This window comes from Photobacterium satsumensis, assembly GCF_050336935.1.
In the GTDB taxonomy this organism is placed as follows: Bacteria; Pseudomonadota; Gammaproteobacteria; order Enterobacterales; family Vibrionaceae; genus Photobacterium; species Photobacterium satsumensis.
This window is the reverse complement of the sequence record NZ_JAKJSK010000006.1, coordinates 115,343-230,685: the sequence shown is the minus strand read 5'-3', so window position 1 is coordinate 230,685 and position 115,343 is coordinate 115,343. Positions and strand designations below refer to the sequence as shown.

General features: G+C 45.9%; 98 protein-coding genes and 2 riboswitches (1 of these 100 cut by a window edge). Of the genes, 49 read left to right on the top strand and 49 right to left on the bottom strand.

Going from position 1 to position 115,343, the window contains the following annotated elements; all coding sequences use genetic code 11:
* Positions 1-440 carry the 5' portion of a LysR family transcriptional regulator gene (locus L4D79_RS01140; protein WP_428646227.1) on the bottom strand. The gene continues 433 nt to the left of window position 1, outside the view, so only the first 440 of its 873 coding nucleotides appear in the window; it begins with the start codon at positions 438-440; its stop codon lies beyond the left edge, outside the window.
* A gap of 124 nt (positions 441-564) precedes the next feature.
* Here L4D79_RS01140 and L4D79_RS01135 point away from each other — a divergent pair, with 124 nt between their 5' ends.
* A complete protein-coding gene (locus tag L4D79_RS01135; protein WP_428646224.1) occupies positions 565-1,941 on the top strand; it encodes an MATE family efflux transporter in 1,377 nt (458 codons plus the stop codon).
* A gap of 74 nt (positions 1,942-2,015) precedes the next feature.
* On the opposite strand, the gene L4D79_RS01130 is transcribed toward L4D79_RS01135, so the two are convergent.
* Both L4D79_RS01130 and parM read right to left on the bottom strand, forming a co-directional pair.
* A complete protein-coding gene (locus L4D79_RS01130; RefSeq protein WP_428646221.1) occupies positions 2,016-2,684 on the bottom strand; it encodes a hypothetical protein in 669 nt (222 codons plus the stop codon).
* Positions 2,677-3,708: a plasmid segregation protein ParM domain-containing protein gene (gene parM, locus L4D79_RS01125; protein ID WP_428646218.1), complete on the bottom strand. Its 1,032-nt coding sequence runs from the start codon at positions 3,706-3,708 to the stop codon at positions 2,677-2,679. Before parM ends, L4D79_RS01130 begins: the two co-directional genes overlap by 8 nt.
* A gap of 743 nt (positions 3,709-4,451) precedes the next feature.
* Positions 4,452-4,536, top strand: a riboswitch (cyclic di-GMP riboswitch).
* 157 nt (positions 4,537-4,693) lie between these two features.
* Between parM and L4D79_RS01120 the strand changes: the two genes are divergently transcribed.
* Positions 4,694-7,297, top strand: coding sequence for a glycosyl hydrolase family 18 protein (locus L4D79_RS01120; RefSeq protein WP_428646216.1), 2,604 nt, complete (start codon positions 4,694-4,696; stop codon positions 7,295-7,297).
* A 59-nt stretch (positions 7,298-7,356) separates the two neighbouring features.
* On the opposite strand, the gene L4D79_RS01115 is transcribed toward L4D79_RS01120, so the two are convergent.
* The 5 genes from L4D79_RS01115 to L4D79_RS01095 all read right to left on the bottom strand — a co-directional run bounded on the left by L4D79_RS01115 (position 7,357) and on the right by L4D79_RS01095 (position 12,461).
* Positions 7,357-8,787: a porin gene (locus L4D79_RS01115; RefSeq protein WP_428646213.1), complete on the bottom strand. Its 1,431-nt coding sequence runs from the start codon at positions 8,785-8,787 to the stop codon at positions 7,357-7,359.
* A gap of 12 nt (positions 8,788-8,799) precedes the next feature.
* Positions 8,800-9,027, bottom strand: coding sequence for a hypothetical protein (locus L4D79_RS01110; protein ID WP_428646211.1), 228 nt, complete (start codon positions 9,025-9,027; stop codon positions 8,800-8,802).
* 325 nt (positions 9,028-9,352) lie between these two features.
* The gene (locus L4D79_RS01105; protein ID WP_428646208.1) at positions 9,353-9,880 is read right to left on the bottom strand and encodes an NADPH-dependent FMN reductase; all 528 of its coding nucleotides are present in this window, start codon (positions 9,878-9,880) and stop codon (positions 9,353-9,355) included.
* Between the two features lie 196 nt (positions 9,881-10,076).
* Complete coding sequence (locus L4D79_RS01100) at positions 10,077-11,282, bottom strand: NupC/NupG family nucleoside CNT transporter (protein WP_428646205.1); 1,206 nt, start codon at positions 11,280-11,282, stop codon at positions 10,077-10,079.
* A gap of 240 nt (positions 11,283-11,522) precedes the next feature.
* Positions 11,523-12,461, bottom strand: a complete 939-nt coding sequence (locus tag L4D79_RS01095; protein WP_428646203.1) for a LysR family transcriptional regulator — start codon at positions 12,459-12,461, stop codon at positions 11,523-11,525.
* 246 nt (positions 12,462-12,707) lie between these two features.
* Here L4D79_RS01095 and L4D79_RS01090 point away from each other — a divergent pair, with 246 nt between their 5' ends.
* From L4D79_RS01090 to L4D79_RS01060, 7 genes are all read left to right on the top strand, one after another.
* Positions 12,708-13,619 (top strand): helix-turn-helix domain-containing protein, encoded by a 912-nt coding sequence (locus L4D79_RS01090; RefSeq protein ID WP_428646200.1) that lies wholly within the window; start codon positions 12,708-12,710, stop codon positions 13,617-13,619.
* A 166-nt stretch (positions 13,620-13,785) separates the two neighbouring features.
* On the top strand, positions 13,786-15,927 hold the full coding sequence (locus tag L4D79_RS01085; protein WP_428646197.1) for a TonB-dependent siderophore receptor: 2,142 nt from the start codon (positions 13,786-13,788) through the stop codon (positions 15,925-15,927).
* A gap of 57 nt (positions 15,928-15,984) precedes the next feature.
* Positions 15,985-16,713: a siderophore ferric iron reductase gene (locus tag L4D79_RS01080; RefSeq protein ID WP_428646194.1), complete on the top strand. Its 729-nt coding sequence runs from the start codon at positions 15,985-15,987 to the stop codon at positions 16,711-16,713.
* An 11-nt stretch (positions 16,714-16,724) separates the two neighbouring features.
* Entirely contained in the window at positions 16,725-17,492 is a 768-nt protein-coding gene (locus L4D79_RS01075; RefSeq protein WP_428646191.1) for an ABC transporter ATP-binding protein, read from the top strand.
* Positions 17,486-18,454 (top strand): ABC transporter substrate-binding protein, encoded by a 969-nt coding sequence (locus L4D79_RS01070; protein ID WP_428646188.1) that lies wholly within the window; start codon positions 17,486-17,488, stop codon positions 18,452-18,454. Before L4D79_RS01075 ends, L4D79_RS01070 begins: the two co-directional genes overlap by 7 nt.
* Positions 18,451-20,424 carry a Fe(3+)-hydroxamate ABC transporter permease FhuB gene (gene fhuB, locus L4D79_RS01065; RefSeq protein WP_428646185.1) on the top strand — a complete coding sequence of 658 codons (1,974 nt, stop codon included), beginning with the start codon at positions 18,451-18,453 and terminating at the stop codon, positions 20,422-20,424. Before L4D79_RS01070 ends, fhuB begins: the two co-directional genes overlap by 4 nt.
* A gap of 133 nt (positions 20,425-20,557) precedes the next feature.
* Positions 20,558-21,226 carry a DUF3047 domain-containing protein gene (locus L4D79_RS01060; RefSeq protein ID WP_428646182.1) on the top strand — a complete coding sequence of 223 codons (669 nt, stop codon included), beginning with the start codon at positions 20,558-20,560 and terminating at the stop codon, positions 21,224-21,226.
* On the opposite strand, the gene L4D79_RS01055 is transcribed toward L4D79_RS01060, so the two are convergent.
* The 6 genes from L4D79_RS01055 to L4D79_RS01030 form a co-directional block, all read right to left on the bottom strand.
* Positions 21,196-21,405, bottom strand: coding sequence for a hypothetical protein (locus L4D79_RS01055; RefSeq protein WP_428646179.1), 210 nt, complete (start codon positions 21,403-21,405; stop codon positions 21,196-21,198). The two genes, L4D79_RS01060 and L4D79_RS01055, sit on opposite strands and share 31 nt — an antisense overlap.
* A gap of 111 nt (positions 21,406-21,516) precedes the next feature.
* The gene (locus L4D79_RS01050; RefSeq protein ID WP_428646176.1) at positions 21,517-22,353 is read right to left on the bottom strand and encodes a citryl-CoA lyase; all 837 of its coding nucleotides are present in this window, start codon (positions 22,351-22,353) and stop codon (positions 21,517-21,519) included.
* A complete protein-coding gene (locus tag L4D79_RS01045; protein ID WP_428646174.1) occupies positions 22,350-23,552 on the bottom strand; it encodes a CaiB/BaiF CoA transferase family protein in 1,203 nt (400 codons plus the stop codon). Before L4D79_RS01045 ends, L4D79_RS01050 begins: the two co-directional genes overlap by 4 nt.
* A gap of 47 nt (positions 23,553-23,599) precedes the next feature.
* Positions 23,600-25,147: a tripartite tricarboxylate transporter permease gene (locus tag L4D79_RS01040; protein ID WP_428646172.1), complete on the bottom strand. Its 1,548-nt coding sequence runs from the start codon at positions 25,145-25,147 to the stop codon at positions 23,600-23,602.
* Between the two features lie 16 nt (positions 25,148-25,163).
* Positions 25,164-25,640: a tripartite tricarboxylate transporter TctB family protein gene (locus tag L4D79_RS01035; protein WP_428646169.1), complete on the bottom strand. Its 477-nt coding sequence runs from the start codon at positions 25,638-25,640 to the stop codon at positions 25,164-25,166.
* A gap of 115 nt (positions 25,641-25,755) precedes the next feature.
* Positions 25,756-26,700: a tripartite tricarboxylate transporter substrate binding protein gene (locus L4D79_RS01030; RefSeq protein WP_420849230.1), complete on the bottom strand. Its 945-nt coding sequence runs from the start codon at positions 26,698-26,700 to the stop codon at positions 25,756-25,758.
* Positions 26,701-26,931: 231 nt separating this feature from the next.
* Here L4D79_RS01030 and L4D79_RS01025 point away from each other — a divergent pair, with 231 nt between their 5' ends.
* Entirely contained in the window at positions 26,932-28,620 is a 1,689-nt protein-coding gene (locus L4D79_RS01025) for an ATP-binding protein (protein ID WP_428646166.1), read from the top strand.
* 2 nt (positions 28,621-28,622) lie between these two features.
* Complete coding sequence (locus L4D79_RS01020; protein ID WP_428646164.1) at positions 28,623-29,330, top strand: response regulator; 708 nt, start codon at positions 28,623-28,625, stop codon at positions 29,328-29,330.
* Between the two features lie 76 nt (positions 29,331-29,406).
* Here the strand turns inward: L4D79_RS01020 and L4D79_RS01015 are convergent, their stop codons facing one another.
* On the bottom strand, positions 29,407-31,296 hold the full coding sequence (locus L4D79_RS01015; RefSeq protein ID WP_428646162.1) for a TRAP transporter permease: 1,890 nt from the start codon (positions 31,294-31,296) through the stop codon (positions 29,407-29,409).
* A gap of 133 nt (positions 31,297-31,429) precedes the next feature.
* Positions 31,430-32,356: a TAXI family TRAP transporter solute-binding subunit gene (locus L4D79_RS01010; RefSeq protein WP_428646159.1), complete on the bottom strand. Its 927-nt coding sequence runs from the start codon at positions 32,354-32,356 to the stop codon at positions 31,430-31,432.
* Positions 32,357-32,702: 346 nt separating this feature from the next.
* On the opposite strand from L4D79_RS01010, the gene L4D79_RS01005 reads away from it, so the two are divergent.
* From L4D79_RS01005 to L4D79_RS00980, 6 genes are all read left to right on the top strand, one after another.
* Complete coding sequence (locus L4D79_RS01005; RefSeq protein WP_107349078.1) at positions 32,703-33,032, top strand: DMT family transporter; 330 nt, start codon at positions 32,703-32,705, stop codon at positions 33,030-33,032.
* A gap of 137 nt (positions 33,033-33,169) precedes the next feature.
* Positions 33,170-33,406 carry a hypothetical protein gene (locus L4D79_RS01000; protein ID WP_428646156.1) on the top strand — a complete coding sequence of 79 codons (237 nt, stop codon included), beginning with the start codon at positions 33,170-33,172 and terminating at the stop codon, positions 33,404-33,406.
* 632 nt (positions 33,407-34,038) lie between these two features.
* Positions 34,039-36,225 (top strand): multicopper oxidase domain-containing protein, encoded by a 2,187-nt coding sequence (locus L4D79_RS00995; protein WP_428646153.1) that lies wholly within the window; start codon positions 34,039-34,041, stop codon positions 36,223-36,225.
* A gap of 65 nt (positions 36,226-36,290) precedes the next feature.
* The gene (locus tag L4D79_RS00990; RefSeq protein ID WP_428646150.1) at positions 36,291-37,214 is read left to right on the top strand and encodes an SCO family protein; all 924 of its coding nucleotides are present in this window, start codon (positions 36,291-36,293) and stop codon (positions 37,212-37,214) included.
* A 727-nt stretch (positions 37,215-37,941) separates the two neighbouring features.
* The gene (locus L4D79_RS00985) at positions 37,942-40,014 is read left to right on the top strand and encodes a multicopper oxidase domain-containing protein (RefSeq protein WP_428646148.1); all 2,073 of its coding nucleotides are present in this window, start codon (positions 37,942-37,944) and stop codon (positions 40,012-40,014) included.
* 388 nt (positions 40,015-40,402) lie between these two features.
* Positions 40,403-41,194 (top strand): YMGG-like glycine zipper-containing protein, encoded by a 792-nt coding sequence (locus tag L4D79_RS00980; protein ID WP_428646145.1) that lies wholly within the window; start codon positions 40,403-40,405, stop codon positions 41,192-41,194.
* A gap of 73 nt (positions 41,195-41,267) precedes the next feature.
* Here the strand turns inward: L4D79_RS00980 and L4D79_RS00975 are convergent, their stop codons facing one another.
* Positions 41,268-41,690: a hypothetical protein gene (locus L4D79_RS00975; protein ID WP_428646142.1), complete on the bottom strand. Its 423-nt coding sequence runs from the start codon at positions 41,688-41,690 to the stop codon at positions 41,268-41,270.
* 164 nt (positions 41,691-41,854) lie between these two features.
* Between L4D79_RS00975 and L4D79_RS00970 the strand changes: the two genes are divergently transcribed.
* The 10 genes from L4D79_RS00970 (at position 41,855) to L4D79_RS00925 (ending at position 53,564) form a co-directional block, all read left to right on the top strand.
* Entirely contained in the window at positions 41,855-42,433 is a 579-nt protein-coding gene (locus L4D79_RS00970) for an RNA polymerase sigma factor (RefSeq protein WP_428646140.1), read from the top strand.
* Complete coding sequence (locus tag L4D79_RS00965) at positions 42,433-43,170, top strand: hypothetical protein (RefSeq protein WP_428646137.1); 738 nt, start codon at positions 42,433-42,435, stop codon at positions 43,168-43,170. The genes L4D79_RS00970 and L4D79_RS00965 overlap by 1 nt, the downstream gene beginning before the upstream one ends.
* Positions 43,171-43,882: 712 nt before the next feature.
* Entirely contained in the window at positions 43,883-44,374 is a 492-nt protein-coding gene (locus L4D79_RS00960) for a copper chaperone PCu(A)C (RefSeq protein ID WP_428646135.1), read from the top strand.
* Between the two features lie 158 nt (positions 44,375-44,532).
* The gene (locus L4D79_RS00955; protein ID WP_428646132.1) at positions 44,533-45,414 is read left to right on the top strand and encodes a LysR family transcriptional regulator; all 882 of its coding nucleotides are present in this window, start codon (positions 44,533-44,535) and stop codon (positions 45,412-45,414) included.
* A 177-nt stretch (positions 45,415-45,591) separates the two neighbouring features.
* Positions 45,592-46,740 carry an efflux RND transporter periplasmic adaptor subunit gene (locus L4D79_RS00950; RefSeq protein ID WP_428646130.1) on the top strand — a complete coding sequence of 383 codons (1,149 nt, stop codon included), beginning with the start codon at positions 45,592-45,594 and terminating at the stop codon, positions 46,738-46,740.
* Between the two features lie 6 nt (positions 46,741-46,746).
* On the top strand, positions 46,747-49,827 hold the full coding sequence (locus L4D79_RS00945; protein WP_428646127.1) for an efflux RND transporter permease subunit: 3,081 nt from the start codon (positions 46,747-46,749) through the stop codon (positions 49,825-49,827).
* Entirely contained in the window at positions 49,814-51,268 is a 1,455-nt protein-coding gene (locus L4D79_RS00940) for an efflux transporter outer membrane subunit (RefSeq protein ID WP_428646124.1), read from the top strand. The genes L4D79_RS00945 and L4D79_RS00940 overlap by 14 nt, the downstream gene beginning before the upstream one ends.
* Positions 51,269-51,485: 217 nt before the next feature.
* Complete coding sequence (locus tag L4D79_RS00935; RefSeq protein WP_428646121.1) at positions 51,486-52,235, top strand: MBL fold metallo-hydrolase; 750 nt, start codon at positions 51,486-51,488, stop codon at positions 52,233-52,235.
* Positions 52,236-52,302: 67 nt separating this feature from the next.
* A complete protein-coding gene (locus L4D79_RS00930) occupies positions 52,303-52,860 on the top strand; it encodes a sigma-70 family RNA polymerase sigma factor (protein WP_428646119.1) in 558 nt (185 codons plus the stop codon).
* Between the two features lie 194 nt (positions 52,861-53,054).
* Positions 53,055-53,564, top strand: coding sequence for a GNAT family N-acetyltransferase (locus L4D79_RS00925; RefSeq protein WP_428646116.1), 510 nt, complete (start codon positions 53,055-53,057; stop codon positions 53,562-53,564).
* 155 nt (positions 53,565-53,719) lie between these two features.
* On the opposite strand, the gene L4D79_RS00920 is transcribed toward L4D79_RS00925, so the two are convergent.
* Positions 53,720-53,914, bottom strand: a complete 195-nt coding sequence (locus tag L4D79_RS00920; protein ID WP_428646113.1) for a hypothetical protein — start codon at positions 53,912-53,914, stop codon at positions 53,720-53,722.
* Between the two features lie 214 nt (positions 53,915-54,128).
* Between L4D79_RS00920 and L4D79_RS00915 the strand changes: the two genes are divergently transcribed.
* On the top strand, positions 54,129-54,359 hold the full coding sequence (locus L4D79_RS00915) for a hypothetical protein (RefSeq protein WP_428646111.1): 231 nt from the start codon (positions 54,129-54,131) through the stop codon (positions 54,357-54,359).
* 67 nt (positions 54,360-54,426) lie between these two features.
* On the opposite strand, the gene L4D79_RS00910 is transcribed toward L4D79_RS00915, so the two are convergent.
* The 3 genes from L4D79_RS00910 to L4D79_RS00900 all read right to left on the bottom strand — a co-directional run bounded on the left by L4D79_RS00910 (position 54,427) and on the right by L4D79_RS00900 (position 56,987).
* The gene (locus tag L4D79_RS00910) at positions 54,427-55,176 is read right to left on the bottom strand and encodes an RluA family pseudouridine synthase (RefSeq protein ID WP_428646108.1); all 750 of its coding nucleotides are present in this window, start codon (positions 55,174-55,176) and stop codon (positions 54,427-54,429) included.
* A 208-nt stretch (positions 55,177-55,384) separates the two neighbouring features.
* A complete protein-coding gene (locus tag L4D79_RS00905; RefSeq protein ID WP_428646105.1) occupies positions 55,385-55,576 on the bottom strand; it encodes a YwbE family protein in 192 nt (63 codons plus the stop codon).
* Between the two features lie 118 nt (positions 55,577-55,694).
* Entirely contained in the window at positions 55,695-56,987 is a 1,293-nt protein-coding gene (locus L4D79_RS00900) for a DEAD/DEAH box helicase (protein ID WP_428646102.1), read from the bottom strand.
* A 215-nt stretch (positions 56,988-57,202) separates the two neighbouring features.
* On the opposite strand from L4D79_RS00900, the gene L4D79_RS00895 reads away from it, so the two are divergent.
* A complete protein-coding gene (locus tag L4D79_RS00895) occupies positions 57,203-58,723 on the top strand; it encodes a DUF1254 domain-containing protein (protein WP_428646099.1) in 1,521 nt (506 codons plus the stop codon).
* Between the two features lie 32 nt (positions 58,724-58,755).
* Here the strand turns inward: L4D79_RS00895 and L4D79_RS00890 are convergent, their stop codons facing one another.
* The 3 genes from L4D79_RS00890 to L4D79_RS00880 form a co-directional block, all read right to left on the bottom strand.
* The gene (locus L4D79_RS00890) at positions 58,756-59,679 is read right to left on the bottom strand and encodes a LysR family transcriptional regulator (RefSeq protein WP_428646097.1); all 924 of its coding nucleotides are present in this window, start codon (positions 59,677-59,679) and stop codon (positions 58,756-58,758) included.
* A 106-nt stretch (positions 59,680-59,785) separates the two neighbouring features.
* On the bottom strand, positions 59,786-60,373 hold the full coding sequence (locus L4D79_RS00885; RefSeq protein WP_428646094.1) for an AAA family ATPase: 588 nt from the start codon (positions 60,371-60,373) through the stop codon (positions 59,786-59,788).
* 217 nt (positions 60,374-60,590) lie between these two features.
* Entirely contained in the window at positions 60,591-61,091 is a 501-nt protein-coding gene (locus L4D79_RS00880; RefSeq protein WP_428646091.1) for a GlcG/HbpS family heme-binding protein, read from the bottom strand.
* A 173-nt stretch (positions 61,092-61,264) separates the two neighbouring features.
* On the opposite strand from L4D79_RS00880, the gene L4D79_RS00875 reads away from it, so the two are divergent.
* The 6 genes from L4D79_RS00875 to L4D79_RS00850 all read left to right on the top strand — a co-directional run bounded on the left by L4D79_RS00875 (position 61,265) and on the right by L4D79_RS00850 (position 66,633).
* Positions 61,265-61,945 carry a response regulator gene (locus tag L4D79_RS00875; RefSeq protein WP_428646088.1) on the top strand — a complete coding sequence of 227 codons (681 nt, stop codon included), beginning with the start codon at positions 61,265-61,267 and terminating at the stop codon, positions 61,943-61,945.
* The gene (locus tag L4D79_RS00870; protein ID WP_428646085.1) at positions 61,923-63,314 is read left to right on the top strand and encodes a sensor histidine kinase; all 1,392 of its coding nucleotides are present in this window, start codon (positions 61,923-61,925) and stop codon (positions 63,312-63,314) included. The genes L4D79_RS00875 and L4D79_RS00870 overlap by 23 nt, the downstream gene beginning before the upstream one ends.
* A gap of 116 nt (positions 63,315-63,430) precedes the next feature.
* Complete coding sequence (locus tag L4D79_RS00865; RefSeq protein ID WP_428646082.1) at positions 63,431-64,483, top strand: permease; 1,053 nt, start codon at positions 63,431-63,433, stop codon at positions 64,481-64,483.
* Positions 64,484-64,520: 37 nt separating this feature from the next.
* Positions 64,521-64,757 (top strand): thioredoxin family protein, encoded by a 237-nt coding sequence (locus tag L4D79_RS00860; protein ID WP_428646079.1) that lies wholly within the window; start codon positions 64,521-64,523, stop codon positions 64,755-64,757.
* A gap of 158 nt (positions 64,758-64,915) precedes the next feature.
* Positions 64,916-65,332 (top strand): cupin domain-containing protein, encoded by a 417-nt coding sequence (locus L4D79_RS00855; protein ID WP_428646076.1) that lies wholly within the window; start codon positions 64,916-64,918, stop codon positions 65,330-65,332.
* Between the two features lie 78 nt (positions 65,333-65,410).
* Positions 65,411-65,510: riboswitch (purine riboswitch) on the top strand.
* 112 nt (positions 65,511-65,622) lie between these two features.
* Positions 65,623-66,633, top strand: a complete 1,011-nt coding sequence (locus L4D79_RS00850; protein ID WP_428646074.1) for an adenosine deaminase — start codon at positions 65,623-65,625, stop codon at positions 66,631-66,633.
* Between the two features lie 107 nt (positions 66,634-66,740).
* On the opposite strand, the gene L4D79_RS00845 is transcribed toward L4D79_RS00850, so the two are convergent.
* From L4D79_RS00845 to norV, 3 genes are read right to left on the bottom strand one after another with little or no spacing between them, the layout of a single operon-like run.
* Positions 66,741-67,085, bottom strand: coding sequence for a TehB family protein (locus L4D79_RS00845; protein ID WP_428646071.1), 345 nt, complete (start codon positions 67,083-67,085; stop codon positions 66,741-66,743).
* 28 nt (positions 67,086-67,113) lie between these two features.
* Positions 67,114-68,268: an NADH:flavorubredoxin reductase NorW gene (norW, locus tag L4D79_RS00840; protein ID WP_428646068.1), complete on the bottom strand. Its 1,155-nt coding sequence runs from the start codon at positions 68,266-68,268 to the stop codon at positions 67,114-67,116.
* Positions 68,269-68,271: 3 nt separating this feature from the next.
* The gene (gene norV / locus L4D79_RS00835; protein ID WP_428646066.1) at positions 68,272-69,747 is read right to left on the bottom strand and encodes an anaerobic nitric oxide reductase flavorubredoxin; all 1,476 of its coding nucleotides are present in this window, start codon (positions 69,745-69,747) and stop codon (positions 68,272-68,274) included.
* A gap of 223 nt (positions 69,748-69,970) precedes the next feature.
* Here norV and norR point away from each other — a divergent pair, with 223 nt between their 5' ends.
* Positions 69,971-71,572, top strand: coding sequence for a nitric oxide reductase transcriptional regulator NorR (gene norR / locus L4D79_RS00830; RefSeq protein ID WP_428646063.1), 1,602 nt, complete (start codon positions 69,971-69,973; stop codon positions 71,570-71,572).
* An 8-nt stretch (positions 71,573-71,580) separates the two neighbouring features.
* On the opposite strand, the gene L4D79_RS00825 is transcribed toward norR, so the two are convergent.
* From L4D79_RS00825 to L4D79_RS00795, 7 genes are all read right to left on the bottom strand, one after another.
* Positions 71,581-73,470, bottom strand: coding sequence for a methyl-accepting chemotaxis protein (locus L4D79_RS00825; protein ID WP_428651669.1), 1,890 nt, complete (start codon positions 73,468-73,470; stop codon positions 71,581-71,583).
* A gap of 212 nt (positions 73,471-73,682) precedes the next feature.
* A complete protein-coding gene (locus L4D79_RS00820) occupies positions 73,683-75,026 on the bottom strand; it encodes a VpsR-related response regulator (RefSeq protein ID WP_428646060.1) in 1,344 nt (447 codons plus the stop codon).
* A gap of 296 nt (positions 75,027-75,322) precedes the next feature.
* Positions 75,323-75,832 (bottom strand): hypothetical protein, encoded by a 510-nt coding sequence (locus L4D79_RS00815; RefSeq protein ID WP_428646058.1) that lies wholly within the window; start codon positions 75,830-75,832, stop codon positions 75,323-75,325.
* An 8-nt stretch (positions 75,833-75,840) separates the two neighbouring features.
* Positions 75,841-76,515 (bottom strand): C39 family peptidase, encoded by a 675-nt coding sequence (locus L4D79_RS00810; protein WP_428646055.1) that lies wholly within the window; start codon positions 76,513-76,515, stop codon positions 75,841-75,843.
* An 81-nt stretch (positions 76,516-76,596) separates the two neighbouring features.
* On the bottom strand, positions 76,597-77,175 hold the full coding sequence (locus tag L4D79_RS00805) for a hypothetical protein (RefSeq protein ID WP_428646052.1): 579 nt from the start codon (positions 77,173-77,175) through the stop codon (positions 76,597-76,599).
* 179 nt (positions 77,176-77,354) lie between these two features.
* Positions 77,355-77,690 carry a carbon storage regulator gene (locus L4D79_RS00800; protein ID WP_428646049.1) on the bottom strand — a complete coding sequence of 112 codons (336 nt, stop codon included), beginning with the start codon at positions 77,688-77,690 and terminating at the stop codon, positions 77,355-77,357.
* A 41-nt stretch (positions 77,691-77,731) separates the two neighbouring features.
* The gene (locus L4D79_RS00795; RefSeq protein WP_428646047.1) at positions 77,732-78,316 is read right to left on the bottom strand and encodes a hypothetical protein; all 585 of its coding nucleotides are present in this window, start codon (positions 78,314-78,316) and stop codon (positions 77,732-77,734) included.
* A 444-nt stretch (positions 78,317-78,760) separates the two neighbouring features.
* On the opposite strand from L4D79_RS00795, the gene L4D79_RS00790 reads away from it, so the two are divergent.
* The 6 genes from L4D79_RS00790 (at position 78,761) to L4D79_RS00765 (ending at position 83,651) form a co-directional block, all read left to right on the top strand.
* Positions 78,761-79,795, top strand: a complete 1,035-nt coding sequence (locus L4D79_RS00790; protein WP_428646044.1) for a transporter — start codon at positions 78,761-78,763, stop codon at positions 79,793-79,795.
* A 125-nt stretch (positions 79,796-79,920) separates the two neighbouring features.
* Positions 79,921-80,319 (top strand): DUF2750 domain-containing protein, encoded by a 399-nt coding sequence (locus L4D79_RS00785; RefSeq protein ID WP_428646041.1) that lies wholly within the window; start codon positions 79,921-79,923, stop codon positions 80,317-80,319.
* Positions 80,320-80,389: 70 nt separating this feature from the next.
* The gene (locus L4D79_RS00780; RefSeq protein ID WP_428646039.1) at positions 80,390-80,749 is read left to right on the top strand and encodes a HopJ type III effector protein; all 360 of its coding nucleotides are present in this window, start codon (positions 80,390-80,392) and stop codon (positions 80,747-80,749) included.
* 588 nt (positions 80,750-81,337) lie between these two features.
* Positions 81,338-82,126 (top strand): nucleotidyltransferase family protein, encoded by a 789-nt coding sequence (locus tag L4D79_RS00775; RefSeq protein ID WP_428646037.1) that lies wholly within the window; start codon positions 81,338-81,340, stop codon positions 82,124-82,126.
* Positions 82,127-82,384: 258 nt separating this feature from the next.
* Positions 82,385-83,170, top strand: a complete 786-nt coding sequence (locus tag L4D79_RS00770) for a RelA/SpoT domain-containing protein (protein WP_428646034.1) — start codon at positions 82,385-82,387, stop codon at positions 83,168-83,170.
* A gap of 196 nt (positions 83,171-83,366) precedes the next feature.
* Entirely contained in the window at positions 83,367-83,651 is a 285-nt protein-coding gene (locus L4D79_RS00765; protein WP_428646032.1) for a Rho-binding antiterminator, read from the top strand.
* Between the two features lie 88 nt (positions 83,652-83,739).
* Here L4D79_RS00765 and L4D79_RS00760 read toward each other — a convergent pair whose 3' ends face one another.
* From L4D79_RS00760 to mrcB, 4 genes are all read right to left on the bottom strand, one after another.
* Positions 83,740-85,026, bottom strand: a complete 1,287-nt coding sequence (locus tag L4D79_RS00760) for an L-cysteine desulfidase family protein (protein WP_428646029.1) — start codon at positions 85,024-85,026, stop codon at positions 83,740-83,742.
* Between the two features lie 336 nt (positions 85,027-85,362).
* Positions 85,363-85,926 (bottom strand): NUDIX hydrolase, encoded by a 564-nt coding sequence (locus tag L4D79_RS00755; RefSeq protein ID WP_428646026.1) that lies wholly within the window; start codon positions 85,924-85,926, stop codon positions 85,363-85,365.
* An 80-nt stretch (positions 85,927-86,006) separates the two neighbouring features.
* Positions 86,007-87,704 (bottom strand): asparagine synthase-related protein, encoded by a 1,698-nt coding sequence (locus tag L4D79_RS00750; RefSeq protein ID WP_428646024.1) that lies wholly within the window; start codon positions 87,702-87,704, stop codon positions 86,007-86,009.
* A gap of 198 nt (positions 87,705-87,902) precedes the next feature.
* On the bottom strand, positions 87,903-90,254 hold the full coding sequence (mrcB, locus tag L4D79_RS00745) for a penicillin-binding protein 1B (protein ID WP_428646021.1): 2,352 nt from the start codon (positions 90,252-90,254) through the stop codon (positions 87,903-87,905).
* A gap of 196 nt (positions 90,255-90,450) precedes the next feature.
* On the opposite strand from mrcB, the gene L4D79_RS00740 reads away from it, so the two are divergent.
* Positions 90,451-90,903, top strand: coding sequence for an exoribonuclease R (locus L4D79_RS00740; RefSeq protein ID WP_428646019.1), 453 nt, complete (start codon positions 90,451-90,453; stop codon positions 90,901-90,903).
* A 67-nt stretch (positions 90,904-90,970) separates the two neighbouring features.
* Here L4D79_RS00740 and L4D79_RS00735 read toward each other — a convergent pair whose 3' ends face one another.
* From L4D79_RS00735 to L4D79_RS00725, 3 genes are all read right to left on the bottom strand, one after another.
* A complete protein-coding gene (locus tag L4D79_RS00735) occupies positions 90,971-92,677 on the bottom strand; it encodes a phospho-sugar mutase (protein WP_428646016.1) in 1,707 nt (568 codons plus the stop codon).
* A 204-nt stretch (positions 92,678-92,881) separates the two neighbouring features.
* Complete coding sequence (locus tag L4D79_RS00730) at positions 92,882-94,795, bottom strand: DEAD/DEAH box helicase (protein WP_428646014.1); 1,914 nt, start codon at positions 94,793-94,795, stop codon at positions 92,882-92,884.
* A gap of 279 nt (positions 94,796-95,074) precedes the next feature.
* Complete coding sequence (locus L4D79_RS00725) at positions 95,075-96,835, bottom strand: sensor domain-containing diguanylate cyclase (protein WP_428646011.1); 1,761 nt, start codon at positions 96,833-96,835, stop codon at positions 95,075-95,077.
* Positions 96,836-97,124: 289 nt separating this feature from the next.
* Between L4D79_RS00725 and L4D79_RS00720 the strand changes: the two genes are divergently transcribed.
* The 3 genes from L4D79_RS00720 (at position 97,125) to L4D79_RS00710 (ending at position 101,296) form a co-directional block, all read left to right on the top strand.
* Complete coding sequence (locus tag L4D79_RS00720; protein ID WP_428646009.1) at positions 97,125-99,125, top strand: exoribonuclease II; 2,001 nt, start codon at positions 97,125-97,127, stop codon at positions 99,123-99,125.
* 117 nt (positions 99,126-99,242) lie between these two features.
* Positions 99,243-99,797, top strand: coding sequence for a DUF1415 domain-containing protein (locus tag L4D79_RS00715; RefSeq protein ID WP_428646006.1), 555 nt, complete (start codon positions 99,243-99,245; stop codon positions 99,795-99,797).
* A gap of 272 nt (positions 99,798-100,069) precedes the next feature.
* A complete protein-coding gene (locus tag L4D79_RS00710) occupies positions 100,070-101,296 on the top strand; it encodes a GGDEF domain-containing protein (RefSeq protein WP_428646004.1) in 1,227 nt (408 codons plus the stop codon).
* Positions 101,297-101,856: 560 nt separating this feature from the next.
* Here the strand turns inward: L4D79_RS00710 and L4D79_RS00705 are convergent.
* The 4 genes from L4D79_RS00705 to malE (L4D79_RS00690) form a co-directional block, all read right to left on the bottom strand.
* Positions 101,857-102,060 (bottom strand): hypothetical protein, encoded by a 204-nt coding sequence (locus tag L4D79_RS00705; protein ID WP_428646002.1) that lies wholly within the window; start codon positions 102,058-102,060, stop codon positions 101,857-101,859.
* A gap of 244 nt (positions 102,061-102,304) precedes the next feature.
* Complete coding sequence (malG, locus tag L4D79_RS00700; RefSeq protein ID WP_107349021.1) at positions 102,305-103,195, bottom strand: maltose ABC transporter permease MalG; 891 nt, start codon at positions 103,193-103,195, stop codon at positions 102,305-102,307.
* Between the two features lie 11 nt (positions 103,196-103,206).
* Positions 103,207-104,790 (bottom strand): maltose ABC transporter permease MalF, encoded by a 1,584-nt coding sequence (malF, locus tag L4D79_RS00695; RefSeq protein ID WP_428645999.1) that lies wholly within the window; start codon positions 104,788-104,790, stop codon positions 103,207-103,209.
* 65 nt (positions 104,791-104,855) lie between these two features.
* On the bottom strand, positions 104,856-106,037 hold the full coding sequence (gene malE, locus L4D79_RS00690; protein WP_428645996.1) for a maltose/maltodextrin ABC transporter substrate-binding protein MalE: 1,182 nt from the start codon (positions 106,035-106,037) through the stop codon (positions 104,856-104,858).
* A 607-nt stretch (positions 106,038-106,644) separates the two neighbouring features.
* On the opposite strand from malE (L4D79_RS00690), the gene malK reads away from it, so the two are divergent.
* The 3 genes from malK to L4D79_RS00675 all read left to right on the top strand — a co-directional run bounded on the left by malK (position 106,645) and on the right by L4D79_RS00675 (position 109,018).
* Complete coding sequence (malK, locus tag L4D79_RS00685) at positions 106,645-107,754, top strand: maltose/maltodextrin ABC transporter ATP-binding protein MalK (RefSeq protein ID WP_428645993.1); 1,110 nt, start codon at positions 106,645-106,647, stop codon at positions 107,752-107,754.
* A gap of 82 nt (positions 107,755-107,836) precedes the next feature.
* Positions 107,837-108,709 carry an alpha/beta hydrolase gene (locus L4D79_RS00680; RefSeq protein ID WP_428645990.1) on the top strand — a complete coding sequence of 291 codons (873 nt, stop codon included), beginning with the start codon at positions 107,837-107,839 and terminating at the stop codon, positions 108,707-108,709.
* A gap of 126 nt (positions 108,710-108,835) precedes the next feature.
* A complete protein-coding gene (locus tag L4D79_RS00675; protein ID WP_428645988.1) occupies positions 108,836-109,018 on the top strand; it encodes a hypothetical protein in 183 nt (60 codons plus the stop codon).
* 117 nt (positions 109,019-109,135) lie between these two features.
* Here the strand turns inward: L4D79_RS00675 and L4D79_RS00670 are convergent, their stop codons facing one another.
* The 4 genes from L4D79_RS00670 to L4D79_RS00655 all read right to left on the bottom strand — a co-directional run bounded on the left by L4D79_RS00670 (position 109,136) and on the right by L4D79_RS00655 (position 115,335).
* A complete protein-coding gene (locus tag L4D79_RS00670; protein WP_428645985.1) occupies positions 109,136-111,955 on the bottom strand; it encodes an amylo-alpha-1,6-glucosidase in 2,820 nt (939 codons plus the stop codon).
* 113 nt (positions 111,956-112,068) lie between these two features.
* The gene (gene malE, locus L4D79_RS00665; protein WP_428645983.1) at positions 112,069-113,250 is read right to left on the bottom strand and encodes a maltose/maltodextrin ABC transporter substrate-binding protein MalE; all 1,182 of its coding nucleotides are present in this window, start codon (positions 113,248-113,250) and stop codon (positions 112,069-112,071) included.
* A gap of 144 nt (positions 113,251-113,394) precedes the next feature.
* Positions 113,395-114,819: an aspartate kinase gene (locus L4D79_RS00660; RefSeq protein WP_428645981.1), complete on the bottom strand. Its 1,425-nt coding sequence runs from the start codon at positions 114,817-114,819 to the stop codon at positions 113,395-113,397.
* A gap of 129 nt (positions 114,820-114,948) precedes the next feature.
* A complete protein-coding gene (locus tag L4D79_RS00655) occupies positions 114,949-115,335 on the bottom strand; it encodes an ectoine synthase (protein WP_428645978.1) in 387 nt (128 codons plus the stop codon).
* Between the last annotated feature and the right edge of the window lie 8 nt (positions 115,336-115,343).

The window sequence follows — 115,343 nt, the reverse complement described above, 5'->3', positions numbered from 1 at the left end:
ACACCCAAATCAGCCTTCTCTGTTTCTACCCACTGCGAAATGTCCTGTTGTGAACCGTTGATAATCGTGAGCTTGAGTAGCGGGTATACCGCAGGTATTTTGGCAAATAAGCTTTCAAAGGCTGTAATAGGAACGGCTTCATCGATAGCAATCGTAAATGTAGCTTCTTCACCAGCAGACACCGTCATCGCTCGTGCCGACATCCGCTCGCATTGTGCAAGTACCGCTTGGGCTTCAATGTACATTTCCTCGCCTGCTGGGGTCAGCACCGGTAAGCGAGCACTGCGGTCAAACAACTCGAACCCCAAATCCAGTTCAAGATTATTGATGGCGGTGCTTACGCGCGACTGTGCTTTACCAATACGCCTAGCCGCTGCAGAAAATGACCCCTGCTGAACGGCGCATACAAAAGCTTCAAGTTGATCTATCGTCCAATTCACAATCTTTGCCTGCTATACCTGTTATGACCCTTTTATTCTATCCGAAAAGCGGATAGTAACTAACTTCAATCAATCTTGAAAATAGCGATAATGCTCGCAAAGTCATAAAAGTCGAAGTTCCCCCATGCACGAGTCATTCAAGCAAGAAACGCCAATTAATAATCAAAGTATCAGTAAAACCTTCTGGCGATACGCGATCCCTTCCGTTGCAGCCATGCTGGTTAACGGTCTCTATCAAGTGATTGATGGTATTTTCGTCGGTCATTATATTGGCTTTGAAGGTTTAGCCGGTATTAATATGGCTTGGCCTGTCATTGGCCTCATTGCAGGGCTTGGACTTCTTGTCGGCATGGGCACAGGAAGCCTTATCTCAATTTACAAAGGAGAAGGTAACCACAGCAAAGCGCAGCAAGCCCTATCAACCGGCCTTGGCCTTATCGCTATTGCCGGACTATTAGTGATGGTACTGCTGAGCATGATTGCGCCATCACTGTTGATCGCGCAAGGTGCAACAGGCGCACCACTCGAAATGGGCAGTGCCTATATTGAAGTGTTTACGTGGGGAGCCGTGTTTACTATTGCCGCCGGTGCGCTGCCAATGTTGATCCGCAATGACGATAGCCCTAATTTCTCAACAGCCTTGATGATGGCTGGTGCAATTATCAATATCGTCCTTGATTACATTTTCATCGCCCATTTAGATATGGGGCTTAGAGGCGCAGCAATTGCGACCATTATTGCCCAGATCTCTATCACCATCGTGGCAGTGGCGTATTTTTTTACGCACTACTCCAAGCTAAGGCTCAGCCTTAGTAACTTCAAGTTCAGCCTTGGTATTGCAACCAATGCAGTGAGCCTAGGGACGTCCAGCTTGTTCATGTATGCGTATTTCAGCTTTATTGTTGCCATCCACAACAAGTTATTCATGGATTACGGCAGCGCTATTCACGTCGGCGCATTCGCGATTGTCGGCTACCTGATGACCATGTACTACCTACTTGCTGAAGGTATTGCCAGTGGTATGCAGCCGCCAGTCAGCTATTACTATGGAGCTGGCCATGGCAAGAAGATCCGTGCAACCTTGATCCTTGCAAGCAAAGTTGTGGTACTGACAGGCATCACTTCGGTGGCTATCTTGAACCTATTCCCGAACACCTTAGTGGACTTGTTCAGTAAAGAAGATCCAGCGCTCGCAGCCGAAACAGTCAATGGATTACGCTTGCACTTATTTGCAATGTTCCTCGATGGCTTTATTGCCCTTGCATCTGTGTACTTTATGTCTGTGAACCAAGGAGGGAAAGCACTGGCTATTTCAGCTGGTAACATGCTGGTACAGTTACCATTCCTGTATTTCCTACCACAGTGGCTAGGAGTCAATGGTGTTTGGCTATCGGTACCGCTTTCTAACATCCTGTTAGCCGCGATTGTCGTGCCGTTAGTGTGGAAAGACATTCAAAGTAAGCAGCGTAATGATATTTCATTGCGTACAGTCACAGCCTAAACTCGGTTTCACCTTAAACGCAAAAAAAAGTACACGCGAAAAGCGTGTACTTTTTTATATGGCAAAAATCTATTTTAAAATATCCCTTTCTTCTTGATCTTCTGCACGTGGGCAAGACGCTCATTGAGATCAACAACCGGTGTTTCATCCTGCTCTTGTGTCGATTGCCCCCGCTGAGCCATCGCTTCGCCACTTGGTAACTTTCGGATCAACTCAGTCTGAGCTGTGAGCAACCTCTTCAGTTCAGCAATTTCTTGTGCCTGCCCCTCTACCCGCTTCAACAACTCTGCTTGCTGTATTTGCTGGGTTTGTGATGACAACTGTTCACGGGTATTGCTTGCTTCAGCTTGTATATGCCCGACAATTGAGGCCTTTATATTTTCCAGTAAATCATGCTGCTCTTGTAGGCTGTCCCCAGAACCAGAGTCCTCTGCCAAAAGGCCCAGTCCATACAGTGTTCTCTCCAATGTGGACGCGGATACCTGCGCTTCCGTCACCTGCAAACTAAGTTGCTGGGACAACTCAGGACTTAGCAGGTGCAAGAACAAGCCACTCAAATACACTTGCTTCTGCACACTTCTCGCATTGAGCAAGGCTAAGCCGTTCTCTTCAGCCGATTCCGCTTTCAACCTTGAAAAATCATCTGCCCATTGGTGCAACACTTTACTGGCGTAGAGGTCGGCCGGGTTATTCAAGGGGTCGAGATAAATGGAATAGTTTATCCGCTTAAGACGTTCAGCCATTGACGGCCTCTTGCACTGGCATGTTTACCGCTTCGCCATCAGCATGATACAAACACAGCTCGCGGGCCAACGCTTCTTGTGGCTCATCCACCAGCACAACACGTTCTCCCAATGTCTCATAGGCCTTTTTGACTGCTTGGTAAATCAAGCTGGCACCGCCACCCACAAGGTAAACGCGATTAGGGTTTTTAGCGAACTTCTTCGCTTCGTACGCGACTTGCTTACCCAGCTCATCAATTTTGGTTTCTATCTTCTCAAGGATCACCGGGATCTGGCTTTCGTCATTCACCACTTCACGGACAAAATCATAGTTTGAACGTTGCTTGATGAGCTCATTGGCGACTAGGTAGCTCGAATCGCTATCGGCAACGGCTAGGGATTTGCGGGCAACATCAGTCACCATGGAAACGCCGATTTCGTTATTGCCGTAAATGGCAGACACATCATCAAATTCACCGACAATCACCCCCATATCCAGTGTTGTCCCGCCAATATCTATCACCAAAGAACGGTTAAACTGGCTGACAGACTGCATAGTCAGGGTCGATAACACCGCAGGCAAGCTTTCCGGCATCACTTCGACGTCGATGATATCGAATAACTCGCCTTTATTGAGCTCAATCTGGCGTATTAGATTTTCGCGCTTGCGGGCAATTTTATCTTCATTTTTCTGGCAATCTTCGGCGTTGTAGTATTCGGTAATAGGCAGCGTAACCACCAGCTTTACCGGTCCCGGTTCGATACCTGTTTGTAGCAGTGCATGATGCACAGAAAGCAGATTCAAATCATCGTACTGATAATCAACATGGGTTGTTTCCAACGCCTTGTCTGAGGTCATATCATAGGTATATTTGGTTGAGCCAATCGTATAGTTAAAGATCTTCTTGTCTTTTCTCAGCGCGGCGCTTTTCCAGTTTTTACGGAATGAGTTCGGTGAGATAACCGTGTGTAATTCACCGCTTTCAATCCAACTTACTTTAACGTTGGTTGAACCATCATCAACCGCAAATTTACGTGGCGTCATTGTGATCCTGCTCTTTTCTCAAGGGGATATAAGTTTGTCTGCGCGGAAGTAAATAAAAACCCTGCGCCAATGGCAAACCTATCACCAGAGATTTGAAGCAGCTCAGCAAAACAAAAAGAATCACCGCATTTAATTTAATTCTGTCGAAACTTGGTCGATCACCTAAAATTAACAGCGCTTAATAGCCATCAAAAGCAACCAGGAAACGTAATCAATCCACACACTTAATTTACCGGTTTAACTTTCTTTTTCTCAATCTCATTCTTTTCATAAACGATGATGAGATAAACCACATTACTCAATATAAACATATGCTTAATGTGAATAATAGCTGTATTATCATCACTAGCAGGTTTGGATTTATAAAATATAAAAGTGCCAGAATAACAATAACCGGCACCCAATTTGACGTATTTACAGCAATTCCACCGTTCAATTATGATAATTCAGCTAATAAATACAAAAACCCATGGTCATTCCCGACAGAAATAATCCAATAAACCCAAGCCACAACACTCTTATTCCTAGTCATCACACTAGATTAATTCGACTAGACTGGTCGCACCAATTTGCTAGATATAGATCACTTACCGACATAAATTCAAACACTTAATTGAATAACCACATACACCACACTTCATGAAGCAACGTCACACAGTAACAATTTTTTGCTACATTATTCGATATTAACAATGATTTTTCTTTGACCAAAATAAGCACCTTTGCTACTAATTTAATAGTACTTGTGACAACGGCAAACTAAATGAAAGTTTAGGACGCAAAGCTTCCGGTCTAACGAATTCATTCTATGATAGCGGGGCTACCTCAAGTGGAGTTTTCTCCATTTACGTTGTGCTCGTATTTATTAAAAATAGGAGCGTGATAGGTATTGATAAATTCTATTTCATATTCTTCATATAAATAGATATTCAATTCGACACGTTCATAAAACTATTATTCGTTTTATGTAAATGGAGTTCATTCTGTGAAAAAGTCTAATCTTGCCATTTTTATTGGTGGCTTACTCTCATCTTCAATCAGCTATGCCGCAGCACCCGGCGCTCCCTCCATTGATTGGGGAGAGCATACTTATGCCTTGGTCGAGTTAAACCGTGACGCCAGTAGCTACAACGATATTGTCGTTGGTATACACGATTCGGTTTCCGTTACAGTGTCTTGGCAAACATGGAGCGGCGATCCTGCTGATGCGGCCAACGTTAAACTCGATGGTAAGACGGTTTGGACAGGCAGCGGCAGTGCAAAGAGCGCGACCTTTGATGTCAGCAAAGGGGGTGTTTATGACATGACCGTAGAGCTCTGTAATACCGATGGTTGTAGCCAAAGCGGAAGCGTTAAGCTTACTGTTGCTGATACTGACGGCAGCCATCTTGCGCCGCTGGTTCCAACCTTACAAGAAAACAACAAGCCTTACACCAACAAATCTGGCAAGGTTGTTGGTACTTACTTTGTCGAATGGAGCGTCTATGACCGTGCCTTCCCTATTGATAAAGTCCCAGCCCAAAACCTCACGCATATCATCTATGGCTTTACCCCAATTTGTGGTGGCAACGGAATCAATGACAGCTTGAAACAAATCCCGGGCAGCTTTGAATCTCTGCAAAAAGCCTGTGCTGGACGCGAAGATTTCAAAGTAGCGATTCATGACCCTTGGGCCGCCCTGCAAAAAGGCCAGCAAGGCGTTAGCGATTGGGCCGATCCTTACCGAGGTAACTTCGGCCAAATGATGGCTCTGAAGCAAGCCTACCCTGATTTGAAGATCTTGCCATCGATTGGCGGCTGGACGTTATCAGACCCGTTTTATTTCATGCATGATGAAGCTAAACGCCGCACCTTTGTCAATTCAGTGAAAGAGTTCCTTCAAACATGGAAATTCTTCGATGGTGTCGACATTGATTGGGAATATCCGGGCGGTAACGGTGCCCACCCTACCCTTGGTGACAAAGAAAAAGATGGCGAGCTGTATGTCACATTGATGAAAGAGCTTCGCGCCATGCTGGATGAACTATCGGCTGAAACCGGTCGTACTTATGAGCTCACCTCAGCCATTGGGGTTGATGTCAAAAAGATCGAGGTTGTCGACTACAGCCGCGCTCAACAATACATGGATTACATCTTCCTGATGAACTACGACATGTTCGGTGCATTTGACCTCAACAATTTAGGTCATCAGGCGGGACTTTATGATGCAAGCCACAACCCAGCAATCACACACACAGCAGACCGAGGTGTCAATGATCTATTGGCACAAGGACTTGATCCTAAAAAGTTGGTGATTGGCGTACCGAAATATGGTCGTGGTTGGAAAGGCGTTCACAGCTATACTGGCGATAATCCAATGACAGGACAAGCCACAGGTGGTATCGATGGCACATGGGAAGCTGGTGTGCTCGATTACCGAGATATTGTCGACAACCACTCCGGCAGTGGCTGGGAAGATCGCTACGACGAGCAGGCAGAAGCATCTTACAAATGGAATCCAACCACCAAAGAGCTTATCTCCTACGATAACGCCAGAGCTGTAAAAGCCAAAGGGGACTACGTTCAGCAACGAGGTCTTGCTGGGTTGTTCTCATGGGAAATTGATGCTGATAATGGCGATGTCCTCAACGCCATGCATGAAGGTTTAGGCCATGGTGATGGCGGTGTTACTCCTCCCCCTGAAAACAAACCACCACATGCCAATGCCGGTGTCGACCAAACGGTTACAGGGCCTATCGATATCATTCTTGATGGTTCGAACTCCTTCGACCCAGAGCAACAAACGATCAGTTATTCTTGGATACAAACAACAGGCGATACTCTGCCAATTACAGGGGAGAAAGAAGCTAAGGCCACGATCACAGTACCGTCTACCGATACGGACATCAGCTATACCTTCACTCTTACCGTCACTGACGAAGAAGGCCTGACTGACACTGACTCTGTGACCATCAACAACAAAGCAGAGCAGGAAAACCAGCCACCGAGTGTATCGCTACCAGCACAGCTATCTGTCGAGTCGCAGGATAACTTTACCCTGAACGCGCAAGCAGATGATCCAGACGGCGATCCTCTAACTTACAACTGGACCATCCCGCAAGGCTTTGCCCTTGTCTCTGGGCAAGGCAGTGCGTCGCTGACTCTCACGGCTCCAGCTGTTTCCGAAAGCACGCAGGCGACTGTGTCAGTGTTAGTCTCGGATGGTGGATTGGATGCACAGGCGCACACCTTGGTTACGGTGACACCTAAAGATACTGGCGGTAATGAGTGTGATGCTACCGATCCAAATGCAGGCAACTACCCGGCTTGGTCTGGTGGCGCTGTCTACAACACTGGTGATCAGGTAAGCCATGACCAACTGGTTTGGGAAGCTAAGTACTGGACTCAAAACAATGAGCCAAGCGTCACGGCCGATCAGTGGAAACTTGTCAGCGATGTCGAGTTCGGTTGGAACACCGGTGTTGCTTATGACGGTGGTAATGAAGTCAACCATAACGACTACCGTTGGAAAGCCAAATGGTGGACCAAAGGAGAAGAACCAGGAGTTGCATCAGTCTGGGAGAATATTGGAGCAGCTACTTGTGACTAACAAGTAATTTAATACCTCGCAAATAAAAACAGCGACTCCATGAGTCGCTGTTTTCACATTTACTTCAAGATATCGTAAGGCTTCGACCACTGATAGCGTTGGCTCAGGTCCTTTTTAGTTTGTTGATATCTTGGTGAATCAAGCATTGCTTTTACATCATCAACAGTTAGTAATTCTTCACTACCTTGCGGGTGTTGTTCGCGAACATAGATGATATCTTTCGCACTTTGCCTTAATGAGTCGAATGATACTTTTTCACCGTTACCATTAATAAAGTGGGTATATACCTTGGCGACTGTACCTTCCTCTTGCGCCTGACAAGCATGCATCGAAGGATTCCACAGGCTTGTTCCATCTTCAGAACGATACTCAGTAACTGGACGTCCTTTTGCAATGTCTTCAATCATACAAAATGTTGGGCTTAAGCTGACAAGGTTGTGGGTGTTATTAAAGGCATGGGCTACCCAGTCACCACCGCTTGCTTGGTCGGTATCTCTTACCGAGTCTTTTTCTGTCTCATCTTGCCACACCGAACTATCCGACGGGCCAGTAAAAGCCAGGTCAATCGCGAAGCTTTGCGGGTCAGATACAAAATATGCCGTATCACCATTTTCCACATGGTAAGCCTTGACATAATCCCGGTTGAATTCGTAGTGAATACTGTCGGTTTGTAAGTTACGGCCGTGGTATGGGCCATCGACTAAACTCACGGTGTTAAAGTTTGTCTCGGTAATCGCCTTCGTACCTTCATTCACAGGACGGTCTGACTCATCTTCACTGATATAATAAGGATGATCGCTATACAGAAGGCTGTCCCCGCCCGAAATGATCCCGCTCCTAGGGCCTGAATGCTGATAGCTCGCAACATCGTAGCTGGTTTCATCGTTGCCAGAACTTAATTCAACCTCATCTTTAATGACGCGAACCGATGTTCCAATCCAGTTACCTTCAAATTTCAGCACATAGTCCTGAGTAATGACTTCACGCCCTGATTGAGGGTCAGCATCATAACTCTGAATATCAAAGTGGGCAGATGCCGGATCGAAATCCCAGCGGCGGAAGAATGAGACTTTTGACCCTTTCTGGCTTATAGCACGTGGCTCACTGTCATATTGTCCGTCACAAGCCTTACCGCGTTTTGCAATATAGGCCAACTTTGAACCATTCACATCAACACGGCATACATACTGATCTTCGAGTGCCGAAGGATTCACTTTCTTAACAATATTAAAGAATGTGTCTTCACTCACACCCGAGTTGTGTGCTTGAAAGTGGCCCAAAGCCGTATTATACGATGCTAATTGTGCCTCGGAACTGGCTGGCAGTGCCAACGCGTAATCCAGCAAAAAGTACTCTGCTTTATTTTGCTGAATTTTATTAACGGCATAGCTAATTAGCTCTTTAGATTGATAATAACCTTGTACATTGGGTGTCGCATGGGCGCTAGCCGCTGTCATGACGAGAAGAGCACTGATGATTGTTTTTTTCATTGTATCTATCCTCTACTTCTCAAAATTTGACGGTGTACGCATGCCTGTCCCTTTATTCGAGGCATATTTCACGGCTTGGAGCATCTCAATCTCATGGTCATTAACACTAAGCTGAGTTTGACGAGCATGTTGTTGGGTAGCACTGCTAGAAGAGGTATTAGAAGATGAGTCGCCACCACCACCACAGCCTGTCAGGGAAACCCCAACAGACAAGAGCAAAACTATTAATCGACATTTCATTTAACGTAGCCTTTTATCGTAATACCGCGGAATATTGAGCACTGTTTTATTGTGTGCGCGGATTATACGTTCAGCTGAGATTCAACTTCAAGTTATTAATTGAATGGGTTTGTATGGCTGGATATGATTATTTTATAAATTAAAATCTGTGTGAAAACTTAATATCTACTTTTTAAGTAGTTATGCGAGATATTAAACTGCATTTCAAATATATATATTGATAGTAGAATCATAATTTTCAAATTTGAAATTCATATAAAAGCAAATGCCCTTGCGTTAACTGAAATCGCAGGGGCACTTATCACTAGAATAAGATTAATCGCTGCTATTGTTGCAAAAATTGCACCGTCGTCACTATCTGGTCATTCAAATGAGGGTGAATAATACCGCCGTTTTCAGGGTCGAAGTTGTCATAAAAACTTGGCACCGACAAGGTTGCCTTCACCTCGGCACCAAAGAATGGCATAGATGCCTCAGCCGCGGCCAATACGTTCTTGGCACCACCCGGGCCGGGGGAAGTCGACAGCAATACAACCGGCTTGCCTTGATACACTTTAGGCTCGATACGCGAAACCCAATCAAACAAGTTTTTATACGCCGCGGTGTAGGAGCCATTATGTTCGGCAAATGAAATCAGTAACGCATCTGCGGATTGCACCTTCTTGAGAAAAGCATGTGCCTGTGACGGTTGGCCTAACTCTTTTTCCTTGTCTTGGCTAAATAGCGGCAATTCAAAATCATTAAGATCCAAGACCTCGACATTCATGCCTTCTATCTGCGAGGCAGCATAGGTGACAAGTTGTTTATTGATAGAGGTTGAGCTGTTACTTGCAGCAAAGGCGACTACTTTCATTCTGGCTTCCTTATCATCATGTATTATTTAGCTTGTTAGCTAACATTAGCAACCCATATTAGTGAAGTAAACTAGATGCGTTATTCTCCTTGCACTTTATATAACCCCATAAAAAAAGGGGAAAGCTATCGCTCTCCCCTATTTAAAAACCTATTTCACAATATCAATAGTGCATAGTATCGATTATCTCATTCACTTATAGCGATAAGATCACACCAGCGATAGAGGCACTCATCAAGTTTGCCAATACACCCGCAGTAATAGCACGGAAACCCATCTTTGATATAAAGGTACGACGCTCTGGAGCCAAGCTACCCAAGCCGCCAATCAAAATAGCCATGGTCGAAACATTAGCAAAGCCACACAGGGCAAAAGTGACAATAGCCAGCGAGTGCTCACTCAATTGCTCTTTCACTTCCATCATCTGGATGAAAGCAACAAACTCATTAACGACGACCTTGCTACCAATCAAAGAGCCTGCCACCAATGCTTCGTTCCATGGTACGCCAATCAAGAAGGCAATAGGTGCGAAAGCATAGCCAAGGATCAACTCAAAGCTCAGCGGCATACCGAACAGCTCACCAATATTACCTAGTAGGCCGTTAAGAAGCGCAATAACACTGATGAAGGCTAACAGGGTCGCACCAACGGCTACGGCAATGCGCACGCCCGACATAGCGCCATCTGCCAAAGCTTCTACCACATTGGTCGCACGAGGCAGCTCAACAGAGGTGATCTCATCCTCATCATTACCCTGCTCGCTTGGTGGTACCATCATTTTGGCCATCAACAAGCCAGCGGGCGCCGACATAAAGGCAGCTGCAATCAAGAAGTTTAATTCAACGCCTAATGACGCGTAACCAACCAAAGTACCACCTGCCACGGATGCCAGGCCACAGGTCATCACCGCAAAGAACTGCGAGTCACTCATTTTTGTCAGGTAAGGTTTTACCACCAGCGGTGCTTCAACCATACCAACGAAGATATTCGCTGTTGCCGAAAGCGATTCAGCGCGGCCTGTCCCGAGTAAACGCTGAAGTCCACCGCCAATAATATTAATCACTTTCGGCATCAAACCGATATGGTATAGCGCAGAAATAAGTGCCGAGAAGAAAATAATAATACCCAGCACGTTGATAGCAAATACAAAGCCAACACTACCAGTTGCCAAGCCACCAAACAAAAAGCTGATCCCTTGCTGGCCATAATCAATAACGCTAGATACCCCAGCCGTCACCGTGTTTAAAACTTCCTTACCAGCTGGAACATACAGCACCAGCAGAGCAAAGATGATCTGAAGGCCAAACGCAAGAGAAACTGTTCTAACCGGAATATTGCGTCGATCTGTAGATAAGAGATACGCAATAACCAGAATGGCGAAAATACCCAGTAAGGAGGACATGAAATTAGCACCTTTGCTCTAAATGTTAAGCCGCGCATTCTAGAGAGCAAAGGTTTGCGTACAAGAGGCGTTTGCTATCCGTTTGTTACAGCTTAATAATCCCAACAAAACCGCACAAACTAACACATTGAATTATATAAGTTTAAATTCAGCACCCAGCTTATTATTGCCAAATGGAAAAAGTATTTATGCCTTCGCGAACAATAATTTGCTGCTACCTGTTGGAAATATCAGCAAATTTTAGATCTTGACCCAAGGCTTCAATGCTTCATCCCAATACGGAGCTTCGCCAATGTACTGTTTGAAAAAAGCAATCACAGCACTAATCTTGCGTGGCAAGTGCTTTCGGCTTGGATACACGGCATAAAAAGGCATGGCCTGATTTGCACTCCAGTCCGGTAGCAACTGGATTAATTTCCCGTCCCTAAACTCATCCGTTAATAAGTAACTTGCTAGGTACGCTACCCCCCACCCGGCAACAGCGGCATCCCGCACAGCTTCCGCCAAGTCGACCCGGTAATTTCCTGATACCTTAACACTCAATGACTCCCCCTCTTTGCTGAAGTCCCAGCAGCTATAATCGCGCTGGCGGCTTTGGTAGGTCACACAGTTATGGTTGACCAGATCGGACGGGTGGCTCGGCGCGGCATGATCAATCAGGTACTTGGGTGAAGCGGTGACAAGAAAGCGGGTTTCAGCCAAACGCTGTGCAACATAGCCCTCAGGGATATGCTCATAGTTGGTTATCCATAAATCCAACCCATCAGCCAGCATATCAGCCCTGTGATCAAACAAACTCAGTTCAACCTGCAAGTCTGGATATAGCTGACGCAGTTTCTCGATTGCAGGGATAATATGCATGGTGCCGAACGATTGTGACAAACCTAACCGAATCACCCCCGATATATCATCACGCTCAAGCACCATACTGTCGTTGGCTTCATTAACCGCAGACACAACTTGTTTCGCATACTGGGCAAAATGATGGCCGGCTTCTGTCAGGGTTAAACTTCGCGTTGTCCGTTGGATCAGCTTGACGTTCAATTCACCTTCCAGCGCACCAAGCTGCTTGCTGACATGAGAGGTCGATACCCCGAGAGTACGTGCCGCTACGGTAAAGCTACCAGCCTGTACCAAGGTATGGAAAATCACCATCTGACTGGCTCTGTCATGGATCACTGCAATGTCCTCAATATAATCATCTACAGACCATCCATGGTGGATATTCCAAACGAGTGGAATAAAAAGCCCGCCAGTTTACTCTTGCAGAACCAAATGTCACGTAACAAAGAAATGTTATCAAGGCATATACTTTACAACACACTATAGTTACTTGATCATAGGTTCACATATCGTCCCGCGTGAGTCATACCGCTCTATCGTTGGGTAATCTTCAGATGCCGTATAATTTAGAAACAAACCGTTATGCATTCACCTTCAGGCTCTCAGAACCACCAGCTAACCAGAATCGAAAAGGTGTTGGAATATATCCATACCCATCTCGATGAGTCTTTGACGGTAGAGCATCTTGCAGACAAAAGTTGCTGGTCTCGTTGGCAGCTACAAAGGGTCTTCCTAAGCGAGACAAATCAGACAGTTGCGCAATATGTACGTGAGCTCAAACTCAGTTTGGCGGCAGAGCAGTTGCTGATCAGCAATAGACGTATTGTTGATATCACCTTCGAGTTTGGTTTTAACTCTGAAGTCAGCTTTACCCGCGCTTTCAAACAAGTCTTCGGTTGCTCCCCTTCCGCTTACCGCAAACGCGGGCAGCGTATTGGTTTAAAAACCCCTTTAAAAGTCACGTTACCCATACACCAAGCACATGAAATTCAAAAACGCCTACTGCAAATCCGTGTCGAACGAAGAGAATGCTTTCATTTATATGGCGTTCAGGGGGCAATTCGAGGCTTGTTTGCAAACCAACCAGACTTTGCTGATGCCGTGCCCAAGATTTGGCAAGCATTAAACCAACTGCCGCATGGCAGTTCCTTAACGGATATCCCTTTGATAGGCGTTATCGACACGCACCGTATTGATGATGGATTGCCAACCCCCTATTGGGCTGGCTACGAAGTAACCAGAGAAGAGTCAATACACCAACCAGAGAGCCATATTCTCACCATTCCAGCACAAGAGTATGCCGTCATCCCTTACCAAGGCGCCATTGCTAACTTAGATAAAACGCTTGAATGGTTCCTGTCTGCTTGGCTACCAAATTCCAACTATCAGGGTATCGAAGGATTTGAGCTTGAAATTTACCAGCCAAGTTTCGATATCAACAGTAACGATGCCACGATGGAATACTGGATCCCTATCAAACCAGCTAATGACTGATTAATTCTTTCCAAACAAAACGCATTTAGCGAACTGCAAGTGCGTTTTTTCCTTATTTCCCCCCATGATGCCCCAAATTGTTAATTTTGCCTCTGCACTCTCCATTAGAATGCGACTGAGAATAATTCCTATTTAGTAACAAGTTTTTAACGATTTCGAGGTATCCATGCAGCAGCTACATTCACGCTCTGTCATTGCACTTTCTATCGCGGCTGCGCTTGCAGTACCTGCGACTGCAGTGGCTAACAACGAATCAGCACAATCCGACGACGTAACTACCATGGATACCATTACGGTACTGGGTCAGGCTTACCGTAATACCGCGACCAAAACCGCTCTAGCGCCAGAAGAAACACCGCAATCAATCTCCACGATTGATAATGAAACCCTTGAGATGCGCGGTGTAAACTCTGTAACTGAAGCAATGCGCTATGTACCCGGTGTTAACACTGAACTACGCGGTGGTACTGTAAAGCTGTACGATACATTCAATATCCGTGGCTTTGATGTACAGAATAGCTATTACGATGGTTTGGCACTGCAAAACCTGACAGGCTGGAACCTTCAACCGCAAATTGATCCGATTGCCATTGAACAGATTGAAGTATTTAAAGGGCCGACCTCAGTACTATACGGCGCGATGTCACCGGGTGGTATGGTCAACATCATTGCCAAAACGCCTCAGAAAGAGCGCAATACAGACGTTTCTGTTGCTACCGGCTCTCATAACCTCAAAGAAGCCACTCTAGATACTACTGGCCAGATCGGTGATAGTAATTTTGCCTACCGCCTCGTCGCTAAAGCCAGTGAGCGTGACAGCCAGATCAATGGTGTAAATGAAACACGCTACCTGATAGCACCATCTTTGGACTGGTATGCATCAGAAGATACCATGGTTAATTTCAACCTCTACTACCAACGTGACCCTGAAGCAGGCATGAATGCTGCGGTTCCAGGTATCGGCACCCTGTACAATAACCCGACAGGTGTAAACTTCGATCCAAACACTTTTCTTGGGGATCATAACTGGAACGAGCTCGAGCGTGAGTTCCTATTAGCCGGTTACAAAATCAACCACAACATCAATGATAGCTGGACATTCCTACAAAATGCCCGCTACATGGATGCTAGCCTATACCAGAAGAACGTCGCACATACTGCATACAATGCAAACAATCCTGAAATCTTGGACCGATACGCCTATACCACTGATGAATCATCGAAAGGCTTCATTATCGATAACCAGCTAACCGGTGCTGTCGACATCGCTGGTGTAGAGCACAACCTGCTATTTGGGGTTGATTACCAGAAGCTCAAAGGTGATTCACGCTTCTTGTACTATGCCAATGTACCGGGCATCAACGTCAACAACCCAGATAACAACCAGATTAACTCTGGAGAAATGGTTGCTGACTCAGATGAAACAACGGATATTGAATCAGAACAACTTGGCCTGTATTTCCAAGATCAGGTACGACTTGACCGCCTTGTGCTAATTGGTGGTGGCCGTTTCGATCAGTTCAAATCTGAAGTAGCTAGCCCAAGTAGCCAAGAGAAAATTGACCAAACAAACTTCTCTTACCGCCTAGGCGCCCTGTACGAGTTTGATAATGGTCTTTCACCGTTTATGAGCTACGCAACAAGCTTTGAGCCAGTTGCTGGCGTTGATCGTAACGGTAAAGCTTTCGAGCCCTCTGAGGGTAAACAGTGGGAAGCCGGTGTGAAGTACATGTCTGCCGACATGAGCAAAACAGCAACACTGGCGGCGTTCCACATTGTAAAAGAAAATGCCCTAACTGCAGATCCAACGAACCAGCCAGGTGAAACATGGCAAGTTCAAACCGGTGAAACCACTTCGAAAGGTATAGAATTCGAAGGCCAGTGGTTTGCCACTGAAAGCTTAGATGTCGCCGTAAACTACACCTATTTAGACATGGAAATCACCAAGGACAACAGCGGCCTTGAGGGCAAAACACCCATCCGTACGCCGAAGCACTCTGCATCAGCTTGGGCAAACTATAACGTATACAACGGCATGCTTTCTGGTATGACATTCGGTACCGGCGTTCGCTACATCGGTGAAACACATGTAGATGCAGCGAACACGGATAAAGTGCCAGACTACACACTAGTTGATCTAGCCGTTAAATACGATCTTAGCGAAGTGTCTCCAAGCATGTCAGGAATGAGTGCAAGTGTGACGGCGACAAATCTATTCGATAAAGAATATTACACTTGCTACGACAAGATGAACTGCTGGATCGGTGCCGAGCAAACTGTTGAAGCTAAGATCAACTTCAACTTCTAAGGTATAACAACATTGGCAGCAGGTTTACCTGCTGCCTTTTCAGCTTTTAGGTCGAGTATGGCTATCGCAAAATACAAACAGCTGTTCCAATACGCCGAACAAATTTCCCCATATTTGAAGGGGCGAATCGGTATTGCCGATCACCAGCATATATCAGCAGCTCATGGTAACCCTGAGCTGCTGAATGCGTTATACCAACATTGGAAATCAGCCCACCCCGAAGCAGGGAACCCCTACTGGCTAACCCGAAGTTGGACTATGCTGGCTTGGCAACCGCTCTACATCGCGTTTATTGGTGTTTATGCCTTACGCAGCATCCCGCCTATCCATAACATTGCGCAAGATTACAGAGATGGCGTGGTCGCCGGCTTCCATCTTTCTGGAGAAAACTGGTATAGCGGTACCGAAGAAGAGCTGATTGAATATGCCTGTGCCCAACTGGCAATATTGCTTGATGAATTACACAATCAATTTAACCAACATAATCGCTTACGGCCAGGTTTAACTAAACCGCTTATTGCCGACGCTATATTAGAGGCGTTAGTACAGCGGCAGGCACTTCTCGCCAACCAAACCAGCAGCAGCCAGTGCTCTGAGCAACACAGCGATATCATTCACCACGCTAAGCTATGGCTAAGCCTCTTAGACCTGCCAATGCGCCATATTGACGGCTTGCAGCGAGATACAGCAACAGGGCTGTGGAAATTAAAACGCCTAAGTTGCTGTATGCACTATCGCCGTGACGACGGTGAGCTTTGTGATAACTGTCCTCGTCAGCATGATTAAAAGATAACTCTATGTTTGAACTCAATAATATTCGCGTTCACCGAGCAGGGCGCGACATTCTGTCAATTGATAAGCTATCAATTGATACAAATGCCTTTACCGTTGTCCTCGGCCACAATGGCTCAGGTAAATCAACCATGGTCAATATCCTTGCTGGCCAGATGTCGCCTGATAACGGTACGATCTCATTAAACGGCGAGCACCTCACATCGCTCTCCGCAAAGTCATTGGCACAGAAAATCGCCTTCCTACCACAAAAGCTCCCTGATGTTGCTGGCCTTACCGTCAAAGAACTTGTCCGTTTGGGCCGCTTCCCGTGGCGTGGGACTTTTGGCCGCTGGAACAAGCAAGATGCGCAGATTATCCAGCAAGCTATGGAAAAAACCGATATTGCCAAGTACGCCGGTAATCTTGCCGACCAACTATCAGGTGGTGAACGCCAGCGAGCATGGGTATCCATGCTATTAGCACAAGAGTCTCCTGTGCTTATTCTTGACGAGCCAACCTCGGCACTGGATGTCGGCCACCAGTACCAGCTGATGGAGCTACTAAGCGAACTCAACAAAGTAACCGGAAAAGGCATCATTGTGATCCTGCACGATCTCAATCTTGCGCTGCGATATGCCACCAATATTATTGCCTTAAACAAAGGCAAAATTGCTTTTACCGGCCCACAAGAGGTGCTTCTAAACGAACCAGCATTGAGTGAGCTTTATGGCGCTGATATCCAACTCATCGATCACCCTAACCAACCTAATAAAGTGGCTGTTGTATGCTAACTAATCCGTCTAAATCCATCCTATCGAGTGGCTTTCGCCGTTTCTTCACAATTGCTCTTTTGGCAGCTTCAGCATTAAACACATCAGGAGCCCTCGCTTCGGATAGTGAAAAGGTTGAAGCAACGGATAACCGTGGTGTACATGAATTCAAACAGCACCCACAACGTGTTGTGGCATTAAACTGGGATATCGCAGAACAGTTGGTAGAGCTAGGGATCGCTCCAATCGCAATGCCAGACATTGCCGGATATAACGAATGGGTAGTAAAACCAGCCCTTCCCGACACTATTGAAGATATTGGTACCCGTGTAGAGCCAAACTACGAGAAAATTGCCAGCCTTAACCCTGATGTCATCATCATTGCCTCGCCACAGCTCGACTTACTACCACAGCTTGAGCGTATAGCACCGGTGATGTACTACCAGACTTACAGCAGCGAACACAGTAATGCCCAATCCGCCATCGACAATTTCCGCCTTATTGCCCAGCTAGTGGGTAAGCAAGAGGTGGCTGAAGCCCGTCTGGTACATATGGAAAAACGCTTTTTTGAGCTAAAGCAGCAACTAGAATCCGCTTATAAGGGCGAACTACCCAAAGTTGCCACGCTGCGCTTTGCTAGCACGACGTCAGTGTATTTATACGGCGAAAATGCCATCTCTCGCTATGCACTGGACAAGCTTGGTATCGAAGCAGCAATGCCGCAACCCAGCAACCAATGGGGGGTAACCCAAAAGCGCATTACCGACTTGCAGCAAGTCGGTAACGGCACTGTCTTATATTTCCAACCCTTTGCCCAAGAAGAGCAACTAAAAAAATCTGTTATGTGGCAGGCTATGCCATTTGTACGCCAACAACGAGTGAACAGTGTTGAGGCAACATGGAGCTATGGCGGCGCAATGTCAATTCTGTATATGGCAGAAGCCCTAACTGCTAGCCTACTAGAGATTGCACCGAAACAATGATTAGATACGCTTCGACACTTTTCCTGCTGTTGCTGGCTGGGATCGGTACACTACAAATTGGTGCTGAACTCGCACTGCCTGACCAGCTGGGCTTAACTTACGGCCAACTCAACGGTAGCCGGATCGCCGAGAGTTTTGCTGAGTTTATGTTCAGCTATTCCCAGTTACCACGCTTGGTTATTGCAGTGATGATTGGTGCCATGCTTGGCCTTGTGGGAAGCTTAATGCAGCAGCTCACACAGAACCCAATGATGTCACCACTTACACTGGGGACATCTTCGGGGGCGTGGTTGGCATTGGTTATCGTCAATGTGTGGTTTCCTGACCTTATTGCCGATTACAGCTCGATCGCCGCTATGCTTGGCGCCATGCTGACTATGGGTTTGGTCATCCTTATCGCAGGAATAAAGAACCTTAGCGGTTTGCCGATTGTGCTATCAGGCATGGCAGTCAATATCCTATTGGGGGCTGTTGCCACAGCTATCATTCTGCTCAATGACCAGTACGCCAAAAACCTCTTTATTTGGGGGGCTGGTGATCTTACCCAAAACGGGTGGGACCAAGTCCTATGGCTACTGCCGCGGTTATCAGTTAGCCTCGTTATCCTATTCTCCGCCCCAAGAATTCTTGCCGTTATGCGCTTGGGGCAGCAAGGTGCTACCGCCCGGGGATTGAATGTTATCCCTGCCTTTCTAGTACTTATTGCTTGTGGACTGTGGCTCGTTGCATCATCCATTACAGCCGTTGGTGTCATTAGCTTCATCGGGTTACTCGCCCCTAACCTTTCCCGGTCATTCGGTGCCCGAACGCCAAAAGATGAGCTGATTTACAGCATGCTGCTTGGGGCGTTGATGTTACTGTTAACCGATGGCCTCGCCATGGGGCTAAGCCAACTATCCAACGACATGATTCCAAGTGGGACTGCAGCGGCGGCCATTGGTGCGCCGGCGCTAATATGGTTTACCCGTCGCAAGATGAAGGCACAAGATCAACTGTCGATAAAACTTCCACCAAGCCGTGACATTCTACCAACTTGGGCCTATCCCGCCCTTATTGCAACAGTGTTCGGCCTATCTGCCATAACCTTACTGTTTTCGATTACCGGGCATGGCTGGCAACTCTCACTCCCAACGGCACTGGGTTGGGAGATCCGCTGGCCACGGATTGTCACGGCTCTGTCTGCTGGTGCAGGTTTAGCCGTGGCGGGCACGATTTTGCAGCGCTTGATCTACAACCCACTCGCCAGTCCGGATATTCTGGGAATTTCAGCAGGTGCTACATTCACCCTAGTTGCAAGCAGCATCTTTTTTGGCACCACAATTTTCGAAAGTGGTCCTATTGTTGCGTTTACAGGCTCGATGGCCGTTTTGGGCTTGATCCTGTTTTTGGGGCGTCGCCATCAGTTCGCCCCTTCGATGCTAATCCTTACCGGTATCGCGCTGACGGCTTTAATCGAAGCGCTGGTTCAATTCGCCCTTTCACGGGGTACAGATGACGTCTACACCATTCTTGGCTGGCTAGCTGGGTCAACGTACCGAGTAACACCTGCCGGAGCTCTCACTCTTCTTGTAGGGGTCACCTTGTTGGTAGGCTTTGCGATAGCGACATCTCGCTGGCTAACGCTCATTTCTGCAGGGCGCCAATTTGCTTCAGCACGAGGTCTGAATGTCTCTTGGGCATTTACTTTGTTGTTATGCTGCGTTGCCCTACTCTGTGCCTTGGTCACCACAACAATGGGGCCTGTCGCTTTTATCGGTCTACTGGCTCCGCATATGGCCGTCATGATGGGAGCCAAAGCAGCTAAAGAGCAGTTGATGATAGCAGCATTAGTCGGTTCAAGCCTGATGTTACTGGCTGATTGGCTAGGCCAAGTCATTGTCTATCCAAGCCAGATCGCTGCTGGTACTCTGGTATCGGTTATTGGTGGTACTTACTTCATTTTGCTGCTTATTCGCGGGCGCTTCACATAAGTATCTTCTCCATTAAACGCAAAAAATACCGCTAACAATTGGCAGCAGAGTTCATCTAGTCCAGCGCTGTACCTTCACTAGGCCAGTGCTGGCATGAACGCAAATTACACCATTCGTTGCTATCATTATCGGCATGCCAATACTATTCCGATTAGCTCCGTTTCTCTTATCCTTCAATGCGTTTGCCACGTTTGAGCTACCGGTAGCTCAATTTGAGCGTGAAGCGCTTACCAGCTGGAAGATTAAGCACTTCGAAGGGCGTACCCAATACTTCCCAATTAGGCTGGAAGGCCAACGCGTACTCAAAGCCACCAGCAATAATAGCGCCAGTATCTTATCCAAACCGATTCGCATCGATTTAGAGGAAACGCCTTACTTAAATTGGTCATGGCGAGTGGAGAATCAATTACAGGGGCTCAATGAAACCACAAAGGGCGGAGATGACTATGCGGCTCGGATTTATTTAGCCATCGGTAGCAATTGGCTTTCTTCCACCAGCAAGGCGATAAACTATGTCTGGTCCAGCAACCAGCCTCGGTACTCACGCTGGAGTAATGCGTTTGCAGGGGAGAGAGTTCAGATGATTGCGATTCGAGGTATATCGGACGGTGTATCTCAATGGCAGAGTGAAAAGCGCAATGTCTATCAAGATTTCATCAATGAATTTGGCGATAAAGGAAACGAGCAGGCCAACCGTGAGGCATATCGGTACCTCAATGGCATCGCCATCATGACAGATACCGATAACAGTGGCCAAACTGTCACGGCCTATTATGGCGATATCTTCTTTTCAACCAAATAGCGATAGCAATCACCCAGCGAAATCGTCCGGCCAGAAACCAAATAAATCGCAATAAAAGCAATGGTTACCAGCAACGATAACCAATGCAAAATTGCACCTTGATTAACGTCGACCAAACGTAATATCACTGACAGAAAAGAAAAAAGAGTAATAGCCAATAGGCAGACATTAACCGCCATTACTCTTTCCCAAACAGAGGAATAAAGATGAGAAAACAAAACGCATCACTACTTGATTAACAGTGTGCATATACTATCAAACCCACTTACAGAACGCTACACCGTAACTGGTTATACTTCCAAATCTCGACTTTCAGGCCCCTCGTAACTCCAAAGCAAATTTCGCGGAATTGGCCCTTTATTCCGGCCCCCCTGGTTATTTTGCTCCCAAGCATGGGCCAATATGCCAACCGAACGCGATAAACAAAATAGCCCCCGAGCCAATGGGGCAGGAAAGCCTAACTCGGCATAAATCACCGCTGTCGCACCGTCGATATTCATCGGAATACGCTTTCCCTTCTGCTGGAACAAGTGGTTTTCTATACCCATGGCGATCTCTGCAAACTGGCCGGTAACCGTTCCAGCATCAGCAGCTTGTTTGACCAGCGTCATAAGTGCAGGTGCGCGCGGATCAACCGGGTGAAAACGGTGCCCGAAACCCGGAATGAATTTACCATGAAGCTCTTTATGCGCAGCCACTTCTGCATCAATGGCTAGATCAAGTGCTTCTCCTTGTTCACACCGAGCTGCAATAGCTTGATATAAAGCAACGGCTTGTTCACCCGCGCCGCCATGCACATCACCCAACACATTGACGGCTGAAGCCATCGCATTGTTCAATCCTACACCGCAGGTTGCCGCCATTCTGGCAATCGCGATACTCGGTGCCTGGGGGCCATGATCGACAGCTGACATCAATGCTGCATCCAGTAGTTTTGCTTGTGAGGGAGCAGGCAGTTCCCCCCTGACCATCAGCCAGATCATCTGAGCAAAGCTGACGTTACCAATCAGTTGTTCTATCGGGTAGCCATAGTAGCGAATCACACCCGGCGACATATCAATGATATCAGTCTTCCACCAGTCACTGACCTCACGCCCTATTCCTTGCTCCGGCCTTTCGATACTCATATTGCCCCCTGCTCCTGTAGCCGCTCTATTTCATCCTTTGATAACCCCAATTCCGCCAACCAGCGTTCGGTATGCTCGCCTAACTGAGGTGGAGGTATGGTGACAGCTGGTCGCTTGCCGTCGAGCTTAAAGCCCGTTCTGACATAACGGACATCTTGGTTTACCCCCGGAGAATCGATAAAGCAGCCGGTAAAGTCGCGTCCCTGAACCTGAGGCAAATCCAGCGCCTGCGGCACGCTCAACACTCTACCAGCCGGTACTCCGATATGGTTCAAAGCCGCTTCCCATTCTTTGGCCGTCTTGCCAGAAAAAGCAGCTTCGATATGACCTGTTAACAATGTGCGGTTTTCCAGCCTTGCCTGTCGCTCGGCAAAACGCGGGTCCACAATCAAGTCCTCCCGTTCAATAAGCTGACACAAGGCTTCAAACTGCTCTTGTTTGTTAGCGGCAATGTTCAGTAACCCTTCTCCGGTCTTGAATGTCCCGGAAGGACTTGCAGTCACATTGTTATTCCCCAAAGGCTGCGGGGCTTTATCGGCAACCAAATAGTTAGATACCGCCCACCCCATGGTCGTGAGGGTCGATTCCAACATAGACACATCAATAAACGAGCCTTCCCCTGACGATCCCCGACCCGCAAGTGCTGCACTGATTGCAAAGGCAGCGGTCATACCACCGATAGTATCTGCAATAGGATAGCCAACACGGTAAGGCGCATTTTCCGGATCGCCCGTAATGCTCATGACTCCGGACATACCCTGAATAATTTGATCGTATGCCGGTAGGTGGCGCATCGGGCCATCAGCACCATAACCTGAAATCGCGCAATAAATGATGCTTGGGTTGACCGCCTTTAGCTCGTCATAACCCAAACCTAATCGGTCCATCACACCCGGACGGAAATTTTCAATCACCACATCAGCCGTTTCCACTAGCTGCTTAAAAACTGATTTACCCTCGTCAGTTTTCAAGTTCAGTGTGACGGACTGTTTACCCACGTTCTGGGCAAGAAACGAAATCCCCATCCCTGATTGGTTAAGAGCGGGTGAAGCACCCAGCTGGCGAGCAAGGTCGCCACTTTTCGGCACTTCGATTTTAATAACTTCAGCGCCTAGATGCGCTAATTGGTGGCCACAAAAAGGCCCTGCCAGCACATTGGTTAAATCCAACACACGGTATTGATTTAGTGGTGTCAGCATCCTTCGACTCCATCGTATTTATTGCTATAACTTGGATATATATGTTGTTACTGCTGTTCTGGCGCAGCCACGTCTTGTTCCGTTTGAGTTTGCTTAACTTTGCGTGCTTCCCATAAGTTACTGACCACCGGCATCATCAAGGCCAATACGGCACAGATCATGATGGATAGGGTCAGTGGGCGCTCCCACAGGAAGGCGTAGCTTCCGTCAGACAAGGTCAACGAGCGGCTTAGGTTCTTCTCGAGTATTTCGCCAAGGATGAATCCCAGCAGCATAGGGGCCATAGGAAAGTGGAGCAGCTTCAAAAAGGTTGCTATCACCGTGATGATGACCATCATGTGAATATCAAAGGTATTGAAGCTCACCAGATACACGCCAGTGATAGAGAAAAACAAAATCAATGGGATCAGGATTGGCCGAGGAATGGCTAGCAAGCGAGAAATATACGGAATCAGCGGTAAGTTCAGGATCAGCAGTACCAAGTTGCCAAAGTACATTGAGATAATCACAGACCAAAACACATCCGGATTATCAACAAACAAACGCGGACCTGGCTGAATACCATACGCAATCAATGCGCCTAGCATAATCGCCGTCGTGCCCGAGCCCGGAATACCCAGTGTTAACAAAGGGACAAAGGATCCTGTTGAAGCGGCATTATTGGCAGACTCTGGCGCTGCCAGTCCACGTAAAGCACCCTTTCCGAATTTGGTTTTTTCCTCTTTGCTGGCAAGGTTTCGCTCCATGCCATAACTGAGAAACGAAGCAATCGTCGCCCCTGCACCCGGCAGTACCCCCACCAAGAAACCGAAGACAGATGAACGGCCAACCGTCGGGGCCACATGCTTCACTTCCTCTTTGCTCAGCTTCATGCTGCCGAGGGAGTCCATATCCATTTGCGCTTCTTTTTGTTTATGCTCACCTCGTAATACCGTCATGATCACTTCAGTCAGGGCGAAGGTTGCCATGGCCAGCAGCAGGAAGCTAATACCGTCAATCAGGTTAATGTTATCGAAGGTAAAGCGCGGGATCCCAGACATCACATCGTTACCCACGGTGGCAATCATCAGGCCGAACACAGTCATTATCAGTGCCTTGATCACCTGCCCTTTACCTGAAAAGGCAGCCACAGCGGTCAAGCCTAATATCATCAAGGCAAAGTAATCCGACGACTGGAAGCTCAGCGAGACTTTAGCCAACGCTGGTGCAGCAAAAAGTAAAATAATTGCGCCGATAGTCCCGCCAGTAAATGACGAGTAAGCGGCCAATGCCAATGCCTTGCCCGCCTGCTTGCGCTGGGCCATAGGATAGCCATCAAATGCAGTCACAACCGTACTGGCACAGCCTGGGGCATTGATCAAAATTGAAGAGGTAGAGCCACCGAAGATAGCACCGTAATAGACGCCCGCCATCAAGATAATGCCCGAAGAGGGATCAAGGCCGTATGTAATAGGGATCATCAAGGCAATCGCTGAAATAGGCCCCAATCCCGGTAGCATTCCAATGAAGGTGCCGGCAAAACAGCCGACCACCACCATCATCAAATTAAATGGCATAACTGCCGTTGTCAGTCCTGACATCATTCCATCAAACATGGATATATTCTCCCTATTACATGAATGCCCAAAGTCGGCCCGGCGCTAAATAAATGTCCAGTAACTGGGTCAGGACATACCAAAATCCGGTCGCAAACGGCACCGAAGCGATAAACAGAATTTTCGGGCGACGCTCACCCAGTAACCAATAACCGCCAACAAGAAAAAAAATGGTTGAAAGCAAAAAACCAGACCACTCAAGGGCAAATGCAAACAACACCATCAGAACCAGTAACTTACTGATTATTTTGAAATCCAATCCCGCAAAAGACAGCATGTCAGAGGCTTTAACCTGCGTCTTACGATGAGCGGCGACTAGCTGCATTAGCGACAGTGCAATCCCCAGCACAGCTAACATAGTTGGCATGGATTTGGCGTGGAAGGGTTCGTATTCATCACCGGGAAACAAATGAATTTGATTGGCGTAATAACCGTAGGCAACTGAAAAGCATAAGAAGATCAAGCCGCCGATATGATCTTTGGTAAGCGTCATGGGTATATCCCCTGATAGGTATTATTAGACATCTATCGCCGTAGAATTGGCAGAGCAGGCTCCTGCTCTGCCGGAAGGTAAATCACAGCGTGATTTGGGAGACTCACTCAAAGCGTTAGTTCAAGAAGCCCAGCTCCTTCATTAAGCTGCCCATCTCTTTTTCTTGTTCTTGTAAAAAGGCTTCAAACTCTGCACGGGGCTTGAAGATCTCTGTCCAGCCGTAACGGTCACGCACTGTGGTCCACTCATTGGTCTGATACATTTTCTCAAGCACACTGGCAAATTCATCGGCCTGCTGATCGCTGATCCCAGGTGCAGCAAAGAAACCACGCCAGTTAACAAAGGTCGCGTCATAACCCAACTCTTGCAGGGTCGGCACATTCGGCGCAACCGTTGAACGGGTATCACCTGTCATCGCCAAAATACGCACTTCTCCGGCTTCAGCGAGGCTCAGCGCCTCACTCAACCCCGTTGATAGCACTTGAGTTTCGCCTGACAACAGCCCAGCCATCGCTTTGCCGCCAGCATCATAGGCAAGGTATTTCACCCGGCGCGGTTCCCCACCTGCGGCCTTGAAGGCCAATGCTGCGACAAGGTGATCCATACCACCACGCGAGGAGCCGCCGGCAACAGACACCGAACGTGGATCTTTCTTGTAGGCTTCAGCGAGCTCATTAAATGATTGATAAGGAGAGTCTTTAGCAACGACAAAGGCCGCATAGTCACCAATGGTGGCGGCTACAGGGGTAAGGTCACGAAATGACTGAGGGAATACCTTCGAAAGAGAACGGATAACAATAGGGGTCGAATTCACCATCAACGTATCTTGTGACTGTTCTGCTGTTTTGATCAAATACGCAATCGCCTTGCCGCCACCGCCGCCCGACATGTTTTCATAAGACACGGTATCGACCAAGTCTGATTTTGAGAGTGCCTCACCGGTACCACGTGCCGTGCTGTCCCAGCCACCACCTGCGCCACCCGGCACTAAGAAGTGAATTTCATCGACCTTGGCCTGCGCTGAGCCCATGCTCATTGCGGATGCCATTAAAGTCGCCATTAAGGTTACACGGTTGCGGGTAATAAACTGAGTCAGCATAGCTCTTTCCTCGTTGAGTGTTGTTTTTATCCTTCAACACAAAGGTAAGCCAGCTATTGACCAAACTAAAGATTGTAAAATTATTGTGAATAACGGCTGTATTTTTCATTTTGTTCATATTGTTCACAGCACGGCCCGGTAAAAACAGGTAGAGTTGTTGCATCTTATACGGTGAAAGGAATCACCTGCTCCATGTTACAAATGCTCTCGCTGCGCCACTTACGCCTAAAATGGCGTATGGTATTGATTTTAGGTGTTATTGCCATACTCCAAACTGGCATGCTCGGTCACTTTGCCATTCGCTATCTTGATAGTGTTCTGGATGAACAAATTGGTCAGCAAGCAATGCGGGTAGCATTGGCTATTGCCGCTTCACCCGATGTTATCCGTGCGGTAGAGGCTAAAGACTCAGAGTTCTTGCAACCTTTAAGTTACAAACTAGCCCATTCAGCAGAAGCTCGGTTTGTGGTGTTTGGCGATAAAGACGGTATTCGCTTAGCCCACCCCTTCCCCCATATGATTGGCAAATCCATGGCAGATGATGACGGAGATACCAACGCTCCAGCACTGCTGCAGGGAAAACCCTATATTTCCAAAGCACTAGGCAGTATTGGTTGGTCAATGCGTGGCAAAGCACCGGTATTTAATGCCGAGGGCACCGACGTTATCGGTATTGTCTCGGTTGGCTACATGCTCGACACCGTAGACAGAATTGTAAGCGACCACCGCTTGACGATGTTCTTTGCTATTGGCGGGGCGTTTCTTTTTAGTGTCTTTACCGCAGTATGGTTTGCCTCCCACTTTAAAAGAGCCATTTTCAACCTCGAGCCAGAGCAAATCGGCAGAATGTACCAAGAACGAAATGCGACCCTAGAAACGGTGCGCGAAGGCATTGTTGCCATCAACCATCACGGTATAGTCACGACGTTCAACCACGCGGCCATCAAGACGCTGGAGCTTCCAGAAGACGGCAGCTATATCGGAAAACATATCCAATCTGTATTGCCTGACAGCGGAATGCTTGATGTTCTTGTACAAGGCCAGCCACAGTATGATCAAGAAATATGGCTGCATAACCACTTGCTGATTGCCAACCGGATCCCACTGATCCAAGGCGATCAAATTACCGGAGTAGTATCAAGCTTCCGGCTGAAGAATGAAGTCGACTTGGTCAGCCGAAAACTCACCCGGATCAAACAGTATGCCGAGAGTTTGCGCAGCCAATCCCATGAATATAATAACAAACTCCACACTATTGCTGGACTGATCCAAATCGACGCCAAAGACGAAGCGCTTGCGGTTATTGGTCAAGAAACATCGAGTCACCAAGCCTTTATCCAGCAGTTGATGGAAGTAACGTCTGACAGCATCCTCGCCGGTTGCTTGCTGGGTAAATACAACCGAGCCAAAGAACTGGGCTTAGAATTAGTCATTGAACAAGACAGTCAGATGTCTGCACTGCCTGATGCCCTACCCCGTGAACAACTGGTCAGTATTCTGGGTAACCTTATCGACAATGCACTGGAAGCGACCCTTTCCCATCACGGTAAAGGTGGCACAGTAACTCTGGTTCTCTCCGACTTTGGTAAAGAGTTAATTTTTGAAGTTGAAGACCAAGGGCCGGGCATCTCCGCGGATGAGCAAGACAAAATCTTTACCCGAGGCTATTCAACGAAAAGCCAGTCACCCCAAAATATCCAAGGGCACGGCATCGGGTTGGATTTAGTAAAAAGCCTGACTGAGCATCTCGGCGGACTGATAACGGTTGAATCTATTGCATCACATTCAGAGAAAGGTGGTAGCCGATTTACCTTATATCTGCCTAAGCATTTCACACAAAATAACCATAATAATAAAACGACGAAACACAAGGAGGTGTAGCCATGACAACCGCCATTCGCATTGTCATCGCCGAAGATGACCCGCAAATAGCTGAGATTCAAAGACGTTTTATTGAGCGTATCGAAGGGTTCGAGGTGATTGGCATCGCCCACGGAATCGATGAAGCCAGAGACTTGATTGAAGTTCTCCAACCAGAATTAGTCTTACTGGATAACCAGTTTCCGACCGGCACTGGCCTTGATCTACTTAGAGAGTTACGGGCTGATGGCTGCAACACCGATGTCATTTTGGTTACGGCGGCTAAAGAAGTCGATACCCTGCGCCAAGCCATGCACAGTGGTATTTTCGATTACATCCTAAAACCCTTGGTATTTGAACGTCTGCAGGCTTCACTGCAAAAGTTTCGAGGTCACCTAGATAGATTTTCTGACATTGAGTCACTACTACAAAGCGATGTCGACGGGCTGTTGCAAGCAACACCCGATACCACAAACCAACAAGGTATAGCAGCCTCCGCAGTTACCCGGTTACCCAAGGGGATTGACGGTTTAACCCTCGATAAGATCCGCGCGGTTTTCAAAGATCAATCAGCATTATTAAATGCAGAAGAAGTCGGGCAACACATTGGCGCCAGTAGAACAACCGCACGGCGTTACCTCGAGTATATGGTCAGCACCGATGAACTGAATGCGGAAGTTTCATACGGCAGTGTCGGCCGCCCCGAGCGACGTTATCAGCTTTGTCCTTAAGTTACCGCTGAAATAACAAGGGGAAGCCTAATGGCTTCCCCTTTAGTTTTGGCTATTACTCCGTAGAAAAGAGTCGTTAAACAGGTGTTACGCTGCTTTCCCTACCACGAAATGCATTGAGTGAGGCAATCACTATTACAACAGCAACCGCTGCCAGTTTGATGGCTAATCCACTGAAGATCAGCGCAAATGGCACCACCAGCAGTATCGAGCGCTCCAATACCGACAACGGCTTGATCAACCGCCCTTCAATCGCTCCCGCAAAAGCAATAATTAGAGCGATGGTGGTGACTATCGCGAACATAAAGCCAGGCAGGTTTTCACCGTCATAGATAAGCGGCGAGAACGCCATCATCAATGGGATCAGGAAGAAGCCCTGCGCCAGCTTGAATGCCTGTACCGCAGATTGCATCGGAGATGCCCCAGCAATACCCGCACCTGCAAACGCAGCCAAGGCAATTGGCGGAGTAACGTTCGAGGTTTGAGACAACCAAAACACAATCATGTGTGCGGTCAGAATACTCAAACCAAGCTCAGTCAATGCAGGTACCGCCATAATTGACAGTACGATATAGGCCGCTGTCACTGGTAAGCCCATCCCGAGAATCACTGCCGCAAGCGCAATCAACGCCATCACCGACCATAAATAGCCCCCCGATAGAGCCATCAGGAACTGGGTAAATTGCAAACCGATACCGGTCTGGCCCACGACACCAACCACAATACCGGCAGTGGCACAGGCAACAGAGATAGGTAATGCTAGCAACGCACCTTCTTTCATCCCCTCAAGGAAAACTCGAATGCTTATACGACTGTGCTTACGGCACATCGCGGCGACCAAAATAGCACTACAGCCCGCAATACCGACCAGTACTGGCGAATAGCTCATCAGCAACAGGCTCGTGATCAATACCAACGGCACAATAAAGTGCCAACCTTGTTTCATCACTATTTTAAGTTGCGTGACTTTGTCCATCCCTTTCAGGCCAAGCTTACAGGCCATCAAATGGACGTAGAGCAAGGTACAGCCAAAATACAAAATGGCCGGGGCTATCGACACCAGCAGGATTTCACTGTAGGCAATACCGGTGAACTGGGCCATGACAAAGGCACCCGCCCCCATCACTGGTGGCATGATCTGCCCACCGGTCGACGCTGCAGCTTCAATACCTGCCGCTTGCTCGGGCTTATAGCCCAGCTTTTTCATCATCGGAATAGTCAAAGCACCAGTGGTCACTGTATTGGCAATTGCCGATCCCGATATTGACCCTAATGCTGCCGAAGCGACCACACTGGCTTTCGCTGGGCCGCCACGGTATTTTCCCGCGACCGCAAACGCAGCATCAATAAAAAACTGTCCAGCACCGGTAACTTGCAAAAAAGCGCCAAACAACACGAAAATAAATACCACCCCAGCAGCAATAGCCAGCGGTGCACCGAACACACCGTTAGTGGAATAAATATGGAAACGGATGATCTCATCCAACGCGAAACCTTTACTCGCAACACTGGCCGGCAAGATGTCGCCAAACATGGCATAAGACAAGAAGAATCCAGCAATCACCACCATGACCATACCGACGGTTCGCCGTGTCGCTTCCAACAAGGTCACAATCAAAATAGAGCCAGCCAGAATATCATTCGCCCCTAGCCCATCAAGCAAAAAACCAATGTCATCGTAGTCAAAACGAACTATGTGCTGTGCAGCCCACAAGGTGGCCAATACCATGGATAAATCGACCAGCCTTGCTGGCAGGTAGAAACGGTTGTCCACTTTCACCATCGGTTTTACGAGAAAGACCAGTGCGAGGATCCAGCATAGGTGGACGGGGCGAAATACAGGTGCGGAGAGGTTGGCAGTCAATCCCTGCCAAATTTGAAACACTGATAAAGCAATGGCGGCGACGGCTGCCAATTGCATCAAACGCTCAGTAACCCTGTGATTTAACGCCGAAGAATGGGTCATTGCGAACTCCTTGTAAACTGCAATGTTATTAACCCAAGCGTTTTCAAATAACTTGGGAATATACCTCCCGAACGACTTCGGAAGGTATGGGTTTACCTATCATGATGCCAATAGGCAAAAGACTTCGGGTAATTTATTTTTTTTCATCCATGAACTGCTGAGAGCCAGGGTGAAGAGGAATACCTGCCAGCTTGTTCATGTTCTCGACGGTCGTAAACTTAGTGACTCCGATAGACTGGCGGATCTGATCGATGTTATCGAAAGCCACCTTGGTCATCTCGTAAGCTAAGTCTTTATCCAAGTCCCCTTTCACCACCAGTACATTCCAAACGGCTGGTGCCTGGAAGGCTGGAACATTACGGTAACTGTCAGCATCAACATCCAAACCGCTGTATGAAGCATTGTCTTGGTTAATTTTCGCTATTTCTTCATCACTGAATGACAAAATACGAATATCACGCGTCAGTGCCAATTCGGTGATTGCACCTACACCTAGGCTACCTACAATCACACCAGCATCAATCTGACCGTTAGCCAGCGCTTCAGTGGTCGCGGTGTAGTTCAGAGCTTGACCACGCACGTCTCCCTCTTCAATGCCCAAGGTTTTCAGAATGTTCAGCGCACTTACACGCGTACCGGAACCCGGTGCCCCCAACGCAACACGTTTACCTCTTAAGTCAGCAACTGACTTTATGTCTGAATTCGCGGGTACCATGAACTGGACAACATTCGGGTATAGCGCAAACAACACAGAGACATCCATCTTGCGTGGGAACGGCTCTGTTCCTTGATAAGCTTGTTGTACAACGTTCCCCATAGCGATACCGGCAAGCTGTTGCTGGGTAGACACTTTGATAACATTTTCTACCGATGCCGCCGTCACTTCTGCGCGCATATTGAAGCCATCAATATTCTCACTCCAGACCTTGGCCAGCAAACCGCCTAAAGGATAGTAAGTCCCACTTTGGCTACCAGTACCTATAGTGTAGTTAGCCGCCGCAACTGGCAAAGAGACCGCCAGTGCCAAAGAGATAATCCCTTTTTTGATCATTGAACGCATTGAGTACTCCTTCTCATTCAGAATGCCTGACGGTTGATATTGTCCTCGATACATAAGTATCAAGCTCAAGATACGCATCAGGTTTAATTGTCATACCGATGTTGCATCAAAAGAAACCGCATTTAAATGTTAAAATTGTGAAAGTTGTGAAAATGAGATATTGGTGGTGTTAAAGATATCAATAACCCTTCCTTCTCAAAATGGCTTTTAAAGCTGGAACATCCTTTATTATTACCAGGAGTAAAAAGTAATTTGCATTTAACTGCAATTATCATTACCACGGAAATGGTTATACTGCTCGCCATCTTGATACCGAACATCACAATGAAAACAAGAGAGGATAACCATGGGCTGGCTTTTTCTACTATTGGGCGTAATGGCAGAAGCAACATCGCATGTTGCACTTCGTGCTACGAATGGATTTACTAACTGGCTACCCAGTACCATCGTCATTTTAGGCCACCTTATTGCCTTCATTTTCCTTGGCCAGGCCATGAAATCATTACCCGTAGGCATCGTTCACACCATCTGGACAGGGCTCGCTATCGTCGTGGTTACCGCGATGTCAGGGCTCATCTACAAACAACATCTTGATGCCAAAGTGTGGTTGGGCATGATAGTCGTTGCGGCCGGTATTGCCATCATCAATCTTGCAGGCGCCCCGCACAGTCATTAAAGCCACACAAGACTAGCAAGCCTTGATCTGCAAGCTTTCAATTAGAATCTAAAACAAATCTTTTAAGGGCGGGAAACCGCCTTTTCCCCTCCACTTAATCAAACAGCATATTTCCCAGTAACAGTAAGGAGTTCACCATGACTCAGCTCACTATCTCAAGAGAGCGGGCGATAAACCTGTATTACTACTTGCTACAAGAAAAAACGTCTCAAAAAGAGTTAAATGCCATCATAAATCTTTTGAAGGATAATTATGACATTGATCTAAGCCGGTTAGATAAAAAACGTGCTCGCCCTCAAAACCGCTTCGATATCAATAATTATGGTGCAGGTGGTTCACGGACAATGAATCAAACTCGTCAGATGCAATCCTAATTACATTAAAGAAGTCATAACTGATATAAAGAAATATCAAGTTTGTATAACAAATTATTGAGATCTTAAGTTTAACTTACTGACAAAAAAAACAAAGAATATATTTGAAGACATATAATTAACAAAACATTATTTACAGCTTATCAATACAAAACTTGCTTTACTTTAATTCAATTTTAAAAAATTAATTTCATATATTGATTTGATATATAAAAAAATAAATGCAGCCTTTTCCAGACATTACAATCCAACTTGATATCCATGACCTAAAGTGGTACTCAATAAATCAATAGCTTAAGTTGGTTAAATGAAATTGCGATTTTTGTGATATTTCTTAGTGCTGCTACGATTTAACTTGCCATTTTTATAAACCTAGTTCTTTCAGAAACGCTAGCATCTCAATTTGTATGGAATTCAAAATGAGTGATACAGCCCCCAGAAATATAGTAAGCGGTACAAACAATGAAACAGGTACATTCAAAACAGCCACATTCAAAATAGGAGCCTTAACATGTATTCTCACATGCCTATTTTACTCCGTTGACTCAAAAGCTGACGGATGCGATATTCCAACCGGAGCACCTCTCAGCCCTTTATTCGATGCACAGCCTTTCACTCAGGCTCTATATAGAATGGAGGAATTTGGAACAAGACCAATACCGTCATCAGCTCCGACTTCTAATTGGGATTCCTTCCCCCAACCAACAAGAGGAGATACCTCTCCGGAAGGGCCTGAACTAGATAGCTTCCTTGCTCAATCTCTGTTTCCTATTCCATCAAGGGCATTAGAGGGAGCCGAAGCTAACACCAATGCTCACAACCCTTGGCAAACAAGAATTAACCAGATCCTCAATCTTAATTTAACCAATGCTCCCGCTGAAGGTCGACCGCCGGGTAAGGATTGGGCTCATCAACGTTGGGAAGAGTTCTACCCAACCGAATATACCATTACAGCCCAAGCAGGCGTTCGTACCAACAACGGATTCAGAAACCGTTTTCAAAGCCATGAATATGAATCAGTCGAATTTGGTGAAGACGGGCTTTACCACTCTACACTTCAGTGGAGTAACGGTTCTGAGTCCTTAACAATCACCGGGACTACCGCAGGTATTCCTCCTCGATTCCACCCTAAAATGCCGTTACAAGATAGGAATTCATTATGGACTTTTGACGGAACATTTCCGCCCAAGCTCCTCAAGATGCGTTATGGTGAATCGCTGTTATTCCGGCACTACAATGCCCTACCGATTTCACCAGAAGCTAATAATGGATTTGGCCTTCATACCATTTCTACCCATCGTCACAATGGGCATAACCCAGCAGAAAGTGACGGCTACACGCAAGCATTTTTCTTCCCTGGCCAGTATTTCGATTACCGTTGGCCGATGGCACTCGCCGGCCATGATTCAATCAATAAAGACGCCAGTGATAAACGTGCGGGAGGCCCTGACGGTATGGGCGGGATCAAAAAAGTACAAGGTGATTATAGGGAAACCATCAGCTCCCAATGGTTCCACGACCATATGCTCGATTACACGGCCCCTAACGTTTACAAAGGCAATGCCGCTCTTTTGAACATATACAGTGCACTCGATCGAGGAAAAGAAGACCACTACGACAAGGTAAACTTACGTTTTCCCAGTGGAACCGATCTCGATTGGGGCAATAGAGACTACGACATTAACTTATTAATGGCGGATAAGGCCTGGGACAAAAACGGGCAGCTTTTCTTCAATATCTTTAGTGTCGATGGCTTCCTCGGCGATCAAATGCTGGTGAACTGGCAGTACAAACCGTACCTAGATGTCAGAGCAAGAAAATACCGATTCAGGCTGCTTAATGGATCTGTCTCCCGGTATATGAAAGTTGCGGTAATGACTGAGGATAGAGAGCCCGTTCCCCTGCATATGATCGCCAACGATGGCAACATCATGGAGCACAGTGTGTACTTTGCAAATGGTGTACTTCCTACTCAAGCTATTGCTGAACGCTACGACATCATTATCGACTTCAGCCAATTTGAAAAAGATACCAAAATCTATTTCGTTAACCTGATGGAGCACAAAGATGGCCGCGAGCCTGAAGGAACGTTTAGCCGCAAAAAAGCATTCAATGATCCGTTTAAACGAGGTAATACCTGTGATCCGGCCGTAGGTAAATTCCTTGAAGTCAGGGTACATGATTACGTAGGGACAGATCACAGCATGAACCCTGCCGAATATGTCAAAGGGAAGAAAAAAATGATCCCTTTACCTAAGTTCACCAAGAAAGAACTAGCTAATGCCACGCACCGAACGTTTGATTTTGGCCGAAGCAGTGGTACAGATTCATCACCTTGGACCATTAAAACGGATGGCGGACAAGGCCTTACCGCTAATCCTCGGCGGGTATCAGCTGCGCCGACTGTTGGCGATGCTGAGATCTGGCATTTCAAATCCGGTGGGGGGTGGAGCCACCCTATTCACGTGCATTTTGAAGAAGGTCAAATCCTTAGTAAGGATGGCGAGAAACCACCTGAATGGGAACGCTGGGCAAGAAAAGATATTTATCGGTTAGGTGACGAAGTTAACAGCAGTCGTGAAATAACTATCGCTATCAGGTTTAGGGAGTTCATGGGAAGCTATGTGGAACATTGTCACAATACTCAGCATGAAGATCATGCCCAGTTACTCCGTTGGGATATAGAGAACCCAAATCAAGCGATACCTATCCGTAGCCCGATGCCAAGTTGGGGCGGCGTAACTTATGTAGATTCTTTCACCCTTCCCACCTTCAAAACCGGTGACGAAGATGCAAAAGAAGACTTTAACGACGATTAATTCAAATTGATGAAAGCCGTTTAACAGGTGGCATCAATGGGTGATGCCACCAAGGAGATATGATAATGAAAATAAATAAATCACTGCCAATATTGGCAATTTGTGGTTTTATACTTCTGTTACATAGTTCCCCAACCTTTGCCGCAAAATGGCGTGAAAACTACTTTCCTAATACTGAACTCACGACACATAACAACACCAAAGTTAATTTTTATAATGACCTGCTCAAAGACAAAGTTGTTCTCATTAACTTCATATTTACCCGCTGCCAGAATGTCTGCCCGATGGAAACAGCAAGACTTGTTGCTCTGCAGCGAAAGCTTGGGGATAGAGTCGGCAAAGACATCTTCTTTTATTCGATATCCATTGATCCTGAATATGACACTCCGGAAAGGCTTAACGACTATGCTAAGCAATATCAAATAGGCCCCGGTTGGCTTTTTCTGACAGGTAATAAAAAAGAAATCGATGAACTCAGAACCAAACTCGGGTTATCTATCGACGATTTGGAAGCATCAGAAGACGGTCAACTTGATCACAACTTGAGCCTTATCATAGGTAACGAAGCAACGGGTCGTTGGATGAAACGTTCCCCCTATGAAGATACCGCTGTTCTTGCAGCTATGATTGGTGATTGGCTACATAACTGGCAATCCCCTTCTAGCCAACAGCTCGCTTCCTACGATAATGCCCCGAAACTTGATGAAGAGTCCCACGGTAAATATCTCTATCGCACACGGTGTGCAACATGCCATTCTTATTCCGGCAGTGATGATATGCTGGGCCCTAACTTATCAGGTGTAACTGAACGTAGAGAAGAAGAGTGGCTGCGCCGTTGGCTTAAAGAACCCGACATCATGTTAGAGGAGGACCCAGTTGCTATCGCCATGCTCAAGCAATATAACGGCGTTCGCATGCCTAACTTCCAACTTAGCGATACCGATATAGACAGCCTGATGTTATTCATGAAAGACCAAGATAGCCAATAATACCCAACAACTGATAAAGCTGTATAAGTCATTATTTCTTCGGTAATGGCTTATACACCAGTAGATTTAAGCATCATGGCATATTTTTAGTACGCTAGAGTACGTGTTCACGAACATAAATAAGTATGACTTTAGCAAAATCAAACAACACATTAATCATATATCACACGGCGTTATAATAATCAGCCATAATATAATAAATAATTCCATCTAAAATAAATGTAGATATTTCCATACATTGCGTTAGGTTTTAATGTCCACAATATCTAACTGGGATTAATTTCAATCACTTAGCAAAGTGTAATAAAAACATAGGTTTTGTGATATAAAACTCTCCTGCTACTCTTTTTTATATTACGAACTGGCGTTTATAGCGCTCTTATAAAACACATCAAACAACCCTATTTGTATGGTATTCAAAATGAATAATACAAATTCTACTAATAACGAAAGCGGTATACGGAACAATCATAAAGAAATCAAAATAGGAGCTCTAACATGTATCATTTCATGTATTCTCTACTCTGATTACTTATTGGCCGACTGTGATATTCCAACTGGGGCTCCTCCTAGCCCATTATTCGGTGCTGAAGCATTTACACAGGCCTTATATCGACTAGAAGAATTTGGAACTATTCCACTCCCTAACTCATCGAACCCTGGAAATCCCTTTCCAACCCCCAGTGATAAAAATTCATCGCCAGTGGGTTATAAATTGGATAATTTCATGGGGCAAACTCTATACCCTATCCCGGATAAATCACATTCTGGATCATATGCTAATACGTCGGATCTCAACCCTTGGAAAGCTAAAATTAACAGTTTCCTTGGCCTTAACTTAGTGTATCCGCCAGCGGAAGGTCGACCGCCCGGTATAGATTGGGCACACCAGCGCTGGAGTGAATTCTACCCTGAAGAATATACGGTGACTGCGCAATCTGGTGTCAGGATAAACCGTGGCTTTCGCGATCAATACCAAAGCCATGAGTTTCAATCCCATGAATTTACAGAAGGCGGTTTATACCACTCCACCTTCAACTGGGCTAAGCAACCTGGTCTCAGCGATAATTTCAAGGCCACAACCGATGGGATACCAGCTCAATTTCACCCTAAAATGCCCGTCCAACAAGCAAACACCTTATGGACATTTGACGGCACGTTTCCACCTAAGTTGCTAAAAATGCGATATGGCTATCCGGTACTTTTCCGGCATTACAATGCATTACCCATATCACCTTCAGCTAACAATGGATTCGGCCTACATACCATTACCACACATCAACATAATGGTCATAACCCCGCAGAGAGCGATGGCTATACCCAAGCTTTCTATTTCCCAGGACAATACTACGACTACCGTTGGCCAATGATTTTGGCAGGTCACGATCATAAAAATAAAAAGGCAACGGATTACCGTGCGGGTGGCCCAGATGGTAATAAAGGGATAAGAAAAATACCGGGTGATTTCCGAGAAACCATGAGCTCACTCTGGTTCCATGATCACATGCTCGATTTCACCGCCCAGAATGTCTACAAGGGCAATGCAGCCTGCTTGAACCTCTACAGCGCCCTAGACAGAGGTAATGAATATATTGAAGACGGTGTTAATCTTCGCTTCCCTAGTGGCACGTATTTAGACTGGGGAAATCGGGATTATGACGTTAATTTAATGGTGGCCGATAAAGCCTGGGATAAAAAGGGCCAACTATTTTTCAATATATTCAACCTTGATGGTTTCCTTGGTGACCAAATGCTTGTGAACTGGCAGTACAAACCGTATATGGATGTCAGGGCTCGAAAATATCGTTTCCGCGTTCTCAACGCTTCGGTCTCACGCTGGATGAAAATCGCGGTTATGACAGAAGACAAAGACCCTGTCCCACTCTACATGATTGGAAACGACGGTAACATCATGGAGCACAGTGTATTCTTTGATAAAGGAGAGCTTCCTACTCAGGCAATTGGTGAGCGCTATGACATCATTATAGATTTCAGCCAATTTGCACCCGGCACCAAAATTTATTTAGTAAACCTCATGGAGCACGAAGACGGCCGTGAGCCTGAGGGCACCCTAAGTCGCTCTAAGGCCTTTAATAACCCATTCAAAAAAGGAAACACCTGTGATCCTGCTGTTGGTAAGTTCATGGAGTTCCGTGTTCACTCCTATGACGGCATTGATCACAGCATGAACCCTGCGAATTATGTCAAAGGCAAGCAGAAAATGATCAAGCGTCCAAAATTCACTAAAACGGAATTAGCCAACGCCCGGCACCGTTCTTTTGAATTTGGCCGTAGCAGCGGAACAGATTCAGCCCCTTGGACCATCAAAACCGATGGCGGATCTGGATTTGCAACAGATCCCAAAAGACTCTCTGCAGCCCCTAACATTGGTGATGTTGAAATTTGGCACATCAGCGGAGGCGGTGGTTGGAGCCACCCTATCCATATCCACTTCGAAGAAGGGCAAATCCTCAGTCGTGACGGCGGCAGGCCCCCTGAATGGGAAAAATGGGCAAGGAAAGACATCTATCGAATAGGTGATGTCAAAGACAGTAGCCGCGAACTCACTGTCGCCATTCGCTTCAGGGAGTTCATGGGCAGCTATATGGAACATTGCCACAATACCCAACATGAAGATCATGCCCAACTACTGCGCTGGGATATTGAAAAGCCGGGGCAAACTGTGCCAATCAGAACCCCAATGCCCACATGGGAAGGCGTCGGTTATGTCGATTCCTTTACCCTATCCACCTACAAAAAAGGTGATGTAGACGCCAAAGAAGAGTTTAACGACAACTGAGCCACAAAACGTCGCTCCCTCTTGTTCAGGTGGCATCACTTCGATGCCACCTGTGATGGGGGTGAATCGGCTCCTCTAAAGGTTTTTGTCACATTCCCTTACATTTACCGCTTAAAATTTGCAGTGATTTTCACTCACACACCTAACCAACCACAAAATTACGCTCGTATTTAAAAACAGCGTTTTTAAAATCAAGCACATAGACAAAAGCATTTAATCGCCACTCGTTAAGCTAAAAAATGCAAGCAACTTTACAATTAGAAACATAAAAAACACTGTTCATTACGTACAGGAATGATTCAGTTTCATGCTGTTAAATTAGCGCCATAACAAAACGCCATCACAGCAGTGATGCAGCCTTAAAGCATATTAATCAGCAGGAATCACCATGAATACATTCGCCAAATCTTCTATTGTTTCAATCATCGGTTTAACCCTTCTTACTGGCTGTGTAAACCCAGACAATCAAGATGATCCTAATGCACTGACTAAACAAGGTGCTGCTGGTGGTGCCCTTCTTGGCCTAACGCTCGGTGCACTAACAGGTGATGCTGACCTTGCTGTTAAAGGAGCGATCGCGGGTGGTGTTACAGGTGGTGTAGCGGGTGCTTCTGCTGATATTCAAAACAACCGCGACAATCAACGCCATGGCAGCCGTAACGATGCTCTGGCTCAAATTGGTAATGCCGGTCAAGCGACAACAACGGCTACACAGCCACAAAACTGGGATAAGCTTGATAACTTCACCGGCAACTGGAATGTCAGCATCTGGAGTGGTGCAACGGAACAGCCAGTAAATGCAACGGCAAAGGCCACCGGCTCTCTTGCAAAAACCACGGAAGCCAACGTTAACATCAACAACATGACCGTTGATGGCCAATCACAGGCACTCTCTTTTACTGCAAACTTTGCCTATACCCCTGAAGCGGGTTACAGCCTGACGGTCACTGATAACGCAAGCAATGTACCGGTTACTTTTGCTGGTGAATACCAGCAAAGCATGAACCGCTACAACTTTTACCCAACCAATGCGCAGGCAAGCATTTACCAAAACATTGACTCTTCAACGGTACGTTTAGAGCTTGGATTCGCTGGCCCAAGTGTATGGATGGTTGACACTTACGCCCAAGTCGACGGCCAAGAGCAAAAAATTCAAACTTACCGCTTTACCAAAGGCTAATTAGCCCTTAACTGAGCATGAGTTTCCTGTAGCGCTGTGTCTTTAAGCAAATAAAAGGCACAGCGCTTTTTTTTTACAGCGAGCAGCCCAGGTAGCCTACCGTAACATGTGTTCCTCTACCTACCTCTGGGAAATTTTCAGGGAAAGGCTGACTGTCGTCATACACGCTATCAATATTAGTATCAAACTCCAGATCACCTTGTAGATCAAAGCCTTCATACCTAAGCATCAGCTTTCCGACATAAACATAATCCACATGAACATCCAGCTCTTGACCTGAACTAAAGTAGCCTCCAGGCGCTGCTTCGAATGACACATCAAATTTCTCCCGTCCCCCACGCACCTCAAACCTCGCATCCATACTGGTATCGTAAGCACCGCGTTTTTCGCATTCAATTCTCGTTCTGTCTTCATCTTTCGCAATACTACTGCCAGAGAATGCAATCAAACTCACTATGCCCACTGCTGTTAATGCACCTTTAATACCCTTTTTCATATATTCACCTAATCAAGTTGATTCAATCAGACATGCCACTGCTTTTCCAAGCGGTACTATAAACATCCTTGTTTCACGGGTAAGAGACAAAAGGCTAAATATTGTTCCATGTCGATAGTGAGAAAATTTGAATACCAAATTCACTCTATGCTTACAACAAACCTATGGAACAAAAATCACGCTTAGAGCCTCTTATAAACATGAGTAGACACTCTCAATCACAGCATGACTACAACCAGCTCGTGGATCAGTACTATGTAAAGCTTTACCGCTTTGCTTATAGCTTGACGAATTCACAAGCCGATGCCTGTGATCTTACCCAGCAGGTATTTTGTATTTGGCTAGAGAAAGGACACCAACTGCGCGAACCAGATAAGGTAAAAACGTGGTTGTTTACCACGCTGTACAGGGAGTTCCTGCATGCAAAACGGAAGTTAGGTCTGCTGACGAGCGATGAAGATATTATTGAAAACATTGCAGAAGAGTTGGAAAACCATGAATCGCTCTGCATCAACCCAAATTTGGCTATGGCTGCCATATCAAACTTGACGGAGTTTTACCGCACACCATTAATTTTATTTTACATGCGGGAGCACTCATACCAGGAGATTGCAGATATTATTGGCGTTCCGATAGGCACGGTTAAGTCTAGAATATCAAGAGGCAAAACAATGTTATACAACATCATTGAATCAGATTTAACCGACTTCGACGATAGCTTGGAGCAAGTAGGAGCAGAGTAATGGACAGCAATAAAATCAAGTCAATATTACGACTCTATCGTCCTGACATTGATGAAGAAAACAAGCCTATCTCGGAAGCTCTGGCCCAAGTAGAGAGCGACCCTGAACTTAAAGAATGGTACAAAAATCACTTAGAAAACGAAGATGCTATTAGTGCTCAGTTTGATGACATTGCTATTCCAATTGATCTCAAAGAGCAACTCAAGAAGCAATACGAACTCAAAAACGCGACGCCAAAACGCAGCTCTTGGTTGGCACCGCTGGCTCTTGCCGCTTCTATATTGCTGATTGTTTTGTCATGGCTAGATTTTTCACTGGGAGACAAACCGAATTTTGCACATTTCCAGCAAGATATGATCGCTTTTGCTACCCAACCTTATGAAATGGATATTGTGGTAGAAGACCTTGATTTGATAAACAAGGGGTTTGCAAAAGTAGGGTGGCCAACTAACTACATCACCCCCGAGGCACTTAATCGTCTGCACGCTCTGGGCGGGGTCACGCAGGAATGGAAAAATGAAAAAGTTTCGATTGTTTGCTTGGAGGACGAGGCCGGTAAATATATTTGGTTATTTATCACTAAACTCAACGCTTTTGGTGAAGATCATACAGCGGCTATGAACGCAATGCTAATTAGCGAGCAACCACTACTCACCCATGCTGCATGGCAAGATCAGGAATTTACCTATTACATGATTGCTGAAGGCGATATTGAGTTTATAACAAGCTATTTATAGTTGGCGTAAACAAAACCCATCTCCTTAATTCACCTCTCCCTTTGGCTTGTTAGCCACCAAGCTATCGTCAACTGACATTTCATCATGGTACTTTGCTCTCAAAATAGACACATTAAATTAACAAATACAGTTACATGCTTGTTATCGCCTGCTACTATCCAAGCATCAAAACAATAATAATGTCGTTTCATGTATACTCATATTCCCTCTTCCTATCAGTCATTGACGAATCAAAACGACACACGCCGAAGATGGATCTGTTTATTAGTTATTGTTGCTCTAATCGCATCATCACTGCTCTCTTCAGTTGTTGTACTTAACCCTCAGTATTTTGCGAAACAGTCAGGTTGGCTAACCGGTCAACAAGTACTTATTTGTACCTCAGAAGGATTGCGTTGGACCTCTGTATCTACACTCAAACAAGATAGCAGCGACCAACATAGCAATGAGCACCAAAGCTTCAATATACACTGCCCTATCTTCAAACTTCACGATAGCAAAGGCTTGTCTGTTGAAGGTGACTATACCCTTGCCCACTACATTCAATTTGTAGGGTTTCTTGGTGGCTACTCTCCGTTAGAAAAAACGATAACTAATCGTCTATACCTCATCGCGCCCAAACATTCTCCACCATTATCTTTCTTGAACCGTATAACTTAATGGAAAATCAATTAGTCAAATTTATCTGGCATAACGCCAAATGGAGAACGTAATGAAAACTATAAAAAGCATTCTACTAGGAAGCCTATTCGCACTTACCAGCGCAGCTTATGCTCACGATTTCAAAGCAGGCGATTTACATATTGATCACCCTTGGTCAAAGCAAGTCCCACCAACCTCACAAGTTGCTGCGGCTTTTTTCAATGTGATGAATCACAGTGATAGCAGCGATGAGTTGATCAGTGCCTCTTCGCCTATCGCAGAGAAAACCGAACTGCATGCCCATATGCATGAAGACGGAATGATGAAAATGCGCGAAGTCGAGAAGATCGATATCCCAGCCCATGATTCACAGGCCCTGAAACCGGGTGGCTATCACATTATGTTGTTTAACCTGAAAGAAGTGCCACAGTTAGGTGACAGCTTTCCCGTAACCCTTAACTTCAAACATGCCGGTGCTGTTGAAGTTGAAGTCAAAGTGGAAGAGGCAACTTATATGCCTGAGAATATGAAAGAAGAAAAGATGGATCACAGCCATCATTAATGATCCTTCTTGATCTTCCACATTCTGTTTAACATAAGCCGCCGCTCTGGCGGCTTTGTTTATATACCCAAGCAATCTTCCATGACCTTTATCATTCCCTTAAAAAAGTTCGCCATTTACACTGTAAAGACAGTTTATTATCTTTAGAAGCGACATTTATGCGTCTTGATGACCTAAAATTATTTACCACCGTAGTTGAACTCGGTAGCTTCTCTGCGGCAGCCAATGCGCTCGACTTACCTCGCGCCAATGTGAGCCGCCGAATTGGTGAGTTGGAAAAACACCTCAATGCACAGCTATTTTTCCGTACCACCCGTAAACTCCGTCTCACTCAACATGGTGAAGTGCTCTATCATGAGCTATTAAAAGTGGTTCAGGGTCTGGAAAAAGCGCAGGAGGCAATGTACCAACTCGACAATAAACCCACAGGGAAAATAAAAATAGGTGCGCTCCCCGACAGTGATGAACTCCTTCAGCCAATCCTCAATCAGTTTCAGCAGCAATATCCAGATATCGAACTGGATGTTCGTTTCAGTACCAATGGCTACAAAGATCTCTATGAGCAAGGTCTCGACCTGAGTTTCCATGTTGGCCAACTACAAGATTCTACCCTTGTCGCAAGGCATATAACTTCCATTAACCGCTTTTTGCTGGCAAGTCCCGACTATATTGAGCAATACGGCGAGCCAAAGAGTATTAACGATCTCTCCCAGCACCGTTGCATTTGCTATCGCTGGCACGATGGAAGAATAGAGGATACATGGTGTTTTACTGACTCCACTCTTAAAGTTAAACCCATCCTTAGCAGCAACAGCACCGGTTATATCCGCCGCTCTATGATTGCTGGCCAAGGGATCAGCTTTTTGCCCTTGCTACTAGCATTCAATGCCATGGACTCTGGAGAATTAGTGCGGATCTTACCTGACTGCCAATCACAATCCGAAGATGTTTGGCTCGTTTACCCAGACCGAATGGGGGTCAGCCGGGCAACACGGGTTCTTATTGACCATCTTCTCGAACACTTGCCAAAAGTCTTTTGATTGTCGCACTTTTTGTATAGATGATAGGCATTAAATCTATTCATCGAGGACTTTAACGCCCATATTGTCACGTTTTTCATGACAGTGTTTCACAGCACAGCCGGATTATCCCATCCCACTTAAAACTTAAAATAACACTGTTTTAAATAAAACAGCTTTTTTTGAGTGGAATGGAATATGAAAACAATAACTCCCTTTGTGTTGACCCCGGTTGCCATGCTTTTGCTAACCGGTTGTAGTGACACGACAACAACTCCGGTTGAGAAGTCACCACGCCCAGTACAAGTCATTGAGCTGGAAAGTCAGCATCAATATAATACCCGTCAGTTTTCAGGCGTATTAGAAGCGATAGATACCGCAAACTTAGCCTTTAAGGTGCCGGGTACCATTACAGAGATAATGGTGAAAACCGGTCAACAGGTCAAAAAAGGTCAAGTGATCGCCAGGCTTGATCCTCACGACTACCAAGTTGCAGTACTCGAACTGGAAGCCCGGTTAGATGAAGCAAAAGCAGCCAACGCCCTCGCCGACATTGAGCTAAAACGAGTCAAACAAGCTACCAACGACAATGCCATCGCAGCCGTCAACCTTGACCGGGCAGTGTCTGGTTACAAGCGAAGCCGAGCGATGGTCAAAGTGGTCGAGCAAAACCTCCAGAAAGCCAAAGACGCACTCGCCTATACCGAGTTAACAGCACCCTTCGATGGCGTTGTCGGTAAGCGCTTCAGCGAGCAATTTGAGCAGGCAGCACCGGGGCTACCGGTATTTACCCTTCACCAGCCAAGTCATCTACAAGCCGTAGTTGATATACCGGAAAGCCTGATAAACCAATTCAAAGCGCAACCCTCAGGTATTGTTTCTTGGTATGGCAATACCGATATTATCCCAGCCACACTAAAGGAAATTAACACCCTTCCAGATCCAATTAAGCAAACCTACCAGATCACCTATCAGCTGGATCAAAGTGCATTGACGATGACAACTGATGCCCTACCCGGCAAGGCCATCCAGTTAAATGTCGCGTTTGAACAAGGTGAAGGCCAGTATTGCATTCCTTACTCAGCCATTAAACAAACCGGGGCAACGCATACGGTCTTCGCTATCAAGAATGGAAAAGCTCATCCGAAAGCGGTGAGCATTGAATCACTACAGGCAGACCAAGCCTGCGTGACAGGTAACCTTGGTGCTGGCGATAAAATCATCACCGCCGGAGTACATTATCTTCAACCAGGCCAACCTGTCGGAAAGCTGCTAACGACAGCGATCATCACACCACAGAGTATTCTCCATGATGTGCTTGTTGCCTCAAACCAAGAAACACGATAGGTGAAAATGATGAACCTTGCAGAATTTGCAATTCGACAACGCACCTTTATCATTTTCTTTAGTGTGTTGTGTGTTATTGCCGGTATCACTTCCTATTTCAAGCTGGGTAAGCTTGAAGATCCTACCTTTACCGTTAAAAGCGCTGTTGTTGTCACTCTCTATCCCGGTGCGTCCGCACAGGAGGTTGAGCAGCAAGTCACAGATAAAATTGAAACCAAGCTGCAAGAGATGGAAACCCTGTGGAAGCTTCGATCTTTATCTCGCCCGGGTAGCTCGATGATTTTTGTCGACCTTCAAGAAGCGACCAATTCCAAAGATCTCCCTCAGCAATGGGATTTGCTCCGTCGCAAAGTCAACGACGTCAAGCTCAGCTTACCTGCAACAGCCCAGATCAGCATTGTGCAAGATGAGTTCTCCGAGGTTTACGGCATGTTGTTTGCGATAACCGGTGAAGGTGTCGAGCCCAGTGAACTTCGTCTCTATGCCAAAGAGCTACAGCGTCGCCTGAAAGCGGTTGAAGGGATTAAGAAAATTGAACTACATGGTGTACGTAACCAAGTGGTGAATATCGACTTGCCGGATGAACGTTTAGCCGATTACGGTATCTCTTCCGCTCAGGTGATCAATCAACTAGCCAGTCAGAACATGATTTACGATGCCGGTAAATTCAAAGCAGGGATTGAACGTATTCGCATTGACCAAGGCAGTGAATTTACCAGCCTGGACGATATTAGAAACTTGATGATCAAAGGCGGCGTAGGCGACTTGGGAACCGGTTTGATCCGCCTTGGCGATATTGCCACCGTTTCAATGGGCTACCAAACACCCGCATTATCAGAAAGCCGATTTAATGGTATTGACGCCATCACCCTGGCTGTCAGTCCGGTATCAGGCATTAATGTGGTATCACTCGGTGATCAGCTCAATCAGGTTATCGGTGAATACCAGCAAAGCCTGCCTGTTGGCGTTGAGATAAATACAGTCGCTTTCCAACCGGAGGAAGTACAAAAATCTATCAACAACTTCGTATCCAACCTTATCGAAAGTGTGTTGATTGTAGTGGCGATCCTATGGCTATTCATGGGGCTAAAAAGTGCCCTTATTGTGGGTAGCAGTTTGATGCTCACTATCCTACTAACCCTGATCTACATGAAGATAGACGCCATTGATCTTCAGCGAGTCTCACTGGGCACCTTTATCCTCGCCTTAGGTATGCTGGTCGATAATGCGATTGTTGTGACCGACATGATCATCTCAAAGGTCAACAAGGGGATGGATCGACTAAAGGCAGCCAAACAGACCATTCAGGAAACTGCCGTACCGCTACTCGCAGCCACTTTTATCGCGGTGATGGGGGCAAGCCCCGTGATGTTTTCCAAGACCGACTCCGCTGAATTTGCCGGTTCGGTATTCTGGGTAATGTGTGCATCACTGTTACTGTCTTGGCTCATTGCTATGACGATAACCCCATTGATGTGCTGGGCGTGGATCAAACCGATAAAAGATCAAGCGCAGCAGCAGGAAAGTAAACCGTCCCTATACCGAAAAGCAGTTCACTACACGGTACGCCACCCGCTTAAGGGCCTCAGTCTCTTAGTCCCCTTACTCGGTATAACAGCCTTTGTTGTGCCCCAAATCGCGGTCAACTTCATGCCAACCTCCGACCGCCCTATGGTATTCCTCGATTACTGGCTGCCTAACGGCGCACAGATCGAACAAACATCGGCAGATATGGAGCGAATTGAAGATTGGCTACGCGACCAACCCGAGGTCAAAGATTTCACCACCTTTGTCGGTGCCAGTGCGCCAAGATTCTCTGTCACTGTCGAGCCAGAGCCGTATGATCCAAGCTACGGGCAGATCCTGATCAATACCCATGATTTTGAAGGTATAGCAGTACTCGAGCGCCGAGGCGATCAATGGCTAGAAGAACAGTTTCCTCATGCTGAGCCCCGCTTCCGTGCGCTCAAGCTTGCCACCAAAGACAAATTCAGTATCGAAGCAAGGTTTATCGGCCCAGATCCTGAAGTACTTCATGACCTGTCTAAACAAGCACAAGCCATTATGCGGGCACACCCTAACACCAAATATGTCCGTGATGACTGGCGCCAGAAAAGCAAGGTGATTGTTCCGCAACTTAATCAGGAACAAGCGCGTCGCGCAGGCATCAACCGTACCGATGTTGCCCTCGCCATCCAGCGTGCAACAGAAGGTGTCACATTGGCACAACTACATCAAGGCGATGAACTTATCCCAATCAAAATACGCAGTGCCGAGGCTAACATCAATTCACTAGAAACACTGCCAGTACGCTCTTTGATGGGCATGCACTCCGTGCCGCTTGGACAGGTCGTCGATAAGTTCGAAATCCAAGATGAAGAGAGCATGATTTGGCGTCGTAACCGTGTTCCTGCAATCACAGTACAAGCTGCTGTTGATGGAATGACAACTTCGGATGTACGCAAGCAACTTGCTGCAGAGATTGAAGCTATCGACCTGCCATACGGCTACCAATTTGAGTGGGGCGGCGAATATTACGATGAAGACCGTGCGATTACCGATACCTTCAAACAAATGCCTAAAGCACTGCTCATCATGGTGATAATCCTCGTTGCGCTGTTCAATGGCTTCAAACAACCCATCATTATTCTCACCACGGTGCCACTGGCTGCTACTGGTGCAAGTTGGTTCTTGTTATTAGCTGACAAGCCCTTTGGTTTCATGGCGTTAATCGGGGCAATCGCTCTATCGGGAATGATCATCAAAAACGGTATCGTCTTGATGGATCAAATCGAGCTGGAAAGGAAAAATGGTAAAGGGTTAGAGGAAGCCATCGAGGAGGCGACATTAAACCGCACCATGGCAATTTCTATGGGTGCCCTGACTACGGCTCTGGGTATGATTCCGCTTCTGTCAGACCGCTTATTTGACCAAATGGCCGCAACCATCATCGGTGGCTTGGCGGCAGCCACTGTGTTGTCTCTGTTTGTGATGCCTGCACTATACCGTCTATTTTATCGAGCCGATCTGAAACAAAATGCCAACAGTGCCGCACTTACCAAGGAGCTGTCTAATGAAAATGCCTAAGCTTTCTGCATTGGCAGTCGCCCTGCTCTTAACAGGCTGTGCGTCAGCACCTGACTACAAACAGCCGAGTAATGCGCTAACGGAAACTTACTTAAATCAATCGATTGAGGGGACTCATTCAGGGCATAGCCTAGAAGGTCAACAAACTAACGCTCATTGGTGGTCTCAGTTTGGTGATCCCATGCTAAACCAGTTGATTAAAGATGCCCAAAATCAAAGTATTCCCCTGAAAGTAGCTTCTGAGCGGATTAAATCGGCGCAATCCTTCAACCGGATTGTAGAGTCTTTCAAGGTACCGACCGTCAGCCTAGGTGCAGGTTACACCTCTTATGGCATCAGTGACAATGACCCTTTGCTTGGTGCAGTCGTCTCGTCCAATAACCCACTGGGTACTGCACTTATCGACAGTGATCAAAGTGCTTTTCATGCTGGGATGACCATCGCTTGGGAACTGGATTTATTTGGCCGAATCGACAATCAAGCCAAGGCTGCCTCTATTCGTGCCGAGCAAGCCGAAATCATGCGACAAGGTCTGACAACCTTGATCACCAGTGATGTGATCCACAACTACCTCCAATACCGTGGAGCGCAAGAACGCAAAGCAATCGCACTCGATCTTGTTAACGATCAGCAGAAAACACTGGAATTGGTAGAAAAAGTCCATCGCAGCGGGTATGGGTCACAGCTTAATGTCGCAAGGGCAAAAGCCATGCTTGCAGCGACAAAAGCGGTGATCCCACAGCTAGAGACAGCTGAGAGTGCCCACCAGCAGCGTTTGGCGATTTTACTCGGTGAGTCCCCAAAGCAGATGCAAAGCAGACTGGAGTCGACCTCTCCATTACCAATATTTAGCGGTGTGATTCCAACGGGCTTACCCTCAAACCTTCTGCAAAGAAGGCCTGATTTGCGCATCGCCGAACGGGAAATGGCAGCACAGAACGCCGAGTTAGCGGCTGCTGTCGCCAACCAATACCCGAAGTTTTACCTGACCGGTACACCGGGTTTATTGGCGAACGACTTTGATGACTTGTTTAACAGTGACTCAGCGACATGGCTAGCCAGTGTCGGAGTCAGTTGGAACCTCTTCGACGGCGGCCGTACCGATGCCATGATCAAGCTTCAAGAATCGCGCTTTGAAGCCAGTGCACTGTCATATCAGCATGCCGTAAACAGTGCCATTGGCGAAGTGGAAACCTTACTCAATGGCTATGGCAACAGCCAGCAATATCACGGTCTTATTTCCGAGGCCAAATCGGAAACAGACACCGCCGTTGATAAGGCTCTCTCGCTCTACAAAGCAGGCTTAATCGACTACCTCACAGTACTCGATGCCCAGCGGCAACAACATGCGATGCGTGACCGAGAAGTGGCCGCCCGCTTGCAAACCGCCACTATGGTCGTCGGCCTAAACAAAGCCCTTGGAGGAGATTGGCAGATTTAACCACCTCGCTAATTTAATATTTATAGATTTTCAATCTTTTGCCCAGCAGGTTGCTCGCTATACCACTCATAACAGGCTTGCTGGGCCTTTTTTCTACTCTTTCACCTTAAGAAAAGCATCTCCACTCCGCTCTACTACCCACAACCTTGCAATTCCCAGCTTGATTGGTCTGATGAGTTGTTAAATAATGATTTATCATCCATATAGGGATATCAAGATGAAACTGCACCAGATAGATGGCTACATCCAATCGATATATCTCGTCGAATACCGCTATGGTTTGCTATTACTCGATGGTTGCTGCCGAGCTGACATCCCAATCCTACTCAACTTCATTTCCGACGAACTGAACCGCCCAGCAAAAGATCTCAAGCTGGTCGTCGTCACCCACATGCACCCTGATCATGCTGGCGGCGCCCATCGACTACGCAAGCTGACAGGCTGCAGTATTGCCGCAGCCAATGTCCAAGGGCAATGGTATCAAGGCATTGATGGGGCGCTAATGCACTGGACTGATTTACTGCTAGCCAATTGGGTAAGCAGGCGAATGAAAAAACCGCACAAAAACTTATGGTATAGCGCAAAATTGAAACCTGACTACTTGTTGGATGATCAAGAACACTTACCCGGTTTTCCAGAGTGGCAGGCACTATCAACACAGGGTCATACCGACCGTGACTTATCGCTCTACCACCCGGACTCCGGCCAAGTTTATGTTGCGGACTTAATGGTTCAAGTCAAAGGGCGCTATATTCCCCCCTTCCCTGTTTTCTACCCTAAACGCTACCGCAGCTCGATTGAAAAAGTAATCGCCTTATCTCCAACTCGTGTATTACTCGCTCATGGTGGCCAAATCACCCCAACAACAGATGATTACCGCCACTTACTCGATAAGGCACCAACAACACCAAGCACCCATTGGCGCTCGGTAAAAACCAAGTTCAAACGGGCTTTTTCTGCAACATGAGTTGCCGATATTTCCAACCAAATTGAGATACACTCGTTAAGCCCAAAGTGTGCCAACGGAACAAACGATGACAATAAACGCAAATACTCAAACTGCCCGACCTTGCTTGATGTCGGCATGGTCAGAACACGCCCAGCCTCTAGGGCACTGGCTCAAGGCAAAGTCACGTGATGAATCATTGGCAGAAGATCTGCTGCAAGAAGTGTTTATTCGGGCAATGATCAAAGATCATGAGTTTTGCGACATCGCTAACCCCCGCGCTTGGTTATACCGTGTCGCGAACAATTTGCTCATCGACCACAGCAGGAAGAAGCATCCCATCTTGCTAGAGCAGGATATCGAGCAGGAAAGCGATCCCGAGGCCGTTATCGACACCCTCACCCAATGCCTTACTCGCGTCTTATCAGAACTGCCTGAGCAAGATAGCCATATTTTGAATGCTTGTGACATCAAAAGAATCCCCCAGCAAGAGTATGCCAACCAAAACGGGTTGACCCTGCCGGCAGTCAAATCACGCCTATTACGTGCTCGCAGTAAACTAAAGCAACAGTTAATGTCATCTTGCCAAGTGAAGCTGGATGTAAATCAACAAGTGTGTTGCTTTACGCCAAGAGAAGATAGTTAGCGAAAGGGCATGAGATCAACCTAAGGCTTTTGTGTGATTTACAGGTTAGAGCTTTGCCATATAACGCTTTTTGATCTTGGTTTCTAGCTCGTTTCTGCCCCATCCCTAGATAGTTGGGCTTTGATGTTGACTGAGAGTTCCTAATGAGAGAGTGTGTATATTCTTCATAAAACTGATTTGAAAACTGGCACCTTATGACTATCAATATCGAAACAAAGCATTTAACCATGAGACAATTATCTAACGAGGATTGGTCTCTATACTATGAGCTTCAGACTAATCCAGAGATAATCGCTTTGTGTTTTGATGAGCCGAGCGAGGCTGATATTAAGGCAGGTTTTGAGTCTAGGCTACCAAACTGGACAGCAGATTCAGAGCACTGGCTATGCTTGGTAATTACAGAAAATGAATCTGGAAACAAGGTTGGAGTAACAGGTTTCAACTTGACTGGCGGTGTAGCGGAAATTGGCTACCTACTGTTACCGAGTTTCCATGGTAAAGGCTATGCGACTGAATCACTTGAAGCTTTATTAGCTTGGTCACAAGATATTAGTGAGATAAATAGCTATAACGCCGTAGTTACCAAAGGCAACATTGCATCAGAAAGAGTCTTAGAAAAGTGTGGCTTCAACTTATCAAAAGTCGAACCAAATGCTTATGAAATTCGAGGGCAGCTATATGATGACCATATCTACACGTTATAGCTATAGAGCCATGTAAATCAATAACCACAGCTAATCCGTAGTTAACTAATTTAGCAAAGCGTATAACTCATTTTTGTCCATAAAATTGTTCGGTCGGTCAGTATTGTGATTGCAATTAAGATTCGTTTAGCTTATTGCACAACTGATTTGAAATATTATACCGAAATGGTGAGCTTGGAACTAACTAACCACGTAAAAGCAATGTTGTAGGCCTCAAGGATAAACGCCCCCACACATTCAAGTGTGATCATATTGCTGAAGAAGACAACGAGATTATCCTCAACAGAATGCTTGAGGCAATGGTACAAATTAAGGTCAGACACGCAAACAGACTCCATGGGTTTTAGCATGCTGAACAATCCTAAATCGCGTGGATGAAGTTCAAAAATATGACATGTTGTATTTTTTTTAAGAATGAAGCTACATCACATCCAACATGAGCTTAAGTCAGTTGATTTTAAATGAAGGTAATTGATATTGTTGCGACGCGTGAATTCGCCGTCAATAGGGGTTTAACACGCTAAACAACCCTAAATCATTATTAGTTCAACGAGAAAACCAAACATGTCAGCCTCGCAATTTCAAACGAACTGGATTAAACCTTTCACACTCGATCACGCTGCCCTCAAGCTCGGAAAAACTAAAGAAGAAGTCAAGGCGTTGTGCGCGTCAAAAGTGTTGAACGGCGGTTGGGATGAGTTTTACGGCGAGAACGGAGCCTTTGTCGTTTGGCTACCAGAAGACCAAACTGATATTACAGCCGACGAAATACGCGCTGGCGCGACAATGCACTAAGAATTCAATCGTGGCTTTCCCACCACCTGTTTTCTGAATAGCCACCGACTCAGTCGACACTTATTGCTTAAAATGGATTAGGGCTATGACCATGGATAGGCTCGCCTGTGGCTGGGTGAGTAAAGTAAATGTCGCTGGCATGGAGCATTAAGCGCTGTGAGATGCCATTTGCTTCAAGACTATTGTTGAGTTGTGAGCTGTTATAAAGATCACAACCCAAAATAGGGTGGCCAAATTCAAGGCTATGGATCCGCAATTGATGAGTGCGACCTGTAATTGGCCTGTATTGCACTAAAGTTCTAGGGGGGTTATCCAAGCGACTAATTACCTCATAGTCACTAATCGCACTTTTGCCCGTAGAATGGCAAATCTTTACACGGGGAAACAAAGCCTTATCTTTAGCAATAGGGGCAGATATTTGGCCACTGTCAGCTTCAACCCACCCCGCTAAAATAGCGAGGTAACGCTTTTGCACTGCCCGTGCTTGAAACTGTTTATTCAGACTCTTAGATGCAGCACAGTTCAGCCCCACAACCATAACACCAGAAGTCCCTAAATCTAGCCGATGTGGCAATTTAGCATCCACAAAAGCAGGTGTCTCTCTTTCAGTCAGAGTCGCGCTTTGACCGTTAACTAAACGATGATGAACAGAATCCCAATTAAGCAGGTTTTTACCCGATAAACTTAACAAACCACTCGGTTTGTTAATCAATAAAATATCATCATCTTGATAAAGGATCTCTACCCTAGCCTGACACTCAGGTGCCACAAAATTATCAACTATTTCACTAGTAAGAGAAGAGTCAGATTTAGACATTTAAGAGTCCTAGTGTAATAAGAGTGAGAAGGTTATATCCAGAAATGATTGAATCACTAATGGCATCCCACGTTGTTTCAAGATAAGTCTATGCATTCTTTGAGGGTGTCTACTAACCCAAGGAAATATCAATATTGCAGGAAGGATGATTTTCCAAGAAAGCCCAGTAGACACTTTATTAGAAGTGAACGCTATTAATGGCTGATACCTAGCAGATCACTTTCACACGGCCGACATCACCACTTTCTAAACGCACTTTAATGCCGTGCGGATGATTTGGCGACTTAGTTAAGAGGTCTTTTACAATGCCAGAGGTCAGTGTTCCGCTGCGTTGATCTTTTTTAAGAACAATTTTCACTTCTAACCCAAGGTGAATATCGGCACGGTTGGTTCCGCTCATTATCTCTACCTTATTGTTCAGAATATCGCTGAATGTGACTATCATCGTGCCAGCCAGAGTTAACTGACACGATATCTATTGCTATATCGATGATTGTTGGTATATCGAGAGTTGTATGTTATGAATTTCTCAACCAAACATCAGATTTGCCAAGCCCTTTCTTCTTACGCTTTTTCTTACCTGTACCTTCAGGCTTTGCCATCGGCTTATTAGCCTCTAACATCTCCTGGGTAATGGTTTCATCAAGTTCAAACCCTGCTACCTGTTCACGTTCAAGGCGGATTTTGTTCTTCTTCTCGATCACTTTGAAATGATGAAAATCTTCATAATCAATCAATGATAAGGCCAAGCCAACCTCACCAGCACGGCCACTTCGGCCAATTCGGTGCATGTAGTCTGATGGGCTTCTCGGTAGATCAAAGTTGATCACCACAGGTAACTTTTCGATATCCAAACCACGCGCGGCGATATCCGTTGCAATTAAGACATCAATTTCACCTGACTTAAAGGCTTCCAGTATGCGGGTACGGTAGCCCTGTCCTTTATCGCCATGGAACACTTCAGCCTCAATACCACGCTTATAAAGTTTGTCAGCTAAGTGCTCACAACTGTTCTTGGCGTTGACGAAAACAAGTGCTTGTCGCCATTGGTGCTGTTTGATCAAATGCGCTAATACTGCTGTTTTTTCGCCTTTATTAACGTTAAAAACACGCTGCACTACGGTGCTGGCATCATCACTTTGTAGCTGTATTTCAACAGGATCATTAAGCAGCTCTTGCGTTAACGTCTGTACTTGCTCAGGGAATGTCGCAGAGAACAAAAGCGTCTGCTTTTGTTTTGGCAATTTACCCAGTAATTCAGAGAGCTCATCCGTAAAACCAAGGCTTAACATGCGATCGGCTTCATCCAGCACTAAGGTCTTTACCTTGTCGAGCATAATCGCATTACTTGACATTAAATCGAGTAATCGGCCCGGCGTGGCAACCAAAATATCTGTACCGCCACGGAGTGCCAGCATTTGAGTATTTGCAGATACCCCACCGAAAACAGCCACGGTTTTAATTGCACCGTTGAAATGCACAGCGTATGACTTAATGCTGTCGGCAACCTGTTTAGCCAGTTCACGCGTTGGCACCAAAATCAGTCCAGTAACATAGTTACCCTTGCTGCCTTTCGTATTCTCGGTGTTTTTTTGGGTAAAAAGCGCCTGCAACATTGGCAGTGCGAATGCTGCCGTTTTACCCGACCCCGTATTTGCACCGGCAATTAAATCACGCCCCGCTAACACACTTGGAATAACTTGCGCTTGAATCGGTGTAGGCTGTTGATACTCCAGCTCTGTTAGTCGAGCTAACAGAGGTTGAATGAGGGCAAGTTCCGTGAAGCTGGCTGGGGTTGTGGCAGTAGTCATTGGGTAATAAAGGCTCTAGCAAAAATATTGGCGTGCATCTTAGCGTATTTAAGCCCTGTGAAATAGCAGAATGAGTCGTCCAATCGTGCGATTAGGGCCAATGTCAGTTTGAATGCATAAAGCACAATGGCATTTTTGAGTCTCGCGGAAATCAGATTTGATTTCTAACTTTATATAGAGTGGATGTGTCGCAACTGATAACGCAGGAAATTCTTATGTTAAAGGCTCAATTAAAACGTGTCGCTTTGCTAACTGGTTTACTTGTTTCATCATCAGTACTTGCAACAACCAACGCTTATAACACTGAGATCCCATCCGGCATCATGACGCCAGATAACGTGGAAACCAGCATTGGTAAGCTGAACTTCAAAGATGGCGTGCCAAGTGAGCAAACCATGGATGTGCTCTACAACAATCTAGACACCATGCGCGCTACAGAGGTGTTTTTGAATGCGATTCCGATGGCATCGTTAGAAGCACTGAGAATTGGCCATAAGGAGATGGGAATAACTAAATCGAATCAAGTGATGCTATTTGATAACTTGATGGACTCTAACCCTCTGTTTCTGACCGGTAACACTGACACGGTATATGCTTCAGCCTTTCTGGATCTTGAACAAGATGGTCCAACGGTCGTCGAAATCCCCCCGGGTATGGGGCCCACAACGGTTAACGATGCCTTCTTCCGCTTCGTGACCGACATGGGTGTTGTCGGGCCAGACAAGGGGGAAGGAGGCAAATACTTGATACTTCCGCCTAACTACGACGGCGAGGTGCCTGAAGGCTATCATGTGTCACAATCAACCAGCTACGTGAATTGGTTCATTGCCCGAGGATTCTTAAAAGGCGGTAAAACGGATGCCGCGGTAAGCGCGTATCACACTGGTTTGAAAATCTACCCATTATCAAAGAAAGATGCACCGCCCAAAATGACCTTTATCTCTGGCAGTGGTCAATCGTTCAACACCATTCATGCCAACGATGAACATTTCTATGATGAAATTAAAACGGTTATCGATAAGGAGCCAGTTGAGTTTATCGATCCAGAATTACGGGGTTTGATTGCAACAATTGGTATCCAAAAAGATAAGCCGTTCGCGCCAGACGAACGTATGCAGAAAATTCTTATCGATGGTGCCGCGATCGGCAATGCCACTGCTCGCGCGTTAATGTTCAATCCACGTACCGAAAACGCATATATTTGGGACGACCGCAATTGGAAAACAGCTTTCATCGGCAAAGATTACCAATGGTTGATTGATGACGGCAATGGGGGGCGTAACCTTGATGCTAGAACTTACTTTTTCTATATGGCCACGGTGAACACACCGGCAATGGCGTTGAAAATGATTGGTAAAGGCTCGCAATACGCGATTATCGATAAGACAGAAAAAGGGCAATTCTTTGATGGCGGTAAAAACTACAAGCTGACCATTCCAGCTAACGTACCAGCGAAAAACTTCTGGTCCGTGGTCGTTTACGACACGCAAACTCGCTCAGAGCTGCAGACCAGCCAACCGTTTCCAAGTAAGAATGACAAGCGCGATAAAATAATGGAAAACCCAGATGGCTCGGTTGAGATCTACTTCGGCCCTACTGCGCCAATAGGAAAAGAAGCCAATTGGATTCAAACCGTTCCAGAAAAAGGATGGTTTGCCATCTTACGTATGTATGGCCCACTTGAACCCTGGTATGACGGCAGCTGGAAACCAAGCGACATAACTGAGGTGAAGTAATCCAAATATGCCGGTCAAAACGACCGGCTTTTTTATGCCTGCAAATCAGGCCGAAGAAGCAGTGCTTGTTTAATCGCGGTTTCTACTTGTTCAATGATCGGGGACTGATAGAAAGCGCGGTGATATTGAATACCGACATCAAACAACAAGGGTTTTCCGTCGATGTACAAAGGCACTCTCGTGGCACCATCAGGCAGTAATTCATCCTCAATAAACATACCGACAAAAACATAGGGACTAACTATCACACAATCTAATGCTGTTGCAGTAGAAGACACCGTCAGTTTTTGCTCCAAACTCACCCCTGTCAACTTACGCACCCGTTCATAATACGCATTCATATCCAAAGAGCCCATTGACACACGTACCGTCTCAAGCCGATCCAGCTCTCTCAAATCCAAGCCTGTGTGCTTACCCAACGGATGATTGACATTCATATAAGCGTAAAGTGGGATTGAACTGACTTTATGTTCAACCATTGTTTTATTGAGTTCATTAGGAAAACCACCAATACCAATCGTCAGCGCACCTCTTTTCGGGTTTTCGACGCTTTCTAGCGACCAATCAATAAAGGAAATTTTTGGCTTCTGGTTGTCGCTCGTTAGCGAAGTGACCAAAGGTACCGTAAGAAGTCCAGAGAGTGGATTAATAATACTGAAGATGTACTCATTTAGGCGATTAACAGCGTTAAAGCTTTGTGCAAGCTGAGGGATTTGTTCAAGTTGTTCAAGCGGCTCTGCGAGGGCTTTACATAACTGCTGGCAAAAGAGTGTCGGTGTATAGGCGCCTTTATCCACATTGAACAGCTCGTTATCAAAACGATGGCGACACTCTGCCAGCTGGCGATTAAACGTTGCCTTACTAATATCCAGGGTGTGACACACTTTCGCTTGCGACTTTTGTTGACACAATAGATTAAGAAAGCGGTACAAATTTAGATCAATGGTGTTTTTCACGAAGTCAGCACTCCCAACGAAAGTGCTTTAATTATCATTATCTTTCATCCATCGTTCCAATGAACTCATCACAAATCACTGTTTATCCCAACGATAGTTCTAATAGCTACTCCCTCTGGTACCGGTTTATCACATTTTCTATAGTCATTATGCCAAACATGATTTTTCTGACAAATGACTCAGAGCTGCCGACAAAGTAGAAGTGAGGGTGCCTAGACCACACTTTCTGCAACGCTTTATCTAATTGGACAGCCTGTTCAGAAGACTCACTTCTCACCGGATTGTTGCTGCTGATGTCATGTCCCGTAGCAGCGGCAGATTCAAAAAATATCACGGCGTCATAGCGGGCAATTTCCTCGTCGAAGGTCGAATTGACGGCCTTGAAGAAGTCTGTTTCCGTTCCCGGCCAATAGGCTAATCCGTCCAGAGAGCCACGATCGCATACCAGTAACCTCTCTGGGAATTGTTCTTTATGGATCTCTTCCAGGTTTTTCTGTAACTGAAAAATCGTTTTCTGAATTGTTTTAATGACTAACGCATCATCTGAACGGATTATCCCACCAGAAAAAAGCACCGTAGCAGCCTCTGGAACAATCGCTATTTTCTGGCCTAACTCCCTGCGGAAAAGATCCAATGCGGTGGTTTTACCGCCTCCCGGCCCACCAGTGACCACCACTTGCAGCTGCTTTTTCATCATTGACTCTGGCTAGCTGAATTTTGTCTAAAGCTTAGTCAATAAAATACCTACCAGAAACTATGTATGTGAGTTCGGCACCCGTTGCCAGCTGTATACGCAGTATATCTGCCCCTTCCCCCACCAAGGGCTTATGGCTGACCGGCAAACGGGTAGCTCAGTTTACCGGTTAGCAGCCAATGAAAAGGCAGCATTTAAACCATTGTGTTTAATCCATTCAGATAACTTTCTTTATCGCCGCCTCTGCACACTCAACATCCAGATGGCCGCCCGGAGCACCACCTACACCGATAGCCCCAATCAAGTTACCTTCAAGCTGGACAGGAACACCGCCAGCTAGGAACAACAGGTTGTCATCCATATACTGTAATGGCTGCATGATCGGTTTCTCGGCTACCAGCTTCATCAAATTACCAGAAGGCTGTTTCATGCTGGTAACGGTAAACGCTTTCTTACGGGAGCTATCAAGCGTATGGATACCTGCACCGTCAGAGCGAAGCTGGGCCAATACGTTTCCGGACAGGTCAACCACTGTTGCAGAAACCTTATACCCTTTCGCCTCACATTGATTGACCGCTTCAAGTGCCAACTCGAATGCAGATTTAGATGAAACCTGCGTGACTGAAACGGTATGTCCTTTGTCAGCAGCCATTGCATTAAAAGACATTGATAGGAAACCAAGAGACGCTGCTAGTACACCAAATTTGATCGTTTTCATGTTCACTCCTGTAAGACATTGTTTGATTCAACACTGATATCCTAACCAATGATCCATTACTGAATATTTCCCCAAACATTACGAAGTTGTAATGTTGGTTAAATTTATGAAAGGTTGTTGGTAGAGTAAGAAAGGACGATTTAGCTCGGGATGCATACGGATATGGATAATCAATGAAGATACTTTTGATCGAAGACGACACGCATATTGCACGCTTTCTTATCAATGGCTTTCAGCAAGAAGGAAGCACCGTAACCCACGCGACTAACGGCGTTGATGGCCTTTTCGAAGCGGTATCGGCCTCTTACGAGGTCATCATCCTCGACCTGATGCTGCCACAAAAAAATGGCTTTGAAGTCTTGGCGCAACTTAGGGGTGAAGGCCATGCAACGCCTGTGATCATCCTCAGTGCCAAACATTCAGTAGAAGAAAGGGTTCAAGGATTACAGTCCGGGGCGGATGACTATCTGGTCAAGCCGTTTGCCTTTCCCGAGCTATTGGCACGTTGCCAGTCACTCACTCGCCGGGGCAAACAGAATCTGTCCCATAACCATGAACTGAGTTATGGCGAACTGTCACTTGATCTTCTTAAGCACTCCCTGCAACGTGACGGTCAAGCCATTCAACTGAACCAGCGTGAATTTATCCTGATCAAACTGATGATGGAAAACCCTGAAACGGTAATAACCAAAACGGTTATTTTAGAACAGGTATGGGGGCACCAGTTTGATCCTCAAACCAATGTGGTTGATGTACTGGTTTGTCGGCTGAGGGGAAAGGTAGATAAAGGTTTCCAAAACCCACTAATACACACGCTGAGGGGTGTGGGCTATGTCCTCAAGTCACAACATTAAGCAAGCTCTCAACAAAGCACAGAATACTTTGCTACTGCGTTTTATGGCGATATTACTGCTGTGTTTGCTACTGGTTGAAGTTGTCGTTGGTGCAATGTTTTTTCTCGATTTGTACCGCACTGAGAAAAAAATCCTCAACTCAATGGCGACCGAATACCAGCGAATCCTGACCTACGATTCCGCTGAACGCCTGATTCACGTACTAACCGCAAACCCTCACCGTTTAATAGAAAACAACATTGCCGCCTATTCACTGCCAAGCGGGACGATAGCCAATCCAACCTTTATTGCCGGCGATGAAAACCTGCCCTCCCAAATCAACCTTGCCGCATACACAACGGAAGATAGATCTTGGTTTAATGCTTTTATCACCAACCCATATATGTCACTGAAAATGAAAGGAGAGCAGCAAGACTTCTGGCTACTGCTGGACAATCAGGCCCGCTATTCCATCGCCTATAAACAATGGTTAATGACCTTCTACGCACTGATTGTGTTGGTAGGGATCACAGCCCTCTTTACCCGCCGGATTATCCGCAACGCTATGTCACCTCTAGTCACTCTTGATGATTTGTTGGATAAGCTCCAAGAAGGCCAACTGGATATAGCGGCCCCAAAAAAAGCGGCTCCACAGGGTCTAAGTGTGATCAGTACCAGTGTTCAAGATGCCATTAGTCGGCTTCACCACGTTACCACGACGCTCAACACCACGGTCGATGCTATTGCTCACGATATTCGGACCCCCCTGTCACGGATCACCCTTGCTTCTCAGTCGGCACTGCTCAATTGCAACAACCCCCAACAGATGCAAAGTGCCCTATCGGACTGTGCGGAATACGCGATGCAGGCCAACAACATGTTGACCACGTTGATGAAGCTCAATGATGAACTGACCGGAAAGCGGCAACAGCAAAACATTCCAACCGATGTTGAACAGGTGATTCAAACCGTGATCAGTTGGTATGAAGATGTTGCAGACGAAAAGCAAGTCGAGCTAATAGCACCACGATTGGAAGATAAAATCCTCATCAAATCTGACCCAGATAAACTTACCCAGGCTTTAGTGAACTTGGTGGATAACGCAATCAAATACACAGGGCCCGGTGGCAGTGTCAGTATTGAAACCGTGCGCTGTAATGACAATCAAATTGGAATTCGCGTAGCAGACACTGGTATTGGCATAGATAGCCAATACCAAGATTTAGTCTTTGAGCGGCTTTATCGCGTAGATTCCAGTCGAAGCAATGTTGAAGGGTATGGTCTAGGGCTTTCACTGGCTGCAGCCATGGTGGATAACCTCGGCGGTAATATTCAACTCATATCCAAGCCCGGCGAAGGCTGTACATTCACCATTATGCTAGCACGATGACCAGCCTAGTTGGCTCGCTGTGTTGGGCGACTTACTGTTAATAGGCAATAAATTCGCATCCTTTTCCCAACTCATTCGTCTTTATCGGTAGTTACTCTATTTGATAAGGACGAAGTATGTTCCAAGTTTTCACTGATATCGCCTCTTGGCTGGTTTACTCTGTACTTGGGTTATCCCCCGAGGCCCAACTTGCAGGTGCGCTGCATTTCTTCATTGAAGACACCCTAAAGATCTTCGCCTTATTGCTTGTCATGATTTACGGCATTGCTTTGGTTCGCGCCTCGCTCAATGTCGAGCGGGTAAGGGACTATTTAGCCGGAAAGCACCGCACGCTGGGCTACTCGCTAGGCTCACTGTTTGGTGCTATCACCCCGTTTTGCTCATGTTCTAGCATTCCCGTTTTCCTCGGTTTCACCTCGGCCGGGATCCCTTTGGGGATCACCATGGCATTTCTCATCACTTCTCCCTTAATCAATGAGGTCGCCGTTCTATTGCTGGTTAGCCTTCTCGGTTGGAAATTCACCCTTCTCTACATTGCACTGGGTATGTCTGTCGGGATCCTTGGCGGAGTCTTCCTTGATGCCATCAAAGCTGAGCGTTGGCTTCAACCTTTTGCCGCCAACGCCTTGATTCAAGGTAAAAAGAAACAAGGAATGGCTATGCAGGGAGAGGTCGAGAGCAAGCTAGATGAGAATCACAGCCCCGATACCACGGCAACCACGGCAACCACGGCAACCGCCCTGACCTTGGCCGAACGACATGATTTTGCCAAGGAAGAAGTCGCCACCATTTTCGGCAGGGTTTGGAAGTGGGTCATTATCGGGGTTGGGCTAGGGGCAGCCCTCCACGGTTTTGTACCCGATGGTTGGATAGAGTCGTATTTGGGGGCAGGTCAATGGTGGTCTGTACCTGCAGCAGTTTTACTCGGCATCCCGCTTTACTCGAATGCGACCGGTGTTATTCCTGTTATGGAAAGCCTGATCACCAACGGACTCCCCATTGGTACGACCTTGGCTTTTTGCATGAGTACGGTTGCCGCCAGCTTTCCAGAATTCATTTTACTTAAACAGGTGATGCAATGGCGCCTGCTCGCCACCCTGTTTGCCGTCCTACTGGTCGCATTTACCCTTATCGGTTGGGTATTCAATGCAGCCTCTCCACTACTGTAATTCCAACGCTTTATGCTAATAAATAAGGATCATAATGATGAAAAAAGTAAAAGTACTCGGCTCTGGTTGCAAGAACTGCAAAGTAACTGCCGAGCTCATTCAAAATGTCTTTCAACAGCAAGGTATTGCCTTTGAACTAGAGAAAGTGGAAGACATGGCCCAGATCATGGCCTACGGAGTAATGTCTACCCCTGCGGTTGTCATCGATAGTGTTGTGGTACACAAAGGCAGCGTACCGAAGCAAGAAAACATTGAAGCTTGGTTAGCGAGTTAATAATGTTATAGGGAGAGGCGCAGCACTTTCAGCTTCTCCCTTCTACTATCAAATCCATGATATTCATCGAAAGTTCATATCATAATTGTGCTTTCACGCCGAAAATATCTACACCCTGTTCTACTCTTATGGCTACTAATTACCAAATGGAAGCAGCCATGAAGCCAAGGACGTTATTACCCCTCAGCCTTTTATTTAGCACTCTTTTGTTTACCACCTTTTCACTCTCAGCCGCTACCTCTAAAGATTTGGTGAAGACCACCACCAGCTGGGATGGGAAGCCGCTACCTGCGGTTCAATTCAACCAACCGGAAATTACCATTAAAGAAATAACTGTCGAGCCGGGTGAAAAACTACCTTGGCATCAGCACCCAGTGATCAATACCGGGATCTTGCTGTCAGGCCAACTCACCGTTCACACCCAAGATAAAAAAATCACCATCAGCGCGGGTGATACGCTGGTCGAGGTGATGAATACCTCCCACTACGGTGAAAACACCGGCAGCAAGCCCGCCACAGTCATTGTGTTTTACATCGCAGAGAAAGGCAGCAAGGTGACCGTCTTAGATGACTAAAGATTGCATCAATAAAGTCGCTGTGCGATGATCACGAAAACGTTTGCTTGCACTATTTTGTGATTTATTACTACACTGATTGTAATAAGCAAACGGCTTCGTATAACCCCATTGATATGGTATGGGGGTCTCTACCAGAATCCGTAAAATTCTGATTACGAAGAGTTAAGCGCATGTGTGCTTTTCTCTTTGTATGTCAGTATTCGACGCGACAGAAAAGCACCTTAATACTCCGCAACCAATACGCCAACACCTGTATGGCTTGTATAGAATTATAATAAGGGCTTGATATGAAAGACTTTATCCAAGGACTACCAAAAGTAGAGCTGCACTTGCACATTGAGGGCACCCTAGAGCCCGAATTGATGTTCGAGCTGGCACAGCGTAACAAGGTTGTCATTCCGTTTTCTTCCCCTCAAGCAGTTCGGGATGCCTACCAATTCCATAACCTGCAATCCTTTTTAGATATCTATTATCAAGGCGCTAACGTTCTTATCACCGAACAGGACTTTTTCGACTTAACCTGGGCCTACCTGCTACGTTGTAAAGAAGACAACGTGGTTCATACGGAAATATTTTTTGACCCTCAAACCCATACCGAGCGTGGCATTGCCTTCAAAACAGTGATCGATGGTATTACACGTGCTTTAGAGCAAGCCAACACCCAGCTTGATATCTCCAGCCAATTGATAATGTGCTTCCTCCGCCACTTGGATGAAGACGCCGCTTTTGAAACATTAGAACAAGCAATGCCTTATAAAGACCAAATCGTCGCTATTGGGTTGGACTCCTCTGAGCTGGGCCACCCGCCCGAAAAATTTGCCCGGGTGTTCCAGGCTGCGAAACAGGCAGGATTCCTCACTGTTGCCCATGCTGGCGAGGAAGGACCAGCACAAAATATACTCGATGCTATTGACCTACTCGGAGTCAGCCGAATTGATCATGGGGTTCGCTGTGTAGAAAACGCAGAATTAGTCAAACAACTGGCCGAAAGTAGGATGCCACTGACCGTTTGCCCACTCTCCAATACCAAACTAAAAGTCTTTGAGCACATGGGACAGCACAACATTGTCGATCTGCTTGAGACAGGGCTGTGCGTGACTATCAACTCTGACGATCCCGCATACTTCGGCGGCTATATGGCCGATAACTTTGTTGCGGTTGCCGATGCCCATCTACTAACTCAACAACAGATCGCCCAATTTAGCCTAAACGCTATCGAAGCAAGTTTCATCGAACAGGCACAAAAGGTGACACTGTCACGGACAGTGCAGCAATACATAAAGTACAGCAATATATAAATAGCTTAGAGGGCTGATTGGCTTTAACCGTCCAAACGTTGACCCAAAAAACAGCCCGGCAATGACCGGGCTGTTGTGTTTAGGGCATGTTGACCTGATGGTTACTGTTACTCTGGATCTTTAGTATGGAACAGGGCCTGCCCTTTCTTGTCCGCATCCGACCAGAAATTAATATTGAACTGAGCGTCATCACTCATTTCAATACGGTGCCAATATTGAGGGGGACTCGTCGCAAATTGCCCGGCATTAATGACGACCTTAACCTCTGGCTCTGTCGCTTCACTGTCAGCAAAGCCAAAATAAGTGACCATCCCTTCCATGACACACAGCTGACCAAATACCCCGGCAGCAGTATTATGGTGACTGAGCAATGCCGCTGGTACCGTTTCCTTGGTAAAGAAAGGCGTTGAACGCTGTACTGTCCAATGTGCAGGAATACGTTGATGGCTCATGGTGACCTCCAATTCAATTCTGAATTTATTAACTGTTTAATTCTTTCAACAACGGAAATGCATTGGGCAAGTGCTGCTCAGTAACTACATAGCCGGTTAACTGCCCTTGCTCATTACGGGTTCGCACCGTGCTTCCCAGCTTATTCGCATCAATTTGCCAGCTTAGCGCTTCATTGCCACCAGCAAGCACGGTCTGCCCCGCAAGCTGAATAGGGAAATCAGGGGTTTTAACTTTCACCATCATTGCTGGCAATACCAATGCTGTTGGTTGCCCCAGTATTGTTTTGGCAAGTGCATTGGCACTTAATAATGCCGGTTGCAGATACGCCAGTACCTTACCGTTAATCTCTGCGCAATCCCCTAGCGCATACACATCAGCCGCAGAAGTTGCTAGCTGGTCATTAACGACAATCCCTTTTCCAACCCGAATACCCGCGTTTACAGCCAGTTGGGTATTAGGTTTCAAGCCTGCCGCTGAGACTACCGCATCAACCTCTATGCGCTTACCAGAAGCCAGTTCGACCGCAATCGCGCCATGTGGCAGTTTCGCCAGTTGGTCGACCTTGTCAGAGAGGTAGAAATTGGCTTTTTGTAAGGCCATTACCCGTTCAAGTTTTAACGCAATGTACTCCGGCAGCTGATTAGCCATCAACGTCTGGCAAGGGTCAATCACCGACACGGTTTTACCGCTGCTAGCAAAGTCCATCGCTAGCTCAGTACCAATCAAACCACCACCGATAACCGCAATATGCTTGGCTTGCTGCAATACATTCTGAGCCTCGGTATATTCAGATAAACTATTGAGTGTCAGTACACTATCTACAGCGTCACCGCGCATAGGGGGAATGAAAGCACTGGCACCTGTCGCTAGAACAAGTTTGCCATATTGGTATTGCTGGCCATTTGCCACGATGTGCTTTTGTACGGTATCAATAGCTTCAACAAAACAGTGGCTATGCAATTCCACTTGGTATTCTGCCGAGAAATCTGAGCTGCTCATACGGATCAGATCGCTTGCTGTTTGCTGTTTCGAACAAGCATGGCTCAAGTCCGGCTTGTTATAGTCGTGCCCTTCATCTGATGTAAACACATGAATGGGCAAAACCTTATCCTGACGGCGGATAGCTTTTACCAATTGGTAAGCGGCAAAGCCGCTACCAATAATCACGAGAGGTTTGACCATTATTTATGCCCCTTTCACTGGCTCAAACACGTCTTTGCCAAGACCGCATTCAGGACATAAAAAGCTCTCAGGTACATCTGACCAGCAAGTACCGACTTCGATCCCTTGGTTCACTTCACCAATAGCTGGGTCGTAAACCCAGTTACATACTGTGCACAACATTTTCTGGCTATCGGTGCTATCGGTAACCGGCTGAGTATCACAACTACCGACAGGCTCTGTCGCCTGAATGGTTACGCTAGGCTTGGTAGTTGGCGTTACAGTTTCTACTTCCGGCAATGTTTTCAGTGCCCACTGCTTAGCAATCATACGACCATGTTCACGGCATTCACGCATCGCTTTGCCGTCTGGCTTCCATTTCGCTTTCAGGCCAAGAGTTGTTTCAAAACCAGCATCAGTCAGGCGTGAGTGAATTCGGTCAACCGCACCGCCATTCCAGCCGTAGCTACCAAATGCCCCCGCCTTTTTATTCTTAAAACGAAGTCCGGTGATTTCTTCCAGCATGCCTGCCACTTTCGGCATCATGACATTATTCATGGTTGACGATCCGACCAAGATCCCTTTAGAGCGGAATACGCTGGCTAAAATATCGTTTTTATCCTGGCGAGAGACATTGAAAACCTTAACGGCCACGCCTGGGTCAACATCGTGAATCCCCTGAGCAATCGCATCGGCCATCATTCGCGTGTTATTCGACATCGTGTCGTAAAAAATGGTTATGCGATCTTCCTGATAGTTATCCGCCCACTCCAAATACTGATGGACAATTTGGGTTGGGTTATCACGCCAAACAATACCGTGAGAGGTCGCGATCATGTCGACCGGTACGTTGAAGCTCAGTACTTCATGGATCTTAGCCGTGACTAAACCACTAAACGGAGTAAGAATGTTGGAGTAATAGCGCAGGCACTGATCCATCAATTCATTTTGATCCACTTCATCATTGAACAGTCTCTCGTCACAGTAATGCTGACCGAATGCATCGTTACTGAACAAGACAGCATCACCTGTAAGATAAGTCATCATACTGTCTGGCCAGTGGAGCATAGGGGCTTCAATAAAGATGAGTTGTTTGCCATTGCCGATATCCAATGTATCGCCGGTCTTAACAACTTGGAAATTCCATTCTGGGTGATGATGATGGCCAACAATAGAATCGACCGCATTTTCCGTGCAGTAAATTGGCGTATTGGGAATACGCGCCATTAGAGCCGTAAGCGCACCGGAGTGATCTTCTTCTGCATGGTTAATAACGATATAGTCAATCTCTTCAAGATCGATTTCCATCTCTAGGTTCTGAATAAACTGCTGGCTAAACCGGTGATCGACAGTATCAATGAGAACTGTTTTTTCTTCACGGATAAGATAGCTGTTGTAACTGGTTCCCTTGGTCATCTTGTATTCTGTGCCATGGAAATCCTGTACTTCCCAGTCGCGTTGGCCTACCCAGTGAATGTTGTTTTTAACGTGGATTGTCATCTTGATACCTTATTTACTGCTTTATCTATTGCTACGGATGCTACATGCCACCCGAAATCTGCATAGGGTATTGCACTGACCGTGCCAACTTTTTATCACATTGAAAAACAAGGATTTTATTTTTAACTTCAATAAAAGGTGTCATTTTGACAATTAAAACACACTGTCAAATACACAATAAAATGTCATAATGACAGTGTCACAGTTAATCAAAGGCGCGACAATGCTAAATACACCAAAAGAATTAACCCAACTCGCTTTGGATCTCACTCAGGGCATTTCCAGTCAAGACCGGTTTGATCGTCTGCTCTCAGTCATCAAATCCCTGTTTGGTTGTGATTCATCCGCCCTGCTTGCTTTTCGCGACCAGCATTTCTCGCCGCTTGCGATCAACGGGCTTTATGAAGAAGTATTGGGACGGCAATTTGACATCAACGAACACCCTCGCCTTGAAGCGATTGCCAGAGCGGGAGATATCGTCCGCTTTCCCCATGACAGTGACCTTCCCGACCCGTATGACGGGCTTATACCCAGCCATCAAGGGAACCTGCATGTTCATGCCTGTATCGGCTTACCCCTGATTGCCGACGAAACATTAATCGGCGCCCTGACCATTGATGGCTTTGATCCCCACCAGTTCGACCTGTTTAGCGACGAAGAGCTACGAATTATCAGTGCCCTTGCCGCTGCGAGCCTGCACACTGCCTTGCTGATGGAGCAACTAGAGAATCAAGCTTTCAACATGCCAGAATCTCGCGGACAGGCCACAATCCAAGCAGGAAAATCATCCCAATCAGGAAAGGTTGAGATGATTGGTAAATCGAAAGTGATGGAAGAGCTGAGAAGCCATATTCAAGCCGTCGCCGCAACAGAACTATCGGTATTGGTATCCGGTGAAACCGGGGTCGGTAAAGAGCTGATAGCCGCTTCTATTCATCAATCCTCCCACAGAAGCCAGCAACCGTTGATCTACCTTAACTGTGCAGCACTACCCGAATCAGTCGCCGAGAGCGAGCTATTCGGTCACGTCAAAGGGGCTTTTACCGGCGCAATCAGTGACCGCAAGGGCAAGTTCGAAATGGCAGATGGCGGCACACTGTTTCTTGACGAAGTCGGCGAATTACCCCTATCCCTGCAGGCAAAGCTGCTACGGGTACTGCAATATGGCGACTTGCAGCGGGTCGGTGACGATAGTGTACTGAAAGTAAACACCCGGATTGTCGCTGCGACCAACCGCCAGCTCCATGAGGAAGTGAAAGAGGGTAAGTTTAGGGCAGATCTCTACCACCGATTAAGTGTCTTTCCAATCATGGCACCACCGCTGAGGGAACGAGGAAATGATATTATTTTGCTCGCCGGTTTCTTTATTGAGCGTTGTAGGGGCAAACTGGGGATCAAGTCGATGCGACTGAGTAGTGAGGCAGTGGCGCAACTCACTGCCTACACATGGCCTGGTAATGTCCGCGAACTCGAGCATGCTATCAACCGTGCCTCTGTGGTTGCCCGGGCAGAATCGATGAACTTGGATTTCATAGAATTACAACCGCAGCACTTTGAACTCGTTAGTACCCCCCATGCACTTTCGAATGAGCCCCTTGCGGAAGGAACACCAACTGAAGGCTCTCCTTCACACCATGACCATTTAAAAAACCCAATATCAGTCGAGACCAACATTGGGCTTAAAGATGCGATTAACCGCTTCCAGTACCAGTTTATTGGAGACTGTTATCAGCGGAACAATCAAAACTGGGCAGCAGCAGCCAGAGAGCTGGAGCTAGATGCGGGTAACCTTCACCGTTTGGCAAAGCGGCTAGGGCTTAAATAAGTTAACCTCTACACAATAAAGGTCGATACCTTATCGTTCAAGCTTGCCGCCTGCTGACTTAGGCTTTCAGCTTGTTGACGAGCCTGATGGGCATCATCGGTTAACTGATCGCTGACATCCTTGATGGTGGTGGTATTTTGAGTGATCTCATCAGTTACATGAGTCTGCTCTTCCGCCGCTGTTGCAATTTGGGTTGCCATGTCACTGATCATCGCGACTGATGTATTGATTTGCTCCAATGCCACTGTCGCCTCATCGGCATCGTCCACCGTACACTGGGCCAGCTTTGAACTCGTATGCATCAGATCAACCGCCTTGGTGGTGATCTGCTGCAAGGTTGCAATCATGCTCTGGATCTCTTCCGTTGAGGTATGGGTACGCTGAGAAAGCACACGTACTTCATCGGCAACAACCGCAAAACCTCGACCTTGCTCTCCGGCACGGGCCGCTTCAATAGCCGCATTCAGTGCCAGTAAATTTGTCTGTTCAGCAATCCCCTGAATGGTAGACAAAATACTGTTAATCCCCTGGGCGTGCTCATTGAGCTGGCCGATCACTGTGGTAGCTTCACTTACCTCATTAGCCAGGTTAGAAATCGAATGGCGACTTTGAAGAACCAATTCACGACCGCTGTTGGTATGGGAGGTTGAGTCTTGTGCTGCTCGAGCAGTTTGCTCCGCGTGTGATGCAATCTCTTGGGTTGCAGAGGCCATTTCCGTAACAGCCGTAGCAACCATGGTAATTTCATCTTGCTGACGCTGTAGCTCAGATGCTTGTTTATCAGCACGCACTTCACTTTGCGTTGCGCTTTCGCCCAGCTCTGCACCTTGTTTGCGTACATGGCCAATAAGCAACTGAAGGCTGGCAACGAACTGATTGAAGTTTCGCGCGAGTTCACCCACTTCATCTTCAGTATCGATATTAATTCGCTGGGTAAGATCACCACCACCTTGTGCAATGACGCCCAACGCGGAAGACACTTGCTGCAATGGCTTGAACAAGTACATACACAATAGATTAAACAAGAAGGCACAAACAACAACGACGAGCAATGTCATGAACAGTTGTTCGTATAACGTGCTGTAAAGGGGATCCAATACTGAGTTGGCATCTATAACAATAACAGTCTGCAGTGCCTTGCCTGCAATAGGTGCGACATACAAATAGCTATCGGTGCCATTGATCACCACCCGCTCAACATGTCGACCACCTGCCAAGCGTGAAAGCAGCTGGCTGGTTAAATCGCTATCTTTGTAGTTTGTTGGCTGGTTCAGCAGAGAAGTATCGGCATGGGCAAAAATATTTCCTTGGTTATTGGCAAGAAACATATAGCCAGAGCCCGGCAATACAACATTATCCAGCTGGCTAATAATATTTTTTATTTCAACATCCGCCCCCAATACCGCTTGGTTACCCAGAACATTGACGGCCTTACCCATAGACACCACACTCGCGCCTGTCGCAGCGGCAACTGTCGGGTTTTCAACCGTTACCCTGCCATTTTGTGCAATGGCATTTTGATACCAATGCCACTGACGAGGATCATTATTGCCAGGCGGTAACAAGACCTGATTGGCATTGATTTGAGTGCCATCAGTGAAAGCCAAAAAAACATTATCAAACCCTGCCGAGTTTTTGGCTTGCCTTAGGTGAGCCGGGATATCTTGGGCCTCGATATCTTGCGGGAACGACGACAGCGCCATGGCTTTCGAGTCGATCCAATCAGTAACATACTCGTTGTAGGCCGAAGCAACACCACGTAATCGAGCATTAAGATCTTCATCCAGGCGGTTAAGAGAAGAGACAAATGAGAGTACAGTGACCAATGCGCCACCCAGGATAATGGCAATACTTGCTGATACCGCAAGCTTCTGCCGCAAAGATAAACTTAGCATCAGTTTCCTTTTATTAACTACTATGCATAAATTAATTCACGGCTCGAATTATTACATTTTTATCTTGTTGTGAGTATCACTTAATAGCATTTTTTAACCGCGAGAAATGGAGAAGCGACGCATTTAGAGCTATACCCAAAAAGCATTATCTTCCCACCTGAAATTCCCATAAAAAAAGGCCCCTTTCGGGACCTTTTATAAAGAGCATATCAATTTCACTCTCTTGCATAACCATTATTATAATGGCGGACATCTGGCACAATATTATGCTTATTTAGCAAGCGGTACATTGTCGCTCTTGAAACACCAAGATCTTTTGCTGCTGAAGCAACTTGTCCGCGATGGGTCTCAAGTACTGCTACCAACACATCTTTCTCTGCCTCATCCTTGATATTACGCAGACTTTGCTTGAGGTTAGACTTGCTGGGTAAATCAAAATGCTCGGCTTTCACTTCATTACCTTCAGCAAGCAAGGCCGCACGTTTTACCTGATTGATTAGCTCTCGAACATTACCAGGCCAACTATACCGCAGTAGTAGTTGCTTGGAGTCTTCAGAGAAAGACGAAGCCATTGTGCTGTACTCACGCGCAAACTTGGTCAAAAAGGTTTCGGCGAGCAAGAAAATATCTGAACCGCGCTCACGCAAAGTTGGTACTTTAATATGGAAGACATTCAGACGATAGAACAGCTCTTTGCTAAATTGACCATTGGTCACCGCTGCTTCTAAATCAGCACTGGTGGAGGCAATGATACGTACATCCCCAGAGGCTTCTCCTTCTAAGCTATCGCAGCTAGGAGCTTGCAGGTACATTAAAAGCACTTCCTGCATCTCTTTGGATAATTCATCAACATTATCCAGCATCAGTGTGCCATTAAAAGGTGTACCGTCTTCTTGGCGATAACTGCCATCAAGGAGGGCCATGTTATCGTCATCCTGACTCAAAGCCGCACAGTTTAGCGCAATAAACGGGGTATTCTTTCGCTTAGAGAGATTATGGATAGACTTCGCAATCAACTCTTTGCCAGTACCATTTTCCCCGGTCAGGAAAACGTTCACTTCGGTCATCGCTACACGACGTACCATATCACGCAACTGTTTGATGGATTTTGACTCACCGTACAGCCCCATGTCATGCTGCGAAGTGATCTCTACCCACGAGCTTGACTCAATCTCAAGCATACCAAGCTGATGTCCAATAGTACTCAGCATGTGGCTACTTGGAATGGGTACAGTAAAGTAATCGACACAGAAGTTATTGATGAATTGACAGATTGCATCGGTTTTAAGTTGATCCTTCTTAATAATTGCAATCCACTTCACTTGCTTAGTTTTGTTTGCCCTCAATGAAATACTATTCAAGCTAAAATCATTATTGCTTAAATCAACAACGCATATACACGGACTGTATTCTTCCAGAATTGAATCAACCGTACGTAAATCATAACAACAGTGGGTTTTCCATCCAGATTGTTCTAAAAGCGCAATCCAAGGTTCGTAGTTACATCCCAGTGCTACTAAACGACCATCTATTGACTTATTTTGACTTTGAGTCACCATCGAAGTCACCTTTTATCAACTTATATTTATTGTGTTTGTAATAAAAATATAGGTGACATTTTTGCGTTGTGATGCGTTTCAAATCTAAGAAAATACATCAAGTGTTTTGCAATTACAGGAACTAGAGGGTAAATGACAGAATTATCAGAAACTTACAACTTTTAAAATGATAAGAAAAAAATTGAACTTTTTCTCGAAGACAACCATATTACAAGAAATAAAAAAAAGCATTGTTAAGAAAACAATGCTTTACATGACAAAAAAGTACCAAAACACAAATTTATATTGCAATTGATTTAATAACCATTGTGTAAGATGGCGTGTTCCAATCGATTGTTGAACAAGTTTTGCCGATTGAAGCCTTCAATATCAGCCTCAATATCAAGTACTGTTTCAACTTTAATCGCAGTATTGTCTAATGTGTTTTGAACAACGGTACCTATAGCATCTTGTGTCGAACTTACATTGGCAATATTGTTTTCACCCACACTGATAACCTTTAAAGGATCATCATAATCATAGGTACGAGTACCTTCATGACTGGTTAGGATACCGTTACTGATTGTGAAATCAGCAACATGCGTGTTTAATACTGTTTCGCCATTAACTTCTGTCGTTACCGATAAACCAATATTAATAATATTATCGTTGACTGAAACAAACCCCCCTCTCAAAGACGACATTTCATCGTCTGTTAGAGTTGTTAAGCCCAAGTCATCAATACTAAGGAAACCAATAGATGCATGCGTAATGAGAGCAGATGCTCCTATTGCCGATGCGACAATTAACCGTGTTAACCTTTTCATACTAGCCTCTAATAATCATTACTACCAGGCAGAGTAATACTAAACGTTGATAATGAGTCTCTTACAACAGCCTCTGACACGGGTGATGGATTATATATATTATAATTATCTGCAGTGATAAAACTTCCCCGACCCTGTTCGACTCGGTTCTTCACCAATAAAACTGTTCCTTTATAGACTTGCTTAAAGTCTTCAATTGGAATAAGCAATGTCCCTCTAGATGGGTCGCCTAAAATGACATTTTTTTCGTTCATCCCCTTGATTACAACAAAATGCATATATCCATCAAAATTAACGATAGTAATTGCCGGTATACGCAAATCATGGAACTTATCTAGAGGTATATTGTAACCGTTAGCATCAAGACCAACAGATTCAAGATAGGATTTCATGTCTAGCATTGAAAAACCTTGTTTCTCTATCTGCGCTTTATCTCCATGCTTGAACATATATTCAAAAATAATATTTTCTTGGGATTCAATATCGTAATGATACGTAAGCAGTGACGCTACAGCCGCAGAACCACAACTGAAGTCATATTGCTGCCTAAAAACATCACCAAATAACTGCTCTTGATAACTTTTTACCTGCACATTATACCCCCCCCTACTAGGAAAGTAATCGAGTGCATGTGTACTTGTTGATGCTAATACGCTGATAAGCATGATAATTGACTTTTTCATACATAAACGCCTATCAAACAATATAATTGATGATACTTACACCTATAAGAAATCAAGAAAGGGCCTTTCGGCCCTTATATTTTAGTATGAGCCACCACCACCCGGTAGGCTTGCTCCACCTGAGCCAACAAGCGCTGCATTGGTGCTTGTAGTTTGTTGTACCATTGAGTTGTTACCCACGTTCTGACCGGCAATATTGATACCAGAAGCGCTTTGGTAACCCATATGTAGTGAGTTAGTATGATCAACTATTACATCTGTACCAGCGCTGCCTTTACAACATGCACCGCCATAAGTCACCGTATTACCCATTACCGCACCGTCAATCAAAGACTCCGCCAATAATTCATCCCACTCATGGTGACCTTTTGAAATTTCAGACCAGTCATTTTGAGAATTATCTTCGTAGTCAATGTCATAGGTATTACCGACATCTTTCATGATCAATTTATCGTTATCTTGATTGCCAACGTAATCTTCTGTATAAGTTTTCTTTACAGTTACGTCAGCATTCAATGTAGTAGTATCGTTGAAGCTTCCATCAATGGTGACATCATCATATTCGTCATAGCCGCCATAACCACCACCATAACCACCATTTGCAAGTGCCATAGGTGATGCGACCAAAGCTGCTAATAGCATAATTTTTGTTTTACGCATGATATTACTCCAATTTGTATTTGTATTTGTAATAGTTTTACAAGTCCGTTTGGTCAAGACTAATCTCACATTATTATTTCTATAAACCAGAAGCATTTGTTGTTACGCCCTGCGAAACCAAAGAGAAACTGTTTTGGTTTATTGCTGACAAGCTAATGCCAGCAAAGATAGACTAACAATTACTTCAATGTCAGGTTTATCACGGTTGCATTTTGAATTAATACATTACTACCGGTGTTTTGTACGATATTATAGACCCCAGATGAATTACTTAACGCCCCACCGTCGAGTATATTATTCCCTGAAGTATTGTTATACGCACTATTACCTGTAACATCGCCATACATTTCTGAACTTGCCTGAAGGCTTTCACTTTCTAATTCATATTCACCCCCACGAGAGTGGATCATGAACTCTTCAGATAATAATTCAGAACTTGCTAGAATATCCAACTCGTCAGTAGCTGTTGCACTAAAAGTAATCAATGTAGCCACTATCAGCGTTAAATATTTCATGACATCCTCCTGAGAGCTGCAAAGCAGCTCTCAGTTATGTATTAATTACCAGCCAATACCGCGTTAGTGCTAGCACTTTGTTGAACCAAAGAGTTATTACCCGCGTTCTGACCAGCAATGTTGATACCTGAAGCATTAGAGAACGCACCTGACATGTCATTGCTATGTGTAACAGTCAATGAACCAGCACCACCTGATGAGCCGTATCCGTAACCGCCGTATGGGTCATAGCTGTGCTCACAGCATGCACCACCGTACTCAACATCAGAGTATGTTACGTAGCCATGAAGTTCTGACTTAGCAACATGGTAGGTTTGCAGCTCAGTAATGTCGATATCCTGGCTGTAATCATTCATGCTGTTATCAGTCCACTCTTCACTGTAAGAGTTGTTAACATTTTTCATTTTAAGAGTATCATTATCTTGATTATACGAATCTTTGATTGTGTACTCTTTATCAACATCTAATGTGATAGTCTTATCAAGGTCGTCATTAAAAGAATCAGTAATTGTTTTATCATTACCGTTATCATATGGATTGTATGGGTTATATGGGTCATAACTATTCGCTAGCGCAAGTGGAGAGCTAACAACTGCTACTAAAATTGCGATGTGTGTTTTACGCATGGTCATACTCCAAATATATTTAGTAGTTATTTTCTTATAATCACCCGCCGTGTTTGCGAGATAACTTAACTATAGTGTTGCCAAGAAAAGTTCCTGTATTATTTTTAATAATTTTTTGTGCTTTTCATTCTGAACTTTTTCTTTTAATTCCTAGAGCTTATAACGTAATAAATATGAAAATCAGTCTCACTTTTTCAATATTTAGAATCCTGCTTCAATAAATAAACAATATTTTCATTTTCTCATTCTAGAGAAAAGATATAACATTTCTCACTTTCAAGACCGAGAATAAGATTCTTAAGTACCATATAAATCTCACCTCTACTATGATTTTCTTATCTGAAGTTATCAGTTTTTTATTACGTAGCTAAATTAGATAACCATATAAAAGCAATAACCACATTATTACTTATGGGTGAGCTAAGTGAATTAAGTGAGGAAATCGTGAGTACTTTCAATAACAAAAGCTTTATCGCGCTTCTTGCTTTGATATCTGGGACTGTTGCAGCGGAAACCGAGCAAGCAGCAGATTCAGCGCAGCCAAATCAAAAGCCAAAACGAGTGCAAACCTTCGGCGATCTCCTTGACCCCGATCTACCGGGTGTACTAACACCTAAAGGGTCATTTGTACTTGATACCAGCTTTTCTTTTACACAAAACTCTTCAAATACAGTATCGGTCGTTGGTTATACAGTCCTTCCTTCCCTTATCGTCGGGCTAATAGAAGCTAACGACACCGATAGAACAACGCTAACTTTTGGTCTTACTGGACGGTACGGTATCACCAACCGCCTTGAAGTTGAGGCCCGTATCCCTTGGGTCTATCGTTACGACTCTATCTCGCGAAGAAGCGTAAATTCAGGCAGTGACTCAGCCGAAACTCGCACTTTCAGTAGCAATGACTTAGGTGATATAGAGGCCGCGTTCAAATATCAAATTAATATGGAAACCGCGCCCTACTGGATTGCAGGACTTAGGTTTAAAACCACGACAGGTACTTCACCCTATGATGTGCCTGTAGATACACAGTTTGGTTTTGAAGAACTTCCGACAGGTTCTGGTTTCCCAAGTATTGAACCGAGCGTCACCATGATCATGCCAATGGACCCAGCCGTTATCTACGCCAATCTCAGTTACATTTGGAATATTGAAGATACCGTCACTTCAGAAATAGATGGTGAGTCTATCAGTAATAAAATCGATCTCGGGGATACTATTGGGTTCAGTGCTGGTATGGGTTTCTCAGTTAATCCTAAATTTTCATTCAGCTTAGGTCTCAGCCACAAAACCATTTTGAAGTCCAAAGTTGATGGGTCAACCCCTTCTGATTCCAAGCTGCTACAACTAGACTCCATATCAATGGGAGCAAACTATGCAATTAACCCAGATACAACACTGAATGTCGGTGTCAGTGCCGGTCTAACTGCTGATGCCCCTGACTTCCAGCTCACTGTTCGTGTTCCATACACCCTAAAGTAATCCCCAAAGTTAAAATTGCCTTTATCTAATAGCCTTACCCATCGCGGATAAGGCTATTTTCATGACTAAAGTCTAATTTTCCTCTATGCTATGACGCTACTACTATGTGTAACAGGAAAATAAGAATGTCCACGCCATTAGAACCAAGCCAAATTGAGCAGATTCAAGGTTATGATGCCGAAAAGCGTTATAAGTATTTGGTGAAAGAAGTGGTTAGCAACCGCGAAATCTGGATTCTGACGGATGAACATGGTTGCGTTATGCTCAATACCGATGACGAGGACTGTGTACCAGTATGGCCAAATAAAGAGTTTGCCGAGTCTTGGGCGACCGGTGATTGGGAAGAATGCAAGGCAGAAGCTATTTCCCTGAATAAATGGCATAGCCGTTGGACACATGGCATGGAAGACGATGAACTTGCCGTCGTTATTTTCCCAAACCAGGATGAAGATGGCCTAGTCGTGTTCCCTGATGAGCTGGATTTTGAACTAAAGCAGCAAGCAAAAAAGTCAGGTAACCGCTAATCACCTAATTGCGGCCAGTTACTCAGGGGCGATATCAATGTATCTCGCCCCTCTTTAAAGGATATTTGCCATGGAAGCACTACTAGCTAAACTGAAATCCCAACCTGACAACGTCTCTTTTGCCGAAGTGATGGCAATCATCGAGCAATTCTACACCTACCATCCGACTGCTTTTACCAACGGTTTAGGTAACGACACCCTCTTCAATGAAGCCGCAACCAATGAAGGATCTTGCCGGATCTTTGCGTTTGCCAAACTCAATCAGCTATCGGAAGCGGAAACCCTTGCTTGCTTTGGTGACTATTACCGCATCGATGTTCTGCAGCACCCTGACGCGACCGATCACCAAAACATCCGCCATTTCATGAAATATGGCTGGCAAGGCATCCAATTCGACACCGCGCCATTGGCTGAAAAGGCCTGTGCGTGAGAAACCTCTCCTCTGCGCTTACAATTTTTTCTGGCAATGAGAGCATTTCTCGGGTGGCTTCATAAAAAATGGTGAGCGTGAGGGACTGCCACATCCGTCGCAAAACTTAGTTGAACGTATCGTCAACCACGTCAACGGCACCATAAGCGCCAACAACCCTAGCATCATGGGTATTGGAGGTTGCATATATACAATCACAGCACCGATCACTACATTGTTTACAATGGTGTATATCGGCCATAACTTGCGTTTTCTTGCGACATCCGTCCCCCTCTGGAACAACATATAGCTACCCGCAGCCATTGCGAGCCAAATAGCCGCAAAAATAATCAATAAATCTTGTTGCATCATTTATCTCTTAATTAACATCACTGACGTATTCTACCATTTTGAGGCTCTATGACACATAAAAGGAGATATTCCTATTTATGGGCTAGCTCACACTGTAAATATGCTGATTGGGAAGCACGTCACAGGATGATAATTTGCTAACAGCTTTTCGACTAGGTTCATATTGAAAACCCAGCCTGTGCCCAGATATCTTACGTATACCGCTTGATGTTGAAGCGGTGATACCAAGGAGATCCAATGATCGCGAAGTCTTTGTTCAGAACGTGTTTCGTTCTGTTATGTGTTTTCGGACGTGGCCCCGTTGCTAATGCAGCAGTACCACAATTTACTGATTCGGAGTTTAAACTTCCATCCCCAACACAAGACACCAAGGATAACTTCCAACGCTCCCTTAGCGGCTTATATTCAATACCTAGCTTCCGGCAAGAAGCTTTAAGCCAGCCATACAACGAATTCAACGAGCTATATCAGCAGGCTCAAGCTGCCCAGCAAGAGCTGGAGCAACTGCTGACCCAAATCAGCCTTCATACTGCAGAACAACCTATTATTCCTGGTGTAAAATCGCGCGAACGTGCAGAGCAGAAGGTTGCCACCGAACTCCATGGCCAACCGGAAAAACTGACAGATCTAGCGCGCGGTACGCTTGTCGCCAATAACATCTCGTCGCTGGTCGATGCTTTTAACCACCTGAGTCGCGAAAGTACTATCGTCGAAACCAAAAATCGATTCAAACAACCGGCCTCTTCTGGCTACCGAGACCTAAAACTACTGCTACAGCTTCCTCAAACAGGTTTAATTGCCGAAGTGCAGCTCCACTTAGATACTATTGCAGAGATCAAAAGTGGCCCAGAGCACGGCATCTACGAAGCTATTCAGCACATAGAGCGCCAAGCCAGCCAAGAACAACGACAGTTAAATGATATCGAAGTGGCAAAAATCAAAGTACTAAGACAGGAATCCCAGCAATTATACCAACAAGCCTGGCATCAATACCTGCAACCAGAACCACTTGCACTGGCAAGTTAACAAAAATTTTGTAAAGGGGAGCCGCTGGCTCCCCTTTTATTTCAACCAATTGCGAGACTCTCTGTCAGCGGTCTGTTAACTCCCATCAATGAACTGTCCAAATTCATCCAGCGTTCAGATAACTTTGTTAATCTAGAAAGCATAGAGTAGCTAGCAACTCAAATAAATACGTCACTTTTTCTAAGCAGGCTCTGCCCGCTGAGATACACCCTTTTACGTATGATGCCTGATTTGATCGGGCAGCAAAGGAGTTGTTTGATGCATTTTAAATCTGTACTTCGAACGTGTTTTGTTCTGTTTTTCCTGACCCGCGGGTCAGCGATGGCAGCACCATTGATGGCAGACTACTCTGGAAATGATTATGAGGTATCACCGAAGCATTCTGAAGCCAGCAAAAAGTCGTTCCAAAAAAGCCTGAGCGGACTTTATAGCATTGAGACCTGGCGTGCGGCTGATATTCAGCAGCCATACACAAATTTCGAGGATTTATACAACGTCGCCCCTTCAGCCCAGCAGGAACTGGCTAACTTGATGAACGAAGTGGGCTTGATGACCAACACCAATATCGTGTTGCCAGATGTAAAGTCAAGAGAACGAGCAGAGAAGAAAATTGCCACTGAACTCAACGGTGATGCTAGCAAGATCACCGACTTGGCCCGAGCTTCACTGGTTGCAGATGATATCCATGGTTTGGTTGATGCTTTTGAGCTGATCAGCAAAGAAGCGACTATCGTGTCGGTTAAGAACCGATTTAAGGCACCGACTGATTCTGGTTACCGTGACTTGAAATTGCTGGTTCAACTGCCTGATTCCGAGCTGATTGCCGAAGTTCAATTGCACCTCGATGCTATTTCGGACGTTAAAAATGGTGAGGAACACAAAATTTACGAACAAATTCAGCACATTGAGCGAACTGCACTTAGCCAGAATCGCCTACAAAGTGAATTTGAAACAGCGCAAATTAAAAAGCTAAGAGCCACTTCAAAGTCGCTCTATCATGATGCATGGCAGCAATACCTACAACCGGTAAGCATCGCAGTATAATTCTTCCCCCTGAGGTCACTATGAATGACGTAGTGGCCTCTCTCCTAATAACAAAACACCTACTTTAATCATTTCAAGTTGTTTCAGTTTTAAGCGAGATTCTCATTTTTGACTACGCTTTTATGTGGTGGCTATGGAATCTTCACTCAACTTGGGGCCAAAACAACAACGCAGCCCCTAATACAGAGACCGCGTTATGACAAATCGTTACCAACCCGTCGACTACATGCTGCAAAATCATCTCGAACAAGCCTGTGACGCCCATTATGACGTATTGCTTGAGCTCAGAGACGACAGCACAGTGGAAGGGCAATGTATCAATACTGAGGTACACCCTGATCGTTCTGAATGGCTCGTGTGTAAAACGCGCTACCAGTACACCAAAATCCGCTTAGACTTCATAACAAAAATGAAGTCGTTAACGCCGGGTTCGAGCTTTTCCGAAGTGATTCCATCAACGCAAGCTATCTTCAAAAGCTAAGCCAAGTTGCGATACAAATAAAAAAGAGCACCGAAGTGCCCTTTGCCTGTGTACTTTACTGGTTCTTCAACGATTAATTACTGAAGAATTATTTGTGGACCATGATTTCCAAGATCTGGACATCTGTTTGGGTCATCGCACCATTGGCTAATGCCGACATATTGCGTATAGATGTATCAACATCATCAGCGACAATACCTTCATTACCTGTCACTCGGATACCATCAAGCGCCATCAGTGCCGCCTTAATAGCAGCACTCGCTGAAGATGACACCTTCATTGCACAACTGGTTTTTGCACCATCGCAGATGATACCTGTGATATCACCAATCATGCTGCAAATTGCATTGCTGATATGGCTGAACTGACCGCCAAGCAACCACGTCATACCCGCAACTGCCCCCATGGAGGCGGTCGTTGCGCCACAAAGCGCCGATAACTTATTCTGGTAGCTTTTAATATAGATAGCCATCAGATGAGACATCATCAAGGCACGCACTGTTGTTTCATGGTCAGCGTTGATATGCTCTGCAACCACCACAACCGGCATGGTCGCTGCGATACCCTGGTTACCCGAGCCCGAGTTGCTCATCGCCGGCTTCATTGCCCCGTCCATTCGGGCATCTGATGCAGCCGATGTGCGACGTAAAATATCAGTCAACAAGCCGCCAGATAGCAAACCTCGGTCGACATTACGCTGAAAAGTCGCTCCAATTTGCAAACCGTATTTACCAGTCAACCCTTCTTTGGAGAGCTCATCGTTTAATGAATAAGCCTGAGAGATAAATTCAATATCTTCTAACGGAGCGTTGAGGGCAAACTCGAAAATATCTTCAGCTGTTGCTTGCTCGAAAATGTTCTCTCTGGCGGTTGGTTGAGTGGTATTGGCTTGGTCTGCAATAAACACCGCTTTGCCATTTCTTTCAACAGACACAACCCGTGTATGACTATCGGCAATAATTACCGTCACAGTATCCGTACCATTGCTCACTGTTACCTTGGCAAACAAAATGTTGCTGACATCAGCAACACCTACCGATACCGCCTTGCTGTCTAGCAACCCTTTGGCTGACTCTACGTCTTCCGGAGTAATATTTTTCAGCACTTCAAGGCCCGCATCAGCATCGCCCGCCAATGCGCCTACTGCCGCGGCAATGGGCAAACCAACCATTCCGGTACCCGGCACACCGACACCCATACCATTTTTCATCAAGTTAGGTGAAACAAAAGCCTCTATATGAGTAGGAATACAATTTAGTTCACGCGTTGCCATTGCAGCAGCCAAAGCAACAGAAACTGGCTCGGTACAGCCCAGCGCTGGCACAACTTCACGCTTTACAGTCTCAATGAAACCATTCCATAGATGCTTTTTCATGTTCATCACCTTCATGACTTTTTGTAGGGTATCAGGCTTATTTAAATGCAAAGTAAGGATATATAAGCCATTGTCTTTATAAGGTTAATGTACCGCTATCTAGAGAAAAATATTTTCTTATTTCTCCTCTATAAACGAGCACATATAGAAAAACTTTCTCCACCAGTGAGATTGTGTGATATAAATCATGCAATTTAACGTCCAGCCGCAAATAAACACACTACCGCTATACCAAACTCAGTAATATTGATTTCTCGAATTTTAAGTACAAAAAAACGGCTCCATGGGAAACCGTTCTATTTGCTCGACATCTTAATTGCCTGCTTGTACTTTTTATCAGCTCGCCGCTTTTAGCGGTAACACGTCAGTTTCCAGCAATTCACTGACAATGGTTTTTAGCAAGAAGGTTTCACGCTCAATTGACATACCTTTTTTCTCACTGTTGGCAATGGTGTGCTCGTTATGGGCAATCGCATCAAAAATATTGAGCCAAACCGGTTTCATACCATTTTTTACTTCATAATCTTCCAGTTTTGTATCGCCAAGCTGTTCGTCAATGGTACAGACATAACAATATGAGAGCATGTGCATGATATCGAAGTCAGGCTTGTACCAAGGGCGGTATTCTTCGTAGATACCAAACTCACGGATGTCCCGAATGTTCTGAGCCCCCGTTTCTTCCTCCAACTCGCGGATCAAACCTTCAATCGCATCTTCACCGTCGTCAATACCGCCACCGGGCAAGGTGTAGTCATGGTAACGTTCGGTATACAGCATCAGGATATTTTCACCATTAAGAATGATGCCTCGTGCTGCCTTGCGATGAAACATCTTTTGCTGGAGCTCAGATGCTTCAAGGTGCTGTAAATCAGGGTGCACGGTTGATTTCAATAGTCGCATGTTTATTTTCCGAACGTTTCAACAAGCGGTGCATTCTAGCCGATAACCCTTCAATACCCAAGTCAAAGCATGTATCCAAATCACTTAAGGATATAAGTATTCATCCGCTTGACCATTGTCAGTCCTGCCGTGCAATCATAAAGCCTCAGCGCCGTCAGGGTAAATTGCACACCCAACACAGAACGATTGAACATATTTGCATTTTCACTAAATACCGTGGCTATTGCTTCTCGGAGTAATAGATTTTTTGTCTTTGTCGGTAAAGTAAACTGCCATTGAGTGGCTTTTGGTTTTTCAACATCAATCGGACAGGGAATATGACCAGGGTAGGTTTGCCAGGGGGTCAATAGCGCTTGGGGATAATACTGCTGCAGCCAAGCCATATATATACCGTGTTTTAATGCCCATTGAGTATCCATGGCGAACATCGCTTTGAGAACTGATTTACTGTAAAAGGGCAAACAAAAGTCCAACTGAAAACGATCTACCTCTTCGTACGGCAGTGCTAGATGGTGGTGCTGATCGTTCTCCCATAAGAACAACTGATATGCCTTGAGGAGAGGTAAATGCGCATACTCCTTAAAGCTCTCAAGAATATTCTCCCTGAGACGCTCTTGTAGCATTGCTCCCTGCTTGATTAAACGGTTAGGGATATAGGCCATCTGCTGCTCTAAATAGCAATCGACCAACAATTCAAGGTTCTCTTGTCGGCATGCCTCAAGAACGGCTTCCCCAGTGTATATTTGTCCGACGCAAACACTTCCACCATTTCCAGACCAGAAAAGCCGTGGCCGCGATAATTTATCGTAGTACTCAAAGCTCTCCGGCTGCCAGTGTTTGCCAAGCCGTTGCTCAACGGTTAATTCCTGAGTATCTGTCACCCTCACACTGTGAAGGGGGATATGATGATAGGCGGCGAACTGTTGCCCATAACTCGCATCCTGCGAATGGTTGCGCGAAAAGTTAAGGCACTCTAATTCGACTCCCCTTTTCTGCAGTTCAGCGGCAATTACCCGCGAATCTAACCCTCCGGATAATGTACTGACTGTTGAACTATCCGAACCAAGGTATCGCTCAATAGCTTGCTTGAAGCCGGTATCCAAACGCTCTATCCCTTCTTCCAGTGAACAAGGCGCTATATCGCTATCGGACCACTTAAAATATCGCTTTCGTTGAAGGCCGATAGATCCAGATTCCAGCATATTCAAATCAGAGATTTCTAACATTTCACCGGGGCGAGAGGCAAACACCTGATTGTAAGGTGTTTTACTCCCCAATGGGTAACCTAAAGTCGCTATTTCTGTCAACGCCTCTAGATTATTTTCAAGCGGGATCCCTAGCTCTGGGAACAGTCGCAAACAAGTGCTAAATATCACAGCGCCTTGAAACTGCATAAAGTAATAAGGCCGAATCGCTAAACTATCGGTATATATCGATAATTGTTGGGTCCTTTTCTGGTAATGCAATACACAGAAAGTCCCTTCGGCCTCGTTCAAGGATTGTTCTAGTTGTTGGCTTTCAAGCAGCGACTTCATATCGCTTTTAATACATGAAGTTAGCAATGGGTGCCCGGTCCCAACGACAAATCCCTTGTCATCGTCAGCCTTGGCTGCAGCGCCATAGCACTGATAATCAACCTGGCTCAAAAATAGGTAAGAGTCAGAATAACTGTGACGAACGTCATCCTGATTGCGTGATATGTGTCTGTCGATATTGTGCTTGACCGCTTCGAGCTCTGGTGTCCAGCGGGTCGAAAAAATGCCTGCGATGATGCTCATTGCCTACTCCTTTTATCTCTACAATGAGTAATACAATTTATGAGCCAATTAAACTGCAATATAAGCAACTGAAAAATATAGCTTTATATTCTTCTTCTTTGTCCCTGCTGTCTTTTTTGCTTATTGCAAACCAATACAGAAATAACAGTTAACTCCAAGCACTTAGAGTTAACTGTCACTGGATTTGACTTGGGTATATCAATTAAATTGAAAAAGGCGCTTAAAGAAGCTTTCGACCTTTTTTACGCAGCCTTGTTTTAGTGTCCCTTGAGGATCCCAAGCTGGAAGATGAGTTTGTCCTACGCAGCTTTGTGATAATACGCCACGTTGATCACGGTAGTAATCAAACTCGGTGATTTGTTCAGGCGCCCGCATAACTAAAGGCTCAGGGTCGCGACTTTGGATATAATCAGCATACAAACGCAGCGGCCCTGAAGAGCCAGTCAGTTTAACAGATTTGTTATCATCCCTTCCCATCCAAACAGTCACCACTTCGCGGCCATCAACACCGACATACCAGCTATCACGGCCTTTATCAGATGTACCGGTTTTCCCCGCCAAGCGTGAAGACGGCAAGATTTTATTGAGGTAGCGCCCTGTCCCTTCACTCACCACACGTTGCAAGCCATACATCGTTAGCCAAGAGGCTTGCTCCGAAACTGTCTGGGTAGAGACGGGTAATGACTGATAAAGTATGTTGCCTTCATTATCCACCACCGCGCCCAGAGCAGATAACTCTGATCGATGTCCACCGCTGGCAATGGTTTGGTACATCTGGGTGACTTCGACCGGTGTCAGGGTAAATGCGCCAAGCAGTATCGACGGCAACTTCGGCACCTCGTTTTTATCAATGCCCAATTTTTCCATGGTACTGATCACTTCATCCAAGCCAACAGCCATGCCTAAATTCACTGTCGGGATGTTGTATGATTTTGCCAACGCTGTATAAAGTGGCACCTCACCACGATATTGACGATCGTAGTTTCGCGGTGACCAATTTTCCCCATTCTGGCCTTTTAGTGTCAATGGCCGGTCTTGAAGACTTGTTGAAAGGGAAAAACGCTTCGGCCGTTCCAACGCCGCTAGATATACCGCAGGTTTTACCACAGAGCCAATCTGACGCTTGGCATCAACGGCACGGTTGAAGCCGTCGTATCCAGGACGGGATCCGCCAACCATAGCGCGTATCTCACCGGTGACTCTATCGGCAATAACCACTGCAGTCTCTAGCTGGTCACCGGCTTTAGATTCAAGCTGCGGTATCACTTTACGCACAGACTGCTCAGCCATCTTCTGGGAGCGAGGGTCCAATGTTGTAAAGAGCCTTAGCCCCTTTCCTGCCTGATAATTTTTCACTTTTGCAGCCAGTTCGCGCTGTAACTGACCAAAATACGCAGGCTGGCGGTTTGAGATCGTTCCTTTGTCTTGAATGTCGAGCGGTTTCTCAACAGCGGCCAGATAATCATCCTGCTCCAACACCCCGTTTTCAAACATCAACTGCAATACCAGATCTCGACGACGCTTGGTACGCTCTGGATAACGCCATGGGTTGTAATATGATGGCCCTTTAACCAAACCAACCAGCAACGCTTGCTGATCGACCCGAAGTTCTGACAACGGCAAGCCGAAGTAAAAACGCGAACCGAGCTCGAAACCATGCACTGCATCGCGACCGCTTTGGGCCAAATATACCTGATTCAGATAGGCATCCAGAATCTGATCTTTGCTGTAGCGATAATCAATAATTAGTGCCATATAGGCTTCACGCGCTTTTCGCCATAGGCTGCGTTCACTGGTCAAAAACATATTCTTGGCCAATTGCTGAGTCAGGGTACTTCCCCCCTGTACAGTCCGACCCGCTTTGAGGTTAGCAATAAATGCCCTTGCTATCGCTGTCGGTGAAATACCGTCGTGCTGATAAAAGTCGCGATCCTCTGTTGCAATCAAGGCGTCGATCAAGGCTTCTGGCATCTCATCCATCGGACGGTAAAGACGCTGTTCGTCGGTCTTCGCTTCCAACATGCCCAATAGCTTAGGTTCAACGCGGATATAGCCTAGCTCTCGGTTTGTCTCCGCCTCAACGATTGATTTAACCTTGGAGTAATCAAACTCAACAACAACATGTCGAGCTTCATGTTGACCATCGCGAAATTCAAATGGACGGCGGATCAACTCCACCTTCAAGCGGCTGGTCGCATACTCTCCCGGGCGAGACGGCTTGCTGACCTTACGGTATTTCAGTGCCTCAAGTTCGTTGATCAAATCGTCATAGCGGATCACCGCACCTGGCTGTAGTGCCAATTCACGCGCATATACAACAGAAGGTAATTGCCACAATTGCCCCTCGAACTTTGCTGTCACTTCATCATTAATATCGACACCCATTTTTACCACCCCACCGGCGGTAAGCAGACATACCCCCATAACCGCAAATTTCAATTTACGGTAAGAGCGGCGAGGCTTAACACTTTTCTTTGGTGCCGAGGATTCAGATGATGAGATACCCAGTTCTGTTATTTGAGGCTCAATACGCTTCTGTTGCTTGGTCATAATGTCGCTTTCGTTACAAATTCGCGCCGACCTTACCGCAAGGTTCAGTTAATTTTGTCAGTACTTTGTCAAAGCATATTGGTCCTTTATTCAAACCTGACCATCATAAACGACCTAACTCTACCTCACGGCTGGAAATTATCGGTAAAATCACGCAAAATACGCGCCCCACAACTGATAGCCAAGCAGAGATAAAATGGAACGCGATTACAAACTAGAGTGCCTGATGACAATGCCACGCCATGAATTGGAAGAATTCAGCTTGCGTGTGATTGGCCGTATGGTACCTGAAGATACAATGCAAGAGATCTTTACCTTCGAGCAGGAAGAGATCGACAGCGAAGATCGCATGAAATCGGCTCAGTTTGATGCAATGCTGCGTATGACCGCGATTGCTCTTGGTGAAGTCAGCACCGCTTTCGAAGAGTCGGAAAATGCCAAGCAAAATACGGTACGTATGACCCGCCTGATTCTTTGGCACTTCTACGCTATGTCTTTCAACTTGGAAGAAGCGGTTACTCTAGAGCAGCATTGTGATGAAGTGGAAAAGCTTTTAGTCAACGCGCCAAAAGACGCATTTGGCTGGATTAAAGCACTGACAGACTTGCTTCATACTTACGCAGAACTCAACGAAAAGCGTAACGGGTAAACTCTATATCCTGACAGATAACGTCTTCCCCAGCCAGAATCGCTCTCACTGGCTGGGATAGATAACGTTACCCTAACGATGCCTGATGCTTACTGATCAGATCGTCCATTGCCTCTTCAGCACGCTGCTGAACGTGGTTAAAACCATCTTCATGGCTCATAGCCTCAACCACCTCGTAATAACATTTTAGTTTTGGCTCAGTCCCTGACGGCCTAACCACGACGCGAGAGTCGTCATCAAGATGATAAATCAACACGTCACTCGGCGGTAAATCTATCGCTTCTGTTTGGCCATCGGCATAGATACGTTTGGACGCTTTCAGGTCATCAATCATTGTCACTCCCCGCCCAGCGATATAATCAGGGGGTGACGCACGCAAGCTATCACCGATAGGGGGTGTACCCGGTTGCAGTGCGATACTGCGCTGAGCATTGATATATAAGCCATGCTCACGATAAATAGACTCTAGCTGATCCCACACGGTTTTCCCTGTTACAGCAAGCTCCGCTGTTAGCTGAGCAAAAGCAACTAGCGCAGACAAACCATCTTTATCCCATACAACATTGCCCACGGTATAACCGAGTGCTTCCTCATAAGCAAATAAGAACTGGCTATCTTCAGTCTGTTTTTCCATTGCCACATTCGTCAGCCACTTAAAGCCGGTCAGCGTTTGAAAGAAGGAAGCTTCTACCGACTCGGCAATTTTCTCCAGTAACGTTGATGAGACTATCGTCGTCCCCACCAAATTCTGTGTCGGCGTTGCATGGGTTAACAAGTAATGGCCTAACAACACACCGACCTGATCACCCGTCAGCATTTGATAAGTCCCTTCCTCCGTCCGCACAGCGACTGCAAACCGGTCTGCATCGGGATCATTGGCACAGGCCAACATGGCTTGATGCTTTTCCGCCTCAGAAATCACCAAGTCCATTGCCCCAGGCTCTTCCGGGTTAGGAAAATTCACCGTGGGAAACGTTCCATCAGGCTCCCGCTGAGCGGCGACACTGTAAACCTGAGTAAAACCAGCATCAGCGAGTAGCGACTCAGCCAACTCCGCCCCAACACCATGCATCGCGGTATAGGCCAAGCTCATTGCCTCGGGTTCGTGATGGTTTGAAAGCAAATCGCTATTATTGAGTGCTTTTCGGTACTCCGTGTAGAAGTCACCATTTAGCCACACCAACAAGCCTTCCCGTTCAGCATCATCAATTGCGTGCTCAGGTAAAGGTTCCGTGGCTGCGATATCTATCTGCTGGGCGATACCCGAATCATGAGGAGGGATAATTTGCGCACCATTGCCCCAGTACACCTTAAACCCATTATACGCTGGCGGGTTGTGGCTAGCCGTGACAACCACACCGGCAGCCGCATTAAGATGGCGCACACCAAAGGCAACCACAGGGGTAGGCGCCACTTTTTCGGTCAGGTACACCCTGATCCCCAAAGACGTTAGCATGGAGGCTGTATCGTGGGCGAACTGGCGAGAATCAGGGCGACCATCATAGCCAATCACCACCCCCTTTGACGCTGACAGGGGATCGTCCTGAAGCAGATATTTCCCTAGCCCCAAGGCCGTTTCTTGAATGACCAACCGGTTCATGCGGTTTGGCCCTGCACCAACAATACCGCGTAGCCCTGCAGTACCAAACGCCAGACGAGCAGAAAACCTCTCTGTCAACTCTGATTGGCGGTTAGCGTCCACCAACTGCTGAAGTTCTTCTCGTGTAGCAGGGTCCGGATCCCGCACTAACCATGTTGAGACTTCTGGAGACATGTCGACATTCCCTATAAGTAACCATTTGGGAAAGTATAGAGCGTGTGCCACAAGGAACAATTATATCTGTCTCAAAAAGCAGACTTAACAACCTGAAACCTAAGTCATTGGAAAGGTATGGGGTTTATCGCAGACATAAAAAAATCCAGCCCGAGTGGGGCTGGATTCATCATTTATCAAACGAGATAGTTATATCTACGTTGATTAATCTTCGAAGCGAGGCTTACGGTCACGCTGAGGTGCTGCGCCATGGTTACGCTCACCACGGTAGCTACCACGGTTATCACCACCACGGTTGCGGTCGAAGCGACGCTCACCGTCACGACGTGGGCGGTTACCATCACGGTTACCATCGCGGTTACCACGGTAGCCACCACGGTTACCATCGCGGTTACCGTCACGGTTGCCATCACGGCCGCCACGGCGGTGCTCACGAAGTACATCGTCAGCAACAACAACAGCTTTCACTTCGTTCTGGCGAATACGCAGTTTCTTAAGCTGAGAAGCCACTTCGCTTGTCATCTTTTTAGGAAGCTGAACATACGTGTGACCAGGAGCTAGTTTAATAGCACCGATGAACTCTTTGCTCAGACCTAGTTCGTTTGCGATTGCGCCAACGATATCTTTAACCTGAACACCTTGCTCACGGCCAACCTGTAGCTGGTAAGTGTCCCAGTCAGCGTTGTTGTATGTGCGACGTTCACGACGTTCACCACGCTCACCACGTTCGCCACCACGGTCATCACGACGACGCTCACGACGTTGCTTCTCACGCTCGATAGCAGCGATCATTGGGTCCGGACCTTTGTAGAACAGAGGACGGTTACCCTGCTGACGCTTAAGTAGCATCGCAGCAAGTGTAGCAGCATCAACTTCGATGGTTTCTTGTAGTTTCTCTACAAGCTCAACGAATGCTTCTAGGCTAGATTCTTCTTTCTGAGCTTCTAGCTCCTGACCTAGGCGGTTCAGGCGAGATGCAGCAACAAGGTCGCGGTTTGGAAGTTGGATTTCTTCCATACGAGACTTAGTTACACGCTCAATCGTACGCAGCATGCGGATCTGGTTAGTACGCACCAACAAGATCGCCTTACCTTCACGTCCAGCACGACCAGTACGACCGATACGGTGGATGTACGACTCAACATCGAATGGGATGTCGTAGTTGAATACGTGGGTGATACGCGGTACATCAAGACCACGAGCTACAACGTCAGTCGCAACTAGGATATCGATAACACCTTTTTTGATGTGATCAACAGTGCGCTCACGCAATGACTGTGGAATATCACCGTGAAGTGCTGCAGCTTTAAAGCCACGAGCAGACAACCAATCAGCTAGACGCTCAGTATCCTGACGGGTACGTACGAATACGATAGACGCATCAGTATTTTCCGTTTCAAGAAGACGCATCATTGCTTCGTCTTTCTCTACGCCTTTAACGACCCAGAACTGCTGCTCAACCTGAGAAACAGTACGGTTTTCACCAGCAACGTCAATGCGCTCTGGGTTACGTAGGAAACGGTCAACAATTTGCTTAACGATTGGAGGCATAGTTGCCGAGAACAATACGCGCTGAGCTGACTCTGGTGCTTGTTCCATGATCCAAGTTACGTCATCAACAAAGCCCATTTTCAGCATTTCATCGGCTTCATCAAGTACAAACGTACTTACTTCATCAAGGTGTAGACGGTCACGAGAGATAAGATCTTTCACACGACCAGGTGTACCAACAACAATGTGAGCACCATTTTTAAGTGCACGCATTTGATCAACGATAGATGCACCACCGTAGATCTCTAGTACCTTAAGGCCTTTGATGTTTTGACCAAGAACTTTAATTTCAGCAGCAACCTGAATTGCAAGTTCACGAGTCGGAGCCATAACAATAGCCTGAGGCTTATGTTGACCAAGATCCAACTTGTTTAGTAGAGGCAAAGAGAACGCAGCTGTTTTACCTGTACCTGTTTGTGCTTTACCTAGTGCATCAGCACCAGTAAGTAGAAGAGGAATAGACGCCGCCTGGATAGGTGTCGGCGCAACGAAGCCCATTGAGTCTAGTGCGGATAGTAGTGTGTCGGCCAGTTCTAACTGACGAAATTCTGTAACAGATTCTTGCATTGGGATCCCAATAAATGATCTAACGTAAAACGGGGCCCCTAACGCTAATAAACGGTTCTGCAACAGCAACCACAAGCTTGGGCCTCGACTATAGAGGCGCGCATTGTGCGCCAATACTAGATAAAAAGCCAGAAAAAATTGAGCACTGTCACAAATTAACCTTCAAGTACCTACTATTTATACAAACAGGTTGATTTGGTAACTCTCTTACTACTATTTAGCTTAATTTTGAAACGAAACCCTCTTACTAATAGGGGGTATTACGACATAAACCCCTCTTTATAATGGCAATATGTCAGAATCATAAATGCAAAATTGGTTTCGGCCTGCTTTTTTTGCCCGGTACAAAGCCATATCCGCTTTATTTATTAACTGGCTAGCCTCTTCCGCCTGCGATAGTTCAAAAAATGGCTGTTGTGATATACACGCCGCAGCTCCTGTATCAACATCGCACTGATGTAACGTTGAAGATGGCATAACACACCCACCTCCGCTAAGCGTAATAACACCGTGCTGATTTATTCGGTGTTCCAACTTCATCAGTCTTGCCCCTTCAACCATGTCGCTGGCGAGTGTTACCAACTGCTGCTGACTGCACTTCGGCAAGATACATGCAAACTCTTCACCACCGAACCGTGATAAAACAGCGCCATCATACTTTCCAGCCAATGTATCTAACATACTAGCGATCTTCTTGAGACACGCATCGCCGTGCAAATGGCCATAGAAGTCATTGAATGCCTTAAAATGATCGATATCTAGCATTATGATACCCAATGAAGTGCCATTTCCCTTTGCCTCTTGCCATAACCTTTGGTACGCGGCATCAAAAAAGCGTCGATTCGAAACCTGGGTAAGCCCATCTTGCATCGACCAACACTCCAACTTTTGATTTGCCGCCTCTAATGCTTCGTTGGTCGCGAGCAACTCCTGTGTTCTTTGGTTTACCCTTTTTTCCAACTGTAGGTTAAGCTGTCTCAACTCTTCGTATTGTTGGTGGATAACAATCTGTTGAGCCAAAGCGGCTCCGAACAATTTGAAGATTTGTTTGCCATGCTCAGTGATAGGTTGACGCTTAAGCAAGTTATCGGCAGCAATCCAGCCAATACAATGATCACCATTCCACATTGCTATCATCGCGTTCCAGCCAGTCCCGACCTGCTCGGTACCGTAATAAAGCGGGGCGTTTTCTTTCACAACGACATGATCCTTACGGCTTAGGGCCTCATTGACCAATGGGTGATCAGGCACTGCACTACAAAATGAGCGTCGGCATACCAGCTGACCTTCAGGATCAGTACCGTATGTTCCTCGCATTTCATTTTTATCAAAATCAATCAGAAACACCGCCACTCGATCGATATCAAGTTTTTCTCGACCTAACCTCACCGCCGTTTTAAACAATTCATCACTGGTAGTGACTTTTGACAAACTTAATGTCAGTTCATGTAGGTTCTTAAGTAATATCAAATACTGCTTAAGCGATTGGTTACGCAATGCAAGCTCAGCTTCGGCACTCTGACGGCATTGATGTTGCGAGTCCAACTCTTTCAGCAACACCCGTGCGCTAACATCAGACGCAATGACCGCAAAAAAGTTTTCTACTTCCTTTAGCCTTGCTTCAAAATACTCAGGCTTGTCGGTTTCGGCATAGATATAGCCCACGGGTCTATCGTGCATGATAATAGGAAGTACTAATTGGCACCAATCACCACAGGTATCGTACCAGATTGCTTTATAAGGACGATTGACATAAGTTCGAACAAACTGGCCACTATCACGCGCAAATTGAATAGGCCCAAGTGGAACACCATTATACTCATCGAGCGATAGCCCCGCCGAGTAATAGTCGAATACACCATCCACCCAGCTTGCAACCACGATAATTTCACTCTCTTGTTCGATCATGAATGTCATGTTTTGCAGGTGAAAATTATTCTGAAGCGTTACCAACAACTTCTGGCACCACTGGGACATATTCTCCTGTCGTACCAGTTGCTCAACGAGTGTGTCCAGCTCTCTGTTTACTGTTTTACCCATAGTTTGTACCTAGCCACAGCTATTTTTCTTATACGTTGATAGCTACACCGTCTAACCAACAACATGCAACCAATTGTTATTCCAGTTATATCGTATTATTCGGTGCTTGGTTGTGAGGCAATTTATAGAATTAGGTTAATCTTATGGATTTTGCGCGCTAACGTATGTTTTTTGGGCTGTTTATCTAAAGCCGTGAGTGAAGGACATTTTTGCCACATTTGGTCTTGAGCTTGGTTTTATGGGCTGAAAACTTTATAGTGTGCGTGTTAACAACCTGAGACCGGGCATAATGTTTCAAGATAATCCTTTACTAGCACAGCTTAAAAAACAAATTCAGGAAACGCTTCCTAAAAAAGAAGGCAGCATCAAAGCAACGGACCGTGGCTTTGGCTTTCTTGAAGTCGACAACAAGGAAAGCTACTTCATTCCACCTAACTATATGAAAAAAGTTATGCACGGTGACCGTGTTATGGCTGTTATTCGTACGGAAAAGGAGCGTGAGGTTGCCGAGCCACAGGAACTGATTGAGCAATTCGTTACTCGCTTTATTGGACGAGTAAAGCTAATTCGTGATCGCCTGCATGTTGTTCCCGATCATCCGCAGCTGAAAGATGCCGTTAAAGCTCGCCCCGTCAAAGGCCTTAACCCAGAGTTACTGAAAGAAGGTGACTGGGTTGTTGCCAACATGACACGCCACCCGCTGGTTGGTGACAACAAAACTTTCTTCTGTGAAATTAAAGAAAAGATCACCGACAGCAATGACAAGATTGCGCCATGGTGGGTAACACTGGCTCGCCACGATCTGCCAAAAGCAGAGCCTGCACCTCAGGATAGCTGGTCGATGCTTGAAGAAGGTCTAGAACGCGAAGACCTAACCGAGCTTCCTTTCATTACTATCGACGGTGAATCGACCAAAGATATGGACGATGCAATTTACACCGTTGCTAAAGATGATGGCGGCTTTGAGATCACCATCGCCATTGCTGATCCAACCTCTTATATAGAAGTCGGTGACAAGATGGATAAAGAAGCGCGTGAGCGTGGCTTCACCATCTACCTGCCGGGCAGAAATATTCCAATGCTTCCTCGTGAGTTAAGCGATGAGCTCTGCTCTTTACTAGAAGAAGAAAAACGTCCAACGATTTGTTGCCGTGTCAGCATTGATAAAGACGGCATCATCCAGGATGACATCCACTTCTTCGCTGCTTGGATCAAATCACAAGGCCGCTTGGCTTACGACAATGTCTCTGATCTGCTTGAGAAAGGCAGCAGTGACAAGTGGAGCCCAACCGAAACCATCCTAGAGCAAGTTAAAGCGCTTCATGGTTTTGCTATTGCTCGCAGTGAATGGCGTGCGACAAATGCAGTTGTATTCCCAGATCGTCCAGACTACCGTTTCGAACTGAGTGAAGATAACGATGTTGTTGCGATTCACACTGACCCTCGCCGCACTGCCAATCGCATGATTGAAGAAGCGATGATCACAGCAAATATCTGTGCAGGTCGCGTGCTGAAAGAAAAATTCGGTTTGGGTGTTTATAACTACCACAACGGCTTCAACCCAGAGAAGCTGGATACGGCAATGGACTTCCTAACCAAAGCCGAGGCACCGTTCGAAAAAGATCAACTACTGACATTAGAAGGCTTCAGTGCACTTCGTCGCTGGCTAAATGATCAGGATAGTACTTATCTTGATAACCGCTTGCGCAAGTTCCAAGCATACAGTGAAGTAGGCAACAAACCTGCCCCTCACTATGCGATGGGCTTGGATGTATACGCTACGTGGACGTCACCAATCCGTAAGTACGGCGACATGATCAACCACCGCCTGCTTAAAGCCGTTATCTCAGGCCAAGAGCCAAGCCAAACACCAGATGACAGTGTGGGTGAAGAGATCGCGATTCATCGCCGCAGCCATCGCATGGCTGAGCGTGATGTTGCTGATTGGCTATATGTCCGCCTGCTTAAAGATGCCGTTAAAGAAGCGACAGTATTTACCGCTGAGATTTTCGACATCAACCGTGCAGGCATGCGTGTTCGTCTACTGGAGAATGGTGCAGCAGCTTTCATCCCTGCTCCATTGATCATTGATAACAAAGAGCGCATTGAGTGTAACGGTGAGCTCGGAATCGTGAACATCGACAAGGTAAAAGAATACCAACTTGGTGATCAGCTTGAAGTAACCATTGCCGAAGTACGTTCTTCGACTCGCCAACTTGTTGCCAAGCCTGTTAAACAGTTCCCGGCGCCAGAAGCTGAAACAGCACCAGCGGAATCCGCTGAGGCTTAATCGGCAATCTCGACCAAATCAAAGGGGCCAGCGCTTGCTGGCCTTTTTTATAGTTTCTGTTTTATAACTACATTTACTAAACTAGCCATGCTCAATGGTCAAAATAAAAAGTCAGCTATGCAAAATTATAAGCACGAAGAAGTACATCAGCAGGTAAAACAATGGTTGGAAGAAGTCGTCATCGGGCTAAACCTATGCCCTTTTGCCGCGAAACCTAACCGCAATAAACAAATTCAGATTTTTATTTCTGAGGCGTCAAATGAAGACGTATTACTTGAAGAGATATACCTACAACTTCAGAAGCTGGATAGTACGCCAGTAGAAGAATTGGAAACCACCTTAGTCGTCACGCCAAACCTATTCAGTGACTTTGCAGACTATAACCAGTACCTCGACCTCATTGATGCACTTGTATTCCAAATGGGCTACCAAGGCACCTACCAAGTCGCTAGCTTCCACCCTGACTACTGCTTCCAAGGCACCGAACCTGATGATGCTGAGAACTTAACAAACCGCTCGCCTTATCCGGTTTTTCATCTTATCCGTGAAGCGAGTATGGAAAAAGTGTTGAAACACTACCCAGATCCAGAAGGAATTCCAGAGCGAAACATTGAGCGTGTTGAAAGCTTAACGCCAGAAGAGGTCAATAAGCTATTTCCTTTCCTTAAGTAACCCTCCTCTTCACTCTGAGTACTAGGCTGGCTATAGCCTAGTGCCAGTGTTTTGCCCAACCTACCTACCTAACTACCTAACTACCTACCTACCTACCTACCTCTCATTTTGGCTGACTTTCCAATAATCATTAATAAACAGTGCTATAAATTGATAATGATAAGAACATAAACACTCATGCATACAGATGCATTATAATCAATCAGAGGTAAATGCTGTTCTCGTTTCATGATTAATCACTGCAACATGAATATAGGAATTATCACTAAGCAATGCAGTCATTTTCTATTCCTTTTTGCCGTAATGCTTTGTTCCGATTTGGATCACCAGTCCTATTGGCATTGGCGATGCTCGCAGGATTACACGACGCCGCCCCTTTCTCTCCCATCAATGAAGCATTAGTTATCGCACTGCCGTACATTCTATTACCTGTCGCCGTATTTTTAGGGGAGATTTTTCATCAATCACGTACCTCACTAGCTGCAATAGTTTTACTGTTCAGTTATCACATAGTACAAACATGGTTGCAGTCACCGCTCTCCATCCCATCAACAAAACTCGCTTATACCCTGCTTGCAATCGCTCTTCCGCTGAATTTGTTAATGATTCACTGGCTTCCCGAACGACGCTTACTGACTCGATCAAATATATATTTTTTAGCCGTACTCATTGTGCAGTTTATCGCTGCAACGCTACTCGTTAACTATTTATCGCCGTTTGACTTAAGCATTCTCTGGCAAGATTACTTGATTAGCTTCCCACTCATATCAAGACTTCCCATTGCTATCATCTTAGTCTTTATCGCTTCACTCACTTTACATACAATGTTGGTATTCAAGCGCAACCAACCTCATGATCACGTATTATTCATTAGTACGCTTTTCTCAGCACTGACATTCGTCTTCTTTCATTTCCCTATGATTTCCAGCGTTGCCTACTCCGTTTTGTCTCTTTTATTGCTGACAAATCTGATTAACTGTAGCCACGAACTAGCTTATATCGATCAATTGACAGGAATTCCTGGACGACGTTCGCTTGATATCGAATTGAAGCACCTTGGCCGTACATATTCTATTGTGATGATCGATATTGACCACTTCAAAGTCTTCAATGATACCTATGGCCATAAAACAGGCGATGATGTTTTACGCCTTGTTGCTAGCCTCATCGCTAAAGGAATCCATCACGCGAAGGTATATAGGTATGGTGGAGAGGAGTTCACCATCATTTTTAAAGGAAGGACCCAGGGAGAATGCCTGAGAAATTTGGAACAGATAAGAAAGCAGATCTCTGACTATCCGCTGAAAATCATGACTCATCAAAGCTGTGAATCCGCAAAAGGAACACTCACAATTTCCACCAATATAACGGTGAGTATTGGCGTGTCTGATAACCACAAGATTGATAACCCACACTCTGTGCTGAAAGCAGCCGACAAGGCCTTATATCGCGCCAAATCAAACGGCAGAAACCAGATTTGTCAGCGACTGTATCCCTAGCCCATATAGTTTTACGATTTAGAGCTACCAGATCGTCAAAACAATGCCTTGTCTACAAGCTTATAAATTCTCGCTGAACCTGCACCTTGAAGTCGCTTGGGTATAGGTACAAAAAAACCCGAACAGGTGTGTCGGGTTTTGGTTACCAATAAACTTACTCTTCTTGCAAAGGTAAGCCAGCTATGCAGCAACGCCAATATAAATGTGGAACCTAGCTACCCCTAGCAGCTCGGCGGCCAAACCATTGCTAGGCACTAAGCCCGGGAGTTGCTTGCCTAAGTGAAAACAAGCATGTTGTTATTATCTTTGAAGGTAATCTTTTATACCCTACTCAAATTATTCTATCAGCCCACATTAAAATGTGAAACCATAATGAAGGTATAAATGCCTAAAATTCATCATTTATACAAAAAAAACCTTTTGAGTATTCTGAAAGTAATAAATGATAATTATGTAGGCTATGAAACTGATAGATAAGATAATTCATGAAATAAAACATCACTTTATAAAATTAAAGTGACCAGTATTTCTGACCACTTTAATCTCTAAAAAGTGGTCAATTACTTGTTTGACCCTTCTTTCATTTCTTTTTTCAACTTCGTGCACTCATAGGCGGGAATAGCGGTTACACCTAGTATCTTCCCTTCATACATACATATGATCTGTGGTGTTGAGACAGTGCTACCACCACTGTGACCAGAGGAAGAGTTAGCAAAAGTAAAGCTAGAGAAAACAAGCATCATCAGAACAAGCAATCTTTTCATTAGAAGCCTCCACGAGTTAAGGTTTATTTACAACGTAAACCAACTTTAAAAGCGTAGCAGGTAATAGCTGAAGTAGAAGCAGTGTACTACTCCCCCCCTTGATATAGCGTTCCATGTTTTACTTATGAGATTCACTATTACAAAAGAGACAAAACCTCTTATTTCTGAGAGTGCACAAAAAAACCGGATGCCAAGGCATCCGGTTTCAATTTTTGCATGGTGCTAGGCTAACCGTTAAAGAGGATTACCCTTTCACGCCACCTGAGGTCAGGCCGCCCACCAAGAATTTCTGGGCCAGCAAGAATACTGTCGTGATAGGAATCGCTGACAGTACAGCCGCTGCGGCAAAGTCACCCCATAGATAGTTCTGCGGGTACAGGTACTGCTGCATACCAACAGCCAGTGTATAGTTGTTTACATCAGTCAGTAGCAGTGAAGCTACCGGCACTTCAGTAACCACACCGATGAACGACAGGATAAACACCACTGCAAGGATCGGCACAGATAGTGGCAACAATACCAAGCGGAAAGCCTGCCACGGTGTTGCTCCATCCAGCGCTGCCGCTTCTTCCAGCGAGCCATCAATCGTTTCGAAGTAACCCTTGATTGTCCATACGTGCAGTGCAATACCGCCAAGGTAAGAGAAAATCAGACCACCGTGGGTATTAAGACCCAAGAATGGAATGTACTGGCCTAAACGGTCAAACAAGGCGTAAAGAGCAACCAAAGCAAGTACCGCAGGGAACATCTGGAAGATCATCATCCCTTTCAAGATGGTGCTCTTACCTTTGAAGCGCATACGGGCGAACGCATAAGCACTGGTTGTCGACAGAGCAACGATGATAACCGAAGTAATCCCTGCCACTTTCACCGTATTCCACAGCCATAACAGTACTGGGAATGGTGGTGGTGTTACGCTACCGTCGCTGTTTGTCACCGAGAAGCCCAAGGCTAATCGCCAGTGATCAAGCGTTGGATTGCTTGGAATGAGCTCACCACCAGCAAAATTACCTTCACGCAGGGAGATAGCAACAATCATCAGCAGCGGGAAAATCGTTGCAGCTAGGAACAAACACAATCCAATGTGTGTTGCCCATACCCGATATTTTAATGACTTAGGTTGAACCATTGGCATGACGTCTCTCCTTAGTCCTGCTCAAGCTTAGTGTTGGTAAATTTCAGGTTAAGTAGTGCCATACCACCTACCAAGATGAAGATAATTGTTGCGATTGCACCGGCTAGACCGAAGTCTTGACCACCGCCACCTTCGAATGCAATACGGTAGGTATAACTTACTAGCAAGTCAGTGTAACCTGCTGGCTCTGAAGTACCGACCATGTTCGGGCCACCAGAGGTCAATAGCTGAATCATTACAAAGTTGTTGAAGTTAAACGCAAAGCTGGCAATCAATAGCGGCGTCAGCGGTTTAATCAACATTGGTAGCGTAATATTGAAGAAGTTCTGGATTGGGCCTGCACCATCAATGGCGGATGCTTCATACAAATCTTCAGGAATCGACTTCAATAGACCCATACATAGAATCATCATGTAAGGGAAACCAAGCCAGGTGTTAACCAGTACAACCATCACTCGGGCCATTACCGGATCAGAGAACCACGATGGTTTGATTCCAAACATGGCTTCAAGCAACATGTTTATCTCACCAAAACTCTGGTTAAACAAACCCTTAAAGATCAGGATTGAAATAAACGATGGCACGGCATAAGGAAGAATAAGCAGTACGCGGTAAATACCACTGCCTTTCAGCGGCTCCCACTGCACGATAACGGCAAGGATCATCCCCAATGCAAGCGTCAGAGCAACAGCAAGGAAAGCAAAAACAACAGTCCAGATGAAGATGCCGATGAAGGGTTCTTTGATACCATCATCCGTCATCACTCGCTCGAAGTTTGCTCCACCAACGCCAACCACAAAGCCTGGAGAAATAGGTTTTTCAACAAACTCGCCGTTTGCATCAACCGGTTGGTAGAAACCAATCTCGTAGTTTGGCTTGAACAACTGGTTGGTTTTGTTATTAAACAGCGACTCACCATCTTCCTGCAAAGTGAATAGTGCTGTTTCAGCAGCAAACTTACGCAGACCACTCATGCGGATGTGTTCACCGCTTGGCATCTCCAACTCGACCTTGTTAAGGTTTGAGCGGTTTTGCACGATAGTACGGATGATTTCTTTCTCACCCTGCACCGCGTCTACCTGACGAAGGTCCAAGAACTCTTCTGCAGGTGGATTGGCAATATCAAACACATCAGAGGCTAATAGATCGCCATTCGCTTTAATGATGATCTGATGACCATTATCAACCTTATACAAGTCAAAGCCGTAGCTCTCTCCTGACAAGAACGAACGTTGCTGAAGTACCGTCTGCGCACGCTCCATGGATAACTGGTTGGAGGCGCTGTAGTTAGTGAATGCTAACCCAATCGTATAAATCAACGGGAAGATAACGAAAATAATCATCCCGGCAATACCAGGATAGATATAGCGATGGGCGTAGGTTTTCTTACTACCAAAAATATAAAGAGCAAGAGCTGTGAGAACAACGGTAAGAAGTGCGAAGGGAATTTCACCCTGAGCATACATTAAGACAGTAGCATAACCGTTAACCGTACCGATCATGCCTAGCAGCGACCATTTCAGCCACTTACGATAATTAAATTTCGAACTTTCCTGAGGTGAATCGAGGAGTTCTGCACCTTGAACTGACTGCATCTCAGCTCCTTGCTAGCAAAATGACAAATAAAAATGGGGAGAGTTACCCCTCCCCGTAAAAGGTATTACTTAAGAATGTGACCAGCGGCTGCATCAAGGGCATCATCAACACCCTGACGGCCGTCAACAACGTTCTGGATGGCGTTACCTTGTGCGTACCAGAAAGCAGTCATTTGTGGAACGTTTGGCATGATTTCACCGTTCATTGCGTTGTCCATAGTCGCAGCAATACGGGCATCTTTATCCAGCTTCTGCTGGAAAGATTTCAGTGCAACAGCACCGAGTGGCTTATCAGCATCAACTTTAGCCAGACCTTCGTTAGTCAGTAAATAGTTTTCGATAAACTCAACGGCTAGATCTTTGTTAGGAGAAACGGCGCTGATACCTGCAGTAAGAACACCAACAAAAGGTTTAGACGGATTGCCGTTTAGCTTAGGAAGCAGGGTGACACCGTAGTCGATACCAGACTTCTCAATGTTACCCCAAGACCATGGGCCATTGATTGTCATCGCAACAGTACCTTTGTTAAATTCAGCTTCAGAGATGCTGTAGTCCATATCTGGAGAGATAACTTTCTTATCAACCAAAGACTTGATGAAGTTCATGCCGTATTTGGCACCCGCGTTGTTTACACCTACGTCTTTCACGTCGTAGCCGTTCGCAGTAAATTTGAAGGCATAGCCACCGTCAGCAGTTAAGATTGGCCATGTGAAGAACGGTTCTTTTAGGTTCCACATGATTGCTTTCTTGCCATCTTTTTGAAGCTTTTTGTCTAGCGCTTCGATGTCTTCCCAGTTTTTAGGTGGGGTTGGAACAAGATCCTTGTTGTAAATCAGAGAAAGTGCTTCAACAGCAACAGGGTAACCAACATATTTGCCATCGTAAGATACCGCATCCCAAGTAAAGTCGATGATTTTATCTTTCATCTCTTGAGACGGGTTAATCTCCGTCAGCAGGCCAGCTTTCGCATAACCACCGAAGCGGTCGTGAGCCCAGAATACGATATCCGGACCATCACCTGCTGCTGCAACCTGTGGGAAACGCTCTGCTAGGTTATCAGGGAAAGCGACTGTCACTTTTACGCCAGTGTCTTCTTCGAACTGTTTACCTACTTCTGCCAAGCCGTTGTAACCTTTGTCACCATTAATCCAAATGGTCAGTTGGCCTTCTTCAATCGCTGCATGTGCAGAAACTGAACCAAGTGCGGCAAGGGTACATAATGCGACTGTGCTGAGGACTTTCTTCATTATTAACATCCTTCATGATTGTTATTGGCTGTATTGCAAAAGCGGCTCCGCAATACAAATTTCAGTCTGTATCTTCCAACAGTATCAAGCACTCGGCATCATCCTGAGTCCTACGCCCCCACCCCCTATGTATGAAAAGCGTGATCTCCGTCGCTTCGCTTAGTGATGCAGATCTAATAACGACGATTGATTGTGATACAGCGCACATAGTACTGGGAATAAAACAGTCCTTCAGCCCTTACAATGACAAAGTGTGATCCAAACACTCCTCCCCCCTTCATCCCCCTTTTTATTTATCAATAAGGAGGATGTTTCGGCGCCTATCCTCAGCAAGAATACAACCATACCCACTGGGTAGTTGAAGACACTGTTCTTTTTATTAGGTAATGCACTTTTGCACGAACCACTCTTTTTAAAGACGACAGCACCATTTTATTTCTTGGGGAAGTAGATAATTTGGATTTGGTCAGGGTAGACGCCTATTCCCTTAATGAATGGCGCTCTACCCGATTTTTCTTCAATTACGCTGAAAAATTCTTTACCCGCAAGGCCACGCGCGAATAAGATGAGGCCTTGCTGGCAACAACAACTTAGAGGAATAGGCTCGATGACGAGTGTTACTTTACGAAATGTATGTAAAGCATATGGAGATAACCTGATATCGAAGAACGTTGATCTCGATATTGCTGAAGGTGAGTTCGTTGTCTTCGTTGGTCCATCAGGCTGTGGTAAGTCAACACTTCTACGTTGTATCGCTGGCCTAGAAGACATCACTTCAGGTGATTTGTACATCGGCGAAAAGCACATGAATGACGTGCCACCATCTGAACGCGGTGTGGGCATGGTATTTCAATCTTATGCACTTTACCCTCATCTTAACCTGTTTGATAACATGTCTTTCGGCATGAAGCTGGCTAAAGCCGACAAGGACGAAACCAAACGCCGTGTTGACCACGCAGCAGACATCCTTCAGCTAGGTCACCTTCTTGAGCGTAAACCAAAGGCCCTTTCTGGCGGCCAACGTCAGCGTGTTGCAATCGGTCGTACTTTGGTTTCCCAACCAAATGTTTTCCTACTGGATGAACCGCTTTCTAACCTTGATGCAGCGCTACGTGTACAAATGCGTATTGAAATTGCCAAACTGCACAAGCAGCTGGGTTGTACCATGATCTACGTAACCCACGATCAGGTTGAAGCCATGACCATGGCTCAGAAAATCGTGGTTCTCGATGATGGCTATGTTTCTCAGGTCGGTAAACCACTTGAGCTTTACCACTACCCAAAAAACCGCTTTGTTGCAGGTTTCATCGGTTCGCCAAAAATGAACTTCATGAGCGTATTCATTGAGCAAGTTGAAGCTGAGCGAGTTATGGTTCAAATGGCCGATGGTAATGCATTCTGGATCCCTGTTGACGGTACAACGGTAACCAAAGGTGACCGCATGTCACTGGGCATTCGCCCTGAGCACTTAGTTCCAGCAAGTGAAGGTGATGCCACTATCGAAGGCAAAGTACAGGTTGTTGAAAAACTTGGTTATGAAACCCAAGCTTATCTACACCTAGAACATATGGATGCCGATTTCATCTACCGCCGTCCAGATACCATTGATGTAAATGCGGGCGATTTGTTCAAGGTCGATATTCCTGCGCACCGTTGCCACTTGTTCCACAGCGATGGTAGAGCTTGCCAGCGCCTATACAAAGAATCTGGCGTATAAGAAGCCCTGTATGTAACAAGCAAGCGCTGTTGATTAAAACCAACAGCGCTTTTTTTATACCTATCTCTCCTGTGGAGCCATTATGCCAGTCAATTCATCGTGCAACCCGAAGCAAAAAAGCTATGACCCTGATCGGATGATAATCCATGAAAATATGCTGATGCCTCAGCTAACCCGCCACCGTAATATACGTGTTTACCTGCCTGCCGATTATGAAACCAGCGCTCAGCACTACCCCGTCATTTACATGCATGACGGCCAGAATGTCTTTGAACCAGAACTGTGTATTTCAGGTGCCAGCTGGCAGGCTGCAGAACAATTGGACACGTTACAGCGCCAAGGTGGAACCCGTGGCCACATCATTGTCGCAATTGATTGTAGCCAGTTAAGAGGCCATCTTGGCCGTCGGGATGAGTATTCCCCTTGGCCGTTCAGCCCTCCAGCTTCACTCGCTAACTGGAAGCAGGCCGAAGAACCGCAAGGTGGCGAAGGAGGAGCCTACTGCGATTTTCTCATTCAAACCCTCAAGCCTTTTATCGATATCCATTACCGCACCAAAACAGAACGAGAATCCACCACCATTGCCGGTAGCTCAATGGGCGGCTTTATCAGCCTGTATGCGGCATTGAAATACCCAGATACCTTTGCCAAAGCTGGCGTGCTCTCCCCTGCCTTCTGGTTTGCCCCTCACGAGATGAAGTCATTCATTGAGCAAACCGATATCAATCTACCATTAGATATTTACATGGACATCGGCACCCATGAGACCAGTGACCCTACGATTGAATCCTTCCCGGCCCTATACCATGATTTAGCCGTTGAGTTTTCAACAATCCTTAGCCACAGCTCTCAACACCTGAAATGTCATTTCAGCGTCGATGCCGGAGGGGTTCATAGCGAAACCGCCTGGGCCAGCCGTTTTATCACTATGATGGAAAAGTTGAGCATTTATTGATCCAAACGCCTCCTCGCTCTGTAAGAGGTGGAACTGGAGAGGATCCGCTCCTACACTAAAACTGAAACGGCAAGTTGGTTGTACCGCTTTCTAACTGGGTATGACTTTCGAATGGAGGATCATGACATGAGCAGCCATGATAGGATCGAAGATATCGAACAACGCATTCACTTAGCTTACCAAGAGGGCAATTATCAAGAGGCTAAAGCACTTGAAGCCAAAGTTCAAAAGCTTAGAGGACAGCAAAACTTATACGATGACAATGAGCCCTACTCCCTTGAAGGGCGTACCTATATGGAATACGACTGAACATCATGCTGCTCCTTTAGCTAGTTAACCGACGACCAAACAAAAAGCGCTGCATTTGCAGCGCTTTCTTTTCAGGCAAATGGACGGGCTGTTTAAATACCCGGCAACCCAATGCTATTAATCTGTTGCCAGTGCTAAGCCTGCCTGTTCAACTTTCTGCTGCAGTACATGCTGACCTTGCAACATAGGGAACGCAATAGAAAGATCCGGCTGCGCAAAGCTAAGATCGCCAATGGCAGACACAAAGCTTGGCTGAAGAAGCGTAAGATCACGAGGCTGACCATTCACGGTAGCTGATGAATTCGCGGGATCAAACTCGATCACAGCCGGTAACTCACCTGCATCAATCAAGAGTTGATACTTCGCTTTGTCTTCTGCCATCAAGTGCAGTTCAAGCTGAACAGGGCAATGTGACTGATACTGCAATTCAAAACATTGCTTCCCTTGTTCATTGTGTTGGTAGCTAACTAGCAGCGCATTAGATTCACCGAAACAAAGCTCGGCATCAAATGCCTGCCATGCAGACGGTAAGCAAGGAGCTAACACAACCTTATCGGATAACAATTCAGGCTTGAAGCCGATATAGTCTTGGTAACCATTGCGAGTAAACTCTGACACTGACCATGCCTGGGCATAGGTTCCCGTAGTGGTAACCCCGCCTTGCTCATTCAAAAACGCATCAAGGTTTTCACTCATCGCTCCACGATGGCCTAAATACAAAATCTGATCAGACAGGTTCTTGGTTAGCTGATAAGCAAAATCAGCGTAGCCGTATTCAATCAAGCTTGAAACCGCAAAACCCGCATTCCAGCCCCAAATGGTACCGTTATGGTAAGCGGCGTCTTTGTGGTATTCATCACGGTTGGCATGGTACGGGTGGAAGATAGGATCATACTGCGACAATGACGTAATCCCCCATGGGAATAGCAACTCGCTGACCGCATTTTTCACCACTTTGGCACCAATGTTTTTTTCCAGCAAGCCATTATCAAACGGTACCGTTACCGCCATCAACTGGTTAGATCGTACCTGTAAGTCACGCTGATCATCACTATAAAGACGATCCGCTAACTTTTGCTGCTCATGATCCCAGAACAGTTTTTGGAAACTCTCCCTTACCTGCTCGGCCATCTGCTGATAATGTTCAACTCCCTTCCCATCATGGGTTAGCTTCGCCAGTTCAACTGCCACCAATAAGCTTGTGTACCACAGCGCCTGAATATCATTGGCACGGGTCCCACGGGCAGACCAAGGCAATTTACCTTCTAGTTTGGCATCCATCCAGGTATCGGGATCACGGTGTGTCATGAGCCCATGCTCATCTAGGTAGTGCTTCTCGATACCCGAAATATAGGTTTGAACCACAGGGTAGACAGCCGCAGCATAATCTTTATCACCGCTATAGCGCAGGTAATCCCAAATCTCACGTACCATCCACGGTGTACCATCTGTGGTGTTATAAATAATATTGGTTAAACTGGTAACCCGGTTAGGAATACGGCCAAAATTAACGCTACTTTCATCACTCAATTGCATTGAGGCAAAATTATCAATGATGGTCTTGGCATCTTCAAAGTCCCCATTGACCAATGTGATCCCCGGTACGGCAATAAAAGAGTCTCGCCCCCAACAGTCTTTAAACCAAGGCAAGCCAGCCCATATTCCTTTACCAAATTCCGTTGAAACAAAAACTTTCCCCGACGCTTTCGCCCACATCAAGGCCCGGTTATATTCCATATCCGATGTCCAGACATAGGAATGGGTTAGCATGTCATAGACCTGCTGCAAGTGAATACTCACTCCATCCTGCTCAACCAATGAACGGCCATGAGCAATCGCTTCAGCTTCCGTTTCTGCGAAAGACAGATACACAGTCATCTCGCTTTGTGGCTCGGTAGACGTCAACAGAGGCTTAACATGGTGGCCACTCAAATGAACCTTGTCTTTCAGATCCGGCGTTTCACCGAAGGTAGTTTCGGTAAATGCGAACGGCTGACTAGCACATAGGGCAATAAACGATGGCGTACCCGGCTGGCGTAATTCATTCTCGAGCGCGTACACTACCCCACCCTCGAATGCCTTCACTGACGAACTATCCATTGCAAGGTTTAGCTGAGGTGCAATAGCCAACGTTACGGGGTTATCCGCACGTACCGTTATTGCTGCACTGCGCTGGCGGCTTGCCTGCCCTGAAAACAACATTAATGTTTCTTCAATATTGTTACCAGAGCCATTGCTAAAGCAATGGGTAACACCGTACGGATAAATACGCGCTTCTAACGCCGATGTTTTATCATTGAGCACACCATCGGCAAATGATGCCATCGCTCCGAGATACCAACCTTGCTTATGACGGTACTTACCGGCAGCCACATAACCATGAGTAACACCATCGAAATAGCCATCAATGTTGTCGCCAAACACAAAGGGGGCGCTTTGTTCAACCCTGATCGCCAGCTCATCAAACAGCGGTTCTGGATCCAGTACTTTATTTCCCTTACCAGTCACTTGTTTCTGTCCCGCCGTCACTGAAAACGTGGCGCTGAACAGATCACGGGTTGGCTCGCAATCCAGGTTTTCACCTCCGGTTTCAATCACCATTTTCACACTGTCATCTGCAACGTTGACTGAAATCGTGTACAAGCCAGTTTCAGGCGCCATAAAGGTGAGATCGTTGCCGATCCCTTTGGCAGGGATCAGTTGCTGATGCTGTTCCAGCTCGCAAGCAACCGCCTTATATTTATCGGCAGCAAAACTAAGTGCTTCACTCCCTTGCTGGTCGGAAATTTTGAAATTATGAAGATCAGCGGAAAAGCAAACGACAGCCTGATAACAGCCTTCGCCAATATACGTCATTGGCGTGTCGTCACCCCAGCCATTAAAAGTCCCTTTGACATATAACGGCTCGTGAAAAGGTGCTTGGTCAATTGTGCTCACGTGTAATCCTTGGGTAGTCGTTCATTACAAAAATGCGCAGACTCCCCAAAAAAGAGCTGCGCATAATATTGATGCTATTGTTTATCCAGATATGTCTAGATATCACATTAGAGTTAGCGGATCTGCGAAGCCGCGGTGTCTAGTGCTTCTTGAACCGTTTGGCGGCCTAGGAGGGCGTTCTCGATAGCGGCACCTTCAGCAAACCAGTAAGCCGTCATCTCAGGGATATTCGGCATGATTTCACCGTTTTCCGCATTGGTCATGGTCGCAGCAATACGGCTGTCTTTAGACAATTTTTGCTGGAAAGATTTCAACGTTACAGCACCCAGCGGCTTGTCATCGTTAACCTTAGCCAGGCCTTCATCTGTGATCAGGTAATTTTCTAGGAACTCAACCGCTAGGTCAGTATTAGGACTTGCAGCATTGATACCCGCACTGAGTACACCAACGAATGGGTTTGATTTGCCACCATTCAACGTAGGGAATACCGCAACGCCATAGTTGATTTTTGACTTCTCAAGGTTAGCCCATGACCATGGACCATTGATAGTCATCGCCACATTGCCTTTGTTAAACTCAGACTCAGAAACAGCGTAATCCATGTCAGCGGATACAACCCCTTTCTTCGATAGGTCAACCAAGAAGTTCAGGCCAGCAACACCCGCTTCATTGTTAAGACCAATTTGCTTACCATCAAAGCCCGTTTCTGTTTTCTTGAACGCATAGCCACCATTGGCTGAAATCATCGGCCAAGTGAAGTACGCATTCTTCACGTCCCACATAATGGCTTTCTTGCCTTTGGCCGCCATTTGTTTTTCGATATCGTACAGCTCTTCCCATGTTGTTGGTGGCTCAGGTAGCAAATCTTTGTTGTAGATGAGTGACGGGGATTCTAGTGCGACAGGGTAACCCACCAACTTACCGTCATAGGTAACAGCATCCCAACTGAAATCAACCAGTTTGTTTTTGAATTCAGCAGAAGGCTTAATTTCAGTCAGAAGACCAGATTTTGCATAGCCCCCGAAACGGTCATGAGCCCAGAAGATAATGTCAGGGCCGCCGCCTGTAGGCGCGACTTGCTGGAACTTAGCTTCTAGTGAATCAGGATACTGGACGTTAACTTTTACCCCGGTATCTTCTTCAAATTGGCGGCCGACTTCAGCCAAGCCTTCGTAGCCTTTGTCGCCATTAATCCAAATAAGAATTTCACCTTCCTGCATTGCAGAGGCAGCCATAGGAAAAGCAAGAGCAGCAGTCAGAGAGCACAGAGCGAAGGATTTCATCACACGTTTCATAGATATTTCCAAATTATTTTTATTCGACCCGAGCATTTTCCTCCTCCCACTCAAGATGAGCATCATCCCCCCGCCTACGCCCCCCTAACCTTGAATCAACTCTGTGAAACTGAACACATTTTGTAGAAAGCAATATTCAGAGAGTCATGCCACTTTACTCTCAAATATTGTCTGACTCCCCCCCTCAAAAAATTCACAGTGAAGGGCACTGATGGCTTGCTGGTACTCGTTGTCACTCACCACAAACTGTACATTTACATTACGCATTGAAGAATGAATGGCGATAGGCGTTACCCCATTATTCATCAGCGAAATCGCCCCCTGAGCCAACGCCTTATTGGTATCTATTCGTGAACCAATAGCAGATATTAAAGCGACCATACGGCCGGTAATTAGTGCTTTTGGATAACGCTTTTCTGCCTGGTAGAGTACATTGTTCAAGCTCTCTGAGCTTCCTCCAAGGTAGTAAGTCATAGAGTTGGCATTCATTTCTTTACCAATCAGGCTCACATGTGCATCTGATATAAGCTCCATTAATTCATAGCTTACATTGTCAACCTTACCCACCATCGCTTGGTCAAATACGTGCAGCGCAAACACCTTTTGCTTTCCAGCAATAATCTCAATTTTGTCTGTTTCAGGCCGGTAGACAGATGAGATCAAAGTCCCTTTATGTTCAGGTTCAAAGGTGTTTTTAATTTGTAATTCAATGCCACTTTCACGCAAGCCAGCCGCAGCATTAGGGTGTATAGCTTCCATCCCTAAGTTTGCCAACTGATCAGCCACATCATAGTTAGTCCTGCCAATTGGCAGAACTTTTTCAGGACCGACAAGACGAGGATCCGCCGAGCTCAAGTGATACTCTTTATGGATAACGGCCAAGTCGGCTTGTGTAATTGCTGCAACTCGACTGAAAGTCATTTCGCTATAACCCCTATCATAGGTTTGCATAAGGCCTTCTTTGCAATACGCATAGCCAGTCACAATAGGTAGCTCTTGCGATACATCGATATCCGCGAAAGCCTCACAAATGGCTTCATCTAAGGTCTTCGACTGTTGCTCAGCCCAACCAGATAAGTCAACAAATTTAGCGTTAATACCCATGGTTTTGAGTTTCAATGCAGTATTGTACGCACTGTGTGCTTCCCCTATAGAGGATAAAAACTCCCTTATTTGGGGTAAGTAGTGACGCAATGAAAACTGCCCATACTGGCAAGTTTCCAGAATGGAAGAAATACAGCTCCTAGCCTCACTAATCCGTAAGCGAATAAACTTATCCGCTCGAATACGGCTCACAGGGTCAGCAAACATATTGTCATTCGTTAACAGCATGCAGCTTTCAACATACGACAAAGCGTCTTCCCATTTATCATCACGTTTTGCGATAAGTTGATACACGCCTGGTTTTCTATTTTTTTTACATTCTAAGAGTGCATCGGTCATCCCACCGTATGCGGAAACAACAAATACTCGGTTATAAGGATCTTTTGGAAGCAGGATAATATTATCAAGAACTGCATCGAATGCAGTCATAGAGGTACCGCCGATTTTTTCTACGGTAAAAGTCATGAAGCGCCTTAGTCGTTAGTCATTTACAAGGTAGGATAATTAAAAGGTGAAGCGAACGAACGCCTCACCGTTTATACCTAAGTGACTTCAAGTTGATGTGATCCCGAAGGGCGAGTTTACTTGGGTAAATTAATCAACAAGGGGATAGACACCATTTTCATCATGTACCTCTGCCCCCGTAATAGGTGGGTTAAAGACACAAGCCATAACCATTTCTTTATTTTTATAGGCTCTTAGAAAATGTTCATCGTGTTTATCTAAGATATACAAAGTGCCTGGTTTTATCGGGTAGGTTTCACCGCCTACCACCTCAATTTCTCCCTCACCACGCATGCAGAAAACAGATTCTAAATGGTTTTGGTAATGTATATGGGTCTCAGTGCCTTGGTAGATTGTTGTTATATGGAAGGAAAATCCCATATTGTCGTCTTTCAGCAACATACGGACACTTTCCCAGTTATCCGCAACGACACGTCTCTCACTGTTGCGACACTCATCGAGTGTTCTAACGATCATAATTCTTC

Excerpts from the sequence above, each read along its gene's own strand:
- L4D79_RS01135 (WP_428646224.1), top strand. The coding sequence starts at position 565 with ATGCACGAGTCATTCAAGCAAGAAACGCCAATTAATAATCAAAGTATC.
- L4D79_RS01130 (WP_428646221.1), bottom strand. The coding sequence starts at position 2,684 with ATGGCTGAACGTCTTAAGCGGATAAACTATTCCATTTATCTCGACCCC.
- parM (WP_428646218.1), bottom strand. The coding sequence starts at position 3,708 with ATGACGCCACGTAAATTTGCGGTTGATGATGGTTCAACCAACGTTAAA.
- L4D79_RS01115 (WP_428646213.1), bottom strand. The coding sequence starts at position 8,787 with ATGAAAAAAACAATCATCAGTGCTCTTCTCGTCATGACAGCGGCTAGC.
- L4D79_RS01110 (WP_428646211.1), bottom strand. The coding sequence starts at position 9,027 with ATGAAATGTCGATTAATAGTTTTGCTCTTGTCTGTTGGGGTTTCCCTG.
- L4D79_RS01105 (WP_428646208.1), bottom strand. The coding sequence starts at position 9,880 with ATGAAAGTAGTCGCCTTTGCTGCAAGTAACAGCTCAACCTCTATCAAT.
- L4D79_RS01100 (WP_428646205.1), bottom strand. The coding sequence starts at position 11,282 with ATGTCCTCCTTACTGGGTATTTTCGCCATTCTGGTTATTGCGTATCTC.
- L4D79_RS01090 (WP_428646200.1), top strand. The coding sequence starts at position 12,708 with ATGCATTCACCTTCAGGCTCTCAGAACCACCAGCTAACCAGAATCGAA.
- L4D79_RS01085 (WP_428646197.1), top strand. The coding sequence starts at position 13,786 with ATGCAGCAGCTACATTCACGCTCTGTCATTGCACTTTCTATCGCGGCT.
- L4D79_RS01080 (WP_428646194.1), top strand. The coding sequence starts at position 15,985 with ATGGCTATCGCAAAATACAAACAGCTGTTCCAATACGCCGAACAAATT.
- L4D79_RS01075 (WP_428646191.1), top strand. The coding sequence starts at position 16,725 with ATGTTTGAACTCAATAATATTCGCGTTCACCGAGCAGGGCGCGACATT.
- L4D79_RS01070 (WP_428646188.1), top strand. The coding sequence starts at position 17,486 with ATGCTAACTAATCCGTCTAAATCCATCCTATCGAGTGGCTTTCGCCGT.
- fhuB (WP_428646185.1), top strand. The coding sequence starts at position 18,451 with ATGATTAGATACGCTTCGACACTTTTCCTGCTGTTGCTGGCTGGGATC.
- L4D79_RS01060 (WP_428646182.1), top strand. The coding sequence starts at position 20,558 with ATGCCAATACTATTCCGATTAGCTCCGTTTCTCTTATCCTTCAATGCG.
- L4D79_RS01055 (WP_428646179.1), bottom strand. The coding sequence starts at position 21,405 with ATGGCGGTTAATGTCTGCCTATTGGCTATTACTCTTTTTTCTTTTCTG.
- L4D79_RS01050 (WP_428646176.1), bottom strand. The coding sequence starts at position 22,353 with ATGAGTATCGAAAGGCCGGAGCAAGGAATAGGGCGTGAGGTCAGTGAC.
- L4D79_RS01045 (WP_428646174.1), bottom strand. The coding sequence starts at position 23,552 with ATGCTGACACCACTAAATCAATACCGTGTGTTGGATTTAACCAATGTG.
- L4D79_RS01040 (WP_428646172.1), bottom strand. The coding sequence starts at position 25,147 with ATGTTTGATGGAATGATGTCAGGACTGACAACGGCAGTTATGCCATTT.
- L4D79_RS01035 (WP_428646169.1), bottom strand. The coding sequence starts at position 25,640 with ATGACGCTTACCAAAGATCATATCGGCGGCTTGATCTTCTTATGCTTT.
- L4D79_RS01030 (WP_420849230.1), bottom strand. The coding sequence starts at position 26,700 with ATGGCGACTTTAATGGCATCCGCAATGAGCATGGGCTCAGCGCAGGCC.
- L4D79_RS01025 (WP_428646166.1), top strand. The coding sequence starts at position 26,932 with ATGTTACAAATGCTCTCGCTGCGCCACTTACGCCTAAAATGGCGTATG.
- L4D79_RS01020 (WP_428646164.1), top strand. The coding sequence starts at position 28,623 with ATGACAACCGCCATTCGCATTGTCATCGCCGAAGATGACCCGCAAATA.
- L4D79_RS01015 (WP_428646162.1), bottom strand. The coding sequence starts at position 31,296 with ATGACCCATTCTTCGGCGTTAAATCACAGGGTTACTGAGCGTTTGATG.
- L4D79_RS01010 (WP_428646159.1), bottom strand. The coding sequence starts at position 32,356 with ATGCGTTCAATGATCAAAAAAGGGATTATCTCTTTGGCACTGGCGGTC.
- L4D79_RS01005 (WP_107349078.1), top strand. The coding sequence starts at position 32,703 with ATGGGCTGGCTTTTTCTACTATTGGGCGTAATGGCAGAAGCAACATCG.
- L4D79_RS01000 (WP_428646156.1), top strand. The coding sequence starts at position 33,170 with ATGACTCAGCTCACTATCTCAAGAGAGCGGGCGATAAACCTGTATTAC.
- L4D79_RS00995 (WP_428646153.1), top strand. The coding sequence starts at position 34,039 with ATGGAGGAATTTGGAACAAGACCAATACCGTCATCAGCTCCGACTTCT.
- L4D79_RS00990 (WP_428646150.1), top strand. The coding sequence starts at position 36,291 with ATGAAAATAAATAAATCACTGCCAATATTGGCAATTTGTGGTTTTATA.
- L4D79_RS00985 (WP_428646148.1), top strand. The coding sequence starts at position 37,942 with ATGGGGCAAACTCTATACCCTATCCCGGATAAATCACATTCTGGATCA.
- L4D79_RS00980 (WP_428646145.1), top strand. The coding sequence starts at position 40,403 with ATGAATACATTCGCCAAATCTTCTATTGTTTCAATCATCGGTTTAACC.
- L4D79_RS00975 (WP_428646142.1), bottom strand. The coding sequence starts at position 41,690 with ATGAAAAAGGGTATTAAAGGTGCATTAACAGCAGTGGGCATAGTGAGT.
- L4D79_RS00970 (WP_428646140.1), top strand. The coding sequence starts at position 41,855 with ATGGAACAAAAATCACGCTTAGAGCCTCTTATAAACATGAGTAGACAC.
- L4D79_RS00965 (WP_428646137.1), top strand. The coding sequence starts at position 42,433 with ATGGACAGCAATAAAATCAAGTCAATATTACGACTCTATCGTCCTGAC.
- L4D79_RS00960 (WP_428646135.1), top strand. The coding sequence starts at position 43,883 with ATGAAAACTATAAAAAGCATTCTACTAGGAAGCCTATTCGCACTTACC.
- L4D79_RS00955 (WP_428646132.1), top strand. The coding sequence starts at position 44,533 with ATGCGTCTTGATGACCTAAAATTATTTACCACCGTAGTTGAACTCGGT.
- L4D79_RS00950 (WP_428646130.1), top strand. The coding sequence starts at position 45,592 with ATGAAAACAATAACTCCCTTTGTGTTGACCCCGGTTGCCATGCTTTTG.
- L4D79_RS00945 (WP_428646127.1), top strand. The coding sequence starts at position 46,747 with ATGATGAACCTTGCAGAATTTGCAATTCGACAACGCACCTTTATCATT.
- L4D79_RS00940 (WP_428646124.1), top strand. The coding sequence starts at position 49,814 with ATGAAAATGCCTAAGCTTTCTGCATTGGCAGTCGCCCTGCTCTTAACA.
- L4D79_RS00935 (WP_428646121.1), top strand. The coding sequence starts at position 51,486 with ATGAAACTGCACCAGATAGATGGCTACATCCAATCGATATATCTCGTC.
- L4D79_RS00930 (WP_428646119.1), top strand. The coding sequence starts at position 52,303 with ATGACAATAAACGCAAATACTCAAACTGCCCGACCTTGCTTGATGTCG.
- L4D79_RS00925 (WP_428646116.1), top strand. The coding sequence starts at position 53,055 with ATGACTATCAATATCGAAACAAAGCATTTAACCATGAGACAATTATCT.
- L4D79_RS00920 (WP_428646113.1), bottom strand. The coding sequence starts at position 53,914 with ATGCTAAAACCCATGGAGTCTGTTTGCGTGTCTGACCTTAATTTGTAC.
- L4D79_RS00915 (WP_428646111.1), top strand. The coding sequence starts at position 54,129 with ATGTCAGCCTCGCAATTTCAAACGAACTGGATTAAACCTTTCACACTC.
- L4D79_RS00910 (WP_428646108.1), bottom strand. The coding sequence starts at position 55,176 with ATGTCTAAATCTGACTCTTCTCTTACTAGTGAAATAGTTGATAATTTT.
- L4D79_RS00905 (WP_428646105.1), bottom strand. The coding sequence starts at position 55,576 with ATGAGCGGAACCAACCGTGCCGATATTCACCTTGGGTTAGAAGTGAAA.
- L4D79_RS00900 (WP_428646102.1), bottom strand. The coding sequence starts at position 56,987 with ATGACTACTGCCACAACCCCAGCCAGCTTCACGGAACTTGCCCTCATT.
- L4D79_RS00895 (WP_428646099.1), top strand. The coding sequence starts at position 57,203 with ATGTTAAAGGCTCAATTAAAACGTGTCGCTTTGCTAACTGGTTTACTT.
- L4D79_RS00885 (WP_428646094.1), bottom strand. The coding sequence starts at position 60,373 with ATGAAAAAGCAGCTGCAAGTGGTGGTCACTGGTGGGCCGGGAGGCGGT.
- L4D79_RS00880 (WP_428646091.1), bottom strand. The coding sequence starts at position 61,091 with ATGAAAACGATCAAATTTGGTGTACTAGCAGCGTCTCTTGGTTTCCTA.
- L4D79_RS00875 (WP_428646088.1), top strand. The coding sequence starts at position 61,265 with ATGAAGATACTTTTGATCGAAGACGACACGCATATTGCACGCTTTCTT.
- L4D79_RS00870 (WP_428646085.1), top strand. The coding sequence starts at position 61,923 with ATGTCCTCAAGTCACAACATTAAGCAAGCTCTCAACAAAGCACAGAAT.
- L4D79_RS00865 (WP_428646082.1), top strand. The coding sequence starts at position 63,431 with ATGTTCCAAGTTTTCACTGATATCGCCTCTTGGCTGGTTTACTCTGTA.
- L4D79_RS00860 (WP_428646079.1), top strand. The coding sequence starts at position 64,521 with ATGAAAAAAGTAAAAGTACTCGGCTCTGGTTGCAAGAACTGCAAAGTA.
- L4D79_RS00855 (WP_428646076.1), top strand. The coding sequence starts at position 64,916 with ATGAAGCCAAGGACGTTATTACCCCTCAGCCTTTTATTTAGCACTCTT.
- L4D79_RS00850 (WP_428646074.1), top strand. The coding sequence starts at position 65,623 with ATGAAAGACTTTATCCAAGGACTACCAAAAGTAGAGCTGCACTTGCAC.
- L4D79_RS00845 (WP_428646071.1), bottom strand. The coding sequence starts at position 67,085 with ATGAGCCATCAACGTATTCCTGCACATTGGACAGTACAGCGTTCAACG.
- norW (WP_428646068.1), bottom strand. The coding sequence starts at position 68,268 with ATGGTCAAACCTCTCGTGATTATTGGTAGCGGCTTTGCCGCTTACCAA.
- norV (WP_428646066.1), bottom strand. The coding sequence starts at position 69,747 with ATGACAATCCACGTTAAAAACAACATTCACTGGGTAGGCCAACGCGAC.
- norR (WP_428646063.1), top strand. The coding sequence starts at position 69,971 with ATGCTAAATACACCAAAAGAATTAACCCAACTCGCTTTGGATCTCACT.
- L4D79_RS00820 (WP_428646060.1), bottom strand. The coding sequence starts at position 75,026 with ATGGTGACTCAAAGTCAAAATAAGTCAATAGATGGTCGTTTAGTAGCA.
- L4D79_RS00815 (WP_428646058.1), bottom strand. The coding sequence starts at position 75,832 with ATGAAAAGGTTAACACGGTTAATTGTCGCATCGGCAATAGGAGCATCT.
- L4D79_RS00810 (WP_428646055.1), bottom strand. The coding sequence starts at position 76,515 with ATGAAAAAGTCAATTATCATGCTTATCAGCGTATTAGCATCAACAAGT.
- L4D79_RS00805 (WP_428646052.1), bottom strand. The coding sequence starts at position 77,175 with ATGCGTAAAACAAAAATTATGCTATTAGCAGCTTTGGTCGCATCACCT.
- L4D79_RS00800 (WP_428646049.1), bottom strand. The coding sequence starts at position 77,690 with ATGAAATATTTAACGCTGATAGTGGCTACATTGATTACTTTTAGTGCA.
- L4D79_RS00795 (WP_428646047.1), bottom strand. The coding sequence starts at position 78,316 with ATGCGTAAAACACACATCGCAATTTTAGTAGCAGTTGTTAGCTCTCCA.
- L4D79_RS00785 (WP_428646041.1), top strand. The coding sequence starts at position 79,921 with ATGTCCACGCCATTAGAACCAAGCCAAATTGAGCAGATTCAAGGTTAT.
- L4D79_RS00780 (WP_428646039.1), top strand. The coding sequence starts at position 80,390 with ATGGAAGCACTACTAGCTAAACTGAAATCCCAACCTGACAACGTCTCT.
- L4D79_RS00775 (WP_428646037.1), top strand. The coding sequence starts at position 81,338 with ATGATCGCGAAGTCTTTGTTCAGAACGTGTTTCGTTCTGTTATGTGTT.
- L4D79_RS00770 (WP_428646034.1), top strand. The coding sequence starts at position 82,385 with ATGCATTTTAAATCTGTACTTCGAACGTGTTTTGTTCTGTTTTTCCTG.
- L4D79_RS00765 (WP_428646032.1), top strand. The coding sequence starts at position 83,367 with ATGACAAATCGTTACCAACCCGTCGACTACATGCTGCAAAATCATCTC.
- L4D79_RS00760 (WP_428646029.1), bottom strand. The coding sequence starts at position 85,026 with ATGAAAAAGCATCTATGGAATGGTTTCATTGAGACTGTAAAGCGTGAA.
- L4D79_RS00755 (WP_428646026.1), bottom strand. The coding sequence starts at position 85,926 with ATGCGACTATTGAAATCAACCGTGCACCCTGATTTACAGCACCTTGAA.
- L4D79_RS00750 (WP_428646024.1), bottom strand. The coding sequence starts at position 87,704 with ATGAGCATCATCGCAGGCATTTTTTCGACCCGCTGGACACCAGAGCTC.
- mrcB (WP_428646021.1), bottom strand. The coding sequence starts at position 90,254 with ATGACCAAGCAACAGAAGCGTATTGAGCCTCAAATAACAGAACTGGGT.
- L4D79_RS00740 (WP_428646019.1), top strand. The coding sequence starts at position 90,451 with ATGGAACGCGATTACAAACTAGAGTGCCTGATGACAATGCCACGCCAT.
- L4D79_RS00735 (WP_428646016.1), bottom strand. The coding sequence starts at position 92,677 with ATGTCTCCAGAAGTCTCAACATGGTTAGTGCGGGATCCGGACCCTGCT.
- L4D79_RS00730 (WP_428646014.1), bottom strand. The coding sequence starts at position 94,795 with ATGCAAGAATCTGTTACAGAATTTCGTCAGTTAGAACTGGCCGACACA.
- L4D79_RS00725 (WP_428646011.1), bottom strand. The coding sequence starts at position 96,835 with ATGGGTAAAACAGTAAACAGAGAGCTGGACACACTCGTTGAGCAACTG.
- L4D79_RS00720 (WP_428646009.1), top strand. The coding sequence starts at position 97,125 with ATGTTTCAAGATAATCCTTTACTAGCACAGCTTAAAAAACAAATTCAG.
- L4D79_RS00715 (WP_428646006.1), top strand. The coding sequence starts at position 99,243 with ATGCAAAATTATAAGCACGAAGAAGTACATCAGCAGGTAAAACAATGG.
- L4D79_RS00710 (WP_428646004.1), top strand. The coding sequence starts at position 100,070 with ATGCAGTCATTTTCTATTCCTTTTTGCCGTAATGCTTTGTTCCGATTT.
- L4D79_RS00705 (WP_428646002.1), bottom strand. The coding sequence starts at position 102,060 with ATGAAAAGATTGCTTGTTCTGATGATGCTTGTTTTCTCTAGCTTTACT.
- malG (WP_107349021.1), bottom strand. The coding sequence starts at position 103,195 with ATGCCAATGGTTCAACCTAAGTCATTAAAATATCGGGTATGGGCAACA.
- malF (WP_428645999.1), bottom strand. The coding sequence starts at position 104,790 with ATGCAGTCAGTTCAAGGTGCAGAACTCCTCGATTCACCTCAGGAAAGT.
- malE (WP_428645996.1), bottom strand. The coding sequence starts at position 106,037 with ATGAAGAAAGTCCTCAGCACAGTCGCATTATGTACCCTTGCCGCACTT.
- malK (WP_428645993.1), top strand. The coding sequence starts at position 106,645 with ATGACGAGTGTTACTTTACGAAATGTATGTAAAGCATATGGAGATAAC.
- L4D79_RS00680 (WP_428645990.1), top strand. The coding sequence starts at position 107,837 with ATGCCAGTCAATTCATCGTGCAACCCGAAGCAAAAAAGCTATGACCCT.
- L4D79_RS00675 (WP_428645988.1), top strand. The coding sequence starts at position 108,836 with ATGAGCAGCCATGATAGGATCGAAGATATCGAACAACGCATTCACTTA.
- malE (WP_428645983.1), bottom strand. The coding sequence starts at position 113,250 with ATGAAACGTGTGATGAAATCCTTCGCTCTGTGCTCTCTGACTGCTGCT.
- L4D79_RS00660 (WP_428645981.1), bottom strand. The coding sequence starts at position 114,819 with ATGACTTTTACCGTAGAAAAAATCGGCGGTACCTCTATGACTGCATTC.
- L4D79_RS00655 (WP_428645978.1), bottom strand. The coding sequence starts at position 115,335 with ATGATCGTTAGAACACTCGATGAGTGTCGCAACAGTGAGAGACGTGTC.